A 109,076-nucleotide genomic window follows, 5' to 3' on the forward strand; every position below is an offset into this window, starting at 1 on the left:
ATTGACCACTTCCGCGTACAGCACCGGGCGCTCGATTTCGTCTAGCAGCCGCCGCGGCGCCGACAGCGTGAGCGCGGCCGGGTCGAACAGGGCGAATTGCGGATCCAGCAGTTCTTCGGTGCTCAGGCGCACGTGGTCGATCACCCGCACGTCGGCGGGGCTGACGCGCACGATGCGGCTGGGCGGGGCGTCTTCCCGGGGCGGGGCGGCCGCGGCCGCCGGCGCGGGCCGGGCGGAGGAAGGCGCGCCGCCGGGCAGGAGGTTCGTGTGCTTCCACAGGGCATAGCCGCCGGCGGCAAGCAGGATCAGGCCCAGGCCGGCCATGGCCGGCCTGGACAGGCGCCTGGATTCGGAACGGTCAGCCTTCACTTTGCACCATGTAGTCGTAGGAGGCGACCGCGCCGTCGGCCAGCATTTCGCAGCGCGCGTCGAAGGCCGTCAGCGCGCCCGGCGCGAGCGGGCTGGCGGCGCCGTAGGCGTTGCCGATGCCGATCAGCCTTCCATCGCCGCCGTACAGCATTACCGTGACCTGGCTGCTGTTGGCCGCCTGGGCCCCGTTGTTCTTCAGCAGGCCGACCAGGCGGTAGCTGCCGTCGTTGCGCACCAGTTGCACCTTGCTGGCGGCCACGTCGTTGTTCCTGCCGCGGGCGGGGACCGGCGGGGACACCTGGAGGTCATAGCGCGTATAGGCCCGGTCCGGGACCGAGACCGTCATGGGCGCGTACTCGCCCGGTTGCAGCGAGCGCGCGGGCGCCGAACCGGACGTGGACGAAAGCGAAAGCTCGCCCTGGAAGAAGGACGCCGTGACGCGCGGCATTTCGATCTTCCGGCCGGTTTCGTTGCGCACGATCATGACGAGCTGGCGGCGGCCCCGGGCCTGGACTTCCCGGACGTCGGTCAGTTTGACCAGCGAGGCGTCGATGGGAGGGGGCGCGGGCGGCAGGCGCGGCACGCCGCGCGTATCCGAGCCCAGCAGCGAAATCGCCACCGACACCGCGATGGCGGCCGCGACGGTGACGGCGATCGCCGCCAGGGCGCCGGGCCCGGGTCGGGCGGGCCGCGCCGGCTGCTGCATGCCGCGCAGGATCTTCTCGAGCCGCTGGGCGACGTTGTCTTCGACCAGCGTCACCGCATGGCAATGGCCGCAGCGGTATTCGTTGGTGTCCAGCTTGGTGAACTGGGCGCTGCCGCAGGTGGAGCAGGTCAGAGTCACCGTGTTGATCGTGGTCTGTCGGGGCGTCATCGGCGCGGGGCGCAATGGGTGGCTGGGCGGCAAGGATAGCGGGCTCCCGCCAGGGGCGGGGTGCATGAGCGCATCTGTTTGTGACAAAACATGTGCGCGCCGATGCTATGATCGCCGGCGACAAGAAATGTAGATCCCAGCGCGCCGTTCCCCCGTCGATCCGCCCCCATGCCGCGTCCATGCGCGGCCCGGGCAGAGCCGAGGCAGGTCAGGCTCTTCCCTTAAGCATGAGTATTTCCCAATATTTGCTGTTCCTCGCCTGCGTGGCGCTCGCCACCTATGCGCAGACGATGACGGGTTTTGCGTTCGGCCTGGTGCTGCTGGGCCTGTCGGGCATATTCCAACTGGCGTCGGTGTCCGAGGTGGCCAATGTGGTCAGCGTGCTGTCCCTGGTGAACGCCGCCGTGACGCTGGCGCGGGCCAGGCCCCAGGTGAACTGGTCGGTGATGCGCCCCGCCATGTTCAGCAGCCTGCTGGGCGTGGGGGCGGGCGTCGCCGCCCTGGCGTGGATCAGCGGATCGATGGCCGTCCTGCTGCAACTGCTGCTGGGCGTCACCATCCTGGCCTGCGCCGTCCTGCTGGTGGCGCGCGCGCAACCGCTGGCGCGCGTGTCGTCGCGCAAGTCGTTCCTGTTCTTCGGCGCCGTCTCGGGCGTGCTGGGCGGCCTGTTTTCCAGCGCCGGCCCTCCCATGGTCTATCACCTGTACCGCCAGCCCCTGCCGCTGGCCGCCATCCGCAACAGCCTGCTGATCCTGTTTTCGCTCAATGCCATCGTGCGCCTGACCCTGGTGACCGGACAGGGCGAATTCATGGCTTCGTCGTTGTGGTTGAGCGTGCTGGCGCTGCCGATCGTGATCGGCGTGACCTGGCTGGCGCGCCGCTACGCCACGGCCGATTCGATGAAGACCGTCAAGCGCATGGTGTTCGTGCTGCTGCTGGCCGCCGGCCTGGGGTTGATCGTGCCGGCGTTCAGGACGCTCGCGGCGGGATAGCCGCGAGAGCCCGCCGGCGTCAGCCGCGTTCGCCGGTGATGTAGCGTTCGAGTTCGTGGATGATGAACTTCTGTTCGCTCATGACGTCCTTGACCAGGTCGCCTATGGACAGCAGCCCGATCAGCTTGCCGTCCTCGATGACGGGCAGATGGCGGAAGTGCCTTTCGGTCATCATCGCCATACAGTGCTCGCGGGTGTCGGCGCGGCTGACGTAGTAGACGGAATCGGTCATGATGTCCCGGACCTTCGTGGTCCGGGACGAGCGGTCCTGGAGGACGATCTTGCGGGCATAGTCGCGCTCGGTCAGCATGCCCAGCACCGCGTCCCCCTGCACGACGACCACGGCCCCGATGCCGCGTTCCGCCATGGTCTTGATGGCGTCGAAGACCGACGAGTCCGGCGAAACCGTCACGACGGAATCGTTGGCCTTTTCCCTGAGAAGTTCAGCAACTGTCTTCACGATGTGCTCCCGAATCGCTGGTGAAGTCGAACCCCGGTCCGGCGCCGAAGCGCGAGCCCTGGGGCAGCGCTGCGGCGTGGCCATGCTCCATCCTAAGCCTGCGGGCCATGTTGCCGCAAGCGGCCCGCGTTTATTTGGCGGCCTTGTCCCGGAACGCCAGGCTGGCCATTTCGCGCAGATTGCGCGTGGCGCTGCGTTCCGTGGCGGGGTTCCAGGCCAGTGAAATGCCGATCGAGGCGTCCGCGGGAAAGTCGGCCAGCCGCTTGTAGACCACGTTGGTGCCGGGATGGCGCCGGCCGCCGGCGGGGACCAGGGCGACGCCCAGGCCGCTTTCGACCAGGCTCAGCAGCGTCTGCACCTGCACCGCTTCCTGCGCGATGCGGGGCGTGAAGCCGCGCAGTTGGCAGGCATTGATCGCGGCCATGCGCAGGCCGGCGGCTTCGGCCGCGGTATACATGATGAAGGCTTCATCGGCCAGGTCGGTCAGCCGGATGCGGCTGCGGCGCGCCAGCGGGTGCGTCTTGGGCACGGCCAGCGCGAAGCTCTCGGTCGTGAGCGGCGCCAGCCGCACGTTCGATCCCATCGCCACCGGCACGCGCACGATGCCGACTTCCAGCGTGTCTTCCTCGAGTTCCTGCATGATGCGTATCGACGTGGCTTCGCGCAGCACCACGGTGACGCCCGGATAGCGCTGGCGGAAAGCCGGCAGGATGCGCGGCAGCACGCCGTGCGTCGCCGATCCGACGAAGCCGATGCGCACCGTGCCGCCTTCGCCGGCCGCGCCCGCGCGCGCGGCCTGCCGGAACTGCTCGGCATGGAACAAGGCGCGCCGCGCTTCGTCCAGCGCCGCCAGGCCGGCTTCGGTCAGCCTGACGCCCTGGCGTCCGCGGATGAACAGCGGCACGCCCACCATCTCTTCGAGCTTGCGTATCGACACGGACAGGGGCGGCTGCGACATGTGCAGCTTTTCCGCCGCGCGATGGAAGTTCAGCGTTTCGGCCAGGACGAGGAATTGCTGCAGGTGACGGAAATCCATGGTGGCGTTCTGAAGGAGGCGTGCCACGGATGATACTGTCTGCATATCGGTTCCCGCATCGGTGCTATCCCTTCACTATCAGGCGATCACGCCTTGCGCGCGCAGGGCGGCCAGCGCCGCCTCGTCCAGCGCCAGCGTGCGCGCCAGCACGGCGTCGGTGTGCTCGCCCAGGCGCGGCGGGGCGGTGGGCTCGCGGGGAGGCGTGCCGCGCAGGTGCAAGGGAGAGCGCAGCAGGCGCAGCGTGCCGTGGCGGGCGTCGGGCGTGTCGGCGATCATGCCGCGCGCCGCGATCTCGGGCGCGTCCAGCGCTTCGTCCACGCGGCGCACCGCGCCCGCGGGGATGCCCGCGGCGCGCACGCGGGCCAGCCAGTGCGCGGTGTCTTCGGCGGCGAACAGGGCTTCCAGCAGCGGGATGAGGCGGTCGCGGTTCAGCACCCGCGCCCGGCTGGTCGCGTAGTCCGGGTCCGCGCTCCATTCCGGATGCCCGAGCAGGCCGCAGAGGCGGGCGAACTGCGCATCGTTGCCCACGGCCAGGGCGAACGAGCCGTCGCGCGTCGCGAAGATCTGGTAGGGCACCACGGTGGGATGCGCGTTGCCCAGGCGCCTGGGCGCCTGGCCCGCCGCCAGGTAGCCCGAGCCGACGTTGGCCAGCACGGCGACCGCCCCGTCCAGCAGCGCCAGGTCGATGTGCTGGCCGCGGCCGTTGCGCGCGCGAGCCAGCAGCGCGGCCAGGATCGCCTGCACGCCGTTCATGCCGGTGACCAGGTCGGTGATCGCCACGCCCAGCTTCATCGGCGCGCCGTCGGGCTCGCCGGTGATCGACATCAGGCCGCTTTCGGCCTGGATCACGAAGTCGTAGCCCGGTTCGGCGGCGCGCGGCCCGCTGCGGCCGTAGCCGCTGATGGAGCAGTAGACCAGTCCGGGATTGGTGGCGGCCAGGTCTTCGTAGCCCAGCCCGAAGGCGTCGAGCGCGCCCAGCCGGTAGTTTTCGACCAGCACGTCGGCCTGCCGCGCCAGGTCGCGCACGATGCGCTGCCCTTCGGGGTGCTTCAGGTTGACGGCGATCGATTCCTTGCTGCGGTTGGCGCACAGAAAATAGGTGGACTCGCCGCCGACGTCGGGCGGGGACCAGCCGCGGGTGTCGTCGCCCTGTCCGGGCGCTTCGATCTTCCAGACTTCCGCGCCCAGGTCGGCCAGCGTCTGCGTGCACCAGGGCCCGGCCAGCACGCGGCTCAGGTCGAGCACGCGGATGCCGGCCAGCGGCAGTTCGTTGCGGGGTTCTGCGTTCATGCGGCCACCTTGCCGTAGAGTGCGCCGCGCAGGTACGACAGCGCGTCGCCGCCGCTGGCCACGGCGCCCGCGCCGATGCGTTCGTGCCAATGGGTCTCCGATCCGCCGGCCAGCCGCCATTCGCGCAACCGCCGGGTGTAGAGCTGCAAATCGTATTCTTCGGTGACGCCGATGGCGCCGTGCACCGCGTGCGCGATGTCGGCCACCAGCGGCGCGGCCTGGCTGGCGCGCGCCTTGCCGGTCGCGGCCAGCAGGAGGGCGGGCTGCCCGTCGCCGCCCTGGAACGCCAACTGCGCGGCCATGCGGGCGGCCCATACCTGTTCCGCCATCACGCTGACCTGCTGCTGCACGGCCTGGAAGCGGCCGATGGGCTTGCCGAACTGCGCGCGCTGGTTGGCGTAGTCCAGCGTCATGGCCAGCACCCGCTCCATGGCGCCCGCGATGAGGCCCGCGTAGGCGGCGGCGGCCAGCACGTCCAGGGGGGACCCGCCGTCGACGCGTTCGGCGTCGCCCAGCGCCCACGAGGCCTCCGCGGCCAGGTTGCCGTGCACGCCGTTGGGCTGGATGCTGGCGGCCTGGACGGGAAGCAGCCAGGCCTGTCCGCCGGCCTCGGCCAGGACGTAGTCCGCGGTGCGGACCCAGGGCACGTTGGCGCCGCGCAGGCGCCCGTCCTGGACCGAGAGGCCGTGCGGGGCCAGCGCGATGGAACCCGTCGCCTGCGGGCGTCGCGCGCGGCAGAGCCAGGCGCGCGCCAGCAGCGTGTGGGCGATGGGATAGGGGCACAGGTGGCGGCCCGCCGCCAGCACGATGGGAAGCGCCTCGGCCAGGTCCAGGCCCGCGCCGCCGTCTTCCTGCGGCACCAGGGCATCGCCGAAGCCGGCGTCTTCGCAGGCCTGCCAGGCCTCGGCGGGCCGATGTCCCTGTTCGGCGCGGCGGATGACATCCGGCGTGCAGGTTTGCGCAAACAGGCGTTCGGCGGCGTCGCCAAAAATGTTGTCCATGAAGTCGTCCTTATCGAAGGCCAAGGCCGCGCGCGATGATGCCGCGCAGGATTTCGCGGGTGCCGCCGCGCAGCGAGAAGGTGGGCGCCACCTGTTCCAGGTAGGCCAGCGTGCGCAGCAGCGGCGGGGGGAACGGCAGGTCGGGGCGGCGCGCCAGCGCATCGCCGATCAGGCGCGGGATGGCCTGCTCCAGTTCGGTGCCCAGGTCTTTCACGAGCGCGGCCTCGGTGGCGGGGCTGAGCCCCGCCGCCAGCTTGCCCGCGATCGACAGGGACATGGCGCGCAGCACGGCCATCTGCGACAGGATGCCGCCCAGGACGGCCTGGCTGGCCGTGTCCTCGGCCTGGCCGCGGCAATGCGCGAGCCAGCATTCCAGCAGCGCGATGCTCGAATACAGGCGCTCGGGCCCGCTGCGCTCGAACGCCAGCTCCGCATTCACCTGCGCCCAGCCGGCGCCTTCCGCGCCGATCAGCGCGTCTTCGGCGAGTTCCACGTTGTCGAAGAACACTTCCGAGAAATGCGCGTCGCCCGCCAGGTCTTCGATGGGGCGGACCGAGACGCCCGGCAGCGACAGGTCCACGATGAACTGCGACAGTCCCTGATGGCGGTCCTCGGCGGTGCCGGACGTGCGGACCAGCGCGATCATGTAGTGCGAGCGGTGCGCGTTGGTCGTCCAGATCTTGCTGCCGTTCAGGCGCCAGCCGCCGGCGGCCGGCACGGCCCGCGTGCGGATGCTGGCCAGGTCGGATCCCGATCCCGGCTCGCTCATGCCGATGCAGAAAAACGCCTCCGCCCGGCAGATGCGGGGCAGATAGAACGCCTGTTGCGCGGGAGTGCCATACTTCAGGATCAGCGGCGCGCTCTGGCGGTCGGCGATCCAGTGCGCCGAGACCGGCGCGCCCGCGCCCAGCAGTTCCTCGGACAGGACGAAGCGCGCGAAGTGGCCGCGCGCCGAGCCGCCGTGTTCGCGCGGCAGGGTCAGGCCCAGCCAGCCGCGTTCGGCAAGCTGGCGGCTGAAGCCCGCGTCGAAGCCCATCCACGACCGGGCCCGCTTGTCGGGTGCCAGGCCGTCCAGCGTTTGCGCCAGGAATTCCCGGACTTCTGCGCGCAAGGCTTCGTCTTCGGGCGGAATGGCGATGAGTTCCAGCGTATCTATCATGGGGCGCTCCGATGCGGACAGGGCGCCGCAGCATGGCGCCGTAGCCCACTATCCCCCGGCGGGCTGAAAGCCGTCCAATATTATTTTTTTGATTTTCGATATGAATTCAGTATCGAAACACCCGGCCCGCCGATACGCTTCCGGTATCGGAATCGCAAAAACTAATATTGGACGGCAGGCCCCCGCGTGCCTACGCTGGTGTTGGTTCCGCGCCTGGCGCGCCGGCATTCGAAACAATAGACCGAAGTCTTTCAGCAAAGGAGGGGTCCATGGCGGATCTCGTGCAGTACGAAAAGAACGCGGACGGCGTGGTCACCTTGACCCTGGACGATCCGAAAACCCGCAATGCCCTGACCGGCAGCACGATGGTCGACGAACTGCTCGCGGCGTTCGCCCGCATCGAACGCGACCCCGAGGCGCGCGTGCTGGTCATCGCCGCGGCCGGCAAGGTGTTTTCGTCGGGCGGCAACGTGAACGACATGCAGCGGCAGATCGGCCCCGAGGTGGGCGGCACCGCGCTGCGCCAGGAATACCGCCACGGCATACAGCGCCTGCCGCTGGCGCTGCATGCGCTGGAAGTGCCCACCATCGCCGCGGTCAACGGTCCCGCCGTCGGCGCGGGCTGCGACCTGGCCTGCATGTGCGACATCCGCATCGCCGCCGAAGAGGCGTCCTTCGCCGAGAGCTTCGTGAAGCTGGGCATCGTGCCGGGCGACGGCGGCGCCTGGTTCCTGCCGCGGCTGATCGGCATGGCGCGGGCGGCCGAGATGTCGTTCACGGGCGATGCCATCGACGCGCGCACGGCGGTGGAATGGGGCCTGGTGTCGCGCGTGGTGCCGGCGGCCGAATTGCTGCCCGCGGCGCACGCGCTGGCCGGCCGCATCGCCGCGAATTCCCCCGACGCGGTGCGCCTTACCAAGCGCCTGCTGCGCGAAAGCCAGCATGCGCGCCTGGACACGCTGCTGGAATTGTCGGCGGCCTACCAGTCGCTGGCGCACAAGACGCCGGCGCATGCGGAGGCCGTGCGGGATTTCGTCGCGCGCCGCGCCGCGCGCAAGGCCTGACCGCCGGCGGGCTCGCGCCCGGCCGCCGCCGGGCGCATGTATCGCGAACGCCGCCGCGGAAGAGGCGGCGCATCACCCGCGGCTCATTTTCCGCAGCGCGTCGATGTTGCGGATCTCCAGCCGCCTTCTGCGCACGTTGACCAACTTGGCCACTTGCAGGCGCGCAAATACGCGGCACACGGTTTCGACCTTCATTCCGAGATGGTTGGCGATGTCTTCGCGCGTCATTTTCAGGACGAACTCGCGGGGCGAGTATCCGTTGGCCGCCATTTGCTCCGATATTCCCATCAGGAAGTCCGCCATCCGTTCCTCGGCCGTCATGCAGCCCAGGGCCAGCAGCAGGTGGCGGCATTCGTTGATGTCGCGGGCGATCAGCCGGTTGAAGAGCTGGGCCGCCGTGAAATCCTGGCGGCAGTTGCCCATCAGCTCGGAAAACGGCAGGACGCACACGAGCGAGTCTTCCAGGGCGATGGCGTCGCTGGTGTGCGTGCCGGTTTCGATGGCGTCCAGCCCGAGCAGGGCGCCCGCGACGGGGAATGCCGTGATCTGTTCCAGGCCCGATGGATTGGTGCTGCGGACCTTCACGGACCCGGAGCGCAGCCGGTACAGGTTCTGCAAGGCATCGCCCGCCCGGTAAATGGCTTCTCCCTGGCGGATCGGCCGCCGCGCGCGGAAGGCCGGGGCCGCCGGCAAGGCGTCTTCGTCCCGGATCGCGCGGCAGACGCGCGCCAGGGGACATGCGGCGCAGTCGCCTGGCGCCGCCGCGGGCGGCGGCGATGCGTGGTGGGGGGATGCGAAGAGGATTTCCATGGCCGCGCCTCGCGATGTCGGACAGTCCCGGGACCGGCGCCGGACAGGCATTGCCCGCGATACGCCGGTTCCTGGAAGCAGTATGCGTGGCCGGCAAGCGCCGCGCTATCAGCGCAACCCGCCGGATTTTCGCTGTAATCGCCTACGGCTGTAGGAAATTTCCTACGCTGCGCGGCCGGCGCCGGTGGCTCAGAGGTCGGGGGCATCCTGTTCATCGACCAGGCGGTGCCTGATCGCGTAGCGGACCAGGTCCGCCTGATTGCGCAAGTGCATCTTGACGAGGATGCGGCTTTTGTAGGTGCTGATGGTCTTGACGCTCAGGAACAGGAGCCTGGCGATGTCCGAATTGTTCAGGCCGGAAGCCAGATGCCGGAATACCGACAGCTCTCGGTCCGACAGCAACAGATGGGGCAGGGAATCGGCATCGCCGTGCCGTTCAAAGGCGATGTTCTCCGCCAGGGACCGGCTCAGATAGCGGCCGCCGCCAGCGACCTTCCGGACCGCCTCCACCAGCTCTTCGGCGGCGCTGTCCTTGGTCAGATAGCCGGCCGCGCCCGCCTTGATCGCGCGCACTGCGTATTGCTGTTCGCCATGCATGGTAAGGACCAGGATCGGCAGTTTCGGATGTTCATTCCTGATCTGGCGGATCAGGTCCACGCCATCCCGGCCCGGCATGGACATGTCCAGCACCAGCAGGTCCCAAGGCCGCCGGGCCAGCAGTTCCAATGCCTCGGCGCCGTTGCCGGCCTCGCCCTCGACCGAAATGTCGCCGGCATGCTCCAGCAGGCGCCGCAGCCCCGCGCGCAGCAAGGTATGGTCGTCCGCCAGCATGACGGCAATCACGGTGCGCCCCAGGGCGATTCGGGGGGCTGGGCCGGCATGCGGACCTGCAGACGGAAGCCGCCCTTCTTCCGCGTGTGGATGGTGACCTCCCCGTTGAGCAGCCGGACACGCTCGCGTATGCCTTGCAGTCCCAGCGACAAAGGCAGTTTCTTCGCCAGGCTTTCGGGCGCCGCGCCCACGCCGTTGTCCTGGACGGTCAGTTCGCACTGCGACTCCGTGCAGTGCAGCCGTAGCGAAACCTTGCTCGCCTGGGCATGCTTGGCGATATTGGTGAGCGCCTCCTGGACGATCCGGAACAAGGTGGTGGCGACGGGTTTGGAGGGTTCCGCGTTGCCGATCGATATCTCGGCCTCGGTGTCGATGCCGTACCGCGATACGAAATCCGCCACCAGCCATTCGCCGGCCGCGGCCAGGCCCAGATCGTCCAGCATGACCGGCCTCAGATCGGAGGCGATGCGCCGCAGCGAGGCGAAGGTCTTTTTTATCAGGCGCCGCATGGCGCGCACGCGTGCGCGCGCTTCGGCGTCGCCCGGCGGGCAGCCGGCTTCCAGTTGGGAAAGCTCCATGGTCAACGCCGTCAAGGTCTGGCCCAGGTCGTCGTGCAGCTCGCGGGCAATATGCTTCTTTTCCTGTTCGCGCACGTGCAGCAATGCATTGGAGAGCCGGGTGAGTTCGTCGCGGGAGGCCCGCAAGGCCTGGTCGACCCGCTGCCGTTCGGTGATGTCCCGCAGGAATACGGAGAGGAATACGCCGGCCTCGGACCGCGTCTGGGAAATGGAGGCCTCCATGGGAAATTCCTCGCCGTTCGATCGCAGGCCCCACAGCGGGCCGCCCAGGCCCATCTGCCGGTCGGACATGCCGGTATCCTTGAAGCGGCTGACGTGCCTGGCATGGGCGGCGCGGAAGCGCGCCGGGATGAGGATGTCCAGGCTCGCGCCGATGGCCTGGTCGGCGCCGCACAGGAAGACGCGTTCGGCCGCCGGATTGAACATCACGATGCGCTGGCGCTCGTCTATCGTGATGATCGGTTCGGTGGCGGACTGGATGATGTCGAGCAGGGGCGGCGCGCTGAGCGGATGCTTCATTGCGGGAACGTGCGATGTGCCGATGTCGCCTGGTTCGGATGACGACTCATTGCAGCACACATTCCCGCGCCAGGCTACCGGGGCGCGGCGCGGTAATCCAAAAGGGCTAGGGCCCGGCGCCGGGGCGCGGGCTCAGTCGATGGCGGGCAGCACGGGGTCGTCCCAGCCCGCGCGCCCCGCGGCCGCCAGCGTCTGTTCCTTGAAGCGGCAAAGGGATGCATCGCATTCCTCGGCCAGCACGTCGTACTGCTTCAGGAGCAGGATGGAGCGGGGTTTCGAGCCCGCGAGGGTCGCGATGTCGTCGATGGCGCGAAAGCCCCCATAGCCCGACATGACGCAGATCGCCGAGTAGGCCTTGATCAGCCGGCCCTGGGTCTTGAGGAAAGCCCGCATGGGAGCCGCCAGCGACCGCAGCCACACCGGCGCGATCAGGACGACATGGTCCAGCTCGTCCAGCGCCGGGCCGTCGTAGCGGAAGTCGGGGCTGCGCTTGAGCAGGCTGTCGACGACGCAGCGCGCGTCGCCGCCCAGCCCGAATCTGGGCACCGCGTCCCTGACTTCATGGACGGGCCATCCGCTCAGGGAGGCCAGGCGTTCGGCGGCCACCCGGGCGGTGCCGGTGCGGGAATAGAAAACGATTCCGATACGGTCCATGGCGGCTTCCTATCGTGTACGCGCGCTCACGCTTCCTGGGCCAGCAGCGCCCGCAGGATATCGCGCCGGCTGACCACGCCGACCAGCTTGCCGTCGCGGGTGACGGCGACGCGCTTGATGCCCCGCTTGAGGAGCAGATCGGCGATCTGCGACAAATCCGCGGTTTCCGCCACCGTGATGACCGGGCTGCTCATGACGGTGGCGGCGGTCTGCTCGCCCAATTGCAGATTGTGCAGGAATTCCAGGTTCAGCGCCTCTCCTTCGGCCAGTTGCGCAAGCCAATGGTCTATTTTCTTCAGGTGCGAGCTATCCTGCCGCCGCACCAGGTCGCCTTCGCTGACCAGGCCGATAAGCTGGCCGTCATCGCCCAGCACCATCACGGCGCTGATGCTCCTGTCCAGCATGGCGCGCATGATCTGGGAAACAGGCGTTCTCGCGTTGACGCAGCAGGGGGCCGGGGTCATGAGGTCGCGCGCGCGCATGGTTGCTCTCCGGGGCGCCAGGGGCGCAGTGTTGATGATTCGTCGCTTCCGGACCGATCCGGTCAAGGCGTCCCGTCGGGGGCGCGCACCAGCAGTACGGGGACATGGGCGCCTCGCAGGATTCCCTCGGCGCTGCTGCCGAGCACCATGCGGCGCACGCCGCGGCGGCCGTGCGTGCCGATGACGATCAGGTCGGCCTTCCAGGTTTCGGCCTCGGCGATCACGCGCTGCTGCACGGTCTTGTCCAGGTTTTCATAGAGCACGGTATCCGCGGCGATACCTTGCGCCCGCACCGTGGCCAGCGCCTTTTCCAGGATCTCGGCGCCATTCTTGCGCAGGAGGTCCAGCAGTTCGCCCGCTTGATAGCTATAGGCGTCCACCGAGAAGGCGAACGAGAGTTCGTCGATGACATGGATCAGCCTCAGCCTGGCGTGGGTCAACTGCGCCAGCCGTATCGCTTCCGTCAGGCCGAGGTCCGAGGTGTCGCTTCCATCGACGGGTACGAGAATGCGTTGGTACATGAGGAGTTCTCCTGAGGCCTAGTTGATCAGGATGACGGGGATATGGATGGTGTGCAGCACCTTCAGCGTGACCGATCCCAGCAGCAGGCTTCCCGTCGCGCCCAGCCCCCGGGATCCCATCACGACGTGGTCGCATTGCTGCTCCGTCGCGTAAGCCTTGATCGATTCGGCGATATTGCCGACGCGCAGCGCCGCCTGATAGACGATTCCCGATTTGTCCAGAACCGCTTTTGCATCGGACAGGGCAGTTTTCGCCTCGTCTTCGTAGTACTCCTGGATGGTCGTCTGATCGACGAAGGCCAGTACCGTTCCGGAAACGATGGGAAGCTGCACATTGAGCAGGTGGATGGCGCAAGGGCCGTTTTCTCTGATGTGATCGACCATGTAGCGCACGGCGCGCAGCGAATTGGCCGATCCGTCGACGGGGACAAGTACGTTTTTCACAGCGCCTCCGAGAATGGGACGCCCTGGTTTGCATGGAACGCGCGCAGGGCATGTCTCCATCATGGCGCCGCGGCCGGCGCCCGAGTTGACGCCGGTCAATTTCGCGCCGGTTTTCTTCGGATGGCGGAAAGCGGCCGGATTTTCGTCCCCGTTTTGCGCTTGACAAAGGTCAACATGGGCGGCGCGCGGCGGAGCAATATGGGATCGAAGGCGGGCCGGTGCCCGCCGCTCATCCGACAAGGAGATAGCCATGCCGCGCTTGACTCAATACAGCCCCTTTTCCGCCGAACCCTTCGCGGACGTGTTCCAGGCCTTTCTTCGGCCGATCCGGCAGAACGTAGACGACCAGGCGCCCCGGATGGACATCGATGTCACCGAGGAAGGGGACAAGTACGTGCTGAAGGCCGAGGTTCCCGGCATCGACAAGAAAGACATCACGGTGGAAATCGACGGGAACACCGTCATGATCTCGGCCAACAAGGAAAAAAGCAGCGAAGTAAAAGAGGCGGGCAACACGGTCCGCCAGGAAAGGTTCTGGGGGCGAATCCAGCGTTCGGTGTCGCTGGCCAGCCCGATAGACCAGGCCGCCGCCAAGGCGGCTTGCGAGAACGGCGTGCTCGTCCTGACGCTGCCCAAGGCCGCCGGCAACCGGAACAAGACATTGCAGATCGAATGAGGGCCCCGGCGGCGCCGCAACCCATCGCTCCTGAAACTTTTCATTTCCCGCGGAGGCAGCCATGTTTCGCCGCATTGCCGTTCACCTGGATCACGGAACCGATACCTTGCGCCGGATCGAGTTTTCCCTGCTGCTGGCCAAGGCGCACGACGCCCACCTCACGGGCATATTCGCCAGCTACATCGCGCCCGGCTACTTCTACGACGAAGCGGGACTGTGGGTGCGGTCCATGGATATGGCCAGGCAGATCAATGAAAAAGGCCGCAGCGCCGCCCAGACGGCTTTCAGCGAGGCGGCAAGAGAGGCCGGCGTGTCCGCATCGTGGCGGCAAGGGGAGGGCACGCCGGCCGAATGCGTGGCGAAGCACGCGCGCTGTTCCGACGTGCTCATCGTCAGCCAGGAGAACACCGACGATATCGACGCCGCGATAGGGAACGATTTCGTGGAGCAGGTGCTGATGTCCGCCGGCCGTCCGGTCATCGTCCTGCCGGCCGCCGGCACGTTCAAGGGCGTCGGCGCGCGAGTGCTGTACTGCTGGGACCGCGGGCGCGAAGCCGCCCGCGCCCTTGCCGATGCCGCGCCGTTGTTGCGCAATGCCAATGCGCTCACGGTCCTGACGCTGGACGAAGGCGGAGACGAAGCGTCCGGCCTGGAGGTGCCGTTCGAAGACCTGGCGGCGTACTGCGCCTGCCACGGATTTCCCCTGCCCAGGCACGAATTCCGCAGCACGCGGGACACGGACGTGGGCGACGCGATCCTGAGCGCGGCGGCGGACGCCGGCGCCGATCTCATCGTCATGGGCGCGTACGGGCACAGCCGCATGCGCCAATGGGTCATGGGCGGCGCGACGCGTTCGCTGCTGGAGGCCATGACGGTGCCGGTGCTGTTTTCCCATTGACGGTCCGGGCGCCGGGGGCTTTCGTGCCCTCGGCGCGCTATCCGCAGATCCGGCAGTCCTGGGCGGGCGGTCCATCGAGCGGGCGGAGTTCCGGCGCGGAGGACATGACGGCGTCCAGCTCCGGGTCGGGGCGGAAAATCGTCAGTCCTTTCAGGCCCGTCCGCCATCCCTGCATGAACAGGGCCTGCACGTCCTCGACGCGCCAGCGGGTGGGGACGGGAACCGTCTTCGAGATCGAGGCATCGACATAGGGTTGCAGCGCCGCGAGCATGGCGACATGATCCGCCGGCGCGATGGCCGCTGCTTCGAGGAAGTAGCCGGGCAGGGCCGACGCCCCGGGGTGCAGGCGTTTCCAGAGCCGCCATGCATGGTTTTCCGCCGTCATTTCCGTGGGCGGTTCGCCCCGGAACCGCAGCCGCCGGCGATACGTCCAGCCGTAGGCGGGCTCGATGCCGTTGGAGCAGTTGTCCGCGAAAGCCAGGCTGACGCTGCCGGTCGGCGCGTAGGAAACGAGGTGGCTGTTTCGCAAGCCGTGCGCCGCGATCGCCTTGCGCACCTCGCCGGGAAGCGAATCGCAGGCTCCGCCCGGCGCCAGATAATCGTCGGGTCGGTAGAGCGGAAACGGCCCGCGCTCCGCCGCCAAGGCCGCGGAGGCCGCATAGGCGTTATCCCGGATGCAGCGGGCGGCCGCCTGGGCGGCGGTCCGCCCGGCTTCGCTGTCATAGCGCAACTGCATCATCGCGAGCATGTCCGCCAGGCCCGTGACCCCCACTCCGATCCTGCGTTTGGCGCGAGCCTCTTTCGCCTGGGCGGGGAGGGGCCAGCGCGTCAGGTCGATGACGTTGTCCAGCATGCGCACCTGCGTCCGCACCAGGTCCGCGAGCCGGGTCAGGTCCATTTCCGGCGCGCCGGCGTGGCCGAACGGATGCTTCACCAGGCGGCCGAGGTCGATGGGGCCCAGGACGCAGCAGCCGTATTCGGGTAGAGGCTGTTCGCCGCAAGGATTGGTCGCGCGTATCGTCTCCAGCGCGCGCAGGCGGTTCGTCCGGTTGATGGTGTCCAGGTAGAGCAGGCCGGGTTCCGCGCTGTGCAGGGCCTGGCGGCAGATCTCGTCCCAGATCGCCCGGGCGGAATCCACCCGATAGCGCCACAGCCCGCCTTCCGAGCGGGCCGCCCCTGCCGCGATCGCCGCCGGGCTCGGCGCGGCGGGGTGCAGCAGCGGCCACGGGGCGTCGCGCTCGACCGCCACGAGAAACGCATCCGTGACCGCGACGGAAACATTGAACGTGCCCCAGCGCTTGCGGCCGTGCTTGGCGCGCACGAATTCGACGATGTCCGGGTGGTCGCAGGACAGCACCGCCATCTGCGCGCCGCGCCGGCTGCCCTGCCAGGGAAGCTGGGTGCAGGCCTGGTCATAGCGGTCGATCGCCTGGCAGACGGGCGGCGCGGCGCGGTGGGCTTCGGCGTCCGCCGCGGCCGGCGGCAGCGGGGAAAAGTCATATCCGACGCCACCGCCCATGGCCAGCGTCGCGCAGGCCTGCGCCAGCCCCTCGTCGAAGGACAGAGCGGAATGCGCGCCGCCGACCGGCTGGACGAAACAGTTGACCATGGTCGCGCGGGCGTCCGTTCCGGCGTTGGCCATGATGCGGCCGGCGCCGATGGCGCCGCATTCCATGTTGCGCAGGAACAGGCGGGCGATTTCCGCCCGCTTCCCGGCAGGCTCGGCCTGCGCCAGGGCGCGCGCGACGCGCGCATAGACGTGCGCCGCCAGAGACTCGCCGGACGCCGCGTAGCGGTCGGCCAGCACCTGGGAGCAGATGGGCTGCGCGGTCAGTCGCATGAAATCAATCGATCTCCAGCCTGTCGTCCACGCCGAGCACGCTCGGCGCGCTCCATGCCGCGCGCTCGGCCGCATAGCGCTCCGGCAGGCTGCGCACCTTTCCGGTCAAGGTTACGTGCCTGCCATGGACCGAAACCTGGATTTCCTCGGCTTCCAGCTCGGCGCTGCGCCTGAGCGCGGTCTGTATTCTTTCCTTGATGTCGCTCACCTGCGCGACGGGGTTCAGGGCGATGAGGTTGGAGACCCCTTTGACGCCCCCAAGCTGGCGCACGGCGCTTTCGGCCGCCGCGCGCTGGTAGTTCCAGTCGACTTCCCCGGTCAGCGTCACCCATCCTTGCTGCACTTTGACCTGCACCGCGTCGGCCGGCACCGACACGTTCCAGCCTATCACGCTGACCGCGCGGGTCGCTATCCGGTCGTCCGCGGTCTGCTCTTCGTACTCGCTGCGGACCTGGATTTCCTGGGCGATTCCCCTCACGCCCCTGACTCCCTGCACGATGCGCTCCGCATCGTACTTTTCGGCGTAGGTCTTTACGTGGCCGGTCAAGGTCACCACGCCGTTGGCGACGGCGACCCCGATACCCGCGGCGTCGACGCGCGGATCGTATTCCAGGGCGTCCAGGGCGCGGCGGCGAAGTTTTTCATCTTCCACTTCCATGACGATTCTCCAATGGCAAGGACTTCCCGGGCCTGCGCGAGCCGTCTTCCGGCGCCCCGGCCCGGGCGGCGGCCGGACTCGCCTCCAGGCTTCGAGTTTCCGCGCATGGGCCGGACGGGGGTTGACAAATATCAGCAAGAAATGGGGCGGCATGGAGCGCCGCGCGGCGCCGTCGCCGCCATTTGGACGCCGGCGCTTGCCCTGACGGACGAAGTGTCGGTCTAATGGGGATGATGCAGAGGCCCGTGGGCGGAAGTCGACACTTGCTAAAAAAGCCATTGGATCCGCTGCTTACATCAATAGTAAATTCTCAAGGAATCTCCTGCCATGAATGAAGTCATCGTCGCGTCCGCCGTCCGTACCGCCATCGGCGATTTCGGGGGCGCGCTGAAAGACGTGCCGCCGTGCGACCTGGGCGCCACTGTCATCAAGGCCGCGCTGGAACGCGCCGGCGTCAAGGGCGACGAGGTCGGCCACGTCGCGGTCGGCCATGTGATCAACACCGAACCCCGCGACATGTACCTGTCGCGCGTGGCCGCCATGAACGCCGGCATCGCCAAGGAGACCCCGGCCTTCAACGTCAACCGCCTGTGCGGCTCGGGCCTGCAGGCCATCGTGTCGGCGGCGCAGACCATCCTGCTGGGCGACGCGGACATCGCGATCGGCGCCGGCGCCGAAAGCATGAGCCGCGCGCCCTATATCGCGCCGGCCCAGCGCTGGGGCGCGCGCATGGGCGACAGCGTCATGCTGGACATGATGACCGGCGCGCTGTCGGATCCTTTCGGCCGCATGCACATGGGCGTCACCGCCGAGAACGTGGCGGCCAAATTCGGCATCAGCCGCCAGGACCAGGACGCCGTGGCCGCCGAATCGCACCGCCGCGCCGCCGCCGCCATCGATGCCGGCTACTTCCGCGACCAGATCGTGCCGGTGGTCATGAAGTCGCGCAAGGGCGAGGTCGTGTTCGATACCGACGAACACGTGCGCCGCGACATCTCGGCCGATAGCCTGGCCACGCTCAAGCCGGTATTCCAGAAGGAAAACGGCACCGTCACGGCGGGCAACGCCTCGGGCCTGAACGACGGCGCCGGCGCGGTGGTGCTGATGAACGCCTCGGTGGCGGCCAAGCGCGGCATCAAGCCGCTGGCCCGCCTGGTCGCGTACGCCCACGCGGGCGTGGACCCCGACATCATGGGCATCGGCCCGGTCCCGGCGACCCAGGCCGCGCTCAAGCGCGCCGGCCTGACCGTGGACCAACTGGACGTGATCGAGGCCAACGAGGCTTTCGCGGCGCAGGCATGCGCCGTGTCGCGCGAACTGAAGCTGGACCCGGCCAAGGTGAACCCCAACGGCAGCGGCATCGGCTTGGGCCATCCCATCGGCGCCACCGGCGCGATCATCACCGTCAAGGCGCTGCACGAACTGCAACGCGTGGGCGGCCGCTACGCGCTGGTGACCATGTGCATCGGCGGCGGCCAGGGCATCGCCGCGATCTTCGAGCGCATCTGAAGAGAATGAAGATGCAAGGTGTCTGAGACCCCTGCGCAAGGTGTCTGACACCCCATGAGATGCTCGTCCAAGTTGACGCTGGTGTCCTCGGGTGTCAGACACCCAGAGGCACTTGCGCAAGGTGTCGATACGCAAGGTGTCTGACACCCCCATGAGATGCTCGTCCAAGTTGAAGCCGGCGTTCCCGGGTGTCAGACACCCGGAGGCACTTGCGCAAGGTGTCGATACGCAAGGTGTCTGACACCCCATGAGATGCTCGTCCAAGTTGAAGCCGGTGTCCCCGGGTGTCAGACACCCGGAGGCACTTGCGCAAGGTGTCGATATGCAAGGTGTCTGACACCCATACGAGATGCTCGTCCAAGTTGAAGCCGGTGTCCCCGGGTGTCAGACACCCGGCGACACTTGCCTCGGCTTGAACGAACAACTCGTATGGGTGTCAGACACTGCAAAATCCGCGTTGCGGGGGAACTTCAGCAGCCTTTCCTCAGCCCAGGTAATCCCCCGCCCACGCCTGGCACTCGGCGCGCAGCAGCGCGCCCATCTGCGCCCGCCGGGGCGCGTCCAGGCGGCTGCTGATCGCGCCGAAGCTGAACGCCACCCAAGTCAGCTCCGACACCCGGAACGCCGCGCCCACGCCGGAGACGCCCGGCGTGATGGTGTCCACGATTTCCGAATAGCCCGCCTTGCGGGCCTGCCTCACCGCTTTCATCAGCGAGGCGCTGGATACGCCGATCTGCGCGTAGCTGGCGGCGTGCCGCGCATAGAGCGACGCGATCTCTTCGTCCGGCAGCGCGGCCATCAGCGCCAGCCCGCCCGCGCCCACGCCCAGCAGGCGCCGTTCCCCCTGGTCGATGGTGAACACCTTCACGGGGAACGAGCCGGCCTCGCGCAACAGGCACAAGGCGTAATCGCCCTGGCGTATCACCAGGAACACCGTGTCGCCCGATAGCCGCGCCAGCTTTTGCGCGAACGGGCGCAGCGCGTCCAGCAGCGGCGTGCGCCGCAGCGCCGCGAACCCCAGTTGCATGGAATCCACGCCCAGGCGGTAGCGCCGCGTGCGCGCGTCGCGTTCGGCGAACTGTTCCTCCAGCAGGCTGCTGAGCAGGCGGTGCGCCGTGGAGCGCTCCAGCCCGGTGGCGGCCATGACGCCCTGCAGATCGATGCCTTCTTCCTGGTGCTGCGCCAGCACGCGCAGCAGGGCCAGGGCGCGCCGCATGCTTTGGGTACCGCCGGTTGAGGCTAGGTTGTTCATGATATGGGAAATAGTTGTTGAATATTTTGTATTTTAGGATTCCAGGTGCGTTAATTCAATCCAAAGGACCGCGCCGCCTTCGAGGGCGCGGCGGAACAAGGACGAGGAGACCATGGAATACGCCACCCTGGCCGTCGAGCGGCACGACTCCGTATGCCGCATCAGCCTGGCGCGCGAGTCCGCGCGCAATGCCCAGAGCCAGCAGATGCTGGACGAACTGGACGAAGCCCTGACCCGGGCCGAGCGCGACGACTCGGTGCGGGTCGTGGTGCTGGCGGGCCGCGGCGCCCATTTTTCAGCCGGGCACGATCTGAAGGAAGCCCAGGCCAAGCGCGCCGACTTCACGGTGGAGGAGCGCTGGGAGTACGAGTCGCGCCGCTATTACGGCTATTGCCTGCGCATCTGGGACTTTCCCAAGCCGACCGTGGCCCAGGTCCAGGGCGCCTGCGTGGCGGGCGGGTTCATGATCGCCAACATGTGCGACCTGGTGGTATGCGCCGACACCGCGTACTTCTCGGATCCGGTGGGCCACACGCTGGCGGCCGCGGCCACCGAGGTGCTGATCCATCCCTGGGTGATGGGGCTGCGCAAGGCCAAGGAAATGCTCTACACCGGCGAAAAGGTCGACGCCCAGGAAGCGCAGCGGATCGGCATGGTGAACCGCGTGGTGCCCGAGGCCGAGCTGGACGCCGCGGCGCTGGCGCTGGCGCAGCGCATCGCGCAGGCGCCGCCGTTCGGCCTGCGCCTGATCAAGCGATCGCTGAACCGCACGGCCGACGCGCAGGGTTTCCGCACGGCCTTGTCGGCGCACTTCGACACCCATCAGTTGTCGCACCTGAGCGAAGAATTCCAGGCCGTGCGCGAGCGCGGGCTGGCCCAGGCGATCCAGCGCAACAAGGAGGGCAAGACCGCATGAGCGCGTCCCTGGATCCCTTGCTGAATCCGCGCTCCATCGCGATGATCGGCGCCAGCGCCGACGCGGGGCGCATCGGCGGCATGCCGCTGGAACTGCTGACGCGCTTCGGCTATGCCGGCGGCATCTATCCCGTGAACCCGAAATACCGGGAAGTGTTCGGCCGGCGCTGCTTTCCCGATATCGAATCCGTGCCCGAACCGGTGGACCTGGCGGTGCTGGCGATCGCCGCCGCCGACGTGACGCCCATGCTGCGCCGCTGCCATGCGCGGGGCGTGCGCGCGGCCATCGTCTATGCCGCGGGCTTCGCCGAGGCGGGCGGCGAGGGCGCGCGCTTGCAGGACGAACTGGAGGCCTTCGTGGCGGAAAGCGGCATGGCCGTGGCCGGCCCGAACTGCATGGGCTTCGCCAATCTGAACACCCAGGCCTACACGGCGTTCGCCTCCGTGTTCAAGACCGCGCCGGCGCAGAGCGGGCCGGGCACGGTCAGCCTGCTGACGCAGAGCGGCAACGTGTGCGCCGCCGTGTACGCCATCGCGCGCGGGCTGGGCCTGCCGTTTTCGCACTTCATCAATACGGGCAACGAAGCCTGCCTGGATTTTTCGCAGTACCTCGAATACCTGGCCGCGGATCCGCAGACGGAAATCGTGCTGGGCTACATCGAACAACTGCGCGACGGCGAGCGTTTCATCCGAGCCTGCCGCGAACTGGAACGCCAGGGCAAGCTGCTGATCGCGCTGAAGGCGGGCTCCACGGACAAGGGCGCGCAGGCGGTGCAGTCGCATACCTCGGCGCTGGCCGGGGACCGGCGCGTGTACGGGGCGGCCTTCCGGCAGTTGAACGTGATCGAGGCCACCGACTTCGCGCAGATGGCGCACCTGGCCAGCCTCGCCACGTTGCGCCATCGCAGCGCGGGCAAGCGCGTCGCCGTGCTGACGATGTCGGGCGCGCTGGGCGCCATCCTGGCGGACAAGTTCATCGGCGCCGGGCTGGAACTGCCCGACCTGCCGCCCGACCTGCAGGCCGTGCTGCGCGGCGGCATTCCCGACTACGGCATGGTGGGCAACCCGGTGGACGTGACGGGCAATGTCGTCAACGATCCGGACTTCGTGCGCACCGTGCTGCAGGCGCTGGCCACCAGCGCCGCCATCGACGCCGTGGTGGTGTACGCGCCCGGCTACATGCTCGACCGCATGGCCGAGGCGCTGGCCGACGTGTCCCGCAGGCATCCGCGGCTGTTCGTCGCGATCGACACCGGGCAGGCCCAGAGCCGCGCCGCGCTGCGCGAGGCCGGCGTGGCGGTGTTCGAGGACCTGGGCCTCGCGGTCTCGGCCCTGGCGCCCTACCTGCTGTGGTGCGAGGCGCGCGGCGCAAAGCGCATCGCGCCGTCGCCGTCGCCGGCCGCGGCCGAGGCGCCGGCCCTGCCATGCAACGAGGCCGACGCCCGCGCCTATGTGGCGGCCTTCGGCCTGCCGCAAGCGCGGGCGGGCGCCGCGCGCGGCGCCGACGAGGCGGTGGCCCACGCGCGCGCCGCCGGCTATCCGGTGGCCCTGAAGATCCTGAGCCCCGATATCGCCCACAAGACGGAGGCGGGCGGCGTGGCGCTGAACCTGGCGGACGACGAAGCCGTGCGCGCCGCGTACCTGGCGGTGACGCAGGCCGCGGCGCGGGCGCGGCCGGACGCGCGCATCGACGGCGCGATGGTGCAGAAGATGGAGCGCGGCGTGGCGGAGATCATCGTCGGCGCCACCCGCGACCCGGTCTTCGGCCCGGTGCTGACCGTGGGCCTGGGCGGCGTGCTGACCGAGCTTTACCAGGACACCAGCCACCGCCTGCTGCCGGTCGACGAAGACATCGCGTTGCAGATGCTGCGCGAACTCAAGGCGTACGCGCTGCTGGACGGCTACCGGGGCAAGCCCCGGGCCGACGTGGCGGCGGCGTGCCGCAGCATCGTGGCCGTGGGCGACGCCTTGCTCGCCGCGCCCGCGGCCGTGGCGGAAATCGAAGTCAATCCATTGCTCATCAAAGAGGCGGGGCAGGGCGTCGCGGTGCTGGACGCGCTGATCCTGCCCGCAACCCCGTAGCGCGCGAGCGCAACGCAATCCCAGGAGGAGACAAGCATGATGATGAAGAGACTATTGGCCGGCGTGGCGCTGGCCTGCATCGGCGCGAGCGGCCCGGCGCTGGCCCAGGACAACTACCCCAACCGCCCCGTGCGCATCGTGGTGCCGTTCTCGCCGGGCGGCGCGACCGACATCATGAGCCGCCTGCTGGCGGAGAAGCTCGGCGCCAGGCTGGGCCAGCCGGTGATCGTGGAGAACAAGCCGGGCGGCGGCACGATGATCGCCTCCGACTACGTCTCGCGCGCCGAGCCCGACGGCTACACCTTGCTGATGGCGGCGTCTTCGCTGGGCATCGCGCCCAGCATCTACGCCAAGGTCAATTACGACCCCATCAAGGACTTCACGCCCGTCAGCCAGGTGGCCTCGGTGGTGCACGTGCTGGAAGTGCATCCGTCGGTTCCCGCCAAGAACGTGGGCGAGCTCATCGCCTACCTGAAGGCGAATCCCGGCAAGGTCAGCTATGGCTCGGTGGGCACCGGCAGCTCCACCCACCTGGAGGCCGAACTGTTCAACAGCATGGCGGGCGTGCAGATGGCGCACATCCCGTACAAGGGCAGCGCGCCGGCCTTGAACGATCTGGTGGCGGGCCGCCTGCAGGTCATGTTCGACGCCTGGGCGTCGTCTGGCCCCTTCGTGAAGGACGGCAAGCTGCGCGTGCTGGCGGTGACCACGGCCCAGCCTTCGGCCTCGGTCCCGGACCTGCCGACCGTGGCGGCCTCGGGCCTGCCCGGCTATTCCGCCATGCCCTGGCTGGGCCTGGTGGCGCCCGCCCGCACGCCGCAGCCGGTGGTGGACAAGCTCTACAAGAACCTGGCGCAGATCCTGGAGCAGCCCGACGTCAAGGCGCAGTTCGTGGGGCTGGGGCTGGACATCATCGGCAGCGACCCCAAGGCCTTCGGCGAGTTCATCCGCCAGGACGTCGCGACCTGGGCCAAGGTCGCGCGCGAGTCGAACATCCGCCTGGAGTGACGGCATGACCCAGTTGGAAACCGCCGCGGCGGACGACGAGGCGTTCCGCCAGGACTTGCGCGCCTGGCTGGAGCGGGCCTATGCCGGCTTCGTCCGCGGCTGGCCGGGCGGGGCCGATCCGCGCAACCTGGATTTCCGGCGCGCCTGGGAAGACACCCTTTGCGCCAACGGCTGGTCGGGGCTGGGCTGGCCCACGGAACACGGCGGACGCGCCTTGCCGCTGTCGCGGCAGGCGGTGTTCCACGAAGAGCATGCGCGCTGCGGCTCGCCGCTGGGCGTGAACCTGATCGGGCACGGCATTCTTGCGCCGACGCTGCTGCATTTCGGCACCGAGGCGCAGAAGCGCCGCTTCCTGCCCGGCATCCTGTCCAACCGCGAGATCTGGTGCCAGGGCTATTCGGAACCGGGCGCCGGTTCCGACCTGGCCTCGGTGCGCGCGCGGGCGGAGCCGGCGCCGGGCGGCTACCTCCTGAACGGCCACAAGATCTGGACCTCGTTCGCGGACCGGGCGCAGCGGTGCTTCGTGCTGGCGCGCACGGATCCGCGGGCGTCGCGGCACAAGGGACTGAGCTTCCTGCTCGTGGACATGCGCAGCCCCGGCGTGCGCGTGGAGCCCATCCGCCAGCTCACGGGCGAGGCCGAGTTCTGCGAAGTGTTTTTCGAGAACGTGTTCGTGCCCGGCGAGGACCTGCTGGGCGAGGAAAACCAGGGCTGGAGGATCGCCATGGCCGCGGCCGGCTTCGAGCGCGGCACCTACTTCATCCCGCGGCTGGTGCGGTTCGCGCAGGAATTGCGGCAGGTGCGCGAACTGGCGCTGTGCGCCGACGCCTACGGCCGCGTGCCGGCGTCCTCGGCCGACGTGCGCCACCGCTGGGCGCGGCTGGCCGCCGACAGCCACGTGCTGGCGCTGAAATCGCAGCGCGCGCTGGCCGGCGCCATGCGCGGCGATCCGCCCGGCCCGGAGGGTTCTTCCACCAAGATCCACTGGAGCGAAGCCCACCAGCGCCTGCTCGAACTGTCGATGCAGTTGCTGGGCGACGAGGCCTGCCTGGCGGAAGCGACGGCCGTCCCGGGGGCCGCCGGCCTGGTGCATGCCTACCTGTGGTCGCGCGCCGAAACCATTCTGGCTGGCACTTCGGAGATCCAGCGCAACATCGTCGCCGAGCAGATGCTCGGCCTGCCCAAGGCTTGAATCCCCATGGACCTGCACCCGACCGAAGACCAGCGCATGCTGCAAGACGCGGCCCAGCGCTACCTGGCCGAGCGCCATCCTCCCGCCGCGGCGCGCGCCGCCGCCGCCCGGCCCCTGCCGGCACGCCTGGCGCAATGGCGCGAGATCGCCGGCCAGGGCTGGCCGGCCCTGTTGGCGCCCGTGTCGCAAGACGGGCTGGGGCTGGGCCTGCGCGAGGCCTGGATCGTGGCCGAAGCCGCCGGGCGGCACCTTTTGAGCCTGCCGCTGGCGGCCAACATGGCGGTCCTGCCCACGCTGTGCGCGGCGGGCGCGGCCGGACCCGCCGCGCAATGGGCCGCCGCGATGATGGCGGGCGACACCTATTTCGCCGATGCCGTCCCGCGGCCCGACGGCTCGGCCTTCGTCGAGGGCGCGGGCGAGGGCGTGCGCGCGCTGGCGGTGCGCCGGACGGGCGCCCGCGCCTTGCGGCTGGAATTGCTCGCGCCCGCGGCGGGCGAGGCCGGGCTGGACCCGACCATGCCGGTGGCGCGGGTCCGCTCTCCGGAAGTGCTGGAGAGCGTGGACCTGGAGGCCGGCCCGGAAACCTGGACGCTGCTGCGCACCCGGCTGCGCCTGCTGCGGACCGCCGAATTGCTGGGCGCGGCGTCGGCCGCCCTGGACGCGGCGGCGGCCTACGCGCGCGAACGCCGCCAGTTCGATCGCGCGATCGGCGCGAACCAGGCGGTCAAGCACCGCCTGGCCGACGACTGGATGGCCCTGGACGACGCGCGGCTGGCCGGCGTCGCGGCCGCCGTCGCGCTCGATGCCGGCGCCGCGTCGGCGGAGCGGGACAGCCTGTTCGCGCCCCTGCTGGCGGCCGAGGCCGGCCGGCGCGCGGCGCAGAACGCCATCCAGGTCCACGGGGCGCTGGGCGTGACCTGGGAATGCGGCGCGCACCTCTACCTGAAGCGCGTGCTGCGCCTGGCGGCGAGCCTGGAGGCGGAAGCGTCCCGCTCGGAACTGCTGGAGCGGATCTGGGAAGGCGCGGGCGGCGGACTGGCGGCTTAGGACGGGCGGGGAGTCCGGCCTACAATCCCGCCATGCACAAATCGACCTTTCCTTCCGAACTCGACCAGCCGACTCTTTCCGAGGTGGACGGCGTCCGCTATCTGCACTTCAACACCGAATGGGTCCAGGGCGCGATGCGCATCAAGAATCCCTCGGAACTGGTGCTGGAATACACCGGCCAGATGATGGCCTGGCTGCTGTTCCTGGACCCGCCCAAGGAAGAGGCCATCGGCATGCTGGGTCTGGGCGCCGGGTCGCTGGCGCGTTTCTGCGTGAAGCACACCCGCAGCCCGCTGCTGGCGGTGGAGTGGAATCCGCGCGTGACGGCGGCCTGCCATATGTTCTTCCGGCTGCCCGGGTCCAACCGGCTCGAGGTCGAGCACGCCGACGCCGGCGCCTGGGTGGCGGATCCGCTGAACGCGGGGCGCTGCCCAGTGCTGATGGTGGACCTCTACGACGCCTCGGCCGAAGGGCCGGTGCGCGACAGCGTGAAGTTCTACCGGGACTGCCGCCGCGTGCTGGGCGAGGTGGGCGTGCTGGCGGTGAATCTGTTCGGCCGCCATGAAAGCTTCGGCAAGAACATCGACAACCTGTCCAAGGCCTTCGACGACCGCGTGGTGCTGCTGCCTGAAATCGACGCCGGCAACCAGATCGTGCTGGCGTTTTCCGGCCCGCGCCTGGCGATCTCGCCGGCCCAGTTGCTGGGCAGGGCCGCGGTGGTCGAGGCCCGCTACGGCCTGCCGGCGCGGCGCTGGGCGCGTTCGCTGACGCGCCACGCCGTGGACGGCATGCTGCACTTCTAGAACCGGCGCCCGCCCGGGCGGCGACGAACCATTAGGGTAGGTACGGAGGCGGAAGGGGGTTTACCTTTCTTCCGGACCGGACCTATCATGGGCTTATTCATAATTATGAATTACAGCGGGCGGCGGCAAGCCCGCCGGCCATCGTCCCATGACCCTACCCATCGTCCGGCAAGCCCTCTACCTGGAAGTCGCCGACCGCCTGCGCGGCATGATCCACGCGCGCTCCCTGCGCAATGGCGAATGGATCGACGAACTGCGCCTGGCGGGCGAGCTGGGCATTTCCCGCACGCCGCTGCGCGAGGCGCTGAAGGTGCTGGCCACCGAAGGGCTGGTGCGGCTGGAGCCCCGGCGCGGCTGTTTCGTCAACGAACTGTCCGCGCAAGACCTGGAAGACATCTTCCCGCTGATGGCCATGCTGGAAGGGCGCTGCGCCTTCGAGGCCGCGCGCAAGGCCAGCGACGAACAACTGGCCGCGCTGGAACCGCTGCATGCCGCCCTGGCGGGCCATGCCGAGGCCGGGCGCATCGACGCCTACTACAAAACCAACTACCTGATCCACGAAGCGGTGCAGGCCCTGGCCGGCAACCAGTGGCTGTCGGACGTGGTCGGCAACCTGCGCAAGGTGCTGAGCCTGTCGCGCCACCGCAGCCTGTCGCAGCCGGGCCGGATCCAGCAGTCCTGCGCCGAGCACCTGGCCATTTTCGCGGCGCTGAAGGCGCGCGACTGCGAAGCCGCCCAGGCGCTCGCGCACACCCACCTGATGCGGCAGTTGGAAGCGCTGCGCGCATTGAGCCACGCGGACGCCGGCGATCCGGCGTCGTCAGCACCCATCGTCATCGAGGAGCCCGCCCATGTCCGGACCCGTCAATCTCGCTCCCGCGCGCGGCGCGCGCACGCCTGAGCCCGAGGCCGATACCCCCGATGCGGCGGCCGCGGCTGAGAGCGCCGGCCTGATCACCCGGCTCGGCCGCCTGTGGGAACGCGGCCGCCTGCCCAGCGAATCCGAAGTCCGGCGCCTGTTCGAGGCGCGCCTGACCGACGTGGCCGCCAACAAGCTGGCGCGCCGCTGGTGCGAACTGTACGGCGCCGCGGACGGCAAGGACCGCCGGCTGATGCTGGCCGCGCTGGCGCAGGCGCGCGGCGCGTTCCCCGACGGCGGCGCCGAGGGCGCGCGCCTTTTCAAGCGCTTCAACGCCCAGCCCCAGGGGCTGCGCTTCCTGGTGGAATTGCGCGCGGACATGCTGCGCTGGCGCAAGCAGGTGTCGGGCATCCAGGCGCTGGACAAGGACCTGGAAGGCCTGCTGTCCGCCTGGTTCGACGTGGGCCTGCTGGAATTGCGTCCGTTGACCTGGGATTCGCCGGCCTCGCTGCTGGAAAAGCTGATCCTCTACGAGGCCGTCCACGAGATCAAGTCCTGGGACGACCTGCGCCGCCGCGTGTCGCCGGACCGCCGCTGCTACGCCTACTTCCATCCGCAGATGCCCGGGGTGCCGCTCATCTTCGTGGAAGTGGCCTTCGCCAGCCAGATGGCCGACGACGTGCAGGTGCTGCTGGACAGCACGCTGCCGCCGCAGGACCTGGACAAGGCGCGCTGGGCCATCTTCTATTCCATTTCGAACACGCAGCCCGGCCTGAAGGGCATCAGCTTCGGCAACTTCCTGCTCAAGCGCGTGGTCGAGCAATTGCTGGACGAACTGCCCAAGCTCAAGTCCTTCGCCACCCTGTCGCCGATCCCCGGCTTCGCGGACTGGCTGGGCAAGCTGGACGCGGAGGCGGTCGAAGCCATCGTGCGCGAGGACAAGGTCCGCGCCAAGACCCGCAAGCGCGAGGGCGTGCCCGATGGGCAGCGCTGGGTCGCGCGCCTGTCCAGGGCGGCCCAGGGCAAGGCGCCGGACGTAGTCAGGCGGGCGGGTTTCCGCCTGGCGGCCAGCTACCTGCAATCCATGAAGAACGGGCTGCCGGTGGATCCGGTGGCGCGGTTCCACCTGGGCAACGGCGCGCGCATCGAGCGGCTCAACTGGGCGGCGGACACCTCGGCCAAGGGGCTCAAGCAGTCCTGCGCCATGATGGTCAACTATCTCTACGACCTGGATGAACTGGACGCCAACCTCGCCCGGCTGGGCGAAGGCAAGCCCCAGGTCAGCCGGGGTGTGGGGCGCGTGGCATAGCGCCGGATCGGCGGCGGAACGACAAGATAAAAGGGCAGGGGACATGACGGAAGAGGTGGCTGGCCGCGTGCTGCTGGAGCGCGAGGGGCATCTGGCCTGGGTGACGCTATCGCACCCGGGGCGCCTGAACGCGATCACGGTGGGCATGTGGCAGGAATTGCGCGAGGTGTTCGAGCGCATCGCGGACGACGACGCCGTGCGCTGCGTCATCGTGCGCGGCGAAGGCGGCAATTTCGCCGCGGGCGCCGACATCCGCGAATTTCCCGCCCAGCGCGCCGATATGGCGGGCGTGCAGCGCTACCACCGCGAGGTGCTGGCGCCGGCGCTGCGGGCGGTCGCGCAGTGCCCGCAGCCCGTGGTGGCCCAGATCGAGGGGGTGTGCGTGGGCGGCGGCCTGGAAATCGCCAGCCAGTGCGACCTGCGCATCGCGGGCAGTTCGGCGCGCTTCGGCGTGCCGATCAACCGGCTGGGGTTTCCCATGGCGCCCGACGAAATGAGCGGCCTGCTGGCGCTGGCCGGGCGCGCCGCCACCCTGGCCATCTTGCTGGAAGGACGCGTGTTCGGCGCCGAAGAAGCGCGCGGACTGGGCCTCTTGACCCGCATCGTGGCCGACGGCGAGGTGGCCGGCGCCGCCCGCCAGAGCGCCGACCGCATCGCGCGGGGCGCGCCGCTTGCCGCCCGCATCAACAAGCGCCTGTCCCGCAGGCTCGCCTCGGGCGGGGCCTTGACCGAGGACGAATATCGGGATTACTTCTCTTACGCCGAAAGCCGGGACCACAAGGAGGGCGTGCGCGCCTTCCTGGCCGGCGTAGACCCTTCCTTTTCCGGAGACTAGACAAGGTGAGCAACGCCAATCTATATGCTGTCCTGCAAGGCGGCTTTCCCAAAGACCGCCGCAAAGTCGCGCTGGAGACGCCCGACCTGCAATACACCTGGGACGACATCGATCGCGCCACCGCGTGCCTGGCCAACCTGCTGGCCTCGCTGGACCTGCCGGCCGGATCGCGCGTGGCGGTGCAGGTCGAAAAGTCGCCGGAAGCCCTGATGCTGTACCTGGCCACGCTGCGCGCGGGCCTGGTGTACCTGCCGCTGAACACCGCCTACCGCGAATCGGAAATCGAGTACTTCCTGGGCAACGCCGAGCCCGCCGTGGTGGTCTGCTCCGGCAAGAACCTGGAATGGGTGAAGCGCGCCGCCGACCGCGCCGGCTGCGCGCACGTCTACACGCTGGACGAAGACCGCAGCGGCAGCCTGCTCGACGCCGCCGGGGGTCTGCCGCAGACTTTCAAGACCGTGGCGCGCCAGCCCGACGACCTGGCCGCGATCCTGTACACGTCCGGCACCACCGGGCGCAGCAAGGGCGCGATGCTGTCGCACGGCAACCTGGCCGCCAACGCCCGAGTGCTGAACGACTACTGGGGCTGGCGCAAGGACGACGTGCTGCTGCACATGCTGCCCATCTTCCACGTGCACGGCCTGTTCGTGGCGTCGCACGGCGCGCTGCTGGCCGGCGCGAAGATGATCTGGCTGCCCAAGCTGGACGCCGACCTGGCCCTGCGCTACCTGCCGCAGAGCACGGTGATGATGGGCGTGCCCACCTATTACGTTCGCCTCCTGGCGGACCCCCGCTTCGGCCGCGAAGTCTGCGCGAATATGCGCCTGTTCATTTCGGGCTCGGCCCCCTTGCTGGCCGAGACCTTCTCGGATTTCCAGAAGCGCAGCGGCCACGCCATCCTGGAACGCTACGGCATGAGCGAAACCGTCATGCTGACCTCCAACCCCTACGATCCGGGGCTGGGCGAGCGCCTGGCCGGCACCGTGGGCCGCGCCCTGCCGGGCGTGCAGGTGCGCGTGGTGGACGATGCCGGCATCGCGCAGGCTCCGGGCGAGATCGGCAACGTGCAGGTGCGCGGGCCCAATGTGTTCTCGGGCTATTGGCGCATGCCGGAGAAGACCCGCGAGGAATTCACCGACGACGGCTGGTTCAAGACGGGCGACGTGGGCCGCTGGGGCGGCGAATCCGCGGGGCGCGACGTGCCCGCCGACTACCTGTCCATCGTGGGCCGCAGCAAGGACCTGATCATCTCGGGCGGGTACAACGTCTATCCGAAGGAAATCGAGACGCTGATCGACGACATGCCCGGCGTGGCCGAGTCCGCGGTCATCGGCGTGCCGCATGCCGATTTCGGCGAGGCGGTGGTGGCCGTGGTGGTGCCCAAGGAAGGCGCGGCGCTGGACGCGGCCGCCATGCAGGCCGAACTGAAGGCGCGCATCGCCAACTTCAAGGTGCCCAAGCGCGTGCACATCATCGACCAACTGCCGCGCAACACCATGGGCAAGGTCCAGAAGAACGTGCTGCGCGAAACCTACCAGGCGCTCTGAGCCCGCGGCGGCCGCCTCCCTTACCGGGGGCGCGGCCTTCGCCGCGGGCAGGCAAGCGCGACGCCCGCGGACAGCGGGGCAACCCCATTTTCCAGGAGCCCATTCCCAGACATTCCACCCAAGCCCGAGCAGCTTCATTCAATAAGAAATTCAAGAGACGAGACGCAATAGAACCGCGCCGTCCCCATGCTGCAGCAAGAGGAGACAACATGAAATATCGCACTACCGCCGCGGCCGTCTTCGCCGTGTTCGCCACGGGTTTCGGCGGCGCCGCCGCCGCGCAATGGCCCGAGCGTCCGATCACGCTGATCGTGCCTTTCCCCGCCGGGGGCGGCACGGACACCTTCGCCCGCCCGCTGGCCCAGCAACTGACCACGCAACTGGGCCAGACGGTGGTCATCGACAACAAGGGCGGCGCGGGCGGGACCGTGGGCGCCGGGGTCGCGGCCAAGGCCAGGCCCGACGGCTACACCTTCTTCATGGGCGGCGCCCACCATGCGCTGGCCCCTTCGCTGTACAAGAGCCTGAACTACGACATCCAGAAGGATTTCGTCCCGGTCGCGCTCGTCGCCCAGCCGCCGCAGGTAATCGTCATCAACCAGGGCAAGCTGCCGGTGAAGACCGTCCAGGAACTCATCGCCTACGCCAAGACGCGTCCCGGGGAAATCAACTTCGGCACGGCGGGCAAGGGCAGCACGCACCATCTGGCGGGTGAGCTGTTCGCGATGCAGACGGGCATCAAGCTGGTGGACGTTCCCTACCAGGGCGCCGGGCCGATGCTGTCGGCGCTGATCGGCGGCCAGGTGGACCTGGCGTTCGACGGCCTGGGCTCGTCGGCCGGCCACATCCGCGCCGGTTCGATCACGCCGCTGGCGGTGGCCGCCACCGAACGCTCGCCGTCGCTGCCCGACGTGCCCACCGCGACCGAGGCGGGGGTGCCGAACTACGTGGTGTCGACCTGGTATGCGATCTGGGCGCCCGCCGGGACGCCCAAGGAGGCGGTGGACAAGATGAGCGCCGAGATCACCAAGGCCCTGAACGCGCCGAAGATCAAGGAAACCTGGACCGGCAACGGTTCGGCGGTGCCGACGCTGACGGGCGCCGAGTTCGGCAAGTTCGTCGACAGCGAAGTCGAGCGCTGGGCCAAGGTCGTGAAGGACTCGGGCGTCAAGCTGGATTGACGCGGGCGCGCGCCAGCCGGCGCGCGCCGCGCCTCAGCGCCAATCGCTGGCCTGGCTGAGCTTGGCCAACTGGTCGTGGGTCAGCGCCAGGCTGGCGGCCTTGACCAGTTCGTCCAGTTGCGCCAGCGAGGTGGCGCTGACGATGGGGGCGGTGATGCCGGGCTGGGCGATCTGCCAGGCCAGCGCGGCCTGCGCGGGCGTGCAACCGGCTTCCTCGGACACTTCGTCCAGCGCCTTCAGGATGCGGTAGCCGCGGTCGTTGAGGTAGGTCTCGACGATCTTGCGGCCCCGCGGGCTCTTGTCCGCGTCCGCGGGGCTGCGGTACTTGCCGCTGAGAAAGCCGCTGGCCAGCGCGTAATAGTTGATCGTGCCCATCTGCTGCGTCTTCACCAGGCTTTGCAGTCCGGATTCGAAGGGCTCGCGGCGGTACAGGTTGTATTCGGGCTGGATGCTTTCGTAGCGCGGCAGGCTGTGGCGTTCGCTGGCGATCAGCGCCTCGGACAGCCGCACGGCGGTGTAGTTGGAGGCGCCGATGGCGCGTATCTTGCCGGACTCGATGTGCTTGGCGTATTCCGCCAGCGTGTCGGTCAGCGGCGTGTCGGGATCGTCCTGGTGCGATTGGTACAGGTCGATGTGGTCCGTCTGCAGGCGGGCCAGCGACGCTTCCAGGGCGCGGCGGATGTAGGCGGGCGCCAGGCCCTTGGCATCGGGCCCCATCTCCATGCCGACCTTGGTGGCGATGAGCACGCGGTCGCGCTTGCCCGAGCGCTTGAGCCATTTGCCGATCAGCGTCTCGGATTCCCCGCCCTGGTTGCCCGGGACCCAGCGGGAATACACGTCGGCCGTGTCGATGAAATTCAGTCCCGCGTCCACCAGCGCGTCCAGCAGGGAATAGGTGCCGGCTTCGTCCACGGTCCAGCCGAAGACGTTGCCGCCGAAGGTGAGCGGGGGAACCTGCAGGCCGGAACGGCCCAATGCGCGTTTGATCATGGTGAGGCCTCTGGATGCTGGGATACCTGCTGGAAGGGGGGGCGGACGGCATGCACCACCACAGGGATTCCCCCCAAAGTCATTTTGCTTGGCGGCAAGTTAGACTATACGGCTTTATGGCGGGACCGGCCGGCGGGGAGCCTCCGGCGGCGCCGTAATAATGGATAAATACCAAGGGTTCAAGGAGCTTACCTATGCTGATCGGAAAAAAACATTTTCTGACGGTTGGCGCCATGGCATTGGCGATGGCTATCGCCGCGCCCGTGGCGGCGCAGCAGAAGTCGGTGGCGGTCACCGCCATTGTCGAGCACCCGGCGCTGGACGCCGTGCGTGACGGGGTGCAGGACGCCCTCAAGCAAGCCGGCTACGAGCCGGGCAAGAACCTGAAGTGGCAATACCAGAGCGCGCAGGGCAACAACGGCACCGCCGCGCAGATCGCCCGCAAGTTCGTGGGCGACAGGCCCGACGCCATCGTCGCGATCGCCACCCCGTCGGCCCAGGCCGTCGTGGCCGCCACCAAGGACGTGCCGGTGGTGTATTCCGCCGTCACCGATCCGGTCGCCGCCCAACTGGTTTCCAGCATGGACGCCTCGGGCACCAACGTGACCGGCGTGTCGGACCTGCTGGCGCTGGACAAGCAGGTCGAACTGATCAAGAAGATCGTTCCCAACGCCAAGCGCGTGGGCATGGTCTACAACCCGGGCGAGGCCAACTCGGTCGTGGTCGTGAAGAAGCTCCAGGAGATCCTGCCCAAGTCCGGCATGAGCCTGGTCGAGGCCGCCGCGCCGCGCTCCGTGGACGTGGCCTCCGCGGCCCGCAGCCTGATCGGCAAGGTCGACGTCATCTACACCAACACGGACAACAACGTCGTGTCGGCCTATGAATCGCTGGTCAAGGTCGGCAACGACGCCAAGATCCCGCTGATCGCGTCCGACACCGACAGCGTCAAGCGCGGCGGCATCGCCGCCCTGGGCATCAACTACCGCGACCTCGGCGTGCAGACGGGCAAGATCGTGGTGCGCATCCTCAAGGGCGAGAAGCCGGGCGCCATCCCCTCGGAAACGAGTTCCAAGCTGGAGCTCTACGTGAATCCGGGCGCCGCCGCCAAGCAGGGCGTGACCCTGCCCGACGCGTTGGTCAAGTCCGCCGCGGTGGTCGTCAAGTAAACCGACGCCGTACCCGCCCCGCCATGCCTACCCGGCGTGAGCGGGGTTTTTCTTGAGTTTTTGTCTGACCCAAGTTCCTCAGGGCGGCAGCGTTCACGAGATGCCCGCGGCCCGGCGCGATGTGCTGGTCTTGAATGGCCTGGCGGCCCGTCCTCGCGGCGCGGCGCCCGGCGTTTCTGCTTCCTGAAGGGTCTCGCGGACGCCCGCCGGCGGTTTTTCCCGGCGTGCGGACGCTTTGGCAGGAAACGAGGGAAAATCGCGGGTTGGGAAACGTTTATTGCGAAAGCTGGGGTAAAACTGACCCCTAAACGCAAGAAGTCCGACGTTTCAACTCTTTAACATGCTCGTTTCTTACCTACCTTATCTGGATTTGACCCATGTCATTGTTTTCGTTGTTGGGCGCACTGGAGATCGGCCTGATCTTCAGCCTGGTGGCCTTGGGTGTGTTCATCTCGTTCCGCCTGCTGCGCTTCCCGGACCTGACCGTTGACGGCAGCTTCCCGCTGGGCGGGGCCGTCTGTGCCACGCTGATCGCGTCGGGCATGGACCCGTTCCTGGCCACCGTCGCCGCCACGATCGCCGGCGCCGCCGCCGGCCTGGTCACCGGCTGGCTGAACGTGAAGCTGAAGATCATGGACCTGCTGGCGAGCATCCTGATGATGATCGCCCTGTACTCGGTCAACCTGCGCATCATGGGCAAGCCCAACGTGCCGCTGATCACCGAATCCACCGTCTTCACCATCCTGCAGCCGGAGTGGCTGTCGGACTACGTCGCCCGTCCGCTGATCCTGGCCGTCATCGTGGTCCTGGCCAAGCTCGCGCTGGACTGGTTCTTCGCCACGCAGACCGGGCTGGCCGTGCGCGCCACCGGTTCCAACGGCCGCATGGCCCGCGCCCAGGGCGTGAACACCGGCCGCATGATCCTCGGCGGCATGGCGCTGTCCAACGCGCTGGTCGCCATGGCGGGCGCGCTGTTCGCGCAGACCCAGGGCGGCTCGGACATTTCCATGGGCATCGGCACCATCGTGATCGGCCTGGCCGCGGTGATCGTGGGCGAAAGCATCCTGCCGTCGCGCAAGCTGGTGCTGGCGACACTGGCCGTCATCATCGGCGCCATCGTCTACCGCTTCTTCATCGCGCTGGCCCTCAACAGCGATTTCATCGGCCTGAAGGCGCAGGACCTGAACCTCGTCACCGCGGTGCTGGTCACGATCGCCCTGGTGATCCCGATGCTCAAGCGCCGCCTGGTCGGCAAGAGGTGAGGCCCCGGATGAGGCTCTCCCCCGAAGCGCCCGCGGCGCTCCCCCTCTCAAGGGGCGCCACCGGCGGACCGGCAAAGCCGGCTCCGCGGCGGCCTGGGTCGAGTTGCATTGGATTCGTGCGGCGCGGGTGCCGCGACTGCACAATGGAGTACTGAAATGTTGTCCGCCAAAGACTTGAAAATTACCTTCAACGCGGGGACGCCCATCGAGACGCGCGCTTTGCGCGGCCTGTCGCTGGAGATTCCGTCGGGCCAGTTCGTGACCGTCATCGGTTCCAACGGCGCCGGCAAGTCCACGTTCCTCAACGCGGTCTCGGGCGACCTGCCGGTCGATTCCGGCCGCATCGACATCAACGGCGTGGACGTCACGCGCCAGCCCGTGTGGGCGCGCGCCGGCCGCGTGGCCCGGGTGTTCCAGGACCCGATGGCCGGCACCTGCGAAGACCTGACCATCGAAGAGAACATGGCGCTGGCGCAGATGCGCGGCGCCCGCCGCGGCTACAGCCGCGCCGTCAAGGCGTCGATGCGCGAAGGGTTCCGCGAGCGCCTGGCCACGCTGGGCCTGGGCCTGGAAAACCGCCTGGCGGACCGCATCGGCCTGCTGTCGGGCGGCCAGCGGCAGGCGGTCAGCCTGCTGATGGCGGCCTTGCAGCCGTCGCGCATCCTGCTGCTGGACGAGCACACGGCGGCGCTGGATCCGCGCACCGCGGACTTCGTGCTGCAACTGACCGCGCGCATCGTGTCGGAAAACCAGCTCACCACCATGATGGTGACGCACAGCATGCGCCAGGCCCTGGACGTGGGCGAGCGCACGGTCATGCTGCACCAGGGGCAGGTGGTGCTGGACGTCTCGGGCGACGAACGCCGCGGCATGGACGTGCCGGACCTGCTGGCCATGTTCGAGCGCGTGCGCGGCGAAAAACTTTCGGATGACGCGCTGTTGCTGGGGTGACTTTGAGTGCGCAGTGTCTGACACCCGTACGAGATGACCTGCGGTTTGCCGCGGTGCTTCCCGGGTGTCTGACACCCGAAGCATTGCGTTCTTTTGCCGGTGTCAGACACCCGGGAAGTCCGGCTTCAGCCGGACGGTCATCTCGTACGGGTGTCAGACACCTCGCACAAAATTATCTCGTACGGGTGTCAGACACCTTCCACAAAATCATCTCGTACGGGTGTCAGACACTGCCTTCCCGCATCTTCAAAGATACCGCCCCGGCCGGAACGCCGCGTGGCGCGCCGCGCCGCCTTCCTCGCACATGAGTTCTCCCAGGATCCTGGCCGTGCCCGGCGCGGTGCTGAATCCGATGTGCTGGTGGCCCAGCGCCAGCCACAGGCCGGGGTGGCGCGGCGCCTGGCCGATCATCGGGCGGCTGTCGGGCAGCGTCGGGCGCCGGCCCAGCCAGGCCTCCGGGTCCAGGCGCCGGTCCAGGGGAAAGGCCTCGCGGGCGCGGGCCTCGGCCAGGTCGAGCTGTTCCGGACGGGCCGGCGCGTCGCAGTCATCCAGTTCCACACCGGTGGTCAGGCGCAGGCCGCGCGCCATGGGCGACAGCACGTAGCCGCCGCCGGTGTCGTGGACGGGGCGCGACAGGCCCGCGCCCTCGCGTCCGCTGTAATGCATGTGATAGCCCCGCTCGAAGGCCATGGGCAGGTCGATGCCGGCCGTCTTCAGCAGTTCCTTCGACCAGGGCCCCAGGGCCACGACCAGCCGGTCCGCCGACAGCGCCGCGGATCCCTGTCCGCCCTGGATCGTCCAGCGCTGCCCGTCGCGGCGGATGGCGCTGGCCGACATGCGCGTGAACGCGCCGCCCTGGCGGCGGAACAGGGCGGCATAGGCGGCGGCCACTTCGTGCGGATCGTCGACGGAATACGAGCCCTGGATCCACAGGGCCCGGGGGAAGATCGGCGCCAGGGCGGGTTCGAGTTCGGCCAGTTCGGCGGCGTTCAGGGCCTGGGTCGGGACCTGGTGCCGCGCATACGTCCGGCACGCCAGTTCGCTGCCCTTCCAGGCCTGTTCCGACCGGTACAGCAGCATCCAGCCCGTGTCGCGCAGCCGGCGCGAGGCCCCGGACTCGGCCAGCAGGCGCAGGTGCTCGGGCGCGGACAGGCGGATCAGGCCGTCCAGTGCCGCCACGGTCTCCTGGAAGACCGAGGGCCGGGCGTTCAGGAGGAAGCGCGCCGCCCAGCCCAGGTTCTTCGCCAGGTAGCGCCAGCGGTATCGGAACTGGACGGTGTCGTTTTTCAGGAGCCGCGGCAACTGCGCCCACAGGCCGGGGTGGTTGAAGGGCATGAGCGAACTGCGGGCGATCACGCCGGCGTTGCCCAGCGAGGTTTCGCGCCCGGGTTCCTGCCGGTCTACCAAGGTGACCGACATGCCCCGGCGCAACAGTTCGAGCGCGCAGCACACTCCGACGATGCCCGCGCCGAGGACGATGACCTGCTTTCCCATAGGCTTCCACCCGAGTTCCGACCAAAGCCGCCGTGCCGCCGGCGGGGACGGCGAATTGTATTGCAGCGGACCGCGCGCCGGGATCAGGCCGGGGGAGGCGGCTGGCCGAGGATCCTGCCCGCCGCCACGACGCCCCACCACGCGGCTTCCTCGAACACGGAATAGCCGGACAGATCCGCATGCGCGAACAGCACGGGGCCGTCCACCTCGCGCAGCGCCGCCAGGCCCGGGTTGGACAGATAGCCGCATAGCGGCGAGGCCATGGCGTGGCCGCGCACGGTGATCTCCAGCGCCCGCGCGTGCCGCCAGAATTCCCTGCCGTAAGCGGCGACCAGGTCGGCCGCGGCTTCCTCGCGCAAGGCTTCCGGACTGGCGGCGGCCAGCCATTCGCGCGCGGCCCGCGGCGTCTGTCCGCTGAGCGCGTGATAGGCGGTGAAGACGCTGCGCGGCGACGGGGCCACGCGCAGCAACTGGTGCGTGGACACGACGTAGCCCAGCGCCTTCCCGCCGTAGACCACGTTGTCCCAGGACAGCGGCTCGCCCGGGGCTTCCGCGGGGTAGCCGTCCATGACGAAGTTCGACACCATCCAGGCCGCGCGCGAGGACGCGTGCGCGGCCGGATCGTAGCCGTAGGCGCGGATGTCGGGCAGGATGCGCTGGGCCACGAACAGCGGCATCGCGCACACCGTGCGGCGGGTCTGCACGGTGTAGGCGCCGGGCGCGGGGCCGGGCGCGAGGCAGGTGACCAGCGGGCCGGCGGCCGTGTCCTGGACGCGCACGGCGGTGCCGCCGGCGAGCCAGCCGTCATGGCCGAGCTTGCGCGTGATGGCATCGCGCATGCGGCCGGCCAGCACGGACAGGCCGCCGGGCCAGGTCAGCACCGCGCCTTCGCCCGCATTGGCGGCGTGCCCGTCGCGGCTGGCGAAATAGTGCAGGCCGGCCCAGGCCGACACCGCGTCGTACCGCGCGCCGTAGTCGTCGCGGCAGCAGTAGTCCAGATACCAGTGCAGCGCCCGGGAGGTATAGCCTTCGCGGTCCAGCCATTGTTTGAACGTGACGGCATCCAGCGCGCGCCAGGCCGGGTCGCGCGATGACAGCACGAGCGGAATGCTGAAGACTTTGCGGCCGTCGCGGCCGGTTTCGGCGCGCAGGCGTTCGACCAGGGCGAGAAAGCGCCGGTGCTGCGCCAGTTCCGCCTCGGGCAGGCCGGCCATGGGCAGCAGGCCGTCTTCCCAGCGGCCGCCGCGCAGCAGCCGCTCCTGCGGCGAGTGCGCCAGCGCGGCCTCGTCGTAGTAGGGCCGGACCTCGCCCGCGCCGCGCTCGATGAGGCCGAAGTCGGCCAGCATCTCGCGCACGTGCGAGGACGCCAGCGACGGCAGCGGCAGGTAGTGCGCGCCCCGCGGATAGTCCAGGCCGCCGCGCCGCCCGGCGGCCGCGTTGCCGGCGAACTCGGGGCCTTGCACCACGATGAAGTCGGTGTAGCCTTCGCGCGCCAGCTTCCACGCGCAGGACAGGCCCGCGACGCCGGACCCCAGGATCGCCACGCCGTGCCGGCGGCTCTCCGTCGGTTGCGGCCAGGACGCGCCGTCGCGCAACGCGTGGCCGGCCTGCATGCCGGGGTAATCGACGTCGGGCGCGGTCTCGACGATGCGCGACCGCCAGTAGCCGGCGGCGCCGGCGGCCGCGGCCGTGGCCGCGCCCAGCAGGAAGCTGCGGCGGCGCATCAGCGGATGACCTGGCGCCAGTCCTCGTCGAAGTAGCGCACGAGCGACTGTTCATTCAAGCGGTTGGGCGGCATCGCGAGGGCCGGCATGTCGGCCGGGAAATGGAACAGCTCGCGCGTCGTGGCGGGATCCAGGTAGCGCGTGGCCACCGTGATTTTTTCCGGCGGCGCGTAGTCCTTGCGCTTGCCGGCCAGGATGAAGCCCCAGTCGCCGAAGGAGGGCACATAGGCGTGGTACGGCCAGGTGTTCAGGCCGGCCTCCTTCAGGGTGGCGTCCACGCTCCAGAACGAACGCGGCGCGAAATAAGGCGAGGTGGACTGGACGACCAGGTAGCCGTTTTCCGCCAGGTGGCGCGCCATCAGGTGGTAGACGGGCACCGAGTACAGGCGGCCCAGGCCGAAGTTCGACGGATCGGGGAAGTCCACCACGATGAAGTCGTAGACCTCGGCGTGGGTTTCCAGCCAGCGGCCCGCGTCGTCGTTGATGACCGTGACGCGCGGATCCTTCAGCGAACCCTGGTTCAGCCGGGTCAGCGGTTCGGAGCGCGAGAACAGGCCCGTCATGGCGGGGTCCAGGTCCACCAGCGTCACGCGCTCGATATGCCTGTACTTGAGGATTTCGCGCACGGCCAGTCCGTCGCCGCCGCCCAGCACCAGCACGTTGCGCGCCCAGGGCAGGGCCTGCAGGCCCGGGTGCACCAGCGACTCGTGATAGCGGTGTTCGTCGCGCGACGAGAATTGCAAATTGCCGTTGATGTACAGGCGCAGGTCGTCGTGCCAGCGGGTGACGACCAGGCGCTGGTACGGCGTGGTTTCCGCGTGCACCACCTCGTCGCCGTACAGCCCTTTCTCGGCCCACGCCGTCATGCTGCCCGAATACAGAAAGCCCAGCCCGAGCAGCCCGATCACGATGCCGGCGCGCGCGGCCCGTTCGCCGGGCCGGCGGACTTCGGCGCGGAACAGCCAGGTGGTCCACAGCGCCACGCTGGCGTTCAGGATGCCGAACAGGAAGCTGGTGCGCAGCAGCCCCAGCTTGGGGGCGAGCAGCAAGGGGAACACCAGCGATACGGCCAGCGCGCCCAGGTAGTCGAAGGTCAGCACGCGGCTGACGATTTCGCGGAACTCGGTCTTGCGCTGGTTGAATACGCGCATCACCAGCGGGATCTCCATGCCGACCATCAGGCCGATGACGAAGACGCCGACGTACAGCGCGGCGCGGAACGGGGCGGACAGCCACGCGAAGACCAGGAACAGCACCGCGGCGGACACGCCGCCCAGCAGCGCGACCAGCAGCTCGACGTCGATAAACCGATTCAAAACGTCTTCGTCTTTTACATATTTTGACAACCATGAGCCGATGCCCATGGCGAACAGATAGCAGCCGATGACGGAAGAGAACTGGAGGATGGAATCCCCAAGCAAATAGCTGGCGAGCGCGCTGCTGATGAGCTCATAGCCCAAACCGCAGGAGGCGACGATCAATACCGAGAGGATGAGAACGCGGTCGCGCATGGGGTGTCCGACACGGAAAATGCGTTCGCAGTATATCGAAGCCGGCGTATATACTGCGCGCAATTGGGAGGCTGGCAATGGGAGAAGCGATGCATCCGGCGGTGACCTATCTGATCTATATGGCGTCGGCGCTCGCCATGCTGGGCGTCTTCACCCTCGTCTACACCGCCGTCACGCGCTACAAGGAATTCGAACTCATCCGCGAAGGCAATATCGCCGCCGTGCTGTCCTATGGCGGCGCGCTGGTGGGCTTCAGCTTCACCCTGTGTTCCAGCATCGCCGTGCACGCCAGCTTCGTCATGTTCCTGGTCTGGGGCGCCGCGGCCATGCTGGTCCAGATCGTCGTGTACGTGGCGGTGGCGCAGGCCATCCGCGGCATGGACGACGCCATCGAGGAAAACAACATCGCCATGGGCGGGCTGATCGGCTCGATTTCGATCGCCGCCGGCATCGTCAACGCCGCCTGCCTGACCTGACCGCCGCAGGCGCGCCGACTCCGATCCGACAGGAGGACTTTCCATGAGTCTCGGTTCATTCATCCGCAAGCAGTTCATCGACATCCTGCAATGGAACGAGGACCGCGACGGCGTGCTCGCCTGGCGCCATCCGATGCAGGACTTCGAAATCCAGTACGGCGCCAGCCTGACCGTGCGCGAATCGCAGATGGCGGTGTTCGTCAACGAAGGCAAGGTGGCCGACGTGTTCGGCCCCGGCATGTACAAGCTGACGACGCAGACCCTGCCGATCCTGACCTACCTGAAGAACTGGGACAAGCTCTTCGAGTCGCCCTTCAAGTCGGACGTGATCTTCTTCAGCACGCGCCTGCAACTGGGCCGGCGCTGGGGCACGGCGCAACCGGTCACGCTGCGCGACAGCGAATTCGGCATGGTGCGCCTGCGCGCCTTCGGCGTGTATTCGTACCAGATCTCCGATCCGGGCAAGTTCTACCGCGAAATCAGCGGCACTCGCGACGAGTACACCGTCGACGACCTGGAGGCGCAACTGCGCAACATGGTGGTCGCGGCCATGACCACGGCGCTGGGCGGCTCCAAGGTGCCGTTCCTCGACATCGCCGGCAACCAGGGGCTGATGTCGCAAAGCATCGGCGAGCAGCTCGGGCCGGTGTTCGACCGCTACGGCGTCAGGCTGGACAACTTCACGGTGGAAAACGTCTCGCTGCCGGAGGAACTGCAAAAGGCGCTGGACACGCGGATCTCGATGGGCATGGCCGGCGACCTGGGCAAGTTCACCCAGTACCAGACCGCGACTTCGATCCCGCTGGCCGCGCAGAACGAAGGCGGCATCGCCGGCATCGGCGCCGGCCTGGCGGCGGGCGCCGCGCTGGGCCAGACCATGGCGCAGGGGCTGGGCGCGGCCCAGGGCCAGGCCGGCCAGCAACCCGCCGCCGCGGGCGCGGACCCGGTGCAGCGGCTGCAGCAGCTCAAGGACTTGCTGGACAAAGGGCTGATCACGGCCGCCGACTACGATTCGGCCAAGGCCGAAGTGCTGAAGAAACTCACCAGCTAGCGCCTAATGCAACAGGTTCTGTGCCCGCAGTGCGGCGCTCCGGTCAAGTTCACGTCCACGGCTTCCGTGATGGCGGTCTGCGGCGCCTGCCGCAGCACCTTGCTCAAGGACGCGGAGTCGGTCCGGCGCATCGGCGAAATGGCCGACGTCCTGGAAGACTATTCGCCCCTGTGCCTGGGCGCGGCGGGCAAATACGAGGGCAAGCGCTTCGACGTGATCGGCCGCATCCAGTTGCGCTACGCGGAAGGCTTCTGGAACGAGTGGTACCTGTGGTTCGAGGACGGCTCCGACGGCTGGCTGTCGGACGCGTCGGGCCAGTACGCCGTGACCCGGCGGCGCAAGGTGAAGGACGCGCAGGGCATGCCGGCGTTCAGGGATATCGCGCCGGGCGACGAACTGAAGCTGGACGGCCAGCGCTTCACGGCCGCCGACCTGCGGGCCTGCAAGGCGGGCGGGGCGCAAGGCGAGCTGCCCTTCGTGCCGGGCGAGGGCTGGCAGGCGAAGGTGGCGGACTTCCGCAGCCTGGACGCGTTCCTGACGCTGGACTACTCCGACGGGCCCGAACCCGAGCTGTACATCGGCAAGGCGTTCGACCTGTCCGCCATGCAGGCGGCTTCGCTGCGCAGCCAGGCGCAGGTGGAGGAGGCCGCCGGCCGCTTCCGCGGCCAGATCAAGGCGCTGGCCTGCCCGAATTGCGGCGGCCCGATAAGCTTCGTGGCCGCCCTGGCCACGCAGGTGGTCTGCCCGTCCTGCGCCGCGGCGGTCGATTGCTCGGGGCCCGCCGCCGAGGTCATCGAAAAGGCCCGCAAGGTCCAGGCGATCAAGACCACGCTGGCGCTGGGGGCGCAGGCCACGATCGACGGCAACGCCTATACCCTCATCGGCCTGATGAAATGCGCCGATCCGGATCCCGAGGACCCCTCGGACTGGATCGAGTACCTGCTGTTCAATCCGGCCAAGGGCTTCATCTGGCTGGTGGAGACGGACGAGGGCTGGGAGCGCGCGCAGGTCTGCGACACCTGGCCCAGCCACAACAACGCGACCAGCGTGCGCTGGCGCTCCCGGCTGTACAGCAAGCTGTACGACTACACCTCGCGCGTCGAGCTGGCGCTGGGCGCCTTCAATTGGCGGGTGACGGCCGGCGACACCACCCGGATCACGGACTACCAGGCCGGCGACCTGAAGCTCACCCGCGAGCTGACCGACACCGAACTGGGCTGGTCGGCTTCCGGTCCCGTGGCGCCGGCGCAACTGGCCGAATGGTTCGGCGACCCCGCGCTGGCCAGGCAGAAGGCCATGCCCCGGCGCGGCGCGGGCGGCGGCTACCGCAAGTGGGCCTGGACGGCGATGATCGCGCTGGGCTTCCTGAACCTGGGCAATATTTTCAGCGGACGCTTCATCCCCATCCTGATCGGCATGGCGTTCCTCTGGTTCCCCGCCACGCTGGCGGACAAACTTTCCGGCAAGGACGAATAGCGCGATGGGCAAACTCCTGTATGCCATCTATGCCGTGGTGGTCGTGCTGGCCGCGACCGGCGCCAGTTCCTCCGGCGGCGGCTACTCCAGCGGCGGCGGCGGTAGCTGGGGCGGCAGTTCGGGCAGTTCGGGATGGTCGTCGGGCGGATCCCACAAGTGACCGGGCACGCCACCCGCGGCCGCCACGTGCTGGCCGATTTCCGCGGTGTGCGGGCGGACCGGCTGACGGATCCGCAAGCGCTGGAACGCCAGTTGACCGACGCGGCGCGGGCCGCGGGCGCGCGCGTGCTGAGCGCCCATTTCCACCATTTCGGCGCGGGCGCCGGCGTCACCGGCGTGGTCATGCTGAGCGAATCCCACATCAGTATCCATTCCTGGCCCGAACACCGCTACGCGGCCCTGGACATTTTCATGTGCGGCGCGGCCAGGCCGGAACTCGCGCTCGAGCACCTGCGGGCGCAACTGGCCCCCGAATCGGTGAGCGTCACCACGGTGGCGCGCGGCTGAGGGCCGCCGCCACTCCTTGATCTGGCTCAATGCCTCGCGCCCGGTGAAATTGACGGGCGTTATATACCTATATATATTTCGTTACCGACATAGCGATTCCCCAGGGAGAAAATCATGTTCCGCAAACATACGATCGTGGCGCTGTCCATGGCGCTGGCCGCCGCATGGGGGACTGGCGCCCACGCCGGCGACCTGGTGGTGTCGGCCGCCGCCAGCCTGACCAACGCGTTCAAGGAAGTGGCGCAGGGCTACGAGAAAGAACATGCCGGCACCAAGGTGATCCTGAACTTCGGCGCCTCGGACGTGCTGCTCCAGCAGATCGTCAAGGGCGCGCCCGCCGACGTCTTCGCGTCGGCCGACCAGAAGGCCATGGACAAGGCGGTCGAGGAAAAGGCCGTCAAGCCGGCGTCCCGCGTGGACTTCGCCGCCAACCAGGTGGTGCTGATCGTTCCCGCGGACAGCAAGGCGAACATCACCGAACTGAAGGACCTGACGCGCGAGGACGTCAAGCGCATCGCCTACGGCAATCCCGCGTCGGTGCCGGTGGGACGCTACACGCAGGGCGCCTTGCAGGCCGCCGGCCTGTGGGACGCCGTGCAGGCCAAGAGCGTGCTGGCCCAGAACGTGCGCCAGAGCTTGGACTACGTGGCGCGCGGCGAGGTGGACGCCGGGTTCGTGTTCGCCACCGACGCGGCCATCATGGCCGACAAGGTCAAGGTGGCCGTGCGCGTGCCGTCGCAGACGCCGGTGACCTATCCCATCGCCGTGACCACGCGCGAGGCGGCCGCCAAGGAAGCCGAGAGCTTCGTCGCCTACGTGCTGTCCCCCGCCGGCCAGGCGATACTGTCGCGCTACGGTTTCCAGAAGCCCTGACACCTGCCGAATCGTAGCCGTCGATGACTGATCCGGTTTGGGTGCCCCTGCTGCTTTCCCTGAAAGTGGCAGGCTGGGCAACGCTGTTGGCCACCGTATGCGGCACGGCCGCGGCCTACGGCCTGTCGCGCTGGCGCTGGCCGGGCCGCGACCTGCTGGATGCCATTCTCACCTTGCCGCTGGTGCTGCCGCCCACCGTGCTGGGCTATTACCTGCTGGTGCTGCTGGGCCGCCGCGGCATTCTCGGCGAGACGCTGGCGAGCTGGGGCATCGAACTGGTCTTTACCTGGCAGGGGGCGGTGATCGCGGCGGCCGTGGTGGCGTTTCCGCTGGTGTTCAAGTCCGCCCGCGCCGCCTTCGAGAACGTAGACGGCCACCTGGAAAGCGCGGCGCGCGTGCTGGGCGTCTGCGAGGCGGGCGTGTTCTTCCGCGTGACCCTGCCGCTGGCCGCGCGCGGCATCGCCGCCGGCGTGCTGCTCGCGTTCGCGCGGGCGCTGGGCGAATTCGGCGCCACGCTGATGATCGCCGGCAACCTGCCGGGACGCACCCAGACCCTGTCGGTGGCCATCTACGAAGCCGTGCAGGCGGGTGAGGACGCCACCGCCAACATGCTGGTGCTGGTGACCTCGGTGACCTGCATCGCGGTCCTGCTGCTGGCCGGCCGGCTGGTGCCCGTCAGCGGCGGCCGGCGCGACGGGGGCCTGCAATGAGCGTGAGCATCCAGGTGCGCAAGCAGATGGTGTCGGGCGACCGGCGCTTCGCGCTGGACGTCGCCTTCGATTCCTCGGCCCAGCGCATCGCGCTGTTCGGCCCGTCCGGGGCGGGCAAGAGCCTGACCCTGCGCGCGGTGGCCGGCCTGCTGCGCCCGGATGCGGGCCGTATCGAAATCAATGGCCGCGTGCTGTACGACTCCCAGGCCGGCATCTGCTTGCCCGCGCAGTCGCGCCGCGTCGCCTACCTGTTCCAGGACTATGCCCTGTTTCCCCACCTGACGGTGGCGCAGAACATCGCGTTCGGTTTGCGGCGCGGCTGGCTCAATCCGCCCCGGCGCGAGGTCGGGCCGCAGGCGCAGCGCTGGGTGGATGCCTTCGAACTGCGTTCCATCGTGGGCAGCTACCCGAGCGAGATTTCCGGCGGGCAGAAGCAGCGGGTGGCCCTGGCGCGCGCGCTGATGCTGCAACCGGACATCCTGCTGCTGGACGAGCCGTTCTCGGCGCTGGACGCGCAGTTGCGGGGCAAGATGCGGTCGGAGCTCAACGCGCTGCAGCGGCAGTTGGACGTGCCGATGGTGCTGATCACGCACGATCCCGCCGACGTGGACGCGCTGGCCGACGAGGTGTTCGAGGTGCGCGAGGGCAGGGTGCGCCGCTACGACGCGGATGTGGGTGTGTAGGATGGGTGCAGCGCGAGAGTGCTCAAACAAGAACTCAAGTATCGAACGCGCGTAACCCATCAGGCGGCGCCAGCCGCCGGTTTTCTTGGCAAGCGCAAATGCCGGCTTGCGCCGGCTGATGGGTTACGCGCGTTCAGCGTCGGCGTTCTTGCCGAAGGCTTGCCGCGCTCCACCCATCCTACTCCAGCACCCCGAGAATCACGCTGGACGCCTTGAAGATCGCCACGGCGTCGGCGCCGACGTCCAGGCCGAGGTCGTTCGCGCTTTCGTTCGTGACGATGGCCGCCAGCGTGACGCCGCCTTCCAGGTCGATCCGGATCTCGCTGTTCACGGCGCCGGGGCGCAGGGCCGAGATCCTGCCGGGTAGCTGATTGCGCGCGGACAGGCGCAGGCCCGGCCCGGGCGCGCCGACGATCACCGACGACGCCTTGACCAGCGCGATCGCCTCCTTGCCTATCGCCAGCCCCAGTTCCTGGGTGCTTTCGCGCGTGATGACGGCCGTGATGGCCTGGCCGCCGGCGATGCGCAGCACGATCTCGTCATTGACGGCTCCCTCGCGGATCTGGATGACGGTGCCCAGCAGTTTGTTGCGCGCGCTGGTCTTGAGCATGAAACGCCTCATGAGGTCGATATCGCCGCTGGCGTCCAGGCCGGCGCGGGTCAGGTTTTCCATGAACTTGCGGTGTTCCGCCTCCAGCGCCCGGAAGGTCGCGATCAGGCGGCGGGCGCGGTCGGTCAGTTGCGTGCCGCCGCCGCCCTTGCCGCCGGCGGCCCGGACCACCAGCGGTTCGCCGGCCAGGTTGTTCATGGCGTCGATGGCGTCCCAGGCTCCCTTGTAGCTCATGCCCACGGCGCGCGCGGCGTTCGTGATCGAGCCGGTGGCGTCGATCTGCGACAGGAGGTCTATGCGGTTTTTTCCGCCCCAGGTCTGGGCGCCGGAACGAAACCAAATCGAGCCGTCGAGTTCCAACATCGGTATCGGGCCTGTAGTCTGGGCCGGGAATGGCACAGTGGAAAGTGTAATGGACGGAGGGACGGCGCGGCGCCGCGCCCCTATGTTGAGAATGAGATTCTGTTGATATTTTGCAGGCTTCGCGGCACTATGTTGACGCCTTGGCTCACGGAGATAACGACATGAAAGCGTTGAAATGGCTGGCGGCGGGTTCCATGACGGGATTGTTGGCGGCTTGCGCGTCCGGCCCCACAGTGAAGGGCGACTACGATCACCAGGCCGACTTCGCCCAGTACCGCAGTTTCGGATTCATGTCGCCTCTGGGCACGGACAAGGCGGGCTACAGCACCTTGCTGACCGAGCGCCTGAAGACCGCCACGCGCGGCCAGATGGAAATGCGCGGCTACGTCTACAGCGCCACCAACCCCGACCTGCTGGTCAATTTCGGCGCCAAGCTGCAACAGAAGACGCAGGTCACTCCCGCGCCGCCGATGGGGCCGTACTACGGCTACCGCACCGGGTTCTACGGCGGCTGGCCCGGCTACGGCTGGGGCGACGACGTCTACCAATACACCGAGGGCACCCTGAACATCGACCTCGTCGACGCGCGCCGCAAGCAGTTGGTGTGGGAAGGCGTGGCGGTGGGTGAAGTCCAGAACCCCGATACCGCCGGATCCACGGCAAGCACGGACAAGGCCGTCGCCCAGATCTTCGCGAAGTATCCTTTCCGCGCGGGCGTCGCCGCCCCGCAGTTGCCGGACAAGAGCAAACCGTAGTGTCAACAGGCCTTAGCAAGGAAGCCGCATGAGTGCACGCCGCAAGGCACCGTCCCCGGACACCGGCGATACGCCGTCCTACGAAGTCGTCGCCCTGGTGCTGCAGGGCGGCGGCGCGCTTGGAGCCTACCAGGCCGGCGTCTACCAGGGCCTGCACGAAGCGGGCATCCGGCCCAACTGGATCTCGGGCATTTCCATCGGATCGATCAACGCCGCCATCATCGCGGGTTCGCCCGAGGACGAGCGCGTGGACCGTCTGCGCGGCTTCTGGGAGAGCATCTGCCGTCCGGCGGGGTTCGCCTCCATGCCCTGGGGCGACGCGATGGCGGATATGTTCGCGGGCTTGCCGTTCGGTTTCGGCTCGCCGGTCCTGAACGGGCAGGTCTCGGCCTTCCAGGCCCTGTTCTCCGGGCAGCCGGGCTTTTTCAAGCCGCGCTTTCCTCCGCCCTACCTGGTGCATGGCAAGGGCGCGGCCTCCACCAGTTTCTACGACACCACGCCCCTGATCGAGACCTTGCGGCAGTACGTGGATTTCGACCTCCTCAACAGCGGGGCCGTGCGGGCCAGTTTCGGCGTGGTGAACGTGCGGAGCGGCAACTTCGCCTATTTCGACAGCCTGAAACACACCCTGCGGCCCGAGCACATCATGGCCTCGGGCGCCTTGCCGCCGGGTTTCCCGTCCATCGAAATCGACGGCGAGCATTACTGGGACGGCGGCGTCGTGTCCAACACCCCGCTGGCGCAGGTGCTGACCACGGACAGTATGCGCGACACCCTCGCGTTCCAGGTGGATTTGTGGCCGGCGCGCGGCGGCCTGCCGACTTCCCTGGAAGAGGTGGCCGAGCGGCAGAAGGACATCCAGTATTCCAGCCGCACCCGCCTGGTCACCGACCAGTTGCGGCGCGTGCTCAAGCTGCGGCATGGCCTGCAGCGCCTCCTGGAACGCCTGCCGGAAGCCGACCGCAACGCGGCCGAGTTCGAGGAGATCCGCAGGCTGTCCCACACGCCCGCCACCAATATCGTCAACCTCATCTACGAATCCAAGCACCTGGAACGTTATTCCAAGGACTACGAATTCGGCACCGAGGCCATGCGGGAACACTGGGAGTCCGGGCTGGCCGACATCCGCCACACCCTGGCCAAGCCGGACATCCTGGCCCGCCCGACGGAGGATAGCTGCTTCGTGACCCACGACATCCACCGCAACGGCAAGCGCACCTGAGGCGCGCCGGCCGCCGATTCCACGCCCAGAATCGGACCCGGCCTGGGGTTTGGAACCGCAAAAGTCAGTGATTTCCCCAATAACTGAGTTACATTAACGGGCTATTCACGTGCCTTGATGACGCATGCATTTATTTTGATCGCGGGAAAAGTCGCGGTTAAATACTGCGATTGCTTGCGCGACTACGGTTTACAACGCTTACGCGGGGGTTTCAATGCGGTTTTCGCCTAAACGTGTTTCGGGGCTGGCTTTCTCCGGTGGAGTCCTCGCGCTGATATTGGCGGGTTGCGGTGAAAAGCCGCAAATGAACCCAGGCATGCCCCAGGTCAGCGTCATCACGATTCAGCCGCAGCGCGCGCCCATCGTCTCCGAACTACCCGGCCGCGTCGACGCCGTGCGCGACGCCCAGATCCGCTCGCGGGTCACCGGCATCGTGCAGAAGATCACCTTCGAACAGGGCGGCGACGTCAAGGAAAACCAACTGCTCTTCAAGATCGACCCGGCGCCCTACAAGGCCGCCTACGATCAGGCGGCGGCGCAGCTCAAGCAGGCGCAGGCCAATCTGTTCAGCGCCAAGCTGCTGGCCGACCGCTACGCGCCGCTGGTCAAGGCCAACGCCGTCAGCAAGCAGGAATACGACAACGCCGTGGCCTCGTACCGCCAGGCGGACGCCGCCGTCGCCGCCGCCAAGGCCGCGCAGGACAACGCCGCGATCAACCTGGGCTACACCGACGTCACCTCGCCCATCACGGGCCGCATCGGCAAGCCGCTGGTCACCGAAGGCGCGCTGGTCGAAGCCACGTCCGCCACGCAGATGGCCATCGTGCAGCAACTGGACCCGATCTACGTGGACTTCACCCAGTCCACCGCGGAACTGGCGTCCCTGCGCCGCGCGTTCGCCAGCGGCCAGTTGCAGCAGGTGGGCAAGGACACGGCGCGCGCCACCATCGTCCTGGAAGACGGCTCCGAATACGGCCAGCCCGGCAAGCTGCTGTTCACCGGCATCACCGTGGATCCGTCCACCGGCCAGGTGAACCTGCGCGCCGAGGTCCCCAACCCCGACGGCATCCTGCTGCCCGGCATGTACGTGCGCGTGCGCCTGGAGCAGGGCGTGGACGACAAGGCCCTGATGGTGCCGCAGCAGGCGCTGCAGCGCACCGCGGACGGCCTGCAAAGCCTGATGCTGGTCAAGGACAACAAGATCGAACAGATCCCGGTCACCACCGGCGGCGCCATCAAGAGCGATTGGCTGGTCACCAGCGGCTTGAAGGCTGGCGACGTGGTCGTGGTGGAAGGGTTCCAGAAGATCCGTCCCGGCGCGCCGGTGCAGGCCAGCGAGTGGAACAAGAACGGCGCGCCCGCGCCGGGCGGCCAGGCTCCCGCGCAACCGGGGGCCAAGCCGGCGGAATCCGCCCCGCAGCCCGGCGCCAAGCCGGCCGAGCCTGCGCAGCAGGACAAGGCCGCAGGCCAGAAATCTTAAGCGGCACGCGGCGCAAGCGCCGCGTTCCTCTTTGGTGAGCATCGCTTTCAGAGTCAGCCCACATGCCGCAATTTTTCATCGATAGACCGATTTTCGCCTGGGTAGTCGCCCTGTTCATCCTGCTGGCCGGGGTGCTGGCGATCCCGAACATGCCGATTTCGCAGTACCCGGACGTGGCGCCTCCCGCGATCACGATCACGGCCACCTACCCGGGCGCTTCGGCCAACGAAGTGGCCGAGCAGGTCACCAGTATCATCGAGGACCAGCTCAACGGCGCCAAGGGCCTGATCTACTACGAGTCGGTCAGCGATTCCTACGGCACCTCGACCATCACCGCGACCTTCGCGCCCGGCACCAACCCGGACCTTGCGCAGGTGGACGTGCAGAACCGCGTGTCCAACGTGGTTGCGCAGTTGCCCACCGCCGTGCAGCAGCAGGGCCTGCAATACGAGCAGACCAGCACCGGCTTCCTGATGGTGGCGGCGGTATCGTCCACCGACGGGTCGCTGGACCAGACCGCGCTGGCCGACTACATCACCCGCAACATCAAGAACCCGGTGTCGCGCGTGCCCGGCGTGGGCCAGTTCCAGTTGTTCGCGGCGCCGCGCGCCATGCGCGTCTGGGTCGATCCCGCCAAGCTGGTGGGCTTCAACCTGAGCATGTCGCAGGTCAACCAGGCCATCGCCGAGCAGAACGTGGTAATTTCCGGCGGCAGCATCGGCGCGCCGCCCAACCCGGATTCGCAGCGCATCACCGCCACGGTCACGGCCAACGGCCAACTGAGCACGGTGGAAGGCTTCGGCAAGATCGTCCTGCGCGCCAATACCGACGGCTCCAGGGTGCTGCTGCGCGACGTCGCCCGCATCGAAGTCGGCGCCGACAACTACCAGTTCGGCGCCCGCCTGAACGGCAAGCCGACGGCGGCCTTCGCCATCGTGCTGTCGCCGAACGCGAACGCGCTGGCCACCGCGCAGGGCGTGCGCCAGCAGATGGAGGAACTGTCCAAGTACTTCCCCGGCAACATCACCTATTCCATCCCCTACGACACCGCGCCCTACGTGAAGGTGTCCATCGAGCAGGTGGTGCATACCCTGGTCGAAGCCATGGTGCTGGTGTTCCTGGTGATGTACCTGTTCCTGCAGAACGTCCGCTACACCCTGATCCCGGCCCTGGTGGTGCCGGTGGCCATGCTGGGGGCGTTCGCGGTGATGCTGGCGCTCGGCTTCTCCATCAACGTGCTGACCATGTTCGCCATGGTGCTGGCCATCGGGATCCTGGTGGACGACGCCATCGTGGTGGTGGAGAACGTCGAGCGGATCATGTCCACGGAAGGCCTGCCGCCCAAGGAAGCCACCAAGAAGGCCATGCCGCAGATCAGCGGCGCCATCATCGGCATCACGCTGGTGCTGGTGACGGTGTTCCTGCCCCTGGCCTTCATGAGCGGTTCGGTGGGCGTGATCTATCGCCAGTTCTCGATCGCGATGGCCGTGTCCATCTTCTTCTCCGCGCTGCTGGCGCTGACCTTCACTCCGGCGCTGTGCGCCACCATCCTCAAGCCGGTGCCCAAGGGACACCACGAGGACAAGAAGGGTTTCTTCGGCTGGTTCAACCGCAAGTTCGACGCCACCACCCACAACTACCAGAACTGGGTGTCGCGCATCCTGCACAAGGGCGGCCGCATGATGCTGGCCTTCCTGGTGCTGGTGATCCTGCTGGGCTGGCTGTACCTGCGCCTGCCTTCGTCCTTCCTGCCCGAGGAAGACCAGGGCTACGTGGTCAGCAACATCGAACTGCCCACCGGCGCCACCGCCAACCGCACGGTCGAGGTCATCGAGCAGGTCGAGAAATATTTCTCGGGCGTCTCGGCGGTCGAGAACGTCATCGCCGTGCAGGGCTACAGCTTCAACGGCAACGGCCTGAACGCCGCCATCGCGTTCGTCACGCTGAAGGACTTCAGCGAGCGCAAGGCGCGCCAGGATTCCGCGGGCGCGATCGCCTTCCAGGCCTTCGAGAAGCAACTGATGGGCATCCATGACGCGCAGGTGTTCACCCTGGTGCCGCCCGCCATTTCGTCCCTGGGCAACGCCACCGGCTTCGACTTCCGCCTGCAGGATCGCGGCTCGGCGGGTTCCGCCGGCCTGGCGGCGGCCACTGGCCAGTTGATGGGCCTGGTCATGAAGAGCCCGGTGCTGTCGCAGGTGCGGATCACCGGCCTCGGACCGGGCGCCCAGCTTGGCCTGACGATCGACCGCGACAAGGCGGCCGCGCTGGGCGTGGACTTCAACGAGGCTGCCTCGCTGATTTCCACGGCGGTCGGTTCCGCCTACCTGAGCAAGTTCCCCAACCTGGGCCGGATGCAGAACATCTGGGTGCAGGCCGACGCGCCGTACCGCATGCAGCTCAATGACGTGCTGCAGCTCAACGCGCGCAACGCCCAGGGCGGCATGGTGCCGCTGTCCACCTTCGTCAAGGCGGAGTGGAAGCAGGGCCCGGTGCAGGTGGTGCGCTACAACAGCTACGAGTCCATGCGCATCAGCGGCGACGCGGCGGCGGGGTACACCACGGGCGAGGCGATGGCCGAGATGGAACGCCTGGTCGGGCAGTTGCCCCAGGGCTTCGGCTACGAATGGAACGGCCTGTCCTACCAGGAACGCCAGGCCGGCAACCAGGCTCCCATCCTGATGGGCCTGTCGCTGCTGGTCGTGTTCCTGGTGCTGGCCGCCCTGTACGAAAGCTGGGCCATCCCGATTTCGGTGATGCTGGTGGTGCCGCTGGGCATGCTGGGCGCCGTGGCGCTGATCAGCGCGCTGGGCATGTCCAACGACGTGTACTTCCAGGTGGGCATGGTGACCGTGATCGGCTTGGCGGCCAAGAACGCCATCCTGATCGTGGAATTCGCCAAGGACCAGTACGCGCGCGGCATGGGTCTTTACGAGTCCGCGGTGGAAGCCGCGAGGCTGCGGTTCCGTCCCATCCTGATGACGTCGCTGGCGTTCATCCTGGGCGTGGTCCCGCTGGCGATGGCGACCGGCGCGGGCGCCGCCAGCCAGAAGGCGGTGGGCCTGGGCGTGCTGGGCGGCATGCTGGCCGCCACGCCGTTCGCGGTGATCTTCGTGCCGACCTTCTTCGTGGTGGTGCTGGGCCTGTTCAAGACCCGGCCCCGCCTGCTGGGCGCCGAACTGCGCGCCTTCGAGGAAGAACAGGCCGCCAAGAAGGCCGCCGGAGAGACGGCGCCGGAAGCCGCGCAATCCCCCGCACAACCCAACGGTGGCCAGGAGGGCAAGGAATGAAAGCCCTGAAGTTCAAACAGACCGCCTTGTCCGCTTTTGTGGCGGTGGCGTTGGCCGGCTGCTCGCTGGCGCCCGATTACAAGCGTCCCGACGCGCCGGTGTCGGGCCTGTGGCCCGACCAGCCCAAGGTGCAATATGGCGGCTACGCCAAGCCGACGTCGCTGGGCATGCAGCCGTCCACCGGCGTCATGCCGCAGGACGGCACGCCCGCGGCCGACCTGGGCTGGCGCGAGTTCTTCCGGGATCCGCGCCTGCAGAGCCTGATCGAACTGTCGCTGGCGAACAACCGCGACCTGCGCGTGGCGGTGCAGCGCGTGGAAGAGGCCCGCGCCCAGTACGGCGTCCAGCGCGGCGCGCAATGGCCCAGCATCGGCGCCGGCATCCAGGGCCAGCGCCAGCACCTGCCCCCCGACATGCGGACGCCGGGCGCCGGCTCGATCAGCAGTTCGTACCAGGCCGGCATCGGCCTGACCACGTTCGAGATCGACCTGTTCGGCCGGCTGCGCAGCCTGTCCGAGGCGGCGTACCAGCAGTACCTGTCGACGGAACAGGCGCAAAAGAGCGTGCAGATCACGCTGGTCGGCTCGGTCGCGCAATCGTATTTCAACCTGCGCGCCGCCGAGGTCCAGCTTGATCTGACGCAGCGCACCCTGGCCTCGCGCCAAGAATCCTATAACCTGGTCAAGCGCCGCTTCGACGGCGGCGTGGCTTCGGAACTGGACCTGAACCAGGCCAAGACGCTGCTGGACACGGCCTCGGCCGACCTGGCGCAACTGGCCCGCGCCCAGGCCCAGGCGACGAACGCCCTGGTGCTGCTGGTGGGCGTACCCCTGCCGCAGGACCTGCCGGCGCCGGCGACGTTCGGCCGCGACCAACTGCTGGCCGCCGTGCCTGCCGGCCTGCCGTCCGACCTGCTGGAACGCCGTCCGGACATCCTGGCGGCCGAAAACCAGTTGAAATCCGCCAACGCCAATATCGGCGCGGCGCGCGCGGCGTTCTTCCCGACGATCTCGCTGACCGGCCTCCTGGGCGTAGCCAGCCCCTCGTTGGGCGACCTGTTCAAGGGCGGCCAGGGGTACTGGAGCTTTTCGCCGTCGATCACGACGCCGCTGTTCGCCGGCGGCAGCATCCGCGAAGGGCTGAACCTGGCCAAGGCGCGCGACAATATCGCCGTGGCGCAGTACGAACAGTCCATCCAGCAGGCGTTCCGGGAAGTGTCGGACGCGCTGGCGGGCGAAGCCACCTACGGGGCCCAGCTCGACGCGCTGCGCGCGCTGCAGGATTCGTCCGCGCGCACGCTGGAACTGTCGAATCTGCGCTATACCAACGGTATCGACAGCTACCTGCAGGTGCAGACCGCCCAGGTGGACTTTTTCAATGCCCAGCTCTCGCTGGTCCAGACCGGCCTGGCGGCGCTGATCAACCGCGTCGAACTCTATAAGGCCCTGGGCGGCGGCTGGGAAGAAACAACGAAAGTGCAATGATGGAACTTGGTGTAAACATCGATCACGTCGCCACGCTGCGGCAACAACGCCACACGGCCTATCCGGATCCAGTCGCCGCGGCGCTGCGCGCGGAAGACGCCGGCGCCGACCTGATCACGCTGCATCTGCGCGAAGACCGGCGCCACATCCAGGACGCGGACGTCTACGCCATCCGTCCGCAGTTGCGCACGCGCATGAACCTCGAATGCGCGGTCACGCCGGAAATGCTCGAGATCGCCTGCGCGGTCAAGCCCAGCGACGTCTGCCTGGTGCCCGAAAAGCGCACCGAGCTCACGACCGAGGGCGGCCTGGAGGTCGCGGGCGCCATGGGGCCGGTGTCGGACGCGGTGGCCCTGCTTACCGAAGCCGGCATCCGCGTGTCGCTCTTCATCGACCCGGACCCGGCGCAGATCGCGGCGGCGGCCAAGGCCGGCGCGCCGGTGATCGAACTGCACACGGGCGCCTACGCCGAAGCCGAAGGCGAGGCCGCCCAGGCCGAGCTGCAGCGCCTGCGCCTGGCGGTGGCGGAAGGGCTGCGCCATGGCCTGCGCGTGAACGCCGGCCACGGCCTGCACTACGGCAACGTCACGCCGGTGGCCGCGCTGGACGGCATTTCCGAACTCAATATCGGCCATGCCATCGTGGCGCAGGCGGTGTTCGACGGCTGGGAGAAGGCCGTGCGCGACATGAAGGCGCTGATGGTGCAGGCCCGCCTGCGCCATGTCTGACATCCCTCGCGCCGCGCCGCCCGCGGGAGCCATCGCCGGCATCGGCATGGACCTGCTGCGCATCGACCGGATCGAGCGCGCGCTGGCGCGCCACGGCGACCGTTTCGCCGAAAAGATCCTGGGCGCCGAGGAACTGCAGAAGTTCCATGCCCGCCGCGCCCGCGATCCGGCGCGCGGCCTGCGTTTCCTGGCGACGCGCTTCGCCGCCAAAGAGGCGTTTTCGAAGGCGATCGGGCTGGGCATGCGCATGCCCATGACGTGGCGGCGCGTGCAGACGCTGAACGCGCCCGGCGGACGGCCCGTGCTGGTGATCGCGCCCGAACTGCTGGACTGGTACGTCCAGCGCTTCGGCGCGGCCCATGTTTCCATTACCGACGAATCCGACATGGCCGCCGCCTACGTGGTGGTCGAACGCAAGCCCTGAGCCGCGGGTTCCGCGCCCGCTGCCCGCCGGCCGGCTTGCCAGACTTAGACAGAAGGACACCCTGACATGGCCAAGAAGAAATCCAGGGCGGTCCTGCCGCCCGGCCCCGTGATGGTCGACGTGGCGGGATACGCGCTGACGAAGGAAGAAAAGAAGCGCCTGCGCCATCCGCTGGTCGGCGGCGTGATTCTTTTCGCCCGCAATTTCGAAAGCCGCCGCCAGTTGACCGCCCTGACTCGCCAGATCCACAAGGCCCGCAAGGAGCCGCTGCTGATCCTGGTGGACCACGAGGGCGGCCGCGTGCAGCGCTTCCGCGAAGACGGCTTCACGCCGCTGCCGCCGATGCGCGAGCTGGGCGCGCTGTGGGACCGGGATCCGCTCCTGGCGATGCGCCTGGCGACCGAGGCCGGCTACGTGCTGGCGGCCGAACTGCGGGCCTGCGGCGTGGACATGAGCTTCACCCCCGTGCTGGACCTGGACTACGGCGTCAGCAAGGTGATCGGCAACCGCGCCTTCCACCGCGATCCGCGCGTGGTCGCCATGCTGTCGCGCGCGCTGATCCAGGGCCTGCAACTGGCCGGCATGTCGGCCTGCGGCAAGCATTTCCCGGGGCATGGCTTCGTGGAGGCCGATTCGCACCACGAGATTCCCGTGGACGAGCGGCCGCTTGCGCGTATCCTGGAGGAAGACGGCGCGCCGTACGCCTGGCTGGGTGACGCCGTGCTGCCGTCCGTGATGCCCGCGCACGTGATCTATCCCAAGGTCGACCGCCATCCGGCCGGTTTTTCCAAGCGCTGGGTGCGGGATATCCTGCGCAAGCGCCTGGGTTACGACGGGGTGGTGTTCTCGGACGACCTGACGATGGAAGGGGCGTCGGTGGCGGGCGACATCCTGGCCCGCGCCAACGCCGCGCTGGGCGCCGGATGCGATATGGTGCTGGTGTGCAACCGGCCGGACCTGGCGGACGAACTGCTGTCGCGCCTGGAGTTCGAGCATCCGCCCGAGTCCGTGGCCCGCATCCGCCGCCTGATGCCGCGCTTCGAGGCGCCGGACTGGGACACCCTGCAGGCCGAAACCCGTTACCAGAATGCCCGACGACTTCAATCTCAAATCGTTCCTGGCTGACCTGCCGCACCTGCCGGGCGTGTACCGGCACCTGGATGCGGCCGGGGAGGTCATGTATGTCGGCAAGGCGCGCGACCTGAAGAAGCGCGTCTCGTCGTATTTCCAGAAGAACCTGGCCAGCCCCCGCATCGCCCAGATGGTGGCGAAGGTGGCGCGGCTGGAAGTGACCGTGACGCGCTCCGAGGCCGAAGCGCTGATCCTGGAAAACAACCTCATCAAGAGCCTGAAGCCGCGCTACAACATCCTGTTCCGCGACGACAAGTCCTACCCGTACCTGCTGATCACCGGCCATGCCTGGCCGCGCATCGCCTATTACCGCGGCGCCACCAACAAGCGCGGCCAGTACTTCGGCCCGTTTCCCAATGCCTGGGCCGTGCGCGAGACCATCCAGATCCTGCAGAAGGTGTTCCGCCTGCGTACCTGCGAAGACACAGTCTTCGCCAACCGCTCGCGGCCCTGTCTGCTGCATCAGATCGGCCGCTGTTCGGCGCCCTGTGTGGGCGCCATCGAGGCCGGGGAATACGAGCGCGACGTGGGGCGCGCCGTGCGCTTCCTGAACGGGGAAGCGAAGGACGTGATGGGCGAGATCGAGAGCCGGATGCTGCAGGCTTCCAGCGAACTGCGCTTCGAGGAGGCCGCCGCGCTGCGCGACCAGATGGGGTCGCTGGCGCGCGTGCTGCACCAGCAGACCATGGAGAACGTCAGCGGCGAGGACACCGACATCATCGCGGTGGCGATCGCCGGCGGCAAGGTCTGCGTGAACCTGGCGATGGTGCGCGGCGGCCGCCACCTGGGCGACAAGCCTTTCTTCCCCTCGCACGCCGAGGGCGAGGCGGCGCCGCAGGTGCTGGAAGCCTTCGTGGCCCAGCACTACACCGACAACGCGCTGCCGCCCGTGCTGGTCTGTTCGCACGCGCTGCCGGATTCAGGCCTGATCGACCTGCTGGTGGAGCAGGCCGGCGGCCGGCCCTCGCGGGTGCTGACGCGTCCGCAGGGCACTCGCCGGGCATGGCTGGAACAGGCCGGAAAGAATGCCGAGATGGCCCTGGCGCGCGCGCTGACCGAATCCGGGGCCCGCGCGGCCCGCACGCTGGCGCTGGCCGAGGCGCTGGAACTGGATACGGACGAAACGGCCCTGGACGCGCTGCGCATCGAATGCTTCGACATCAGCCACACGGCCGGCGAGGCGACGCAGGCGTCCTGCGTGGTGTTCGAGCACCACGACATGCAGCCTTCGCTTTACCGCCGCTACAACATCGCCGGTATTACGCCGGGCGACGACTACGCCGCCATGCGCCAGGTGCTGACCCGCCGGTTCGCCAAGGTGGCCGACGGCGAAGCGCCGATGCCCGGCCTGGTGCTGATCGACGGCGGCAAGGGCCAGGTGGAAGTGGCGCGCAAGGTGTTCGTGGAACTGGGCCTGGACGTGCAGACGCTGGTGGGCGTGGCCAAGGGGGAAGGGCGCAAGGTCGGCCTGGAAACCCTGGTTTTCGCCGACGAACGTCCGCCGGTCGCGCTGGGCGGCGAATCGGCCGCGCTGATGCTGATCGCCCAGGTGCGCGACGAGGCCCACCGCTTCGCCATCACCGGCATGCGGGCGCGCCGCGCCAAGGCGCGCAACGTGTCCCGCCTGGAGGAAATCGAAGGCGTCGGCGCCCGCCGCCGCCAGCGCCTGCTGGCCCGCTTCGGCGGCTTCTCCGGCGTGGCCTCCGCCAGCATCGAAGATCTGGCGTCCGTGGACGGCATCTCCCAGGACCTCGCCATCCGCATCTACGAAGCGCTGCGGTAGAAGGGGAGCGAGGCGCCCATGCCTGTAAAGATCGCCCAGTATCCTCCCGCGGGCATCCCCCCTTCGGGGCAACCGCTACGCACACAACCACTCCCCCAAGCCAGGCCGCGCGGATCCGGCTCCGCCGGTCCGCAGAGGCGCCCCCCTGGGGGGGGAAGCGCCTCCGGCGCTTCGGGGGGGGACCTCCTCTTGCTGTTAGCATACGAACACTATGCCAATTAACGTACCCATTATCCTGACATGGCTGCGCATCGCCATGATTCCGTTGGTGGTCGGGCTGTTCTACCTGCCCGATAGCTGGATGTCCGTTCCCATGCGCGACACCCTGGCTGCCTGGGCCTTCATCATCGCGGCCTTGACGGACTGGTTCGACGGATGGCTGGCGCGCCGCTGGAACCAGACGTCCGCGTTCGGCGCGTTCCTGGATCCCGTGGCCGACAAACTGATGGTTTGCGCCGCGCTGATCGTCCTGCTGGATCTCAGCCGGGTCGACGCTTTCATCTCGCTGATCATCATCGGCCGGGAAATCACGATTTCCGCCCTGCGCGAATGGATGGCCAAGATCGGCGCCAGCGCCAGCGTGGCGGTGCACAGACTGGGTAAATTCAAGACGGCCGCGCAGATGGTCGCGATTCCGTGCCTGCTGTATAACCAGCCGGTCTACGGCGTCAGCACCAAGCTGCTGGGCGACGTGCTGATCGTCGTCGCGGCGGTGCTGACGGTGTGGTCGATGCTGTATTACCTGCAGCGCGCCTGGCCCGCCATCCGCGAAAAGGCCCTGTAGTCGGTTTTGCATTACCGGGGTCCGCCCCGCGATACCTAGAATGCGGCGTCCGGCTCCGGACGCCGCCGGAGACAACCCGCAAGGCGCCGCAGGCGCCGCGCACCTTGCCGCCGCCGGCGGCCCTTTTTGCGATGAACACCGCTGCGAATACTTTGGCCATGGACGCCTCCGTCCGCCGGCGCGACTGGAAGATCATCCTGCTGATCGGGGTGGCCCACGCTTCCTCGCACTTTTTCCAACTGGTCCTGCCGTCGCTCTACGTTTCCCTGGGCAACGCCTTCGGGCTGGACTTCGCCCGCCTGGGGCTGCTGGTTTCCACCTTCTACGTGGTGTCCGGCATCGGGCAGGCGTCTTCGGGATTCGTCGTCGACCGGATCGGCGCGCGGCCGGTGCTGTGGTTCGGGCTGGCGTGCTTCGTGCTGTCGGGGCTGCTGATCGGGTCGGCCAACGGCTACGCCATGCTGATCGCGGCGGCCGTGGTGGGCGGCATCGGCAATTCCGTCTTCCATCCGGCCGACTATTCCATCATCAACCATCGCATCACCGCGCCGCGGCTGGGCCACGCGTTTTCCGCGCACGGGCTGACGGGCAACCTGGGCTGGGCGCTCACGCCCGTGTTCATGACGACCATCACCTTGCTGGCCGACTGGCGGGTGGCGGCTTACAGCGCGGCCGGCCTGGTCGCGCTGGTGCTGCTGTTGACCGTGCTGGGGCGCGACCTGCTCGGCGGCCCGCTGCCGCAGGAAGGCCCGGCCGGGCCCGAGGCCGCCAAGCCCGCCGCCAGGCCGGCCGCCAAGCCGCAGGAAGGCGTGCTGGCGACTCTGGGCACGCTGCTGTCCAAGCCGGCCCTGTGGGGCGCGTTCCTGTTCTTCGCCTGCACCTCCATCGCCCTGTCGTCGGTGCAGAACTACACCATCCCGCTGCTGGGCCAACTGTACGACCTCTCCAAGGTCGCCGCCAGCTCGGCGCTGTCGGGCTATATGGTGGCTTCGGCCGTCGGCATGGCCGCCGGCGGTTTCCTCGTGTCGGCCAATCCGCGCACGGAGCGCACCGTCATGGTGGCGCTGATCCTGGCGGGCCTGACCCTGGTGGTGCTGGCGCTGGGCCTGGTGCCGGCCGTGCTGGCCGCGCCCGTGGTCGGCCTGGCCGGCTTCTGCTCCGGCGTGGCCGCGCCTTCGCGCGACATGCTGATCCGCCGCGTGACGCCCAAGGGCTCCACGGGCTCCGTCTACGGGCTGGTCTATTCCGGCATGGACGTGGGTTCGGCCCTGGGGCCGCTGGCCTTCGGCCTGCTGCTGGATGCCGGCATGCGCCAGGGCCCCTGGGTGGGCGCGGGCGTGGCGTTCGCCGCGGCGGCCCTTCTGGCGCAGTGGATCGCGGTGCAGGCGCGGCGGGCGGAACCCGCCGCGGCCAGCGGAGCCGCCGCCCGTTCCTGAACACGCCGGCCGCGACCCTGGCGGCCATTTGATGCGACGCAAAGCCTGGCCGGCTTCAGCCTGATGTAATGACCATGCAACTCAAAAGGTTATTACCCAGGAGAAGAAAATGAGTAAGGCAAGCATATTGCTGGCGGCAGGGATCGCATTGGGCTGTTGGAACAATCTGGCCGCGGCGGCCTCGGACGAACCGATACAGCCGGTGGAGCCGGCCGTGGTCAAGGAACCGGCCAAGGTGGAGCTGGGCAAGAAGCTCTTCTTTGATCCGCGCCTGTCGCGGTCCGGCGCGATTTCCTGCAACTCCTGCCATAACCTGGCCATGGGCGGCTCGGACAACCTCAAGGCCTCCATCGGCCATAAATGGCAGCAGGGCTCGATCAATTCGCCCACGGTGCTCAATTCCAGCCTGAACATCGCCCAGTTCTGGGACGGCCGCGCCAAGGACCTGCGCGAGCAGGCGGGCGGCCCGATCGCCAATCCCATGGAAATGGCGTCCACGCACGAACTGGCCATCCAGGTGCTGAATTCCATCCCCGGCTACCGGGCGGAGTTCAAGCGGGTCTTCGGCAAGGACGGAATCACGATCGAGGAGGTGACCGGCGCGCTGGCCGCGTTCGAGGAAACGCTGGTGACGCCCAATTCGCGCTTCGACCAATGGCTGCGCGGCGACAAGAAGGCGCTGACGGTGCGCGAGCTGGCCGGCTACGAGCTGTTCAAGAACAGCGGTTGCGTCGCCTGCCACAACGGCGTGGCGGTGGGCGGCAATTCGTTCCAGAAGATGGGCCTGGTCGCGCCCTACCAGACGGACAACAAGGCCGAAGGCCGCGCTGGGGTCACGGGCAAGGACGCCGACCGCTTCAACTTCAAGGTGCCCACCTTGCGCAACGTGGCGCTGACCTATCCGTACTTCCATGACGGCGAGGCCGCCACGCTGACGCAGGCGGTGGACGTGATGGGGCGGCTGCAACTGGGCCGGACCTTCACGCCGGACGAGAACGCGCAGATCGTGGCGTTCCTGAAGACGCTGACGGGCGACCAGCCGGCGATCCAGTACCCGGTGCTGCCGCCGTCCGAAGACGACACGCCGCGGCCCGAACCCTTCCTGAAGTAAGGGGTTCGCGGGGAGGGGCGTCTACTGGCGGACGGTGCGCAGGTCCGCCGTGGGCGCCGCCTCGAAGTTGCTGCGCCACGGATTGATGTCCAGGCCGCCGCGGCGCGTATAGCGCGCATAGACGGTCAGTTGCTCGGGCCGGCAGGCCCGCATGATGTCGGTGAAGATGCGTTCGACGCAGTGTTCGTGGAATTCCGCATGCTGGCGGAACGACACGATATAGCGCAGCAGCGATTCGCGGTTTATCGGCGCGCCGCGGTAGCGGATCTGCACGCTGGCCCAGTCCGGCTGCCCCGTCACGGGGCAGTTCGACTTCAGCAGGCGCGAGGCCAGCGTTTCCTCGACGGTATCCCCGGGCCGGGTGCGCAGCAATTCCGGCGCCGGCTCGTAGGTGTCGATCTCGATATCGAGCTTATCGATATAGATGCCGTCCAGTTCGCCCATGTGCAATTCGGAGAAGCGCTGGGGCAGGAAGAAATCCAGCCCGACGGGAGCGCCCGCCGCGGCGCTCAGGTCGCGTTCCAGTCGGCCGCGCAACGCGGCCGAATTGACCAGCCGGGTCTGGTTGAACGAATTCAAATAGAGCTTGAACGACTTGGACTCGATGATGTTGGGGCTGTCGGCCGGCACCGAGAACGTGGCCATGGCGATGCGGGGCTTGCCCTTGGCGTCCAGCCACGACAACTCATAGGCATTCCACAAATCCACGCCCGTGAACGGCAGCTTGCCGGCGGCGAGGTTCAAGGCCGCCCGATTATGCGAGCGCGCGATGGGAAAGAGCAGCGTCGGGTCGTATTGCGAGACGTAGGACACGCTCTGGCCGAGCGGGCCGTGGGACAAAGTCATGGCGGAATCACGAAAGCAGGGGGAATGGACGCATTGTAGGCGGTCGGAAAGCGCGTCATTTTCCGCATTGTGAAATGTAACCTTCGCCATATGAAAGTGCCTGCTGCGCAGCAGCGCCAGCCCATTTCACAGACGACAATTGCGTTTCGTAATACGGAATGATGTTTATAACTTATTGATATTCATGAGTAATATTTTTTGTCTTCTATAAGACATCGACTCACCTTGCTCTGCAGCAGAGGCATAGACTTTGTCCAACGATTCACGCAATGCAAGACGCGAATCTTTTGAAGTCTTTCCCATCACTGACCAGGAGCATCACCATGAGCACCCGCGAAACCGAAATCCGCAATCTGCAGAAGGACTGGGCCGAGAACGCCCGCTGGCAAGGCATCAAGCGCGACTACAGCGCCGAGGACGTCATCCGCCTGCGCGGCTCCATCGGCGTGGAACACACGCTGGCGCGCCGCGGCGCCACCCGCCTGTGGGAACTCCTGCACAGCGAGCCGTTCGTGAATTCGCTGGGCGCCCTGACCGGCAACCAGGCCATGCAGCAGGTCAAGGCCGGCCTGAAGGCCATCTATCTGTCCGGCTGGCAGGTCGCGGGCGACGCCAACCTGGCCGGCGAGATGTACCCCGACCAATCCCTGTACCCCGCCAATTCCGTGCCGCAGGTGGTCCGCCGCATCAATAATTCGCTCTCCCGCTGCGACCAGATCCAGTGGATGGAAGGCAAGAACCCCGGCGACGAGGGCTACATCGATTTCTTCGCGCCCATCGTGGCCGATGCCGAGGCCGGTTTCGGCGGCGTGCTGAACGCCTTCGAACTGATGAAGGCGATGATCGAGGCGGGCGCCGCCGGCGTGCACTTCGAAGACCAACTGGCCTCCGTGAAGAAGTGCGGCCACATGGGCGGCAAGGTGCTGGTGCCCACCCGCGAAGCCGTTGCCAAGCTGGTGTCCGCCCGCCTGGCGGCCGACACGATGGGCACGCCCACCGTGCTGCTGGCGCGCACCGACGCCGACGCGGCGGACCTGGTGACCAGCGACGTGGACGAGAACGACCGTCCCTTCATCACCGGCGAGCGCACCGTGGAAGGTTTCTTCCGCACCCGCGCCGGCATCGACCAGGCGATCTCGCGCGGCCTGGCCTATGCGTCCTACGCCGACCTGATCTGGTGCGAAACGTCCACGCCCAACCTGGAATACGCCCGCAAGTTCGCCGAGGCCATCCATCGCCAGTTCCCGGGCAAGCTGCTGGCGTACAACTGCTCGCCGTCGTTCAACTGGAAGAAGAACCTGGATGACGGCACGATCGCCAAGTTCCAGCGCGAACTGGGCGCCATGGGATACAAGTTCCAGTTCATCACGCTGGCCGGCTTCCATGCGCTGAACTACGGCATGTTCGAACTGGCCCACGGCTACGCCCGCCGCCAGATGAGCGCCTTCGTCGAACTGCAGCAGAAGGAATTCGCCGCCGCCGACCTCGGCTTCACCGCCGTGAAGCACCAGCGCGAAGTGGGCACGGGCTACTTCGACGCCGTCACGCAGACGATCGAAGGCGGCCAGTCCTCGACCACCGCGCTGACGGGCTCCACCGAGGAAGCCCAGTTCGAGCACGGCAAGGCCCAGAAGGCCGCGTAAGCATCGCAGGAGAGTTATGCAGTTGTAGTTGCTGTTGTAGGGTGGATTTCGGGTGCCTTCGGGCACCCTTTTTTTTCGGATGAATCCATCCAGCGCTACAGATTCTTCGCGTAGAACGCCGTCAGCCTGCCCATCGCCGCATCCACGTACTTGGGAACCCAGTAGGTCTCGATGTGCGTGGCGCCGTCGATCTTGAACAGCTCCTTGTCCTTCGCGCCGGTGGCCTTGGCGAACGCATCCTCGCTCATGTACAGGCTGTCGGCCTTGCCGCCTGCGATCATCAGCAGCGGCTGGTCGATCAGGTCGATCTGGTCCGTGGCGTCCCAGCGCATCAGGTCCAGCAAGCTGCTCACCGTGTAGGCGCCGCCGGAATTGGGGTAGGCGCCGGAGTCGGGATGGCCGTGGGTGCGTTCGTAATAGACGGTGCCCTCGCGGTACATCTCGAACGGCATCGCGGCGATCTGCGCATCGGTCGCCGCGGCGCCGCCTCCGACATAGGGAACCTTGCCGCCCGCCGCTTCCTGCGCACGCGCCTCGGAAGCCTGCCGCAAGCGATCCTGGATGGTGTTCAGTTGCGAGTCTTCGAAGCCATTGCGGCGAACGCGTCCCGAGTTGAACATGCTCAGCGTCGCCACCGACTTGAAGCGCTTGTCGGTTTTCGCCGCCGCCAACGAGTAGCCGCCGCCTCCGCAGATGCCCAGCAGGCCAAGACGCTCGGCATCCACGCCCGCATACCGGGTGATGAAGTCTGCCGCGCCGTGGATGTCCTCGGTGCGATAGGCGGGCTTGTCCACGTTGCGCGGCTGGCCGCCGCTTCCGCCCTGGTACGCCGCGTCCATCGCGATCGTGATGTAGCCCTGTTCGGCCAGGCGCTGCGCATACAGGCCCGCGACCTGTTCCTTCACGCCGCCGTTCGGATGGGCCACGACGATCGCGGGATACTTTTTCTTCGGATCGTAGTTGGCCGGGGTATAGACGTTGGCGGCAATGTCCAGGCCGCCCAGCCTGTATTTGACAGGGTGGATGTTGACCTTGCCCGGTTCGTTCTTCGCGATGGCGCCGCCGTAGGCCAGGGTGAACGGGTTCTGCCGGTAGTCTTCGGCGAGCGCCGGGCCGCCGAAGCCGCCGACGATTGCGGCCATGAGGGTGGCCTTCAGGACGGTGCGTTTCATGGGAGGGTTCCTTGCAAGTGGGATGGGTGCCGCGGGGCGGCGGCAAGCGCCTGTGTCAGCGCCTCGCTCGCGCGCTTGGCCGCCTGCGCGTCGCCGCGCTCGGCCAGGACCTGCGTCAACTGGCGCAATTGCGCGGCCGTCAGGCCCACGCGCATGCTGGCGGCCATGTGCGAGCGCAACTGCGGCTCCACGCCAGGCATGGCGGCCAGCGCCCCGACCGTGGCCAGTTCACGGCTTTGCCAATCGAGGTTGTCGCGCTCGAAGATGTCGCCGAACAGGTGGGCTTGCAGATACTGGTTGATGACCGGGGCGAAGTCCGTCACTGCGTTCCTGACCGGCGCGCCGGAAATCTTCGTCTGGTTGGCGGTGCCGGCCGCGAGCAGCGCATCGCCTGTCGGCACGGGCCGGCTGGGTTCGCGCCCCGGCGCGTCCTGGAGGCCGCGCTGCCTGCGCGCGTCCAGCACCGTCAGCAGTTCTCCCAGCGCGTTCAGGCTCTTGGGGAAGCCGGCGTAGGCGTAGAGCTGCACCAGGATTTCCTTGGCCTCGCTGATGGTCAGCCCGGCGTCCAGGCCCTGGTTCAGGGCGGTATTGAGCCTGGGCATGTCGCTCGCGGCCATGAAAGACGCGATCAGGGGAATGGCCTGCTGCCTGGCGGACAGCGTGTCCGAGGCCGGCTGGGTAGTCGTCATGGCACGCGGTTCCTGAACGCCAGGGGATTGTGCGGCGGCAAGGCCGGATGGCGCGGCCAAGGCGAATGCGAGCGCGACGGCGCCGCGCTTAGCGGGCGTTGTATTGCTCATCGCTCACCAACTCTTTCCAGTCCGCGCTTTTGCCGTCCTTCATGTAGGCGATGGCGAGGTGGCGCATGCCGTTGGCCTGTGCCGCGCCATGCCAGTGCTTGACGCCGGCCTCGATCCAGACCGTATCGCCCGCCTTGATCTCGCGCCGGGGCTGGCCGTCTTCCTGCACCCAGCCCTGGCCGTCGGTGACGATGAGCAACTGGCCCACCGGGTGGGTGTGCCACGCGGTGCGCGCCCCGGGCGCGAAATCGACCATGCCGACACTGCCGTGCCTGCCGCTGCCGCCCGCCGACTTGATGTCCACCGCCACGTGGCCGCTGAAGTTCTGCGCCGGGCCCAGGGCGGTGGGGGTCGTGCCCGCGGGGGCGATCCGGATGCCTTGGGCGTGCGCTGAAGACGCGCCCATCATCACGATCGACGCGCCCGCGGCGATGAGGTTCTTTTTCATGGGATTTCCTTCCTGTGATCCGCGCCGACCCCGCGTGCTTCATGAGCATGTGGATGGCCGGCGCCCGATCTGTCTTGACGAAGGAAATCTTAGAGGGCCGGACTGTTTTGATTAAGTCCAAAATCCCGCATTCGGTTTTGAATTGAATTCAGCAATACGGGAACGGGCGCGTGGACGCGCCTACGATGCCGAAGGGCGCTTCGGTTTCGCAGTCTTGCCAGGTTTGCGGGGCGGCTCCCGATGCCGCAGGGCTTCGACGATGACGGCCAGGGCCCCCGACGATTGCCGACGGCTGGGGTAGTACAGGTGGTAGCCGGTATAGGGCTGGCACCAGTCGTCCAGCACGCGGACCAGCCGGCCCTCGGCGATGTGTTCGGCCACCGCGTCCTCGGGCACGAAGGCCAGGCCCTGCCCGGCCAGCGACGCGCGCACGATGGGCGAAATACTGTTGTAGATCCACTGTCCGGTCACGCGCACCTTGAGTTCGCGCTTGCCCTTGCGGAAATCCCAGACCATGAGTCCGCCGTGGGTGGGCAGACGCAGGTTGATGCAGTTGTGCTCGGCCAGGTCGTGGGGTTTCTTCGGCGGGGGCCTGCCCGCGAAGTAGGCGGGCGAACCAACCACCGCGATGCGCATGTCGGAACTGATGCGGACCGCGATCATGTCCTTGGCGATCTCGTCGCCCAGGCGCACTCCCGCGTCATAGCGTTCGGAGACGATATCGGTGCGGTTGTAGTCCACTGTCACCTCCACGGCGATGTCGGGATAATCCGGCAGAACCTTGGACAGCTTGGGCCATATCAGGTACGTGGCGGGAAACTCCGCCGCCGTGATGCGGACCAGTCCCGATGGCTTCTTGCGCAATTCGCTCACCGCCGCCAGTTCGGCGTCGATGTCCTCGAAGTGCGGGGCAACACTGGCCAGCAGCCGTTCGCCTGCTTCCGTGACGGAGACGCTGCGCGTGGTGCGGGTCAGCAGGCGGACGTCCAGGCGGGCTTCGAGCGCCCGGATGGCATGGCTGAGCGCGGACGGAGACACGCCCATTTGCGCAGCCGCCCGCGTGAAGCTGCCTTGCTGTGCCACCTGGATGAACGCAAGCAGGTCGTTGTAGCTGTCACGCGGCATTGCCGAATCCCATTCACAGGTCTTGAAGAAATCCAGCATCCGGCCGGATGCCTGGATAGTGACGGCGGTGGAATCGTCCGCGGCAGGCTAGCCCGCGACCGCCGGAGCGCCGCCCAGCGCGGCCAGGCAATCGTCCAAGGGAGGGATGCCCCGCGCCAGGGCCGCGACCGTCTCGGCATCGACCTTGGACAGCGGAGGAATCTCGGCCAGCACGCGCACGTTGCCGAAGCGCTCGATGGCTTCCTTGTTGCCCGCCGAGAGCGGGCCGCTCATGATGACGCCCAGCACGGGCACGCCCCGGCGCTTGAGCGCCTCCAGGCTGAGCAGGGTGTGGTTGATGGTGCCCAGGCCGCTGCGCGCCGCCAGCACCACGGGCATCCCCAGCCGCGCGATCAGGTCGATCATCATGTGCGTGTCGTCGATGGGCACATAGAGCCCGCCGGCTCCTTCCACGATCAGCGGCGCCTGGGTGGCGGGCGGAACGATGCTGGTCGCGTCGACGACGGCGTCTTCCAGCGTGGCCGCCGCCCAGGGCGACAGCGGCGCCTGGAGTACGTAGGCTGGCAGGTGCAGGCGTTCAGGCGGAAGCCCGGCCAGTTGCGCGACGGTTTCCGTGTCCCCCGGTTCCTCGGACACGCCGGTCTGCACCGGTTTCCAGTAGTCGGCGTTCCAGGCGCGCGCCAGGATGGCGGAGACGAGCGTCTTGCCGATGCCGGTGTCGGTGCCGGTCACGAAAACCCCGGTGGGGCGCTGGTTGTTTTTCTTCCACATACCGTAGGCCAGGTGATACGTCACCGAGGCTCCTTGTTCGTCGAACGCCGCCAGCACGCGCCGCAGCCCGGCCGCGCTGAGCGGCCGGCTTCCAGGGGCGGGCGTGGTGGCGCCTATGCCTTTCAGGCCTTTCAGGAAATGCAGGCCGTCAGGATGATTATGTATCAGGCGCTCGCTCCGGACGCCACCCGCCAGATTGCCCATGTCCGGACGGATGGCGGCGGCGGCGGGATAGGGCGGCGTGGCCGCGCCGAGGCCGGCCGCGAGATGGGCCGCTCGCCATTCGCGGAAGGTGCCGTCGGCCAGCGTCGCCACCGCCAGGCAGCCGTCCGCGGCCAGCATCGCCGCCAGCCGGCCCAGGCCGGCGTTCAGGTCGGAAAACCATTGCACCGCCAGGCTGGAGCAGATCAGGTCGTAGCCGCCGGGCAGCCCCAGCGGGTGCTCGCCGTCCAGCAACTGGTAGCGGGACGTTCCGGGCAAGGGCGGGTGGCGCTGCGCCGCCGCCAGCATGCCGGGAGAGATGTCCGTCACAGTCCAGTCGGCGGGTCCGAGGCGGCGCGCCAGCGCCCGGGTCAGCAGGCCGGTGCCGCAGCCGATCTCCAGGATGCGCGGAAACCGGGGCAGGGGCAGCAGGGCGATATCGCTGGCCAGGCGTTCGGCCGCGATGCGCTGCACGGGGGCATGCTCGTCGTAGCGGCCGGCGGCCGCGCCGAAGCGCGCGCCGACCCGGGCGTTGCGCGGCGCCTGCGTCATGCCCCGGGCGCCACGCGGGCAATGAAGGCGCGGATGTGCCCGGCGCACCAGGGCGCGTCCGAGACCGGCAGCAGGTGGCCGCCGCGTTCGCGCCAATGCAGATCGCCGGCGGGACGATCCGCGAAGGCCGCCCGGGTCATCGGGGCCGGCACGATGGGATCTTCCCCGCCCGCCAGGACCAGCAGCGGCACGCGCAGCGCGGCCAGCGCGGCGCGCTGGTCGTCGTCGCGCAGCGCCCGCAAGTCGCGGTCCAGCGCCTCGATCCGGGGTTCGCCGAAGGGCTCCGCCGCGCCGCAGCGCAGGCGGAAGTCCCGCAGCACCGCCGCGGGGTCCGCGGACAGGCGCTTCCCCATGCGGTCCAGCATGCGGGCCGGCACGCCGTCCTCGAAGCCGGGCCCGGCGGCGAAGCGCGGGAATCCGTTGATGGAAACCAGTCCCGCGCAGTCTTGCGGCAGGCGGCGCAACAGGCGCAGCGCGCCCAGCGAGTGGCCGATGGCGATGGCCGGGCCGGCAAGGTCCGGCTCCTGCGCCGGACCGAAGTAGCCGGCGTCGAAGACCGCCTGCGGCCAGTCGCGCAGTTCGGCGCGCAAGGGCGCCCAGACCGAGGCGTCGAAGGCCCATCCGTGGACGAACAGCAGGGTGGGGCGCGCGGCCGGCGCCGCCATGGAGGACCCGCGCATCACGCCAGCACGGCGGCGAAGCCGTCGATCAGCCGCGAGACGTCGGCGTCGCGGTGAGCGGCGCTCAGCGTGACGCGCAGGCGGCTGGTGCCGGCGGGAACGGTGGGCGGGCGGATCGCCACGGCCAGCAGGCCGCGCCGTTCCAGCCTGGACGCCATCTCCAGGGCGCGGGCTTCGTCGCCCACGATGGCCGGCACGATCTGGGTGGACGAGGCGCCGGTGTCCAGGCCCATCTCCCGCAGGGCGGCGCGCAGGCGGTCGCCGGCGGCCGCCAGCCGGGCGCGCTCGGCGTCCAGCGCGGGCACCAGGTCCAGCGCGGCGTCCATGGCGCCCAGCACCGCGGGCGGCAGCGCCGTCGTATAGATGAAGCCGGAGCATGCGTTGACCAGGTAATCGCACAAGGCGCGCGAGCCGGCCACGTAGGCGCCGAACCCGCCCAGCGCCTTGCTGAACGTGCCCATGGCCAGGTCGATCCGCCCCGGCGCCAGGCCGGCCAGCCCCATGCCGCCGGGGCCGAGCACGCCGGTGGCGTGCGCTTCGTCCAGGTAGACGAAGGCCTGGTAGCGGTCGGCCAGGTCGGCCAGGCGCGCCACGTCGGTGCGGTCGCCGTCCATGCTGAACACGCTTTCCGTGACGATGAAGCGGGCAACGGGCTTGCCCGCCGCCGCTTCCGCCCGCGCCGCCAGCAGGCTTTCCAGGTGGTCCAGGTCGTTGTGCCGGAACCGGATCTGCCGGGCGCCGGCCGCCTGGCAGCCGTGATGCAGGCTGGCGTGGTTGAGCTTGTCGGCGTAGAGCTCGACGTCGCCCTGGCCGGCGGCGGCGCGCAGCAGGGCGGGCAGCACGGCGGCGTTGGCCTGCCAGCCCGAGGCCAGCAGCAGCGCCGCTTCCGTGCCTTTCAGCCGGGCCAGCTTGGCTTCCACCTGTTCGTGCAGGTCCAGGTTGCCGCAGACCAGGCGCGAGGCCTGGGCGCCGGCGCCGTGGCGGGCCGCCCATTCGCGGGCGCGCTCGACCAGCAGCGGATGCCGGGCCAGCCCGAGATAGTCGTTGCTGGAGAAATTCAGGACGGGCGCGCCGCCCAGCACGATGCGCCCGGGGGCGGCGGCGGTGGCCGTGCGCAGGCGGCGGCGCACGCGGCGCGTTTCGGCCCGCGCCAACTCGGAGGAAAATAGCGAATCCAGCTTTGACATCGATCTGCCCTGCGGCGGCCGGGCGGGCGGGGGTGTCCGCGCCAGGCCGTAGAATGCGGGCCATTGTAGTGGAGGCGCAAGCCGCCCTTGCCGGGACGCGCCGGCGCGGGCGCGGCCTGCGCCGGCTTTCAGGAGGTGATCCATGCACACGCCCGACTGGGTGGCCCGGGGCCAACCCCACATCTGGCTTCCCTATGCCCAGATGAAGACCGCGACGCCGCCGTTGCCCGTGGCGCGCAGCCGCGGCAGCCGTCTCGAACTGGCCGACGGCCGCAGCCTGATCGACGGGGTGGCCTCCTGGTGGACCGCCTGCCACGGATACAACCACCCCCACATCGCGCAGGCGGTGCGCGCGCAACTGGACGCCATGCCGCACGTGATGTTCGGCGGGCTGACCCACGAACCGGCGCTGACCCTGGCGCGCCGGCTGGCCGGCCTGCTCGGTCCGGGGCTGGACCGCGTCTTCTATACGGATTCGGGCTCGGTGGCGGTCGAGGTGGCCATGAAGATGGCCCTGCAATTCTGGCTGAACCAGGGCGAGCGCGGCCGCAGCCGCTTCCTGGCGTTCCGGGGCGGCTACCACGGCGACACCTTCGGCACCATGGCGGTGTGCGATCCGGAGGAGGGCATGCACAGCCTGTACCGGGGCATGCTGGCCGAACACGACATCGTCGACCTGCCGCGCGGCGAGGCCGAACTGGCCGCGCTCGAGGCCCACCTCGACCTCCACGGCGAGCGTCTGGCCGGCATCCTGGTCGAGCCGCTGGTGCAGGGCGCGGGCGGTATGCTGCTGCACGATCCGGAAGTGCTGCGGCGGCTGCGCCGCCTGGCCGACCGGCACGGCCTGCTGCTGATCTTCGACGAAATCTTCACCGGCTTCGGACGCACGGGCACGATGTTCGCGTTCGAACAGGCCGGCATCCGGCCCGACATCCTGACCCTGTCCAAGGCCCTGACCGGCGGCACCTTGCCGCTGGCCGCCACGGTGGCCAGCAACCGGGTATTCGACGCCTTCTGGTCCGACGACCCGTCCCACGCGCTGATGCACGGCCCCACCTTCATGGGCAACGCGCTGGCCTGCGCGGCGGCCAACGCCTCGCTGGACCTGTTCGAGACCGAGCCGCGCCTGGAACAGGCCCGCGCCGTCTCCGCCGGCCTGGCGGCGGGGCTGGAGCCGTGCCGCGGACTGGACTGGGTGCGGGACGTGCGGGTGCTGGGCGCCATCGGGGTCGTGGAGCTGGACGGCATCGCCGACCGCGAGGCCCTCAAGCGGCGCCTGGTCGAGGCCGGCGTCTGGGTGCGGCCGTTCGGCAACGTGGTCTACCTGACCCCGGCGCTGACCATCGGCGAGGACGACCTGGCCAGCCTGACGCGGGCCGTGGCCGGCGTGCTGGGCCGGCAGCGCCCCTGATTCCGGCGGACGCCCGGGGACGGGGGTCCGGCAAGCCGGACCGGGCGCCTTGATTCAGATCAAGGCATGGGCTCGCCGCGCTGGTTACCATCGGCGCATGCGAGCAAAATCGATCTTCGCCGTCCCGGCCGGCCTGTCCCAGGCCGACCGCCAGCAGCGCCGCCATGCGCTGGTGCGCCTGTCGCTGGCGTGGCTGGCGATGATGCAGGTCATGATGTTCGCCTGGCCCGGCTACCTGCGCAATGACGGCATACCGGCGGACGCCTTGGAAACCCTGGACTGGGCCATCGTGCTGATGAACTGGGCCAGCTTCGCGCTGACCGTTCCGGTGGTCCTGTATTCGGCGTGGCCCATCTGGCGCCACGCGGGCGGCAACCTGCGGCAGGGCCGCGCCGGCATGGACGTGCCGGTGGCGCTGGGCATCGTCGCCGCCTTCATTCCCAGCGTCCACGCCACTTATACCGGCCGGGGCGAGGTCTATTTCGATTCGGTCACGATGTTCGTGGCCTTCCTGCTGACCGCGCGCTACCTCGAACTGTGCGCCCGCCAGTCCTTCGGCGGCGCGGCCGGTGGACTGCGCCATGAACGCATCGAGGCGCAGCGCCTCGAACTCGGCGCCCGCGCCGACCGCCTGGCCTCGCGCTTCGTCATGGTCCAGGTCGCGCTGGCGCTCGCCGCCGCGGCCGCCTGGGCCTACATCGACCCCGCGCACAGCATCCCCGTGATGGTGGCCCTGCTGGTGATGAGCTGTCCCTGCGCCATGTCGATGGCGGTGCCCACCGCCATGGCTTCGGCGCACTCCGCGCTGGCCGCCCATCCCAACATGCCCGACGCCGCGCTCGACGCGCTGCTGGCCGAGGCGCGGCGCAAGGCCCGCCAGAACCTCCACGGCTCGGTGGTCTGGCACCTGCTCATGACGCCGCTGGCGCTGGCCGGCTGGGTCACGCCGTGGCTGGCCGCCATCACCATGCTGGTGTCGTCGCTGGCGGTCGCCTACAACTCCTGGCGCCTGTGCCGCCGCGACTGGTCCGGCGACCTGCCTCCCGGCACCGCGCTGGAAGCGTCTCCATGACCATCCTCTACCTGCTGCTGCCCCTGTCCCTGCTGTTCGTGCTGGTCATCGGCGTGTCCCTCTGGTGGGCCGTCTTCAACGGCCAGTACGACGATACCGACGAAGCCGGCACAGCCATCCTGCGCGACGACGACAGCGGGCCCGCCGGCCGCGGCTGAGGCCGCCCGCTGCCGCGTTTTCCGTCGCGCCGGCGGCATTGGTCCGTTGCGCCGACCGCGTGTTCCCCTGCACGGCCAGTAGGGTTTGATCCATATCAACGTCCGTTTACGCGCCAACCCCCATCATTACAGCCTGGATCTATTTGTTTCTCTTTAGGGGAAGGTGATGAACGATTGCGCCGCAATCGCAAGCAAGGCCGATACCTTCAACTACAAGGTCGTGAGGCAGTTCGCGCTCATGACGGTAGTCTGGGGCATCGTCGGCATGGCCGTGGGCGTTTTTCTGGCCGCGCAGCTCATCTGGCCGCAACTGAACTTCGACACGGCGTGGCTGTCGTACGGCCGCCTGCGCCCGCTGCACACCAACGCGGTCATTTTCGCGTTCGGCGGCAGCGCGCTGTTCGCGACGTCGTACTACGTGGTCCAGCGCACCTGTCAGGCGCGCCTGTTCTGTGGCCCGCTGGCCGCGTTCACGTTCTGGGGCTGGCAGATCGTCATCGTCGCCGCCGCCATCACCTTGCCCATGGGTTTCACCAGCAGCAAGGAATACGCCGAACTGGAATGGCCCATCGACATCCTGATCACGCTGGTCTGGGTGGCCTATGCCATTGTGTTCTTCGGCACCATCATCAAGCGCCGGTCCAAGCACATCTACGTGGCCAACTGGTTCTTCGGCTCGTACATCCTCACGATCGCCATCCTGCACATCTTCAACAACATCGAGATGCCGGTCACGCTGTGGAAGTCCTACTCCGCCTACGCGGGCGTGCAGGACGCCATGGTGCAGTGGTGGTACGGCCACAACGCCGTAGGCTTCTTCCTGACCACCAGCTTCCTGGGCATGATGTACTACTTCGTGCCGAAGCAGGCGGGCCGCCCCATCTATTCCTACCGCCTGTCCATCGTCCACTTCTGGGCGCTGGCCTTCACGTACATGTGGGCGGGCCCGCACCATCTGCTGTACACCTCGCTGCCCGACTGGACCCAGTCGCTGGGCATGACGTTCTCGCTGATCCTGCTGGCGCCGTCGTGGGGCGGCATGATCAACGGCATCATGACCCTGCAGGGCGCCTGGTACAAGCTGCGCACCGATCCGATCCTGAAGTTCATGGTGACGGCGCTGTCGTTCTACGGCATGTCTACCTTCGAAGGCTCGATGATGTCGATCCGCACCGTCAACGCGCTGTCGCACTACACGGACTGGACCATCGGCCACGTCCACTCGGGCGCGCTGGGCTGGGTCGCCATGATTTCCTTCGGCTCGCTCTACTACCTGATCCCGCGCCTCTACGGCCGTGAAAAGATGTACAGCGTGAAGGCCATCGAACTGCACTTCTGGATCGCGACCATCGGCGTGGTGCTCTACATCGCCGCCATGTGGATCGCCGGCGTGCAGCAAGGCCTGATGTGGCGCGACACCGCAAGCGACGGCACGCTGGTCTACAGCTTCGTCGAAGAACTGAAGACGCGGGTCCCGTATTACCTGATCCGCCTGCTGGGTGGCACGCTGTTCCTGTCGGGTGTGTTCGTCATGGCCTGGAACGTGTGGATGACGGTGCGCGGCGCGCGCCCGGTCAACCCCGCCATTCCCCTGGACGATCCCCATGCCGCGCGTCCGTCGGTCCCCGTGACCGCCGTGCCGGCCACTGTTTGACGAGGACATCATGGCCAACAAGCAACACGGCTTCTTTTCTCACGAAACGCTCGAGAAGAACATCGGCTGGATGATCATCGCCAGCATCCTGGTGGTGTCCTTCGCGGGCCTGGTCCAGATCGTTCCGCTGTTCTTCCAGCACAGCACGACCCAGACCGTCGCGGGCGTCGAGCCCTACAGCCCGCTGCGGCTGATGGGCCGCGACATCTACATCCGCGAAGGCTGCGTCGGCTGTCACTCGCAGCAGGTGCGGGTGCTGGCTGCGGAAGTGCAGCGCTACGGCTCGTACTCGGTCGCGGCGGAATCGGTCTTCGACCATCCGTTCCTGTGGGGCTCCAAGCGCACGGGTCCCGACCTGGCGCGCGTGGGCGAACGCTACTCCGACGACTGGCACCGCATCCACCTGCGCGATCCGCGCAAGGTGGTGCCGGAATCCAACATGCCCGCCTACCCCTGGCTGGAAAAGACGGTCATCACCGGCGAGAACGTGGACCAGCGCATGCGCGCCCTGCGCACGCTGGGCGTGCCTTACACGGACGAGGAAATCGCCGCCGCGCCCAAGGCCATCGAAGGCAAGACCGAGGAAGACGCGCTGGTCGCGTACCTGCAGGGCCTGGGCGTCGGCATGCGCAAGGCCAAGCAGGCCGAGCAGGCGAAACAGGCGGAAGCGGCCAAGAAGGCGGCCCAGTCCGCCGAGCAGCCGGCCGCGCCGGCCGCCACGGGAGGCTGATCATGCTGGGCTACCTGAGCGCAATCGTCACCGCCATCTCGATGGCGACATTCTTCGGCATCGTCTGGTGGGCCTGCTCGCGCGGCCGCCAGGGCGCCAACCGCGAATCGGCCATGCTGCCGTTCGCACTGCCCGATGAATTCGGGCCGGGACAACAAGATGGAGCGAATCGGTCATGAGCGATTTCGTTAATGGCTTTTGGGGGTATTTCATCTCGATCGTCGCCGTGGGCGGCGTGCTCTGGTGCGTCTGGCTGCTGTACACGCAGCGCCGCTGGCTCAACACCAAGCCGGCCAGCGGCCAGGTCGAGGACACGGGCCACGTCTGGGACGGCGACCTGACCGAGCTCAACAACCCGGTGCCGGGCTGGTGGACCTGGATGTACCTGCTGGCCTGCGCCTTCGCGCTGGGCTACCTGTTCTTCATGCCCGGCCTGGGCGAGTACAAGGGCCAGTTGGGCTACAGCAGCACGCAGGAAGTCGCGCAGCAGCAGGCCAAGATGGCCGAGGCCGTCCGCCCGATCTACGCGCGTTTCGAGACCATGGACATTCCGCAGATCGCCCAGGATCCGGGCGCCCGCGAAATCGGCCAGCGCCTGTTCCTGAACACCTGCGCGCAGTGCCATGGCTCCGACGCCAAGGGCGGCCCCAGCTTCCCCAACCTGGCGGACGGCGACTGGCTGCACGGCGGCTCTCCGGAAGCCATCACGCAGACCATCACCCAGGGCCGCATCGGCGTGATGCCTCCGTGGAAGGCGGCGATCGACGCCAAGACGGCCGGCGACATCGCGCAGTACGTGCGTTCGCTGTCCGGCCTGACCGCCGATCCGGTCCGCGTGTTCCGCGGCAAGCGCGAGTTCGCCAACTTCTGCGTCGCCTGTCACGGCGTCGACGGCAAGGGCAACCAGGCGCTGGGCGCGCCCAACCTGACGGACGACGTCTGGCTCTACGGCAGTTCCGAGGCCACCATCGTGAAGACGATTCTGGACGGCCGCGACAACCGGATGCCCGCGCACCAGGACATCCTGTCGCCCGAGCAGATCAAGATCCTGACGGCGTGGGTCTGGGGCTTGTCGAACAAGCCCGACGCGGCGCCCCAGGCATCGGCCGAGGCGGCGAAGTAAAGGCATCCGCGGCGCTTGGATAGGGGCGCGAAAGCGCCCCCATATCGATTGGACTTACAGCAGGGAGCAGCAAATGGAAGATGGGTCAACCGCAAGCGTCGGCAATTCGCCTGGCGGTGACCCGCCGCCCTGGCGGCCGCATGTGAGGCCGCCGCGTCCCGGCCAGGAGACCCTGGAACAGACGCTGGCGGGTGTGCGCAGCAAGATCTATCCGCGATCCGTCAGCGGCATCTTCGCCCGCTGGCGCATCGCGTTTGTCTTTGCCACGCAACTGATTTTCTACGGCCTGCCCTGGCTCCAGTGGAACGGGCGCCAGGCGGTGCTGTTCGACCTGGGCGCGCGCAAGTTCTATCTCTTCGGCCTGGTGCTGTGGCCGCAGGACGTCGTCTACCTGGCGGTGCTGCTGGTCATTTCCGCGCTGGCGCTGTTCCTGTTCACCGCGGTGGCGGGGCGCCTGTTCTGCGGCTACGCCTGTCCGCAGACCGTCTACACCGAAATCTTCATGTGGATCGAGCGCAAGGTCGAAGGCGACCGCGTCGCGCGCATCCGCCTGGACGAATCGCCATGGTCCTGGCACAAGGCGCGCCTGAAGCTGACCAAGCATTTCCTGTGGATCGCGCTGGCATGGTGGACCGGCTCCACCTTCATCGGCTACTTCGCGCCCATACGCGAACTGGGCCACGAACTCTACGCCTTGCAACTGGGGCCGTGGCAGTGGTTCTGGATGCTGTTCTACGGCTTCGCCACCTGGGGCAACGCCGGTTTCATGCGCGAATCGGTGTGCAAGTACATGTGCCCCTACGCGCGTTTCCAGAGCGTGATGGTGGACCCGGACACCTTCGTGGTCACCTACGACAAGCGCCGCGGCGACCCCAGGGGCGGGCGCTCGCGCAAGATCGACCACAAGGCGGCGGGGATGGGCGATTGCGTCGATTGCAGCCTGTGCGTGCAGGTCTGTCCGACGGGCATCGACATCCGCGACGGCCTGCAATACATGTGCATCGGCTGCGGCGCCTGTATCGACGCCTGCGAACAGGTCATGGACAAGATGCAGTACGAGCCGGGGCTGATCCGGTACACCTCGGAACGCGCGATGCTCGACGGCCTGTCCGCCAAGAGCGCGCGGTCCCACTTGCTGCGCCCGCGCGTGTTGATCTACGGCACGCTGATCCTGGGGCTGGCGGTCGCGTTCGTCGTGTCGCTGGCCATGCGCAACCCCCTGCGCGTCGACGTCATCCGCGACCGCGGCGCGCTGGGACGCGAGGTGGCCGGCGGCCTGATCGAGAACGTCTACCGGCTCCAGATCATCAACACGTCCGACCAGCCCATGCACCTGCGCCTGTCGGCCGAGGGCATGGCGGGCCTGGCCGTGCTGGCCGGCCAGCAGGGTTCCGACACGGTCGACGTGGAGCCCGCGGCCAACAAGCTGGTGCCGATGGTGATCCGCGCCCCGGCCGGCTCGCAGCCCGGCGCCCACGCCATCACGCTGCGCGCGCGCGGCCAGGACGGCGAGAACCGCCAGATCGAAACCGACGAAGCCGCCAGCTTCTACGTCCCCGAGTAAGCACTGAAAAGGATATGTCCATGAACGCCGCCCAACCCGCGAAGCCCGCCAAACCCTGGTACCGTGAACCCTGGCCCTGGATCCTGATGGCCGGGCCCTTCGCGGCCATGGTCGGCTGCTTCGTCACGATCTATTTCGCGTTCACGAACTTCAGCAACCAGCCGATCCAGGAGGGCGTCGTCAAGCGCGGCCTGGTCATCGAGCAGGCCGCGCCGAACGCCAATCCGTAAACGGGGGAATGCACAGATGGGCTTGCGATCGTTGATGTGGATACTGTGGCCGTCGTTCCTGGCGGCCGCGGCGGGGAGCGCGCTGATATTCGCCCTGATCGACCCCCTGGACGTGGCGATCTTCGGCCACGTGCCGACAGGGCGCACGGGCTTCTACACCGTGTCGTTCTTCGTGCTGTGGGTGATGGCCGGACTGTCCAGCACGCTCACGGCCTACCTGATGCCCAAGCCCGAGGAAGACGAAGACCTGTAGCGGTGCGCGGCGGGTTTCCGCCACGCGCCCGGGGCCCTAGACCTTCTTGACGAATTCCGACTTGAGGCTCATGGGGCCGAAGCCGTCGATCTTGCAGTCGATGTCGTGGTCGCCATCGACCAGCCGGATGCCCTTGACCTTGGTTCCCATCTTGATCACGCCACCGGAGCCCTTGAGCTTCAGGTCCTTGATGACGGTGACGGTGTCGCCGTCCTGAAGCACGTTGCCGGCCGAATCGCGGTAGACCCGGGCTTCCTCGGCGGCTTCGGCCGCCTGCGGCGGCCATTCGTGCGCGCATTCGGGGCAGATGTAGACGCCGCTGTCTTCATAGGTGAATTCGGACTGGCATTTCGGACAGGCGGGCAGGGCGCTCACGGGTAAACCTCTGGTGCAAAAACGGCGCGGTACGCGCAACGCGTAAGTATACGGCGCAGCAGCGCGCGCCGTCCGTTGTAGGCGCGGGTGTCTGACACCCGTACGGCAAGGAGCGACGGGCTTGAAGCAGCGTAGCGGGGTGTCTGACACCAATCGGGGCGGCGATAGCGTTTCCCCCGGGGGTGTCAGACACCCGGCTACACCTCTGTAAGCCGTGCCGTCATCTCGTAGGGGTGTCTGACACTTGCCTACCCCCGCGCGCTGCGCGCCGCCGCCTCAGGCGCAGGTGTCTGACACCCGTACGGCAAGGAGCGACGGGCTTGAAGCAGCGCATCGGGGTGTCAGACACCGATCGGGGCGGCGATACCGTTTCCCCCGAGTGTCAGACACCCGGCGGCACCTCTGCAAACCGTGCGGTCATCTCGTAAGGGTGTCTGACACTTGCCTGCCCCGCACGCCGCCGCCTCAGGCGCAGGTGTCTGACACTTGCCTGCCCGCGCACGCCGCCGGCTCCGCCAGCTATTTCCAAAACACACTGTTCCGCCCCGCCAAACAAGCGGCGGCGGTGTGGCGGGTAAAATCCCTGGCTGTCGATCAAGTTGGGGGCGTGCGTGCAACCGGTCATTTCAATCCAGGACTTATCCAAGCGGTACGCTTCGGGTTTCCAGGCGCTCAAGAACGTGAACCTGGATATCCGGCGCGGCGAAATCTTCGCCCTGCTTGGACCGAACGGCGCGGGCAAGACGACGCTGATCAGCATCATCTGCGGCATCGTCAACCCCACCGCAGGCAAGGTGCTGGCCGACGGCCATGACATAGTGTCCGAGTTCCGCGCGGCGCGCGCCAAGATCGGGCTGGTGCCGCAGGAAATCTCCACGGACGCGTTCGAGACCGTCTGGAATACCGTCAATTTCAGCCGCGGCCTGTTCGGCAAGCCGACCGACCACGCCTACATCGAAAAGGTGCTGCGCGACCTGTCCCTGTGGGACAAGAAGGACAGCCGCATCATGGCGCTGTCGGGCGGGATGAAGCGCCGGGTCATGATCGCCAAGGCGCTGTCGCACGAGCCCGCCATCCTGTTCCTGGACGAACCCACCGCCGGGGTGGACGTCGAGTTGCGGCGCGGCATGTGGGAAATGGTGCGGCGGCTGCGCGAAAGCGGCGTCACCATCATCCTGACCACGCACTACATCGAGGAAGCCCAGGAAATGGCCGACCGGATCGGCGTGATCCGCAAGGGCGAGATCATCCTGGTCGAGGAAAAGCACGCGCTGATGAAAAAGCTGGGCAAGCGCCAACTGGCGCTGACCCTGAAGTCGCCGCTGCCCGGCATCCCGACGGCGCTGGAAGGCTTCCAACTGGACCTGTCGGCCGACGGCCACAGGCTGGTCTATACCTACGACAACCAGGGCGGCGGCGAGATTTCGCGGCTGCTGCACGAGCTGGGCAGGCTGGAGATCGAATTCACGGACCTGAATTCGTCGGAAAGCTCGCTCGAGGATATCTTTGTCAGCCTGGTGCACGGTCAATCATGAATTTCTACGCCATCCGCGCTATCTACCTGTTCGAAATGGCCCGCGCGTGGCGCACGCTGATGCAGAGCGTGCTGTCGCCGGTGATTTCCACGTCGCTGTATTTCGTGGTGTTCGGCTCCGCCATCGGCTCGCACATGGTGGAGATCGACGGCGTGAGCTACGGCGCCTTCATCGTGCCGGGCATGATCATGCTGTCGCTGCTGACGCAGAGCATCGCCAACGCGTCCTTCGGCATCTACATGCCGCGCTTTTCCGGGACCATCTACGAAATCCACTCGGCGCCCATCTCCTATGTGGAGATCGTCATGGGCTACGTCGGGGCCGCCGCCAGCAAGTCCATCGTCCTGGGGCTGATCATGCTGGCCACGGCGCGGCTGTTCGTGGACTTCCACGTGGCGCATCCGGTCTGGATGCTGGCGTTCCTGGTGCTTACCTCGGTGACGTTCAGCCTGTTCGGCTTCATCATCGGGATCTGCGCCGACGGCTTTGAAAGGCTGCAGATCATTCCGCTGATGATCATCACGCCGCTGACCTTCCTGGGCGGCACCTTCTATTCCATCAAGATGCTGCCCCCGTTCTGGCAGGCCGTCACGCTGTTCAATCCGGTCGTGTACCTCGTCAGCGGCTTCCGCTGGGCGTTCTACGGGGTGGCCGACGTCAGCGTGGGCATCAGCGTGGGCATGACGCTGGGTTTCCTGTTGGCCTGCCTGCTGGGAGTGCGCTGGATTTTCAAGACGGGCTACCGGCTGAAGGCCTGATCTTCCGCCGGGCCCGCGCGGTGCCTCAGGCCCGGGGGATGATCTTCCGGTCCATGAGCACGCCCAGCCAGTGCTTGACGGATCGCTCCGTGTCGAAGGTCTGGGTAAAGCCCGCCTGCTTGATCTTGACTGTGCTGACAAAAGCCGGCGGGGGCATTTCCTTCAGGCCGTAGCCGAACCGGGCATCCGCCGAAAAATGGGACTGCCCCAGTATCTCGTCCATGCTCAGGGGCCTCAGGCCGTGCTCCCGCACGAGTTCCGACCAGCGTTGCGCGCGGCTGGGCAGGTATTGCGCCAGCCGGACCGGCCGGTCCGGGCCGGATTCGAGGTGAAAGAAATCCGCCAGGCCGGGCCAGAGATCGCGCCAACTGAAGACTTCCCCGTTGGTCAGGTTGTAATGTTCGCCCCAGGCCGCGGGCGTGTCCGCCGCCCACGCGGCGGCATTGCCGATCAGGCGCACATCCACGGCTTCGCGGGGAAAGGCGATGTGGCCGGGATAGCAGAACGGCTGGCCTTCCGCGCGGCACAGCGACGCATAGACGCCGATGATGGGCACGGTATTCATGGCCACCCCCACATTGGGCCCCACCACGATGGCGGGGCGGAAGATGGTCCAGCCGAATCCAAGCTCGGCGGCCTTCTCCTTGATGTAGTCCTCCTGGAACCAATAGGAGTTCGGATGATCGTCGCGCGGCTCGCGCTCCCGCGCGGGAATGCGGATGGGATGCAGGTGCACGCCGTAGGCCTTCGTGCCCTGGAGCAGGGTCACGTGCCGCAGCCGGGCGGCCCGGCCCAGCGGCTCGATGACGTTCTTGATCATCTCCAGATTGGTGGACATCTGGTCGGCGTCCTGCCAGCCCGCGATCAGGCCGGGCTTTTCGTAGACGGCGGCATACACCACATGCGTCACCTGGGCCAGCGCGCTGAAGCAGGCGCGGCTGGCGTCGGCGTCCCGCAAGTCCACCGACAAATGGGTGAACGGCTTTTGGCTGAAGACTTCGGGGCGCCGGCGGGAAACGGCGATGACTTCCCAGCCTTCATCGAGGAACGCGTCGATGGCGGCGGTGCCGACCAGCCCGCTGGCGCCAGTGATGAGAACAGTGCGTGGCATCCGGTTACCTTGTTCGGTGTGTGTGTGGCCCGGTCAGTCCATGACCAGGTCGATCTGCGAGAACAGTTCCTTGAAGCGGGCGGATTCGTCCGCCATGCGCTTGCCGAACTCCTGCCGGCTGTCCGAGGCCGCCGCGATGCCCAGCGTGGCGAACTTCTGCTGCACGTCGGGATCGTGCACCGCCTTGGCGATCTCCGCGTTCAGGCGATCCAGGATTTCCACCGGCGTGCCGGCCGGCGCCACGATGCCGTACCACGCCACGCTTTCCGCGCCCGGCAAGCCCGCCTCGGCGATCGTGGGCACGTCGGGCAGCATGGGGGAGCGCTTCACGTCGGCCACCGCCAAGGCGCGCAGTCTGCCGGATTTGACGAAGGACAGGATGGGAGGCAGGCCGCTGATGACCATCTGCGTGCGCCCGCCCAGCGTGTCGGTGACGGCGTCGCTGTTGCCCTTGTAGGGGACGTGCAATATCTTGGTGTGCGAGTAGTGCTGGAACAGTTCGCCCGCGATGTGATTGCTGGTGCCCATGCCGGCCGAGGCGTAGCTGACCTTGTCCGGGTTGGCCTTGATGTAGCCGATCAATTCCTGAAGGGTGTTCACCGGCAGCGAGGGATTGACCAGGATCACATTGGGTCCGGTGGCCACCAGCGCGACGGGCGCGAGGTCCTTGGCCGGATCGTAGGGCATGCGCTTGCGGACGTTCGGATTGACGGTGATCGGCCCGGCGGACGCGAAGCCGATGGTGTAGCCATCCTTGGGCGACTTGGCGATGATGTCGGTGCCCAGGTCGCCGCCCGCGCCGGGCTTGTTTTCGACGATGACCGGCTGGCCCATCTGCTCGGACAGGGACTTCGCGACGAGCCGGGCGATGATGTCGATGGAGCTTCCCGGGCCATAGGTGGCGATCAGGCGGATAGGCCGGTCGGGATAGGATGGCGCGGCCGTCTGGGCGGCGGCGAAGGTGGCGGTCGCCCCCAGGGCCAGGCCCGCGAGCAGTCTGGATATCGTCATGATGTTGTCTCCTTGCCGATGCGTTGGCTTTAATTCGTGTGGGAATACATGAGCTTGCCGGGCTGCGGCATCTGGGCGCGCAGGATGACGCCCTGTTCCGCTTCGGTGATGTACAGCGTGCGGCGGTCGGGGCCGCCGAACGCCACATTGGTGGTGCGCAGGCCCGCGCAGGAACGGATGCGGTACAGCGGTTCGCCCAGCGGGCTGAAAAGCCAGACAGTGCCGGCCTGGGCATGCACGACCGCTAGGTTCCCGGCCTCGTCGATGGCCAGGCCGTCGGGCCCCGCCGTGCTGCCCGACAACTGGATGTAGCGGCTGGCCTTTTTCATCCTGCCGTCCGGCTCCAGCCGCAGCGCGTAGATCGCGTTGTCGTGCGTGATGGCGACGTAGAGCACGTTCTCGGCCCGATTGAGCACCAGCCCGTTGGGCCCGGCCAGGCCGTCCATCAACAGGTCCACGGTCTTGCCGTCGGCGCGCAGCCGGAAGACCCGTCCGGTCGGATTTTCAAGCGCGCTTTCGCCCTGGTCGGTGAAGTACAGGTCGCCGTTGGACGCGAAGAACAGATCGTTCAGTCCCCTGAGGCCCTCGCGCATCGCATGCTGCAAATAGGGCTTGATCGTCCGTGCCCGCGGATCCAGCAGCATGAGGCCATGCAGGTGGTCGGCCACGAAAATGCGGCCGTCGCGGTGGATCTTCAGCCCGTTGGGTTCGCCTTCGTAGCGGATCACGACCTCGAAGTTTCCCGCCGGGTCCACGCGCAGGATGCGTCCGTGCGCAAGATCCACGCACCACAGATTGCCTGCGCGGTCGAATGACGGCCCTTCCAGAAAGGAATGCATCTTGACGTGGCGCGCGGCCAGCCAGGAAGAGGGCTCGTCGGTCAGGTAGAGCGAGTCGGGCAGCCGGGCGTAGACGTCGGTGCCGAGATTCTCTGCGGGTGGGTACATGGATACACCTCGGGATTTCCAGGATTACTGAGGGTTGCCGGGCAGTTCGATGCCCAGGATGAGCGAACTGAGCGCCTTGCCATGGGGATCCAGCCGCAGGGACCGCGTCACGCCGCCGGCCAGCACGTCCTGGATGACGAAGTTGAGCGCCCTGAGGCTTTCGATCTCGTAGCGCTGCACCGGGCCCGCTCCCAGGTGCGCATAGGCCTGCCTCACGCGCTCGGCCGTCAATTCCCTGCGCAGCACTTGCCAGGCGGATTCGTCGTAGGCGATGACCGCGACGTTCGAGGTATTGCCTTTGTCGCCGGAACGCGCGTGGGCCAAGTCGTAAACCAGTGTTCCCATGCCTATGCTCCTACCGTGATCACTTGGGGCGTGACCCAGTTCCTGGGAATCAGGACCGAGTCCACCGCGATGACTTCCTTCGCGCCCAGGTTGACCGGGCCGCCCGCGCCGTAGGGGCCTTGCATATTCAGTTGGCGCACATGGTCGCCCAGCAGGTGGGCGCTCTTCTTGTCGGGGCAGCGCGCCGCAATGCGCAGGCGGACTTCGTAAGGGTCTTCGGACGAGGCCCGCGGGCGGTCGCCATGCAGGCTGCTCATGCCGATGAGATCGACCTGGAATTCGCTGGCCGTGCCGCCGTCGAGCCTGAAGCGTTCCTGGACGATCCGGGCGGCCAGTTGCGCCCGCGCCACGGCATTGAGGCCGGCGTACGCCACTTCGCCGGCGCCTATCCAGCCATCGGCATAGCCCACGACGACTTTGTAGGTGTCGGTGCGCGCGCGGGCGTTCGCGCCGCGCACGGCGACGCGGTCGGGCGTCAGTTCCTCGAACGAGAGCCCGTCCAGGCTGAGCACGCAGTCCGGCGTGATATAGGCGCGCGGGTCGTGTATTTCATAGAGCGCCTGCTCGGTGCAGGTCATGCGGTCGAGCCGGCCGCCGGATCCGTCGGGCTTGGCGATGTGGAGTTCGCCGTCGCCGTAGATATCCGCGTAGGGATAGGGCAGCTCGGCCAGCCGCGGCACTTCCTTCCTGCCCGGGTCGGCGAAGTATCCGCCGGTCACCTGGGCCGAGCATTCCAGCAGATGTCCCATGATGGTGCCGGCCGCCATGCGCGGCAGATCGTCATGGGCCCAGCCATGGTGGTGCATGGCCACGCCCAGAAACAGCGAGGGGTCCGCGACGCGGCCCGACAGCACGACGTGCGCGCCGGTGGCCAGTGCGTCGCGCACCGTGTCGGCGCCCAGGTAGGCGTTCGCGGAAGCCAGCCTGGGCAGTATCTCTTCCAGCGGGAGCTTGCGCTCGCGGAGCTGAAGCTCGGGATGCCCGCGCAGGCGGTCGGCGACGTCGTCGCCCACGATCGCGGCGCACTTCAGGTCCTGCCAACCCAGGGACCGGCCGATGGCCAGCGCGGCTTGCGCGGCGCCGACCGGATTGGCCGCGCCCATGTTGGAGACCAGCCGCACGCCTTTTTCGCGGCACAAGGGCAGGAAACTGCGCATGCGTTCGGCCAGCATGGGATTGAAGCCCAGCTTGTCGTCATGCTGGCGCGCGAGCGTTTCGCGCGCAATGGTGCGCTCGGCCAGGCATTCGCACACCAGGTAGTCCAGCTCGCATTGCTCGAGCAGCGCGATCGCCGGCCCCACGCGGTCGTCCGCCATGCCCGCGCCCACTCCTACGCGAAGCCGCGTGCGGGGATCTTTCATGCTCCATCTCCATCTGCGCAGGGTTGCCTGCGTGCCGTCTCGGAAAGCCCCGCCGTTGCGCCGCCTGGACGGGGGCAAGGACCTTTGAGATCAGTATGAAGATATTTTCTTAATGCTCAAAATGATATATTCATATCTCGGTGATAACCAATGCGCATCACGGTGAATAGACTCACACTGACCATCTCTGAACTGGAAGCCGTGCTGTTGGTGGCGGACACCCTCAATTTCCGCGCCGCGGCCGAGCGGGCCAGCATATCGCAGCCGGCGCTCAGCCGGCGGGTGCAGGCGGCCGAGCAGAAGCTCAATGCAAAGCTGTTCGATCGCGACCGGCACGGGGTCTCGCTGACCGACGCCGGCGCCGAGCTGGTGCCCATCGCCCAAAGAATGCTCTCGGAGTTTCGCGACTCGCTGAGCGACCTGTCCGAATTCATCGCGGGCCGGCGGGGCAGCGTGAGCATCAGCGCGCTGCCTTCGGTGGCGGCGGCCATTCTGCCGCAGGCGGCGCAGGCCTTCCAGGAATTCCACCCCCAGGTGCGCCTGGTCATCCAGGCGGTGTCCGCCGGCCAGGTGACGCGGGCGGTCGCGGAGGGCAGCGCGGACATCGGCCTTTCCATCGCGCCCTCGGTGCCTGCCCAGGGAGTCGCCTTCAGTCCTTTGCTCAAAGAGCACTTCGTGTTGATCTGCCCGCGCCACGATCCGCTGGCGCGCAGGAAGACCGTGGACTGGAGCGCCTTTTCGGATCGGCCCTTCATCGCCAGCGGCCCGGCCAGCAGCATCCGATTGCTGACGGACAGGATCCTGGCGGCCTCCGGCCAGGCGCCGGAAGCCAACTATGTCGCGGACAACATTTCGGTGGTCGGGGCGATGGTGGCGGCCGGCGTGGGCATCGCGGCGGTGCCCAAGCTGGCCCTGCGCCTGATGGACACCACCCGCTTGCACAGCGTGGCGCTGCAATCGCCCGCGGCCACGCGCGAAATCGGCATCCTGGTGAAAGAGCAGCGCTCTTTGTCGGCCGCCGCGAAACGCTTTGTCGCCACCTTGCAGCAGGTGGGGGCCGACATGATGAAAACCCTCTAGCCGTCCGCGCCGGTCAGAACGGCCCTGTGGGGGCGGCCCGCGCCATGCCGCCGAAGGCGTCCAGCAGCCGCTCGCGCCAGGCATGGACGGGGTCGTCCGCGGCCAGCAGTTCCAGGGGGCTGGTGCAGCGGGCCCACATGAACATGCCGAATACCGCATAGTCCGCGTAGGCGGGCCGCTCGCCCGCCAGGCAGGGCTGCCTGGCCAGCGTCTGCCGCAGCGGCAGGAGCGCCGCGCGCAGCGCCGCGATCTGCGCTTCGTAGCCCGCGGGCAGGTCCTCCAGCTTGCCGAAGCGCTTTTCGCGCGTCGCGCGGAAGTAGTCCTTGTCCTTGTCGTGGATCAGGCCATGGATGCCGGGCAGCAGCAGGCGGGCCAGGGGCGGCACCAGCGTGGTGTCGGCCCAGGAATTCGCGAACAGGCTCAGCGCGCGTCCGCCCGCGCCGCCGAACAGCGAAGGCCGTTCGGGGAAGGTGTCCTCGAGGTAACAGGCGATCTGCCATGAATCGCTGACCACGTGCGTGCCGTGCACTAGCACCGGCACCAGCTTCTGGCCGGAAAAGTCGATCGCTTCTTTCTCGGTGAAGCGCCAGGGCACGGTGTCGGCGGACAGGCCCTTGTGGGCCAGCGCCATGCGCGTCTTCCAGCAGTGCGGGCTGAAGCGCAGCGACGGGTCGGCGCCCGCCAGGTCATAGAGAGTGAGATCCGGGGTCAAGATTCCGCGCTCCTTGGACAGGGCTTTCGGGAAGGAAACGGAAGTAGGATAACCAAAAAAAGACGCCACGCGCCCGAGGGCGGGTGGCGCTTGCCGCGGCGGGGGGCTGCGGCGGCATTACTGGGCGGCGGGGCCGCCCTTGCTCAGGTTCATCACGCGCTGCTTGAGCTGGGGATCCTGTTGCACGGCCTGGCCGATGCCATTGAATTCCTCGACGCTCAGGCCGTCCGCGCGGACCAGTTGCACCATTTTGGCGTCCGCTTCCTGGACGACCTTCTGCTTGGCTTCGTCCGTCTTGGCGGCGTCGACCTTGGGACGGTATTCGTCCACGACGCCGGATATCTTCTGCGAGGCCGCCGCGTAGCGCTGTAGCTGCTGGTCGGTCGGTTGCACCGCGGCCGGGGGCGCCATCTGCTGCTGCGCCTGGCCGGCCTGTTGGGCAAGGGCGGGGGCACCGGACAGCACCGTCGTCAGCAGGGCGGCGGATAGGAATGCGTAAGTGGAACGCTGCATGAAACCTCCTTGTTCCGGTTGAATGTCTGGCCATGATGACGAGCCGGCCGGTCCAGGGGCAAGTTTCGCGATGTGTTTTCCTGTGTCGGCAGGCCACGGGACGCGCGCGCGGCCCGGGAGGGCGGCCCCGCGGGCGGGCCGGAAACGTTTTGCGCGCTTTCGTAGTCGCTGCTGGCCGCGATGTTTCCTTAGGTGTTCGGCTTGCGGGGCCTAGACGGCCAGCATGCTCAGCATCACCAGCGCCAGCAGCAGCACGTAGACGCGGGCGTGCAGGCGGTCGGGGATGCGGGGGATCAGCGGCGCCGCCAGGCGGATGCCCGCCAGCGAGCCCAGCGCCAGCGCGGCGAAGGCCAGCAGGTCCACATAGCCGACGATCCAGGGCGCCAGGGCCTCGGACAGGCCGCGGGCCGCCGCCATGTAGGCCAGCGTCCCGGCGATGGCGACGGGCAGCGTCAGCGGATTGGCCATCGCGGCCGCCTTGGACATGGGCAGGCCCCGGCGCCGCAGCAGCGGCACCGTCATGACGCTGCCGCCGACGCCCAGGAACGCGGCGATCGCGCCGATGGCCACGCCGCCGCCCACCAGCACGCCCGGGCCCAGGGGGCGCGGGCGCGCGTCGCCCTGCGCCATGAAGCCCTGGCGCAGCAGGCAGTCCAGGATGGTCACGCCCAGGTAGGCGATGAAGGCGTTGCGCACCAGCCCGCCGCTGGCCCAGGTGGCGGCCAGCGCGCCCAGCAGGGCGCCCGCCGCGATGAAGGCCGCCAGCGGCCAGACATAGGCGCGCAGGATGTTGCCCGCGCGCTGGTGCTTGCGCGTGGCCGCGACGGAATTGACGATCATGACGCAGGTGGAGGTGGCCACCGCGATGTGCATGGCCGATTGCCCGATGGCGTCCTGCGCGCCGTGGGTCGCGGTCAGCACGCCGTATAGCACGGGCACCACGACAAAGCCGCCGCCGAAGCCGAACAGCACGGTCGTCACGCCGCTGAGGCAACCGAAAAAAGCCAGAACCAGATAAACCATGCCGCCCGTCCTTCCAGGGAAACCGTCACGATACGGCCGTGGGGGCTGGCTCGCTTTCGAGGATCGGACAATAATGTTCGCATTTCGGCCACAGCATCCGCCGCCCGCAGGCGGCGCAAGCGCCATGCGCAACGCCCACATCGACCGCTACGACCACCTGGACCGCCCCGTCGTCGCCATCGGCAACGACTACCCGCCCGGCCAACTGCTGCCCGCCCACGCGCACCGCCGGGCCCAGTTGCTGTACGGCGCCACGGGCGTCATGCAGGTCGCCACCCGCGACGGCAACTGGGTGGTGCCGCCGCAGCGCGCCGTGTGGATCCCGGCGGGCGTGACGCACGAGGTCCGCATGCTGGGCGTCAGCACGCGCAGCGCCTACATCGAACCGGGGGCGGCGCGCGCGGACGGGCGGGCCTGCGAAGTGATCGAGGTGTCGCCGCTGCTGCGGCAGTTGCTGATGGACGCGGTGGACATGCCCGCCGACTACGACCGCGCCGGGCGGGACGGCGCGCTGGCGGCCTTGCTGCTGCACGAGGTCGAGCGCGCCCCGGTGCTGCCCCTGCATATCCCGCTGCCGCCCGACGAACGCCTGGCGGCCCTGTGCCGGGCGTTCATCGCCGCGCCCGACGCGCGCGCCGCGCCGCAGGCCTGGGCCGATCGCCTGCACATGAGCCCGCGCACTTTCAGCCGCCATTTCCGCGAGCAGACCGGCATGGCGTTTTCGGAATGGCGCCAGCGCGCCTGCGTGGTGCTGGCGCTGTCGCGGCTGGCTTCGGGCGCGCCCGTCACCGCCATCGCGCTGGATTTCGGCTACCAGGGCCCGGCCGCGTTTTCCACGATGTTCCGGCGCGTGCTGGGCCGCCCGCCCACGGAGTACCTGCGCCAGGGCTAGCGGCCTCAGGCCGCGTACCAGAGCACCGCGAAGAAGTGGCAGACGGTGCCGGCCAGCACGAACAGATGCCACACGAAGTGGCTGTAGCGCCAGCGGTTGTCCAGCACGAAGAACGCCACCCCGCCCGTGTACGCCAGCCCGCCCGCCACCAGCCACCACAGGCCGCCGGTGGGCACGCGTTCGATCAGGGGCTTCACCGCGATGAGCACCAGCCAGCCCATGGCCAGGTACAGGCCCGTGGAGACGGCGGGCCGGTTGAGCCGCTTGCTGGCTTTCAGTCCGACGCCGAGCAGGGCCATGCCCCAGACCAAGCCGAACAGGGTCCAGCCCCAGGGGCCGCGCAGGGCGCCCAGCGCGAACGGCGTATAGGTGCCGGCGATCAGCAGGTAGATGGCCGAGTGGTCCAGCACGTTGAAGAACTGCTTGGCGCGGCTGCGGGGCAAGGCGTGGTAAATGGTGGACGCCAGGTACAGCAGGCACATCGACGCCGCGAAGACCGCGGCGCCCGCGATGAAGGCGGCGTCGCCCTGGCGCACCGCGGCTATGATCAGGATGGGCGCCGACGCCACGGCGCCGGCCGCGCCGACGCCATGGCTGATGGTATTGGCGATTTCTTCGCCTAGGGTCTGGGGTCTGTCGTCGGGAAACATGAATGCGTCTTGTTGGCTGGAAGCCACCACCATAGGCGCTTTGCGCCGCCGCCTCAAGGCCGCCGCCGCTTTTTGCGCGCGCGATGCGGGGACGGTTTGATCTTGTGCAAACCCGGGCCTGCCCCGAGGCCCGGGATGCCGCTGGCGGATAGTTACGGTGTGATACATTCCATGCGGTGTCACGCTCAACGGGTTTACTGGCCGAGGCCTAGAATGGCGCGCAGTTTTACCAGTTTGTTCTTCAAAACCGCAAAGAAATTCGGCAGGCTTCAGCGCGCGGCGCTGCGCGCGGCCGCTCCGCAGGCCGCCAAACGGCGCAGCGCGACCCGGCGCAAGGCGACCGTCGCCGCCAGGCAGGCCGCCAAGTCCGCGGCGCCCGCGGTTCCCTCGCTGGGCGGCGGCCGCTGGGAGGCCGCCAGGCAATTCTCCGACAGCCGGGGCCACCGCCTCGGTTTCTCCCGCTATACGCCCGTTTCCGCGCCGGCGGCAGGCATGCCGCTGGTGGTGATGCTGCATGGCTGCAGGCAGACCTCCCAGGCGTTCGCCCGCGGCTCCCGCATGAACCAATGGGCCGATGCGGGCGGTTTCATGGTGCTGTACCCGCAGCAGTCCCTGGCGCGCCAGGTGCAGCGCTGCTGGCGCTGGTTCCAGCCGGACGATGCGCACGGGGGCGCGGAGGCCGATCTGATCGCCGCGCTGATCCGGTCGGAGTCGGCCAGGTTCGGGCTGGACCCGGAACGCATCTACGTCGCCGGTCTGTCCGCCGGCGCCGGCATGGCCGCGCTGGTGGCCCTGCGGCACCCGGAACTGGTCGCCGCGGTGGCCATGCATTCGGGGCCGGTGGTGGGCGATGCCCACAGCGCGGCCAGCGGCATCGGCATCATGCGGCGCGGCACCCTCAAGCCGCTGCTTCCGCTGGTGGAGCGCGTGTCGGATCCGGCCGTGTTCCGCCTCGGCATGCCCGCCCTGATCCTGCAAGGGCAACTGGATCCGGCGGTGGCGCCGCGCAACGCCCGGCAGTTGTTCGAACAGTTCCGGGCGCTCAACGGCCTGCCGCCGGAAAGCGCGCCCGTCGAACACGTGCTGGGCCTGGGCACCGAAAAGGCCTATCGCCGGGTGGACATGCTGCGCGGCCAGAACACCGTGCTGCGCCTGTGCGAGATCACGCGGCTGGAACATGCCTGGAGCGGAGGCGACGCGTCCATCCGGTATCACGCGCGCAGCGGGCCCGACGCGTCGGCGCTGATCTGGCGTTTCTTCCAGGGGCAGCGCCGGCCGGCCGGCTGACGGGCGCGCGGCGCCCGGATATAGGCGTATGCTCGATGGACCGGCGCGCCGTGCGCCGGCCGCCATGCCTTTTCGGGAATCATTGCCATGCCCCTGTCCATGTACCAGGCTTGCGTGCCTGTCTTCATCCGCGGCCTGACCGTCCTGGCCGCCCTGCTGGAAAAGGGCGCCGCCCACGCCGCCGCGGCGGGCGCCGATCCTGCCGGCCTCATCGATGCCCGCCTCGCGCCCGACATGTATCCGCTGTCCGGGCAGGTGCAGCGCGCCAGCGACACGTCCAAGTTCGCGGTGCAGCGCCTGTCCCAGGTGGAGGCGCCCAAGTTCGCCGACGAGGAAACCACCTTCGAGCAGCTACAGCAGCGCATCGCCGCGACGATCGAATACCTGCGGGGCGTGTCGGCGGACAAGCTGGAAGGCGCCGAAAGCCGCAAGATCACGCTCGCCTTCGGCGACTTCAGGCAGGAGTTCCAGGGCGACGATTATCTGCTGACGTTCGCGCTGCCCAATTTCTATTTCCACGTCACGACGGCCTACGGCATCCTGCGGCAGGCCGGCGTGCAGATCGGCAAGCTCGATTTCCTGGGGCCGTACCCGCAGTCCTAGCGTGAACTAGCCCGGCTGCTTCCTGGACGGGTCGCCGCAGCCTTCCATTTCGCCCATTGCCGCCATGTTCCGCTGGATTTCCTCCGGCGTCAGGTCGAGCTTGTGCGTGGCGATGGACCAGCGGTGCCCGAACGGATCCACCACCTGGCCGTAGCGGTCGCCCCAGAACATGTCCGCCACGGGCATCGTCACCTGCGCGCCCGCCGCCACGGCCTGCTTCATGGCGGCGTCGACGTCGTCCACGTACAGGTGCAGAGTGACGGGCGTGCCTTTCAGCGCCTTCGCGCCCAGGCTGCCCCATTCGGGGAAATCGTCCATCAGCATCAGGACGGAATCGCCGATGCGCACGGCCGCGTGCATGATCTTGCCGTTGGGGCCGGGAAGCCGCGCGAGTTCCTCGGCATTGAAGGCTTGCTTGAAAAAGGCGATGGCGTCCGACGCGCCCTCGCACACGATGTGCGGGGTCAGCGTGTGCATGCCTTCGGGAATGGTCCTGGTCGCAGGGGTGCTCATATCGAGTCTCCGGGAGGTTCGGTTGAAGAGAGGCGCGGATGGAATTTCCGGCCGCCTCGGTTAATTGCCCACCAAGGTGCTGAATCCGCCCCAGCACATGCGCTTGAAATCGAATACGCCTTCGCAGGACATGTCCTTCAGGCGGGGATCCGACATGACCTTGGCGTTGATGCGGTCCCGCTCCGCCTTGCTGGCGTACAGGATCCACGCGAATACGACGGTCTCGCCGTCGCGCGCGCCGGCCGCGGCGGTGAACGAGCCGAAGCCTTCCCCGTCGATGTCGTCCGCCACGCCTTCGCGGTAGTCCAGCGCGCCGTGCTCCAGCCACACCGCCTGGGCCTGCTGCGCCATCTTCTTGTAGGTATCGAGATTGGCCTTGGGGACGCTCAACAGGTAACCGTCTATGTACTTTTCCATCGTTGACTCCTTTGGTCCGCGTTGTTCTATCGCGCTTGGGCTCGCCCCGCTGGCCGTCCGCCGCGCAACCCGGATCTGGTTCCGGTAGTGCCACTGTATCGGGATCGGGCGCGGTTTCAGATAGGCGATTGCGACAATCTTGAGGGTGGATTGCGACAGCCCGCAGGCGTATGCTTTGCGGGATGAAAAACATCGCGTTCCTGCTGCCGCTGGGGGCTAATATCGCGTCGCTGGAAACCGCGCGGCACGGCTTCCTGGTCGCCAACGAATACCTGGCCGCGCGCGGGCGCGAGCCCAGGTTCCAGGTGCGCACCCTGGCGCTGACGCGCGAGGTCAGGCTGGATGACGGCCGCATCACCGTGCAGGCCGACATGGTGCTGGCCGACGCCCGCGGCGTCGACATCTGCATCGCCCCGCCGCTGCTGGGCTCGGTGTCCGACGCCGTGCTGTCCAACCGCGAGCTCATCGAGTGGCTGTCGCGGCATCACCGCGAGGGCGGGGAGGTGGCCAGCCTGTGCATGGGCGCCGCGCTGCTCGCGGCGGGCGGCATCCTGGACGGGCAGCAGGCCGTCGTCCACTGGGTCGCGCAGAACCTGTATGCCAATCTGTTCCCCAGCGTGCATTGGGTCAGCGACCGCGTCGTGATGGCGGACAACGGCGTCTACACCAGCGGCGGCGCGTTTTCCGCCGCGCACCTGGTGCTGCACCTGATCGAGAAGTACACCGACCGCGACACCGCCATCTGGTGCGCCAAGTACTTCCAGCTCGACTGGAGCCGCCAGAGCCAATTGCCGTTCTCGGTGTTCATGGGGCAGAAGGCCCATGCCGACGAGGTCGTGCGCGCGGTGCAGGACTACATCGAAGGCCGCTACACGGAAAAGATCACGGTCGAGGAACTGGCCGGCCGCCACGCCATGGGCCGGCGCACCCTGGAGCGGCGCTTTCGCCAGGCCACCGGCAACAGCATCGTGGAATACGTGCAGCGCGTGCGCGTGGAAGCCGCCAAGCAGCGCCTGGAAACCTCGCGCAAGAGCGTGGCGGAAGTCATGTACGAGGTCGGCTACAACGACACCAAGGCTTTCCGCGATATTTTCAGCAAGTACTGCGGCATGTCGCCGGTGGGATACCGCGAGCGCTACCACTACCAGTAGCGCGGGTTCAGCCCTGGTAGCGGTACACCCGGGTATCGCGCATCGCGAAGCCCGCCGATTCGTACAAGTGGTGGGCCGACAGCCGGCCGGGATTGGACGTCAGGTCCAGCGTCCTTGCGTTCAGTTCGCGGCTCTTGACGATGGCCGCGTGCGTCAGCGCCATGCCGACCTTCATTCCGCGCGCCTGTTCGTCCACCACCACGTCCTCGATCCAGGCCCGCACGCCCGTGGGGATGCGGAAATGCACCAGCGTCAGCGTGCCGACGATGCGCCGGTCCTCGCCCATGGCGGCGATGAACACGTGGTTGGAGGGCGCGCGGATGATCTCGTCCAGCGCCTCGCGCGACAGCAGCGGGGCGGTCCTGGACAGTTGCGGCAGCAGCCGCGCGAAAGCCGCGACCAGCGCGTCGTCGGCTTGCGTGGCCAGCGTGACTTCGACGTGATTTCCCAAGGGCTTCACCGGGGTCTCCTGCGAGAGCTACCTCGATGTTGTAGCCCACACCCGGTCCGGATACCAAGCGGTGAATTTCATCGCCCCGGCAAGCGCGGCGACCGTCACCGCGATCACGATGGCCTGCGGCGGCCGGGGGTGGTGCGCCAGCAGGGCATCGGTCGCCGCCATGGCCGCGAACGCCAGCGCCCAGGCGGCGGCCACCGCATATTTCATGCGCATGAACCGGCGGCTCCGCCAGACGTAGTCGGGTTCTTTTTCGCGCGCGTATTCCAGGGTGAAGGGCCGGCGCAGCGCGATGCTCAGCAGCACCAGGAACAGCAGCCCGCCATCCACCCGCAGGCGCGTTTCGGCGATCGTCCAGGATTCGCCGTCGGCCATCGGCGCGTACACGGTCAGTCCTGTGAACAGCAGGAGCGTGCCGGTTTCCAGGAGCTTCAGGCGGCGTTCCGGGTTGAGCCAGTCGCGCAGCACCAGCCCGGCGGACACGAAGGCGCCCGCGGCCAATCCTTCCAGCGCCCCGACAGCCCTTTCGATGATGACAAACACGATGAAGGGCGCGAACGCCAGCAGGATGTTCATCTCGACTCCCCGACCTTGAGCGCGTCCCGGCGCGCTTGCCGCGCCGCTGTGAGAATCGAGACGCGAACATGTCTATTTCTTCCTGCCCGCCAGGGTGGGGCATATTTCGCCGTTCGTCCATCGGCCGCCTGGATGGGGCCGGATGGAGGAACTCCCATGCCGCATCGGCTGCCCCCAGGCGGCAACCGGGCCTCAGGCCATAGCGCAGGCCTCGTCGAACGGCAGCCGCGGCAGCCTGCCGCGCAAGGGCGCGGCGGCGGCATACCCCAGGTTGCAGAGGAAGCTGACCTCCGCGCGTCCGCCGGGGAAGTAGCGCCGCGTTACGGCGTCCGCGTCGAAGCCTCCCATGGGGCCGCAATCCAGGCCCAGCGCGCGGGCGGCGATGATGAAATAGCCGTGCTGCAGGCTGGCGTTGCGCAGCGCGGCATCGCGCGTGGAGGCCGGGCTGCCGGTGAACCAGCCGCGGGCCTGCGGCTGGTGCGGATAGAGGAAGTCCAGCCGCTCATGGAAATGCAGGTCGCAGGCGAGCACGGCGGTGACCGGCGCCAGCCGCGTCTGCTCGCGGTTGCCCGCGTCCAGCAGCGGCAGCAGCTCCGCTTTCCCGGCCGCGCTCTGCACGAACACGATCCTGGCGGGTTGGCAGTTGGCCGAGGTCGGGCCCATGCCCATGAGCCGGTACAGCTCGCGCAGCAGGGCCGGCGCCACGGGGCGTTCCTGCCAGGCGCGCGTGGTCCTGGCCTGGAGGAACAGGCGGTCGAGGCAGGCCCCGGCCAAGGGACTGGACCAGAGGGCGCCGTCCGGCGCGTTGCGACCGTCAGGCATCCTGCCGCCTCGCGCCGCGCAGGAGCTTGCCGGGCAGTTCGCCGGTGGCCGCGCCGTCCTCGAAGATGGGAAGCCCGTCGACCAGCGTGGCCAGGTAGCCATCGGCGCGCTGGATGAGGCGGCGGCCGCCGCCCGGCAGGTCGAACACCATTTCGGGGCAATGCACTTTCACCGCGCCGGGGTCGATGACGTTGACGTCGGCCTTGTAGCCCGGGCGCAGCAGGCCGCGGTCCAGCAGCCCGTAGACGCTGGCGGTGTCGCGCGTCTGGCGCTTGACCACGTGCTCCAGGTCCAGCAGCGGGCCGCGGCGGCGGTCGCGGGTCCAGTGGCTGAGCATGAACGTCGGCATGCTGACGTCGCAGATGTAGCCGCAGTGCGCGCCGCCGTCGGAAAGGCTGTTCACCGTATTGGGGTGCTGCATCAACTGGTGCAGATGGTCCAGGTTCTCGTACGAATAGTTGAACGACGGGTAGTAGAGGATGGCCTGGCCATCGTTCTCCAGCATGAGGTCGTAGACGATTTCCAGCGGCGGGCGGCCGCTGCGCCGCGCCATGGCGGCCACGCTTTCCTCGGGCAGCGGCTCGTAGTCGGGATCGCTGCCCAGGCGGTAGATTTTGTGGAAGCTGCTGAACAGCGTTTCGGCGCGGCGGTCGAGCAGGCCGCGCTGTTCGTTCATGATGCGGCGGCGCGTTTCGGGATCGCGCAGCCGGGCCAGCTTTTCCGGCAAGGGCAGGGCGTGCAGGGCCTGGTAGCTCGGGTGCGCGATGAACGGGTGCAGGGAACTCTGCCAGGAAAAGAGAATGCCCAGCGGCCGTCCGCTGATGCCCGCCAGCAGCGGCACCCCCTCCTGGTGCGCGCGGTCCAGGTTCAGCACGATCTGCTTCCAGACGTCGGGCGCGGCGTCGGTCTGCTGCAGGTTGAAGAGCACGGGCAGGCGGTTGTGGCGGGCCAGTTGTTCCAGCCAGGGCATTTCGCCCTCCATGGCGGGATGGTTCGCCGTCATCTGGAATACGCCGTGGCCCACCTCGCCCATGACCGATCCGAGCGCGGTGATTTCCTCGCCGGTGGCGAAGGTGCCGGGCGGATACTTGCGGTCGTCGTACTTGTGCAGGAACGTGCGGGACGTGGAGAATCCGACCGCCCCGGCGAGCAGCGCTTCGCGCACCACCTCGCGCATGGCGATCAGGTCGGCGGGCGAGGCTTCGTCGTGGTGGATGGCGCGTTCGCCCATCACATAGGCGCGCACGGCGCTGTGCGGGATCTGCGCGCCCACGTCCAGCGCCTTGGGGCGGCGGTCCAGCGCGTCGAGGTATTCGGGGAAGGTCTCCCAATCCCACTGGATGCCCTCGGACAGCACCGAGCCGGGAATGTCCTCCACCCCCTCCATGACCTTGATGAGCCAGTCGCGGCGGTCGGGCTTCACGGGGGCGAAGCCCACGCCGCAATTGCCCATGATGGCCGTGGTGACGCCATGCCAGGTTGACGGGCTGAGGTAGGGATCCCAGGTGGCCTGGCCGTCGTAGTGGGTATGGATGTCCACCCAGCCCGGCGCCACCAGGCAGCCGTCGGCCCGGATCTCGCGCCGGGCGGCGCCGGCCTTGCCTTCCGCCTGGACGACGCGGCCGCCGTCGATGGCGAGGTCGCCCGTGTGGCGGGGCTGGCCCGAACCATCGACGATCGTGCCGCCGCGTATGACCAGATCATGCATTGCGCTCTCCTTTGAACTCGCGCGGGATTACTGGAGGACCAGGCCGATGCGCCGGATCACGGCGCCCCAGCGATCGCTGTCCTTCCGGACGATCTGCGAGAACTCCTTCGGCCCCGCGCCGCTGACTTCGTTGCCTTGCGACACGATGCTCTGCGTCACCTCCGGGGTGTCCAGCGCTTCGCGGAACACCTGGGCCACGCGCTCGGCCAGCGCGGGCGGCATGTCGCCGGGCCCGAAAATGCCTTGCCAGCCGACGATGTCCAGGCCGGCGATGCCCTGTTCCTTCAGGGTGGGCAGGTCCGGCAGCACGCTCAGGCGGCGGTCGGTGGCGGGGCCCAGCAGCTTGACCTTGCCGGCGCGCGCGTTCTCCACGGCGGTCGCCGTGCCGTCGAAGTAGACCTGCACCTCGCCGGCCAGCAGCGCGCGGCTGGCGTCGGCCGTGCCCTTGTACGGCACATGCACGATGTCGATGCCGGTCTGCTGCTTCAGGATCTCGCCATTGAGATGGGAGGTGGAGCCCAGGCTGTACGAGGCGAAGTTCAGCTTGCCGGGATTCGCCCGGGCGTAGTCGATCATTTCGGCCGTCGTCGAGAAGGGCGCGTCCTTGTTGGCGACCAGCACCGTCGCCGAGCGCACCACCTGCAGGACGGGCGTGAAGTCCTTGACCGGGTCGTACGGCAGTTTCTTGTAGAGATGCGGGTTCTGGGTGTGCGTGACGACGATGGTGTAGAGCAGGGTGTAGCCGTCGGGGTTGGCGCGCGCCACTTCCTGCGCGCCGATCATGGTGCCCGCGCCAGGCTTGTTGTCCACGATCACCGGGGCGCCGGTCCGCTGCGTGACCTTCATCGCCAGCATGCGCGCCAGCGCGTCCGAACCGGACCCGGCCGGAAACGGCACCACCATCCGGATGGGCTTGCCGCCGCCGGGCCACGGCGGGGCCTGCGTGGCGGGCGCGGCGCCCGCCGAAAGACAGGCCAGGGCGCCCAGCATCGCAGCCCCGCCTTTGCCCAACAACCTTAAAAACGACTTGCGGTCCATGTTGTCTCCTCCTGGGGGTAGGCAATGTCGCGCATTGCTCTGGTCGGGGTGCGCCATCGGGCGGTGTTTTTCTTGCCGCGCAACCTGCGCGGCGGAGGAATTTCCCGTCCTGGCAAGCTGTTTTAGTCTTGCCATTGATCGGAATCAAATGCATATTTAGCCGAATCTTGATGAGAAAAATGCATGAGCCTCTCGATCCGGTCGCTCCAGCACTTCGCGGTGCTCGTGGAGGAAAAACACTTTTCGCGCGCGGCGCAGCGGCTGCACCTGACGCAGTCCGCGCTGACGCGCAGCATCCAGGCGCTGGAAGACTCTCTGGGCCTGGTGCTGGTCGACCGGGCGTCCACCGGCGTCGCGCCCACGCAGGCCGGGCGCACGGTGCTGGAGCGCGCGCAGCGCATCCTGGGGGAAACCCGCGACCTGCGCCGCGAGGCCGAACTGATCCGAGGCCATGACACCGGCCGCGTGAACCTGGGGGTAGGCGTGTTTCCGGCGGCCGGGTTCCTGTCGCCGCTGCTGGTGCGCATCGCGCGCGAGCATCCGGGGTTGAGCGTGCACGTGGAAGTGGAGAGCTGGCAGCGCCTGCTGGACAAGCTGCTGCAGGACAAGCTGGATTTCGCGGTGGCGGTCACCCACAGCCTGCCGCCGCCGGACGACTTCGCGGTCCGGCCCCTGCCGCCCCAGCATGGCGGCCTGTTCACGCGCGCTGGCCATCCGCTGCAGGGCGTGGCCAAACCCAGGCTGCGCGCCGCGCTCGGGCAATACCGCCTGGCCGCCACCGACCTGCCGCCGCGGGCGCGCGAATACCTGGCCCGCCTCTACCAGGTGGCGCGGCACGACGAATTGCCCATCGCCTTCGAATGCGACAGCGTCGCCGCGCTGCGGGACGTGGCCCTGGGCAGCGACGTCGTGCTCTTCTGCACGCGCGAGGCCATCGCGGCCGAACTGGCGCAGGGCCTGCTCGTGCCGCTGCCGCTGGCGTATCCGGCCACCGGCCCGCTCACCCACAGCATCATCCACCGGGCCCGCCGCACGCTGTCGCCGACCGCCGAGCGCGTGATCGAACTGGTGCAGGAACTGCTGGCCGGGGCGGCCGCGCCCGCGAAGAAGCCGCGCCGGCGCTAGCGTCCCGTCCCGCAGGCATGCCGCGTGTTCAGTCCGGGATCTCGGGTTCGACCAGGCGCTTCAATTGTTCCAGCGAATCCTGCCAGCCCAGGTAGCACATCTCGGCGGGAATCGTCTCGGGGATGCCTTCCTGCCGGATGCTGATTTCCGTTCCGCAGGAGACCTGCCGCAAGGTGATGGTCGTCTGCATCTGGCCGGGCAGGCCCGGATCGTCGAACTGGTCCGAATAGCGGATTTTCTCGTTCGGGACGAGTTCCAGGTATTCGCCGCCGAAGTCGTGGCTGTGGCCGGTGCCGAAGTTGCGGAACGACATCTTGTGCAGGCCGCCGACCTTGGCATCCAGTTGATGGACCAGGCAGGTGTAGCCATAGGGAGGAAGCCAGCGCGCGATCGCGTCGGGTTCCAGGAATGCCCGGTAGATGCGCTCGGGCGCCGCGCGCATGACGCGATGGAGATTGACAGTGCCGGTAGTCATGGTGAGTCCGCCTTTCGGGAAGTTGTGCGTACTGACACGACGTACCAGTGGACCGGAAATCGACACGCCCGGTCTCGGGGAAAACCCTCGATATGCACATCCCGTTACGAAGTCGACGCCGGCTCCCCATCGGCCGGGCGGTTGCGCCGCCGGCGCGCCGCCAGCCACTTGCCCGCGGCGATGACCAGCAGGGCGCCCGCCAGTTCGACGCCCATCTTGAGCATGGGGGCGGGCTGGCCCCAGCGCTCGACGATGAAGATGTCGGTGATCAGCATGCCGCCCGCGATCCAGCCCAGCAGCCCCGCGCCGAACGTGACGGCCACGGGGAAGCGGTCGATCAGCTTCAGGACCAGGGTGCTGCCCCACACGATGATGGGCACGCTCACGCACAGGCCGAAGATGACGTAATAAAGCTGGTGGTCGGACTGGGTGTTCTGGGCGGCGCCCGCGATGGCGATGACGTTGTCCAGGCTCATCGCGAAATCGGCCAGGATGATGGTCTTGATGGCCGACAGCACGGTGGCGCCTCCGGCGACGTTGCCATGCGCGTCTTCTTCCGGCGCCAGCAGCTTGATGCCGATCCATACCAGCAGGAGGCAGCCCAGGGCCTTCAGGAAAGGGATGTCCAGGAGCACGAGCGCGAAGGCGATCAGCAGCACCCGGAGCAGGACCGCGCCCGCGGTGCCCCAGAGTATGCCGCGGATCCGCTGCCGGGCCGGCAGATTGCGGCAGGCCAGCGCGATCACGACGGCGTTATCGCCGCCAAGCAGGATGTCGATGAGGACGATCTGGAATATGGCGCCCCAATGGAACGTCTCGATGGCTTCGAGCATAGGTATCCCGCCGAAAAGAACAAGGAAGCGCAACGCGTTGCGCGGCCTGTCCAGGCGGCGTCTGCCCCGCGCGTTTTCTTTTCATTCTAGGCAGGGCGGGCGCCGGACCCGCGAGTACTGGCGCTGCGTTCATGGTTATGGAGGCGGCGCGGACGCCGCGCGGCTTCAGGGTATCGGGTCCCGCATGACCAGCGCCGAAATCGTGTGGTTCTTCCAGAAGACCTGATGGATGCGGGGCAGCAGGGTGCGCAGCGCCGCGGCGCTGCAATCGTGGAAGACCACCAGGACGGCCGGGCGCTCGCCGGTGCCGGGAACGCGTTCGATGCGGTCGAACGAAGGAAAGCCGTACTTGATGAGGAAGCTCCTGATCTCTTCGTCGGTGGTGCTTTCCTCCACATGGTTGATGAGTAGTTCAGCCATGATCGTATCTCCTAGGTAATGACGGCCAGGCCATGGCGCGCGCGGTTCCGTTCAGAACAGCTCGGGAACGTGCCGCAGCGGACGGTTGGGCTCGCGGTAATCCCCCGCCTTCTGCCGTTTCGGCAGCTTGACCTTGGCACGGGGCAGGGGCTCGTATGGAATGCTCGCGAGCAGATGGCTGATGATGTTCAGGCGCACCCGCTTCTTGTCGTCGGACTGCGCCACGTACCACGGCGACAGGTCGGTGTCGGACGCCAGGAACATATCGTCGCGCGCGCGGGAGTAGTCGTACCAGCGGCTGTACGAATCCAGGTCCAGCCTGGAGAGTTTCCAGACCTTGCGCTCGTCGTTGATCCGGGCCTGCAGCCGGCGGGCCTGTTCCTCTTCGCTGACTTCCAGCCAGTACTTCAGCAGCAGGACCCCGGAACCGATGATGGCGCGCTCCATGAGCGGAACGGCCCGGAGGAAGACCTTGGCCTCTTCCTTGGTGCAGAACCCCATCACGCGCTCGACCCCCGCGCGGTTGTACCAGCTACGATCGAAGATCACGATCTCGCCGGCCGCGGGCAGGTGCGGAAGATAACGCTGCATGTACATCTGTGTTTTCTCGCGGTCCGACGGCGCGGGCAGGGCGATCACGCGGAACACGCGGGGGCTCACGCGTTCCGTGATCGCCTTGATCGTGCCGCCTTTTCCCGCGCCGTCGCGGCCTTCGAACAGGATGCAGACCTTGGCGCCTGTCCGCACTACCCATTCCTGCAGCTTGACCAGCTCGACGTGCAGGCGCGCCAGTTCTTTTTCGTATGCCTTGGCCGACAGCTTGGTTTGCGCCGGCTGTTTTTCCTGTCCTGCTGCCTTCTTCCGAGCGTTCATGATGGCACTCCAGAATGCACTGCGGGGAATCTTGGGAAACCTGCGTGTCGTGGCGTGATTCCGACTGTAGCGCCAAGCGGCCGGCGTTGTACATGGGGGCTTCGCGCAAGCCCCTCTGGCGAGAAGCAGGAAAGCTCAATAGAATCGGTTGGCACGGGACTTCCATCATGCAGCCGCGGCATTGCGCCAAGGAGAACAGGCCTCTTTCGATTTCGACCGCCCGGGGCTTGCGCGCGGCCGGCAGTCCCTGCCGGATGGCGCCGGCCCGGGTCCACAGGCGTCCTTGCGGCGTGCCCGGCCATGGCCGGGACGCGGCCTGGACCGTAGCGGTTAGGCTCTCGACCGACCGGATACCCGATGTCGCTGCGGACTTGTTCGAATCGGCTGCCGCTGATCGGCGTTCTCTGCCTCAGCGGTTGCGTGCAACTCGGGCCCGACTTCGAGCCCCAGCGCGAAGCCTGGACGCAAGACTGGAACACCCCGGCGCTCCAGCAAGCCAGCCGCGCGGCCATGCAGCCGGATGCCCGCCAGTGGTGGCGGATCTTCGACGATCCGGTCCTCGAATACCTGATCGCCCAGGCCGACGCCGGCAACGGCGGGCTGCGGATCGCCGGCCTGCGCATCATGGAAGCCCGCGCCCAGTTGGGCATCGCCCGCAGCGGCCGCTATCCGCAGGTCCAGGTGGTCGGCGCCGACGCCTTGTACATGCGCCGGTCCTCGCGTTCGGCTGAAGGCAATCCGCGGCCGGGCAGCTTCTGGCAGTACAGCGCGGGTTTCGACATCGGATGGGAGCTGGATTTCTGGGGACGATTCAGCCGCGCCATCGAGTCGGCCGACGCGGCGTATTTCGAGGCCCAGGCAAATCGTGAAGACGTACTAGTGCTGCTGCACGCCCAGGTGGCCGACACTTACTTCACGCTGCGCACCGCCGAGGCGCGGCTGCGGATCGCCCGCGCCAATGCGGCTATCCAGAAACGCAGCTACGAAATCACGCAACGGCTGTACGCCAGCGGCGAGAGCGACGAACTGGACCTACAGCAAGCGAAGACGCAATATCTGGCCACGCTGAGCTCCATTCCCGAATTCGAAAGCCAGATCATGCGGGCGGGCAATGCGCTCGCCGTTCTGATCGGGCGCGCGCCGGGCCCCATCCCCCAATTGGCGGAGAAGGAGGCGGTCATCCCCTTGGTCGACCGCGCCGTCCTGCAGGACGTCCCCGCCAACCTGCTGCTGCGCCGCCCCGATATCCGCGCGGCGGAACTGCGCATCGCCGCGCAGTCCGCGCAGATCGGCGTGGCCGAAGCGGACCTGTATCCCTCCCTGACCCTGCTGGGCAGCATCGCCTGGACCGCCACCTCGCTGGCGGGCACGTCGGGCGGCATGGCTTTGCTGGCCGGCCCCAGCCTTAGCTGGAACGTGTTCGACCACGGCCGCCTGAAGAACAACGTGCGCGTCCAGGACGCGCGGCTGCAGCAGTTGATCGTCGCCTACCAGGAAGAGGTGCGCCAGGCGGCGCGCGAGGCCGACGACGCGGCCAGCGGCTTGATCAAGGCCCTGGAGCGCGACGGCATCCTGCGGCAGTCCGCGCAGGCGGCGGAGCGATCGCTGACGCTGGCCAACGCGCTCTATCGCGAAGGCTACTCCGACTTCCAGCGAGTGCTGGACGCGCAGCGCTCGCTGGCCGCGCAGCAGGACGCCTACGTGGCCAACCGCGGCGGCGCGGTGGGCGACCTGATCGCCCTGTACAAGGCGCTGGGAGGCGGCTGGCACAGCGAAGAACCGGTGCTCGACCCGGCCACCCGGGAACAGATGCGGCGGCGCACCGATTGGGGAGACCTGCTGTCCGGGCCGGAAAGCCCCGCCGCCGCGCCCCTCGCGCAAAAGGTGCAGTCCGATGAGTAAACCGCCGCCGTCCTCCCCAGCGCCCGCGCCGCCCGATCCGGATCCCGCCAGGAGGGGAGTGCGGTGGGTCGTCCTGCTCATCGTGCTGAGCCTTGGCTGGTATCTGCTGGCCGACCGCTACACCCCGTACACCCAGCAGGCGCGGGTGGACGCCTTCGTCATTCCCGTGGCCTCGGAGGTGTCGGGACGCGTCACCAAGGTGTACGTGCGCAACAACCAGGACGTGCAGGCCGGCGCGGTGCTGTTCGACGTGGACCCGGAGCACTACCGGATCGCCGCCGACCGCGCCCGCGCGGATCTCGAATCGATGCGCCGGCAGATCGGCGCCAGCACGGCGGGCATCGACTCGGCGAAGGCCTCGCTGCGCGCCGCGCAAGCGAATGAACTGAAGGCGCGGCAGGACAGCAGCCGGCTCGAACGTTTGTACCGCGAAGACCGGGGCACGATCTCGCTGCGCCGCCTCGAGATCGCCCGGGCCGGCCTGGAGCAGGCGATCAGCCAGGTCGCCGCGGCGCGGGCCGAAGTGCAGCGGGCGCGCGAACAGGAGGGCGGCAGCGACGAAGACAACGCCAAGTTGCGCAGCGCCGCCGCCGCCGTGCAGAAGGCCGAACTGGACCTCGCCAATACCCAGGTGCGCGCGCGCTCGGCGGGACTGGTCACCGACCTGCGCACCGATGCCGGGCAGTTCGCCGCCGCGGGCAATCCAGTCATGACGCTGATCTCCATCCACGACGTCTGGATCAGCGCGGAGATGACGGAGAACAATCTCGGCC

General features: G+C 68.1%; 111 protein-coding genes (2 of these 111 cut by a window edge). 60 read left to right on the forward strand and 51 right to left on the reverse strand.

The annotated features are described in order from the left end of the window. A protein-coding gene (locus AVE30378_RS06035; protein WP_129239861.1) for an FxLYD domain-containing protein crosses the window boundary here: on the reverse strand, positions 1-369 show its 5' end (the start). 528 nt of this gene lie to the left of the window's left edge; the window shows 369 of its 897 coding nt (coding positions 1-369); the start codon lies at positions 367-369; the stop codon falls past the left edge of the window. Then, a complete protein-coding gene (locus AVE30378_RS06040; RefSeq protein WP_129239862.1) occupies positions 359-1,243 on the reverse strand; it encodes an FxLYD domain-containing protein in 885 nt (294 codons plus the stop codon). The genes AVE30378_RS06035 and AVE30378_RS06040 overlap by 11 nt, the downstream gene beginning before the upstream one ends. Positions 1,244-1,470: 227 nt before the next feature. On the opposite strand from AVE30378_RS06040, the gene AVE30378_RS06045 reads away from it, so the two are divergent. Further along, on the forward strand, positions 1,471-2,235 hold the full coding sequence (locus AVE30378_RS06045) for a TSUP family transporter (protein ID WP_129239863.1): 765 nt from the start codon (positions 1,471-1,473) through the stop codon (positions 2,233-2,235). 19 nt (positions 2,236-2,254) lie between these two features. On the opposite strand, the gene AVE30378_RS06050 is transcribed toward AVE30378_RS06045, so the two are convergent. The 5 genes from AVE30378_RS06050 to AVE30378_RS06070 form a co-directional block, all read right to left on the reverse strand. Next, positions 2,255-2,695, reverse strand: a complete 441-nt coding sequence (locus AVE30378_RS06050; protein ID WP_129239864.1) for a CBS domain-containing protein — start codon at positions 2,693-2,695, stop codon at positions 2,255-2,257. Between the two features lie 130 nt (positions 2,696-2,825). Continuing rightward, positions 2,826-3,731, reverse strand: coding sequence for a LysR family transcriptional regulator (locus AVE30378_RS06055; RefSeq protein ID WP_129239990.1), 906 nt, complete (start codon positions 3,729-3,731; stop codon positions 2,826-2,828). Between the two features lie 78 nt (positions 3,732-3,809). Beyond that, positions 3,810-5,021 carry a CaiB/BaiF CoA transferase family protein gene (locus tag AVE30378_RS06060; protein ID WP_129239865.1) on the reverse strand — a complete coding sequence of 404 codons (1,212 nt, stop codon included), beginning with the start codon at positions 5,019-5,021 and terminating at the stop codon, positions 3,810-3,812. Further along, positions 5,018-6,022 carry an acyl-CoA dehydrogenase family protein gene (locus tag AVE30378_RS06065; RefSeq protein WP_129239866.1) on the reverse strand — a complete coding sequence of 335 codons (1,005 nt, stop codon included), beginning with the start codon at positions 6,020-6,022 and terminating at the stop codon, positions 5,018-5,020. Before AVE30378_RS06065 ends, AVE30378_RS06060 begins: the two co-directional genes overlap by 4 nt. A 10-nt stretch (positions 6,023-6,032) precedes the next feature. After that, positions 6,033-7,181 carry an acyl-CoA dehydrogenase family protein gene (locus AVE30378_RS06070; RefSeq protein ID WP_129239867.1) on the reverse strand — a complete coding sequence of 383 codons (1,149 nt, stop codon included), beginning with the start codon at positions 7,179-7,181 and terminating at the stop codon, positions 6,033-6,035. A gap of 269 nt (positions 7,182-7,450) precedes the next feature. Here AVE30378_RS06070 and AVE30378_RS06075 point away from each other — a divergent pair, with 269 nt between their 5' ends. Then, the gene (locus AVE30378_RS06075; protein WP_129239868.1) at positions 7,451-8,245 is read left to right on the forward strand and encodes a crotonase/enoyl-CoA hydratase family protein; all 795 of its coding nucleotides are present in this window, start codon (positions 7,451-7,453) and stop codon (positions 8,243-8,245) included. A gap of 72 nt (positions 8,246-8,317) precedes the next feature. On the opposite strand, the gene AVE30378_RS06080 is transcribed toward AVE30378_RS06075, so the two are convergent. From AVE30378_RS06080 to AVE30378_RS06110, 7 genes are all read right to left on the reverse strand, one after another. Beyond that, positions 8,318-9,055 carry a helix-turn-helix domain-containing protein gene (locus AVE30378_RS06080; protein WP_129239869.1) on the reverse strand — a complete coding sequence of 246 codons (738 nt, stop codon included), beginning with the start codon at positions 9,053-9,055 and terminating at the stop codon, positions 8,318-8,320. A 189-nt stretch (positions 9,056-9,244) separates the two neighbouring features. After that, entirely contained in the window at positions 9,245-9,898 is a 654-nt protein-coding gene (locus AVE30378_RS06085; protein ID WP_129239870.1) for a response regulator, read from the reverse strand. Further along, the gene (locus AVE30378_RS06090) at positions 9,895-10,983 is read right to left on the reverse strand and encodes a PAS domain-containing sensor histidine kinase (protein WP_129239871.1); all 1,089 of its coding nucleotides are present in this window, start codon (positions 10,981-10,983) and stop codon (positions 9,895-9,897) included. The genes AVE30378_RS06085 and AVE30378_RS06090 overlap by 4 nt, the downstream gene beginning before the upstream one ends. A 132-nt stretch (positions 10,984-11,115) precedes the next feature. Further along, entirely contained in the window at positions 11,116-11,637 is a 522-nt protein-coding gene (locus AVE30378_RS06095) for a flavodoxin family protein (protein ID WP_129239872.1), read from the reverse strand. Between the two features lie 26 nt (positions 11,638-11,663). Next, positions 11,664-12,119, reverse strand: a complete 456-nt coding sequence (locus tag AVE30378_RS06100) for a CBS domain-containing protein (RefSeq protein ID WP_129239873.1) — start codon at positions 12,117-12,119, stop codon at positions 11,664-11,666. A gap of 62 nt (positions 12,120-12,181) precedes the next feature. Continuing rightward, complete coding sequence (locus AVE30378_RS06105) at positions 12,182-12,640, reverse strand: universal stress protein (protein ID WP_129239874.1); 459 nt, start codon at positions 12,638-12,640, stop codon at positions 12,182-12,184. Positions 12,641-12,658: 18 nt separating this feature from the next. Continuing rightward, positions 12,659-13,336, reverse strand: coding sequence for a universal stress protein (locus AVE30378_RS06110; RefSeq protein ID WP_129239875.1), 678 nt, complete (start codon positions 13,334-13,336; stop codon positions 12,659-12,661). Between AVE30378_RS06110 and AVE30378_RS06115 the strand changes: the two genes are divergently transcribed. Continuing rightward, positions 13,335-13,760 carry an Hsp20/alpha crystallin family protein gene (locus tag AVE30378_RS06115; protein ID WP_129239876.1) on the forward strand — a complete coding sequence of 142 codons (426 nt, stop codon included), beginning with the start codon at positions 13,335-13,337 and terminating at the stop codon, positions 13,758-13,760. The two genes, AVE30378_RS06110 and AVE30378_RS06115, sit on opposite strands and share 2 nt — an antisense overlap. Before the next feature lie 61 nt (positions 13,761-13,821). Then, positions 13,822-14,658 (forward strand): universal stress protein, encoded by an 837-nt coding sequence (locus AVE30378_RS06120; protein ID WP_129239877.1) that lies wholly within the window; start codon positions 13,822-13,824, stop codon positions 14,656-14,658. A gap of 37 nt (positions 14,659-14,695) precedes the next feature. Here the strand turns inward: AVE30378_RS06120 and AVE30378_RS06125 are convergent, their stop codons facing one another. After that, positions 14,696-16,498 carry an adenosylcobalamin-dependent ribonucleoside-diphosphate reductase gene (locus AVE30378_RS06125; RefSeq protein WP_425265776.1) on the reverse strand — a complete coding sequence of 601 codons (1,803 nt, stop codon included), beginning with the start codon at positions 16,496-16,498 and terminating at the stop codon, positions 14,696-14,698. A gap of 4 nt (positions 16,499-16,502) precedes the next feature. Beyond that, positions 16,503-17,156 (reverse strand): BON domain-containing protein, encoded by a 654-nt coding sequence (locus AVE30378_RS06130; protein WP_208742358.1) that lies wholly within the window; start codon positions 17,154-17,156, stop codon positions 16,503-16,505. 327 nt (positions 17,157-17,483) lie between these two features. On the opposite strand from AVE30378_RS06130, the gene bktB reads away from it, so the two are divergent. Then, positions 17,484-18,665, forward strand: a complete 1,182-nt coding sequence (bktB, locus tag AVE30378_RS06135) for a beta-ketothiolase BktB (RefSeq protein ID WP_129239878.1) — start codon at positions 17,484-17,486, stop codon at positions 18,663-18,665. Positions 18,666-19,149: 484 nt separating this feature from the next. On the opposite strand, the gene AVE30378_RS06140 is transcribed toward bktB, so the two are convergent. Then, positions 19,150-19,917, reverse strand: a complete 768-nt coding sequence (locus AVE30378_RS06140) for an IclR family transcriptional regulator (RefSeq protein WP_129239879.1) — start codon at positions 19,915-19,917, stop codon at positions 19,150-19,152. 112 nt (positions 19,918-20,029) lie between these two features. On the opposite strand from AVE30378_RS06140, the gene AVE30378_RS06145 reads away from it, so the two are divergent. The 11 genes from AVE30378_RS06145 (at position 20,030) to AVE30378_RS06195 (ending at position 32,695) form a co-directional block, all read left to right on the forward strand. Further along, positions 20,030-20,833 (forward strand): enoyl-CoA hydratase, encoded by an 804-nt coding sequence (locus tag AVE30378_RS06145; protein ID WP_129239880.1) that lies wholly within the window; start codon positions 20,030-20,032, stop codon positions 20,831-20,833. Then, positions 20,830-22,914 carry an acetate--CoA ligase family protein gene (locus AVE30378_RS06150; protein WP_129239881.1) on the forward strand — a complete coding sequence of 695 codons (2,085 nt, stop codon included), beginning with the start codon at positions 20,830-20,832 and terminating at the stop codon, positions 22,912-22,914. The genes AVE30378_RS06145 and AVE30378_RS06150 overlap by 4 nt, the downstream gene beginning before the upstream one ends. 39 nt (positions 22,915-22,953) lie before the next feature. Next, positions 22,954-23,922, forward strand: a complete 969-nt coding sequence (locus tag AVE30378_RS06155; protein WP_129239993.1) for a Bug family tripartite tricarboxylate transporter substrate binding protein — start codon at positions 22,954-22,956, stop codon at positions 23,920-23,922. A gap of 4 nt (positions 23,923-23,926) precedes the next feature. Beyond that, positions 23,927-25,114, forward strand: coding sequence for an acyl-CoA dehydrogenase family protein (locus tag AVE30378_RS06160; RefSeq protein WP_129239882.1), 1,188 nt, complete (start codon positions 23,927-23,929; stop codon positions 25,112-25,114). Between the two features lie 6 nt (positions 25,115-25,120). After that, on the forward strand, positions 25,121-26,161 hold the full coding sequence (locus tag AVE30378_RS06165) for an acyl-CoA dehydrogenase family protein (protein WP_129239883.1): 1,041 nt from the start codon (positions 25,121-25,123) through the stop codon (positions 26,159-26,161). A gap of 32 nt (positions 26,162-26,193) precedes the next feature. Next, positions 26,194-26,964 carry a class I SAM-dependent methyltransferase gene (locus AVE30378_RS06170; protein ID WP_129239884.1) on the forward strand — a complete coding sequence of 257 codons (771 nt, stop codon included), beginning with the start codon at positions 26,194-26,196 and terminating at the stop codon, positions 26,962-26,964. A gap of 148 nt (positions 26,965-27,112) precedes the next feature. Continuing rightward, positions 27,113-27,865 carry a GntR family transcriptional regulator gene (locus AVE30378_RS06175; RefSeq protein ID WP_129239885.1) on the forward strand — a complete coding sequence of 251 codons (753 nt, stop codon included), beginning with the start codon at positions 27,113-27,115 and terminating at the stop codon, positions 27,863-27,865. Continuing rightward, positions 27,816-29,132, forward strand: coding sequence for a malonyl-CoA decarboxylase domain-containing protein (locus AVE30378_RS06180; protein ID WP_165360106.1), 1,317 nt, complete (start codon positions 27,816-27,818; stop codon positions 29,130-29,132). Before AVE30378_RS06175 ends, AVE30378_RS06180 begins: the two co-directional genes overlap by 50 nt. Positions 29,133-29,175: 43 nt before the next feature. Continuing rightward, a complete protein-coding gene (locus tag AVE30378_RS06185) occupies positions 29,176-29,967 on the forward strand; it encodes an enoyl-CoA hydratase/isomerase family protein (protein ID WP_129239886.1) in 792 nt (263 codons plus the stop codon). A gap of 5 nt (positions 29,968-29,972) precedes the next feature. Next, entirely contained in the window at positions 29,973-31,514 is a 1,542-nt protein-coding gene (locus AVE30378_RS06190) for a malonate--CoA ligase (protein WP_129239887.1), read from the forward strand. Between the two features lie 209 nt (positions 31,515-31,723). Then, the gene (locus AVE30378_RS06195; RefSeq protein WP_129239888.1) at positions 31,724-32,695 is read left to right on the forward strand and encodes a Bug family tripartite tricarboxylate transporter substrate binding protein; all 972 of its coding nucleotides are present in this window, start codon (positions 31,724-31,726) and stop codon (positions 32,693-32,695) included. A gap of 33 nt (positions 32,696-32,728) precedes the next feature. Here AVE30378_RS06195 and AVE30378_RS06200 read toward each other — a convergent pair whose 3' ends face one another. Further along, positions 32,729-33,685, reverse strand: a complete 957-nt coding sequence (locus AVE30378_RS06200; protein WP_129239889.1) for an aldo/keto reductase — start codon at positions 33,683-33,685, stop codon at positions 32,729-32,731. 194 nt (positions 33,686-33,879) lie between these two features. Here AVE30378_RS06200 and AVE30378_RS06205 point away from each other — a divergent pair, with 194 nt between their 5' ends. The 3 genes from AVE30378_RS06205 (at position 33,880) to AVE30378_RS06215 (ending at position 37,064) form a co-directional block, all read left to right on the forward strand. Continuing rightward, positions 33,880-34,851, forward strand: coding sequence for an ABC transporter substrate-binding protein (locus AVE30378_RS06205; RefSeq protein ID WP_129239890.1), 972 nt, complete (start codon positions 33,880-33,882; stop codon positions 34,849-34,851). A gap of 377 nt (positions 34,852-35,228) precedes the next feature. Further along, positions 35,229-36,113, forward strand: a complete 885-nt coding sequence (locus tag AVE30378_RS06210; protein ID WP_129239891.1) for an ABC transporter permease — start codon at positions 35,229-35,231, stop codon at positions 36,111-36,113. A 156-nt stretch (positions 36,114-36,269) separates the two neighbouring features. Further along, positions 36,270-37,064, forward strand: a complete 795-nt coding sequence (locus tag AVE30378_RS06215) for an ABC transporter ATP-binding protein (RefSeq protein ID WP_129239892.1) — start codon at positions 36,270-36,272, stop codon at positions 37,062-37,064. Positions 37,065-37,310: 246 nt separating this feature from the next. Here AVE30378_RS06215 and AVE30378_RS06220 read toward each other — a convergent pair whose 3' ends face one another. The 3 genes from AVE30378_RS06220 to AVE30378_RS06230 all read right to left on the reverse strand — a co-directional run bounded on the left by AVE30378_RS06220 (position 37,311) and on the right by AVE30378_RS06230 (position 41,793). Next, positions 37,311-38,558, reverse strand: coding sequence for an NAD(P)/FAD-dependent oxidoreductase (locus AVE30378_RS06220; RefSeq protein ID WP_129239893.1), 1,248 nt, complete (start codon positions 38,556-38,558; stop codon positions 37,311-37,313). Positions 38,559-38,641: 83 nt separating this feature from the next. Continuing rightward, complete coding sequence (locus AVE30378_RS06225) at positions 38,642-40,282, reverse strand: FAD-dependent oxidoreductase (protein ID WP_129239894.1); 1,641 nt, start codon at positions 40,280-40,282, stop codon at positions 38,642-38,644. Beyond that, positions 40,282-41,793: a polyamine aminopropyltransferase gene (locus AVE30378_RS06230; RefSeq protein ID WP_129239895.1), complete on the reverse strand. Its 1,512-nt coding sequence runs from the start codon at positions 41,791-41,793 to the stop codon at positions 40,282-40,284. The genes AVE30378_RS06225 and AVE30378_RS06230 overlap by 1 nt, the downstream gene beginning before the upstream one ends. A gap of 89 nt (positions 41,794-41,882) precedes the next feature. On the opposite strand from AVE30378_RS06230, the gene AVE30378_RS06235 reads away from it, so the two are divergent. The 8 genes from AVE30378_RS06235 to AVE30378_RS06265 all read left to right on the forward strand — a co-directional run bounded on the left by AVE30378_RS06235 (position 41,883) and on the right by AVE30378_RS06265 (position 47,569). Then, positions 41,883-42,269 carry a DUF350 domain-containing protein gene (locus AVE30378_RS06235; protein ID WP_129239995.1) on the forward strand — a complete coding sequence of 129 codons (387 nt, stop codon included), beginning with the start codon at positions 41,883-41,885 and terminating at the stop codon, positions 42,267-42,269. Positions 42,270-42,312: 43 nt separating this feature from the next. Further along, positions 42,313-43,320 (forward strand): SPFH domain-containing protein, encoded by a 1,008-nt coding sequence (locus AVE30378_RS06240; RefSeq protein ID WP_129239896.1) that lies wholly within the window; start codon positions 42,313-42,315, stop codon positions 43,318-43,320. 6 nt (positions 43,321-43,326) lie between these two features. Beyond that, positions 43,327-44,796, forward strand: coding sequence for a DUF4178 domain-containing protein (locus AVE30378_RS06245; protein WP_129239897.1), 1,470 nt, complete (start codon positions 43,327-43,329; stop codon positions 44,794-44,796). A gap of 4 nt (positions 44,797-44,800) precedes the next feature. Next, on the forward strand, positions 44,801-44,956 hold the full coding sequence (locus tag AVE30378_RS32555; protein ID WP_165360107.1) for a hypothetical protein: 156 nt from the start codon (positions 44,801-44,803) through the stop codon (positions 44,954-44,956). After that, the gene (speD, locus tag AVE30378_RS06250; RefSeq protein ID WP_129239898.1) at positions 44,953-45,303 is read left to right on the forward strand and encodes an adenosylmethionine decarboxylase; all 351 of its coding nucleotides are present in this window, start codon (positions 44,953-44,955) and stop codon (positions 45,301-45,303) included. Before AVE30378_RS32555 ends, speD begins: the two co-directional genes overlap by 4 nt. Positions 45,304-45,417: 114 nt before the next feature. Next, on the forward strand, positions 45,418-46,176 hold the full coding sequence (gene modA / locus AVE30378_RS06255; RefSeq protein ID WP_129239899.1) for a molybdate ABC transporter substrate-binding protein: 759 nt from the start codon (positions 45,418-45,420) through the stop codon (positions 46,174-46,176). A 23-nt stretch (positions 46,177-46,199) separates the two neighbouring features. Next, entirely contained in the window at positions 46,200-46,886 is a 687-nt protein-coding gene (gene modB / locus AVE30378_RS06260) for a molybdate ABC transporter permease subunit (RefSeq protein ID WP_129239900.1), read from the forward strand. After that, on the forward strand, positions 46,883-47,569 hold the full coding sequence (locus AVE30378_RS06265; RefSeq protein WP_129239901.1) for an ATP-binding cassette domain-containing protein: 687 nt from the start codon (positions 46,883-46,885) through the stop codon (positions 47,567-47,569). Before modB ends, AVE30378_RS06265 begins: the two co-directional genes overlap by 4 nt. 178 nt (positions 47,570-47,747) lie before the next feature. Here the strand turns inward: AVE30378_RS06265 and AVE30378_RS06270 are convergent, their stop codons facing one another. Beyond that, positions 47,748-48,542 carry a TOBE domain-containing protein gene (locus AVE30378_RS06270; RefSeq protein ID WP_129239902.1) on the reverse strand — a complete coding sequence of 265 codons (795 nt, stop codon included), beginning with the start codon at positions 48,540-48,542 and terminating at the stop codon, positions 47,748-47,750. Positions 48,543-48,703: 161 nt separating this feature from the next. On the opposite strand from AVE30378_RS06270, the gene AVE30378_RS06275 reads away from it, so the two are divergent. The 12 genes from AVE30378_RS06275 to AVE30378_RS06330 all read left to right on the forward strand — a co-directional run bounded on the left by AVE30378_RS06275 (position 48,704) and on the right by AVE30378_RS06330 (position 64,170). Beyond that, positions 48,704-49,297, forward strand: coding sequence for a DUF4136 domain-containing protein (locus AVE30378_RS06275; RefSeq protein ID WP_129239903.1), 594 nt, complete (start codon positions 48,704-48,706; stop codon positions 49,295-49,297). Between the two features lie 28 nt (positions 49,298-49,325). Further along, positions 49,326-50,519, forward strand: a complete 1,194-nt coding sequence (locus AVE30378_RS06280; RefSeq protein WP_129239904.1) for a DUF3734 domain-containing protein — start codon at positions 49,326-49,328, stop codon at positions 50,517-50,519. A gap of 214 nt (positions 50,520-50,733) precedes the next feature. Next, complete coding sequence (locus tag AVE30378_RS06285; RefSeq protein WP_129239905.1) at positions 50,734-51,999, forward strand: efflux RND transporter periplasmic adaptor subunit; 1,266 nt, start codon at positions 50,734-50,736, stop codon at positions 51,997-51,999. Between the two features lie 62 nt (positions 52,000-52,061). Then, on the forward strand, positions 52,062-55,289 hold the full coding sequence (locus AVE30378_RS06290; RefSeq protein WP_129239906.1) for an efflux RND transporter permease subunit: 3,228 nt from the start codon (positions 52,062-52,064) through the stop codon (positions 55,287-55,289). Beyond that, a complete protein-coding gene (locus tag AVE30378_RS06295; RefSeq protein ID WP_129239907.1) occupies positions 55,286-56,773 on the forward strand; it encodes an efflux transporter outer membrane subunit in 1,488 nt (495 codons plus the stop codon). Before AVE30378_RS06290 ends, AVE30378_RS06295 begins: the two co-directional genes overlap by 4 nt. Continuing rightward, positions 56,770-57,501, forward strand: coding sequence for a pyridoxine 5'-phosphate synthase (locus AVE30378_RS06300; protein WP_129239908.1), 732 nt, complete (start codon positions 56,770-56,772; stop codon positions 57,499-57,501). The genes AVE30378_RS06295 and AVE30378_RS06300 overlap by 4 nt, the downstream gene beginning before the upstream one ends. After that, positions 57,494-57,925: a holo-ACP synthase gene (acpS, locus tag AVE30378_RS06305; RefSeq protein ID WP_129239909.1), complete on the forward strand. Its 432-nt coding sequence runs from the start codon at positions 57,494-57,496 to the stop codon at positions 57,923-57,925. The genes AVE30378_RS06300 and acpS overlap by 8 nt, the downstream gene beginning before the upstream one ends. Before the next feature lie 66 nt (positions 57,926-57,991). After that, positions 57,992-59,050: a beta-N-acetylhexosaminidase gene (gene nagZ / locus AVE30378_RS06310; RefSeq protein WP_129239910.1), complete on the forward strand. Its 1,059-nt coding sequence runs from the start codon at positions 57,992-57,994 to the stop codon at positions 59,048-59,050. Then, a complete protein-coding gene (uvrC, locus tag AVE30378_RS06315) occupies positions 59,013-60,839 on the forward strand; it encodes an excinuclease ABC subunit UvrC (protein WP_129239911.1) in 1,827 nt (608 codons plus the stop codon). The genes nagZ and uvrC overlap by 38 nt, the downstream gene beginning before the upstream one ends. A 211-nt stretch (positions 60,840-61,050) precedes the next feature. Then, positions 61,051-61,623 carry a CDP-diacylglycerol--glycerol-3-phosphate 3-phosphatidyltransferase gene (gene pgsA / locus AVE30378_RS06320; protein ID WP_129239912.1) on the forward strand — a complete coding sequence of 191 codons (573 nt, stop codon included), beginning with the start codon at positions 61,051-61,053 and terminating at the stop codon, positions 61,621-61,623. A 131-nt stretch (positions 61,624-61,754) separates the two neighbouring features. Beyond that, the gene (locus tag AVE30378_RS06325) at positions 61,755-63,059 is read left to right on the forward strand and encodes an MFS transporter (protein WP_129239913.1); all 1,305 of its coding nucleotides are present in this window, start codon (positions 61,755-61,757) and stop codon (positions 63,057-63,059) included. A 109-nt stretch (positions 63,060-63,168) separates the two neighbouring features. After that, complete coding sequence (locus AVE30378_RS06330) at positions 63,169-64,170, forward strand: cytochrome-c peroxidase (protein ID WP_129239914.1); 1,002 nt, start codon at positions 63,169-63,171, stop codon at positions 64,168-64,170. A 21-nt stretch (positions 64,171-64,191) separates the two neighbouring features. Here the strand turns inward: AVE30378_RS06330 and queF are convergent, their stop codons facing one another. Continuing rightward, entirely contained in the window at positions 64,192-65,016 is an 825-nt protein-coding gene (queF, locus tag AVE30378_RS06335; protein ID WP_129239915.1) for an NADPH-dependent 7-cyano-7-deazaguanine reductase QueF, read from the reverse strand. A 323-nt stretch (positions 65,017-65,339) separates the two neighbouring features. On the opposite strand from queF, the gene aceA reads away from it, so the two are divergent. Then, positions 65,340-66,659, forward strand: coding sequence for an isocitrate lyase (gene aceA, locus AVE30378_RS06340; protein WP_129239916.1), 1,320 nt, complete (start codon positions 65,340-65,342; stop codon positions 66,657-66,659). Positions 66,660-66,754: 95 nt separating this feature from the next. Here the strand turns inward: aceA and AVE30378_RS06345 are convergent, their stop codons facing one another. From AVE30378_RS06345 to bioF, 7 genes are all read right to left on the reverse strand, one after another. Beyond that, positions 66,755-67,801 carry an alpha/beta hydrolase gene (locus AVE30378_RS06345; RefSeq protein ID WP_244234983.1) on the reverse strand — a complete coding sequence of 349 codons (1,047 nt, stop codon included), beginning with the start codon at positions 67,799-67,801 and terminating at the stop codon, positions 66,755-66,757. A 26-nt stretch (positions 67,802-67,827) separates the two neighbouring features. Further along, positions 67,828-68,631 carry a carboxymuconolactone decarboxylase family protein gene (locus tag AVE30378_RS06350; protein ID WP_129239918.1) on the reverse strand — a complete coding sequence of 268 codons (804 nt, stop codon included), beginning with the start codon at positions 68,629-68,631 and terminating at the stop codon, positions 67,828-67,830. Continuing rightward, a complete protein-coding gene (locus AVE30378_RS06355; RefSeq protein WP_129239919.1) occupies positions 68,609-69,079 on the reverse strand; it encodes a (R)-mandelonitrile lyase in 471 nt (156 codons plus the stop codon). Before AVE30378_RS06355 ends, AVE30378_RS06350 begins: the two co-directional genes overlap by 23 nt. Positions 69,080-69,259: 180 nt before the next feature. Next, entirely contained in the window at positions 69,260-70,204 is a 945-nt protein-coding gene (locus tag AVE30378_RS06360) for a LysR family transcriptional regulator (protein ID WP_129239920.1), read from the reverse strand. 87 nt (positions 70,205-70,291) lie between these two features. Next, positions 70,292-71,728 carry a dethiobiotin synthase gene (gene bioD, locus AVE30378_RS06365; protein ID WP_129239921.1) on the reverse strand — a complete coding sequence of 479 codons (1,437 nt, stop codon included), beginning with the start codon at positions 71,726-71,728 and terminating at the stop codon, positions 70,292-70,294. Beyond that, positions 71,725-72,408 (reverse strand): alpha/beta fold hydrolase, encoded by a 684-nt coding sequence (locus tag AVE30378_RS06370; RefSeq protein WP_244234981.1) that lies wholly within the window; start codon positions 72,406-72,408, stop codon positions 71,725-71,727. The genes bioD and AVE30378_RS06370 overlap by 4 nt, the downstream gene beginning before the upstream one ends. Then, positions 72,408-73,595 (reverse strand): 8-amino-7-oxononanoate synthase, encoded by a 1,188-nt coding sequence (gene bioF, locus AVE30378_RS06375; RefSeq protein ID WP_129239922.1) that lies wholly within the window; start codon positions 73,593-73,595, stop codon positions 72,408-72,410. The genes AVE30378_RS06370 and bioF overlap by 1 nt, the downstream gene beginning before the upstream one ends. 142 nt (positions 73,596-73,737) lie before the next feature. Between bioF and AVE30378_RS06380 the strand changes: the two genes are divergently transcribed. The 10 genes from AVE30378_RS06380 to AVE30378_RS06425 all read left to right on the forward strand — a co-directional run bounded on the left by AVE30378_RS06380 (position 73,738) and on the right by AVE30378_RS06425 (position 81,790). After that, positions 73,738-75,006 (forward strand): adenosylmethionine--8-amino-7-oxononanoate transaminase, encoded by a 1,269-nt coding sequence (locus AVE30378_RS06380; protein ID WP_129239923.1) that lies wholly within the window; start codon positions 73,738-73,740, stop codon positions 75,004-75,006. 97 nt (positions 75,007-75,103) lie between these two features. Beyond that, a complete protein-coding gene (locus AVE30378_RS06385; protein WP_129239924.1) occupies positions 75,104-76,078 on the forward strand; it encodes a P-type ATPase actuator domain-containing protein in 975 nt (324 codons plus the stop codon). After that, positions 76,075-76,236, forward strand: a complete 162-nt coding sequence (ccoS, locus tag AVE30378_RS06390) for a cbb3-type cytochrome oxidase assembly protein CcoS (protein WP_129239925.1) — start codon at positions 76,075-76,077, stop codon at positions 76,234-76,236. The genes AVE30378_RS06385 and ccoS overlap by 4 nt, the downstream gene beginning before the upstream one ends. A 166-nt stretch (positions 76,237-76,402) precedes the next feature. Beyond that, on the forward strand, positions 76,403-77,890 hold the full coding sequence (ccoN, locus tag AVE30378_RS06395) for a cytochrome-c oxidase, cbb3-type subunit I (protein WP_129239926.1): 1,488 nt from the start codon (positions 76,403-76,405) through the stop codon (positions 77,888-77,890). Positions 77,891-77,900: 10 nt separating this feature from the next. After that, on the forward strand, positions 77,901-78,620 hold the full coding sequence (gene ccoO / locus AVE30378_RS06400; RefSeq protein ID WP_129239927.1) for a cytochrome-c oxidase, cbb3-type subunit II: 720 nt from the start codon (positions 77,901-77,903) through the stop codon (positions 78,618-78,620). A gap of 2 nt (positions 78,621-78,622) precedes the next feature. After that, entirely contained in the window at positions 78,623-78,799 is a 177-nt protein-coding gene (locus AVE30378_RS06405) for a cbb3-type cytochrome oxidase subunit 3 (RefSeq protein WP_129239928.1), read from the forward strand. Continuing rightward, complete coding sequence (gene ccoP / locus AVE30378_RS06410; protein WP_129239929.1) at positions 78,796-79,743, forward strand: cytochrome-c oxidase, cbb3-type subunit III; 948 nt, start codon at positions 78,796-78,798, stop codon at positions 79,741-79,743. The genes AVE30378_RS06405 and ccoP overlap by 4 nt, the downstream gene beginning before the upstream one ends. A gap of 73 nt (positions 79,744-79,816) precedes the next feature. After that, positions 79,817-81,307, forward strand: a complete 1,491-nt coding sequence (ccoG, locus tag AVE30378_RS06415) for a cytochrome c oxidase accessory protein CcoG (RefSeq protein WP_129239930.1) — start codon at positions 79,817-79,819, stop codon at positions 81,305-81,307. Positions 81,308-81,327: 20 nt separating this feature from the next. Beyond that, the gene (locus AVE30378_RS06420; protein WP_129239931.1) at positions 81,328-81,537 is read left to right on the forward strand and encodes a FixH family protein; all 210 of its coding nucleotides are present in this window, start codon (positions 81,328-81,330) and stop codon (positions 81,535-81,537) included. Between the two features lie 16 nt (positions 81,538-81,553). Further along, on the forward strand, positions 81,554-81,790 hold the full coding sequence (locus AVE30378_RS06425) for a hypothetical protein (protein ID WP_129239932.1): 237 nt from the start codon (positions 81,554-81,556) through the stop codon (positions 81,788-81,790). A gap of 36 nt (positions 81,791-81,826) precedes the next feature. Here the strand turns inward: AVE30378_RS06425 and AVE30378_RS06430 are convergent, their stop codons facing one another. Then, positions 81,827-82,165 (reverse strand): zinc ribbon domain-containing protein YjdM, encoded by a 339-nt coding sequence (locus AVE30378_RS06430; protein ID WP_129239933.1) that lies wholly within the window; start codon positions 82,163-82,165, stop codon positions 81,827-81,829. 611 nt (positions 82,166-82,776) lie between these two features. Between AVE30378_RS06430 and AVE30378_RS06435 the strand changes: the two genes are divergently transcribed. Together AVE30378_RS06435 and AVE30378_RS06440 are read left to right on the forward strand one after the other, a co-directional pair. Beyond that, positions 82,777-83,700 (forward strand): ABC transporter ATP-binding protein, encoded by a 924-nt coding sequence (locus AVE30378_RS06435; RefSeq protein WP_129239934.1) that lies wholly within the window; start codon positions 82,777-82,779, stop codon positions 83,698-83,700. Then, entirely contained in the window at positions 83,697-84,458 is a 762-nt protein-coding gene (locus AVE30378_RS06440) for an ABC transporter permease (RefSeq protein ID WP_129239935.1), read from the forward strand. The genes AVE30378_RS06435 and AVE30378_RS06440 overlap by 4 nt, the downstream gene beginning before the upstream one ends. Positions 84,459-84,483: 25 nt before the next feature. On the opposite strand, the gene AVE30378_RS06445 is transcribed toward AVE30378_RS06440, so the two are convergent. The 5 genes from AVE30378_RS06445 to AVE30378_RS06465 are packed head-to-tail and all read right to left on the reverse strand — an operon-like array spanning position 84,484 to position 89,233. Next, positions 84,484-85,569 carry an SDR family oxidoreductase gene (locus tag AVE30378_RS06445; RefSeq protein WP_129239936.1) on the reverse strand — a complete coding sequence of 362 codons (1,086 nt, stop codon included), beginning with the start codon at positions 85,567-85,569 and terminating at the stop codon, positions 84,484-84,486. Positions 85,570-85,602: 33 nt separating this feature from the next. Further along, complete coding sequence (locus tag AVE30378_RS06450; protein ID WP_129239937.1) at positions 85,603-86,580, reverse strand: tripartite tricarboxylate transporter substrate binding protein; 978 nt, start codon at positions 86,578-86,580, stop codon at positions 85,603-85,605. Positions 86,581-86,609: 29 nt separating this feature from the next. Next, positions 86,610-87,527, reverse strand: coding sequence for an SMP-30/gluconolactonase/LRE family protein (locus AVE30378_RS06455; protein WP_129239938.1), 918 nt, complete (start codon positions 87,525-87,527; stop codon positions 86,610-86,612). Between the two features lie 24 nt (positions 87,528-87,551). Further along, a complete protein-coding gene (locus AVE30378_RS06460) occupies positions 87,552-87,872 on the reverse strand; it encodes an AtuA-related protein (RefSeq protein ID WP_129239939.1) in 321 nt (106 codons plus the stop codon). Between the two features lie 2 nt (positions 87,873-87,874). Continuing rightward, a complete protein-coding gene (locus tag AVE30378_RS06465; RefSeq protein WP_129239940.1) occupies positions 87,875-89,233 on the reverse strand; it encodes an acyclic terpene utilization AtuA family protein in 1,359 nt (452 codons plus the stop codon). A 162-nt stretch (positions 89,234-89,395) separates the two neighbouring features. Between AVE30378_RS06465 and AVE30378_RS06470 the strand changes: the two genes are divergently transcribed. Next, positions 89,396-90,313 (forward strand): LysR family transcriptional regulator, encoded by a 918-nt coding sequence (locus AVE30378_RS06470; protein WP_244234982.1) that lies wholly within the window; start codon positions 89,396-89,398, stop codon positions 90,311-90,313. A gap of 13 nt (positions 90,314-90,326) precedes the next feature. Here AVE30378_RS06470 and AVE30378_RS06475 read toward each other — a convergent pair whose 3' ends face one another. The 3 genes from AVE30378_RS06475 to AVE30378_RS06485 form a co-directional block, all read right to left on the reverse strand. Continuing rightward, complete coding sequence (locus AVE30378_RS06475; RefSeq protein WP_129239942.1) at positions 90,327-91,025, reverse strand: glutathione S-transferase family protein; 699 nt, start codon at positions 91,023-91,025, stop codon at positions 90,327-90,329. Between the two features lie 117 nt (positions 91,026-91,142). Beyond that, positions 91,143-91,538, reverse strand: a complete 396-nt coding sequence (locus tag AVE30378_RS06480; RefSeq protein WP_129239943.1) for a DUF4168 domain-containing protein — start codon at positions 91,536-91,538, stop codon at positions 91,143-91,145. Between the two features lie 210 nt (positions 91,539-91,748). Next, entirely contained in the window at positions 91,749-92,561 is an 813-nt protein-coding gene (locus AVE30378_RS06485) for a sulfite exporter TauE/SafE family protein (RefSeq protein ID WP_129239944.1), read from the reverse strand. Positions 92,562-92,685: 124 nt separating this feature from the next. On the opposite strand from AVE30378_RS06485, the gene AVE30378_RS06490 reads away from it, so the two are divergent. Continuing rightward, positions 92,686-93,453, forward strand: coding sequence for an AraC family transcriptional regulator (locus AVE30378_RS06490; protein WP_129239945.1), 768 nt, complete (start codon positions 92,686-92,688; stop codon positions 93,451-93,453). A gap of 5 nt (positions 93,454-93,458) precedes the next feature. Here the strand turns inward: AVE30378_RS06490 and trhA are convergent, their stop codons facing one another. Next, positions 93,459-94,103 carry a PAQR family membrane homeostasis protein TrhA gene (gene trhA / locus AVE30378_RS06495; RefSeq protein WP_129239946.1) on the reverse strand — a complete coding sequence of 215 codons (645 nt, stop codon included), beginning with the start codon at positions 94,101-94,103 and terminating at the stop codon, positions 93,459-93,461. 213 nt (positions 94,104-94,316) lie between these two features. Here trhA and AVE30378_RS06500 point away from each other — a divergent pair, with 213 nt between their 5' ends. Both AVE30378_RS06500 and AVE30378_RS06505 read left to right on the forward strand, forming a co-directional pair. Then, positions 94,317-95,390, forward strand: coding sequence for an extracellular catalytic domain type 1 short-chain-length polyhydroxyalkanoate depolymerase (locus AVE30378_RS06500; protein ID WP_129239947.1), 1,074 nt, complete (start codon positions 94,317-94,319; stop codon positions 95,388-95,390). An 87-nt stretch (positions 95,391-95,477) separates the two neighbouring features. Beyond that, positions 95,478-95,993 carry a DUF1993 domain-containing protein gene (locus AVE30378_RS06505; protein WP_129239948.1) on the forward strand — a complete coding sequence of 172 codons (516 nt, stop codon included), beginning with the start codon at positions 95,478-95,480 and terminating at the stop codon, positions 95,991-95,993. A gap of 6 nt (positions 95,994-95,999) precedes the next feature. Here AVE30378_RS06505 and AVE30378_RS06510 read toward each other — a convergent pair whose 3' ends face one another. Together AVE30378_RS06510 and AVE30378_RS06515 are read right to left on the reverse strand one after the other, a co-directional pair. Next, positions 96,000-96,506, reverse strand: coding sequence for a VOC family protein (locus AVE30378_RS06510; protein WP_129239949.1), 507 nt, complete (start codon positions 96,504-96,506; stop codon positions 96,000-96,002). A gap of 60 nt (positions 96,507-96,566) precedes the next feature. Further along, positions 96,567-96,923, reverse strand: a complete 357-nt coding sequence (locus AVE30378_RS06515) for a DUF1428 domain-containing protein (protein ID WP_129239950.1) — start codon at positions 96,921-96,923, stop codon at positions 96,567-96,569. 170 nt (positions 96,924-97,093) lie between these two features. Between AVE30378_RS06515 and AVE30378_RS06520 the strand changes: the two genes are divergently transcribed. After that, positions 97,094-98,074 carry a GlxA family transcriptional regulator gene (locus AVE30378_RS06520; RefSeq protein ID WP_129239951.1) on the forward strand — a complete coding sequence of 327 codons (981 nt, stop codon included), beginning with the start codon at positions 97,094-97,096 and terminating at the stop codon, positions 98,072-98,074. Between the two features lie 7 nt (positions 98,075-98,081). On the opposite strand, the gene AVE30378_RS06525 is transcribed toward AVE30378_RS06520, so the two are convergent. The 5 genes from AVE30378_RS06525 to AVE30378_RS06545 all read right to left on the reverse strand — a co-directional run bounded on the left by AVE30378_RS06525 (position 98,082) and on the right by AVE30378_RS06545 (position 102,675). Then, on the reverse strand, positions 98,082-98,534 hold the full coding sequence (locus tag AVE30378_RS06525) for a GNAT family N-acetyltransferase (RefSeq protein WP_129239952.1): 453 nt from the start codon (positions 98,532-98,534) through the stop codon (positions 98,082-98,084). Between the two features lie 18 nt (positions 98,535-98,552). Further along, positions 98,553-99,107, reverse strand: coding sequence for a hypothetical protein (locus tag AVE30378_RS06530; RefSeq protein WP_129239953.1), 555 nt, complete (start codon positions 99,105-99,107; stop codon positions 98,553-98,555). A gap of 192 nt (positions 99,108-99,299) precedes the next feature. Next, positions 99,300-99,929 carry a malonic semialdehyde reductase gene (locus AVE30378_RS06535; RefSeq protein ID WP_129239954.1) on the reverse strand — a complete coding sequence of 210 codons (630 nt, stop codon included), beginning with the start codon at positions 99,927-99,929 and terminating at the stop codon, positions 99,300-99,302. Next, positions 99,922-101,637 carry an N-acyl-D-amino-acid deacylase family protein gene (locus tag AVE30378_RS06540; RefSeq protein ID WP_129239955.1) on the reverse strand — a complete coding sequence of 572 codons (1,716 nt, stop codon included), beginning with the start codon at positions 101,635-101,637 and terminating at the stop codon, positions 99,922-99,924. The genes AVE30378_RS06535 and AVE30378_RS06540 overlap by 8 nt, the downstream gene beginning before the upstream one ends. Before the next feature lie 27 nt (positions 101,638-101,664). Further along, positions 101,665-102,675: a Bug family tripartite tricarboxylate transporter substrate binding protein gene (locus AVE30378_RS06545; RefSeq protein ID WP_129239956.1), complete on the reverse strand. Its 1,011-nt coding sequence runs from the start codon at positions 102,673-102,675 to the stop codon at positions 101,665-101,667. A gap of 183 nt (positions 102,676-102,858) precedes the next feature. Between AVE30378_RS06545 and AVE30378_RS06550 the strand changes: the two genes are divergently transcribed. Beyond that, the gene (locus AVE30378_RS06550; protein WP_129239957.1) at positions 102,859-103,800 is read left to right on the forward strand and encodes a LysR family transcriptional regulator; all 942 of its coding nucleotides are present in this window, start codon (positions 102,859-102,861) and stop codon (positions 103,798-103,800) included. Positions 103,801-103,828: 28 nt separating this feature from the next. On the opposite strand, the gene AVE30378_RS06555 is transcribed toward AVE30378_RS06550, so the two are convergent. The 4 genes from AVE30378_RS06555 to ppk2 all read right to left on the reverse strand — a co-directional run bounded on the left by AVE30378_RS06555 (position 103,829) and on the right by ppk2 (position 106,401). Beyond that, positions 103,829-104,275, reverse strand: a complete 447-nt coding sequence (locus AVE30378_RS06555; protein ID WP_129239958.1) for an SRPBCC family protein — start codon at positions 104,273-104,275, stop codon at positions 103,829-103,831. A 104-nt stretch (positions 104,276-104,379) separates the two neighbouring features. Then, positions 104,380-105,108: a TerC family protein gene (locus tag AVE30378_RS06560; protein ID WP_129239959.1), complete on the reverse strand. Its 729-nt coding sequence runs from the start codon at positions 105,106-105,108 to the stop codon at positions 104,380-104,382. A 165-nt stretch (positions 105,109-105,273) separates the two neighbouring features. Further along, on the reverse strand, positions 105,274-105,528 hold the full coding sequence (locus AVE30378_RS06565; RefSeq protein ID WP_129239960.1) for an RNA-binding protein: 255 nt from the start codon (positions 105,526-105,528) through the stop codon (positions 105,274-105,276). A 51-nt stretch (positions 105,529-105,579) separates the two neighbouring features. After that, the gene (gene ppk2 / locus AVE30378_RS06570; protein WP_129239961.1) at positions 105,580-106,401 is read right to left on the reverse strand and encodes a polyphosphate kinase 2; all 822 of its coding nucleotides are present in this window, start codon (positions 106,399-106,401) and stop codon (positions 105,580-105,582) included. A 357-nt stretch (positions 106,402-106,758) separates the two neighbouring features. Between ppk2 and AVE30378_RS06575 the strand changes: the two genes are divergently transcribed. Both AVE30378_RS06575 and AVE30378_RS06580 read left to right on the forward strand, forming a co-directional pair. After that, complete coding sequence (locus AVE30378_RS06575) at positions 106,759-108,303, forward strand: efflux transporter outer membrane subunit (RefSeq protein WP_129239962.1); 1,545 nt, start codon at positions 106,759-106,761, stop codon at positions 108,301-108,303. Next, positions 108,296-109,076, forward strand: partial view of an HlyD family secretion protein gene (locus tag AVE30378_RS06580; protein ID WP_129239963.1) — the 5' portion only. It continues 335 nt past the right edge of the window; only the first 781 of its 1,116 coding nucleotides appear in the window; it begins with the start codon at positions 108,296-108,298; its stop codon lies beyond the right edge, outside the window. The genes AVE30378_RS06575 and AVE30378_RS06580 overlap by 8 nt, the downstream gene beginning before the upstream one ends.

It is taken from the genome of Achromobacter veterisilvae (assembly GCF_900496975.1).
Lineage (GTDB): Bacteria > Pseudomonadota > Gammaproteobacteria > Burkholderiales > Burkholderiaceae_B > Achromobacter > Achromobacter veterisilvae.

Excerpts from the sequence above, each read along its gene's own strand:
- nagZ (WP_129239910.1), top strand. The coding sequence starts at position 57,992 with ATGGCCAAGAAGAAATCCAGGGCGGTCCTGCCGCCCGGCCCCGTGATG.
- trhA (WP_129239946.1), bottom strand. The coding sequence starts at position 94,103 with ATGTTTCCCGACGACAGACCCCAGACCCTAGGCGAAGAAATCGCCAAT.
- AVE30378_RS06275 (WP_129239903.1), top strand. The coding sequence starts at position 48,704 with ATGAAAGCGTTGAAATGGCTGGCGGCGGGTTCCATGACGGGATTGTTG.
- AVE30378_RS06515 (WP_129239950.1), bottom strand. The coding sequence starts at position 96,923 with ATGGAAAAGTACATAGACGGTTACCTGTTGAGCGTCCCCAAGGCCAAT.
- AVE30378_RS06385 (WP_129239924.1), top strand. The coding sequence starts at position 75,104 with ATGCGAGCAAAATCGATCTTCGCCGTCCCGGCCGGCCTGTCCCAGGCC.
- modA (WP_129239899.1), top strand. The coding sequence starts at position 45,418 with ATGTTCCGCAAACATACGATCGTGGCGCTGTCCATGGCGCTGGCCGCC.
- AVE30378_RS06225 (WP_129239894.1), bottom strand. The coding sequence starts at position 40,282 with ATGCGCCGCCGCAGCTTCCTGCTGGGCGCGGCCACGGCCGCGGCCGCC.
- AVE30378_RS06370 (WP_244234981.1), bottom strand. The coding sequence starts at position 72,408 with ATGCGCGGGTCCTCCATGGCGGCGCCGGCCGCGCGCCCCACCCTGCTG.
- uvrC (WP_129239911.1), top strand. The coding sequence starts at position 59,013 with ATGCCCGACGACTTCAATCTCAAATCGTTCCTGGCTGACCTGCCGCAC.
- AVE30378_RS06355 (WP_129239919.1), bottom strand. The coding sequence starts at position 69,079 with ATGAAAAAGAACCTCATCGCCGCGGGCGCGTCGATCGTGATGATGGGC.
- AVE30378_RS06080 (WP_129239869.1), bottom strand. The coding sequence starts at position 9,055 with ATGGAAATCCTCTTCGCATCCCCCCACCACGCATCGCCGCCGCCCGCG.
- AVE30378_RS06215 (WP_129239892.1), top strand. The coding sequence starts at position 36,270 with ATGTTGTCCGCCAAAGACTTGAAAATTACCTTCAACGCGGGGACGCCC.
- AVE30378_RS06510 (WP_129239949.1), bottom strand. The coding sequence starts at position 96,506 with ATGAGCACCCCTGCGACCAGGACCATTCCCGAAGGCATGCACACGCTG.
- AVE30378_RS06165 (WP_129239883.1), top strand. The coding sequence starts at position 25,121 with ATGGACCTGCACCCGACCGAAGACCAGCGCATGCTGCAAGACGCGGCC.
- AVE30378_RS06160 (WP_129239882.1), top strand. The coding sequence starts at position 23,927 with ATGACCCAGTTGGAAACCGCCGCGGCGGACGACGAGGCGTTCCGCCAG.
- AVE30378_RS06555 (WP_129239958.1), bottom strand. The coding sequence starts at position 104,275 with ATGACTACCGGCACTGTCAATCTCCATCGCGTCATGCGCGCGGCGCCC.
- AVE30378_RS06575 (WP_129239962.1), top strand. The coding sequence starts at position 106,759 with ATGTCGCTGCGGACTTGTTCGAATCGGCTGCCGCTGATCGGCGTTCTC.
- AVE30378_RS06540 (WP_129239955.1), bottom strand. The coding sequence starts at position 101,637 with ATGCATGATCTGGTCATACGCGGCGGCACGATCGTCGATGGTTCGGGC.
- AVE30378_RS06285 (WP_129239905.1), top strand. The coding sequence starts at position 50,734 with ATGCGGTTTTCGCCTAAACGTGTTTCGGGGCTGGCTTTCTCCGGTGGA.
- AVE30378_RS06360 (WP_129239920.1), bottom strand. The coding sequence starts at position 70,204 with ATGCCGCGTGACAGCTACAACGACCTGCTTGCGTTCATCCAGGTGGCA.
- ccoP (WP_129239929.1), top strand. The coding sequence starts at position 78,796 with ATGAGCGATTTCGTTAATGGCTTTTGGGGGTATTTCATCTCGATCGTC.
- AVE30378_RS06500 (WP_129239947.1), top strand. The coding sequence starts at position 94,317 with ATGGCGCGCAGTTTTACCAGTTTGTTCTTCAAAACCGCAAAGAAATTC.
- AVE30378_RS06200 (WP_129239889.1), bottom strand. The coding sequence starts at position 33,685 with ATGATCAAACGCGCATTGGGCCGTTCCGGCCTGCAGGTTCCCCCGCTC.
- AVE30378_RS06485 (WP_129239944.1), bottom strand. The coding sequence starts at position 92,561 with ATGGTTTATCTGGTTCTGGCTTTTTTCGGTTGCCTCAGCGGCGTGACG.
- pgsA (WP_129239912.1), top strand. The coding sequence starts at position 61,051 with ATGCCAATTAACGTACCCATTATCCTGACATGGCTGCGCATCGCCATG.
- AVE30378_RS06530 (WP_129239953.1), bottom strand. The coding sequence starts at position 99,107 with ATGAACATCCTGCTGGCGTTCGCGCCCTTCATCGTGTTTGTCATCATC.
- AVE30378_RS06170 (WP_129239884.1), top strand. The coding sequence starts at position 26,194 with ATGCACAAATCGACCTTTCCTTCCGAACTCGACCAGCCGACTCTTTCC.
- modB (WP_129239900.1), top strand. The coding sequence starts at position 46,200 with ATGACTGATCCGGTTTGGGTGCCCCTGCTGCTTTCCCTGAAAGTGGCA.
- AVE30378_RS06100 (WP_129239873.1), bottom strand. The coding sequence starts at position 12,119 with ATGCGCGCGCGCGACCTCATGACCCCGGCCCCCTGCTGCGTCAACGCG.
- AVE30378_RS06535 (WP_129239954.1), bottom strand. The coding sequence starts at position 99,929 with ATGCCTGACGGTCGCAACGCGCCGGACGGCGCCCTCTGGTCCAGTCCC.
- AVE30378_RS06205 (WP_129239890.1), top strand. The coding sequence starts at position 33,880 with ATGCTGATCGGAAAAAAACATTTTCTGACGGTTGGCGCCATGGCATTG.
- AVE30378_RS06460 (WP_129239939.1), bottom strand. The coding sequence starts at position 87,872 with ATGGGAACACTGGTTTACGACTTGGCCCACGCGCGTTCCGGCGACAAA.
- AVE30378_RS06045 (WP_129239863.1), top strand. The coding sequence starts at position 1,471 with ATGAGTATTTCCCAATATTTGCTGTTCCTCGCCTGCGTGGCGCTCGCC.
- AVE30378_RS06155 (WP_129239993.1), top strand. The coding sequence starts at position 22,954 with ATGATGAAGAGACTATTGGCCGGCGTGGCGCTGGCCTGCATCGGCGCG.
- AVE30378_RS06070 (WP_129239867.1), bottom strand. The coding sequence starts at position 7,181 with ATGATAGATACGCTGGAACTCATCGCCATTCCGCCCGAAGACGAAGCC.
- AVE30378_RS06235 (WP_129239995.1), top strand. The coding sequence starts at position 41,883 with ATGCATCCGGCGGTGACCTATCTGATCTATATGGCGTCGGCGCTCGCC.
- bioD (WP_129239921.1), bottom strand. The coding sequence starts at position 71,728 with ATGACGCAGGCGCCGCGCAACGCCCGGGTCGGCGCGCGCTTCGGCGCG.
- AVE30378_RS06065 (WP_129239866.1), bottom strand. The coding sequence starts at position 6,022 with ATGGACAACATTTTTGGCGACGCCGCCGAACGCCTGTTTGCGCAAACC.
- AVE30378_RS06230 (WP_129239895.1), bottom strand. The coding sequence starts at position 41,793 with ATGCGCGACCGCGTTCTCATCCTCTCGGTATTGATCGTCGCCTCCTGC.
- AVE30378_RS06105 (WP_129239874.1), bottom strand. The coding sequence starts at position 12,640 with ATGTACCAACGCATTCTCGTACCCGTCGATGGAAGCGACACCTCGGAC.
- AVE30378_RS06425 (WP_129239932.1), top strand. The coding sequence starts at position 81,554 with ATGGGCTTGCGATCGTTGATGTGGATACTGTGGCCGTCGTTCCTGGCG.
- AVE30378_RS06490 (WP_129239945.1), top strand. The coding sequence starts at position 92,686 with ATGCGCAACGCCCACATCGACCGCTACGACCACCTGGACCGCCCCGTC.
- AVE30378_RS06520 (WP_129239951.1), top strand. The coding sequence starts at position 97,094 with ATGCTTTGCGGGATGAAAAACATCGCGTTCCTGCTGCCGCTGGGGGCT.
- AVE30378_RS06380 (WP_129239923.1), top strand. The coding sequence starts at position 73,738 with ATGCACACGCCCGACTGGGTGGCCCGGGGCCAACCCCACATCTGGCTT.
- AVE30378_RS06180 (WP_165360106.1), top strand. The coding sequence starts at position 27,816 with ATGTCCGGACCCGTCAATCTCGCTCCCGCGCGCGGCGCGCGCACGCCT.
- ccoN (WP_129239926.1), top strand. The coding sequence starts at position 76,403 with ATGAACGATTGCGCCGCAATCGCAAGCAAGGCCGATACCTTCAACTAC.
- AVE30378_RS06090 (WP_129239871.1), bottom strand. The coding sequence starts at position 10,983 with ATGAAGCATCCGCTCAGCGCGCCGCCCCTGCTCGACATCATCCAGTCC.
- AVE30378_RS06140 (WP_129239879.1), bottom strand. The coding sequence starts at position 19,917 with ATGAACAACCTAGCCTCAACCGGCGGTACCCAAAGCATGCGGCGCGCC.
- AVE30378_RS06295 (WP_129239907.1), top strand. The coding sequence starts at position 55,286 with ATGAAAGCCCTGAAGTTCAAACAGACCGCCTTGTCCGCTTTTGTGGCG.
- AVE30378_RS06545 (WP_129239956.1), bottom strand. The coding sequence starts at position 102,675 with ATGGACCGCAAGTCGTTTTTAAGGTTGTTGGGCAAAGGCGGGGCTGCG.
- AVE30378_RS06350 (WP_129239918.1), bottom strand. The coding sequence starts at position 68,631 with ATGAGCAATACAACGCCCGCTAAGCGCGGCGCCGTCGCGCTCGCATTC.
- AVE30378_RS06480 (WP_129239943.1), bottom strand. The coding sequence starts at position 91,538 with ATGCAGCGTTCCACTTACGCATTCCTATCCGCCGCCCTGCTGACGACG.
- AVE30378_RS06115 (WP_129239876.1), top strand. The coding sequence starts at position 13,335 with ATGCCGCGCTTGACTCAATACAGCCCCTTTTCCGCCGAACCCTTCGCG.
- AVE30378_RS06120 (WP_129239877.1), top strand. The coding sequence starts at position 13,822 with ATGTTTCGCCGCATTGCCGTTCACCTGGATCACGGAACCGATACCTTG.
- AVE30378_RS06150 (WP_129239881.1), top strand. The coding sequence starts at position 20,830 with ATGAGCGCGTCCCTGGATCCCTTGCTGAATCCGCGCTCCATCGCGATG.
- acpS (WP_129239909.1), top strand. The coding sequence starts at position 57,494 with ATGTCTGACATCCCTCGCGCCGCGCCGCCCGCGGGAGCCATCGCCGGC.
- bktB (WP_129239878.1), top strand. The coding sequence starts at position 17,484 with ATGAATGAAGTCATCGTCGCGTCCGCCGTCCGTACCGCCATCGGCGAT.
- AVE30378_RS06450 (WP_129239937.1), bottom strand. The coding sequence starts at position 86,580 with ATGACGATATCCAGACTGCTCGCGGGCCTGGCCCTGGGGGCGACCGCC.
- AVE30378_RS06130 (WP_208742358.1), bottom strand. The coding sequence starts at position 17,156 with ATGGAAGTGGAAGATGAAAAACTTCGCCGCCGCGCCCTGGACGCCCTG.
- AVE30378_RS06075 (WP_129239868.1), top strand. The coding sequence starts at position 7,451 with ATGGCGGATCTCGTGCAGTACGAAAAGAACGCGGACGGCGTGGTCACC.
- bioF (WP_129239922.1), bottom strand. The coding sequence starts at position 73,595 with ATGTCAAAGCTGGATTCGCTATTTTCCTCCGAGTTGGCGCGGGCCGAA.
- AVE30378_RS06345 (WP_244234983.1), bottom strand. The coding sequence starts at position 67,801 with ATGGCCGCAATCGTCGGCGGCTTCGGCGGCCCGGCGCTCGCCGAAGAC.
- AVE30378_RS06325 (WP_129239913.1), top strand. The coding sequence starts at position 61,755 with ATGAACACCGCTGCGAATACTTTGGCCATGGACGCCTCCGTCCGCCGG.
- AVE30378_RS06055 (WP_129239990.1), bottom strand. The coding sequence starts at position 3,731 with ATGGATTTCCGTCACCTGCAGCAATTCCTCGTCCTGGCCGAAACGCTG.
- AVE30378_RS06185 (WP_129239886.1), top strand. The coding sequence starts at position 29,176 with ATGACGGAAGAGGTGGCTGGCCGCGTGCTGCTGGAGCGCGAGGGGCAT.
- AVE30378_RS06270 (WP_129239902.1), bottom strand. The coding sequence starts at position 48,542 with ATGTTGGAACTCGACGGCTCGATTTGGTTTCGTTCCGGCGCCCAGACC.
- AVE30378_RS06040 (WP_129239862.1), bottom strand. The coding sequence starts at position 1,243 with ATGACGCCCCGACAGACCACGATCAACACGGTGACTCTGACCTGCTCC.
- AVE30378_RS06405 (WP_129239928.1), top strand. The coding sequence starts at position 78,623 with ATGCTGGGCTACCTGAGCGCAATCGTCACCGCCATCTCGATGGCGACA.
- AVE30378_RS06550 (WP_129239957.1), top strand. The coding sequence starts at position 102,859 with ATGAGCCTCTCGATCCGGTCGCTCCAGCACTTCGCGGTGCTCGTGGAG.
- ppk2 (WP_129239961.1), bottom strand. The coding sequence starts at position 106,401 with ATGAACGCTCGGAAGAAGGCAGCAGGACAGGAAAAACAGCCGGCGCAA.
- AVE30378_RS06245 (WP_129239897.1), top strand. The coding sequence starts at position 43,327 with ATGCAACAGGTTCTGTGCCCGCAGTGCGGCGCTCCGGTCAAGTTCACG.
- AVE30378_RS06220 (WP_129239893.1), bottom strand. The coding sequence starts at position 38,558 with ATGGGAAAGCAGGTCATCGTCCTCGGCGCGGGCATCGTCGGAGTGTGC.
- AVE30378_RS06095 (WP_129239872.1), bottom strand. The coding sequence starts at position 11,637 with ATGGACCGTATCGGAATCGTTTTCTATTCCCGCACCGGCACCGCCCGG.
- AVE30378_RS06505 (WP_129239948.1), top strand. The coding sequence starts at position 95,478 with ATGCCCCTGTCCATGTACCAGGCTTGCGTGCCTGTCTTCATCCGCGGC.
- queF (WP_129239915.1), bottom strand. The coding sequence starts at position 65,016 with ATGACTTTGTCCCACGGCCCGCTCGGCCAGAGCGTGTCCTACGTCTCG.
- AVE30378_RS06300 (WP_129239908.1), top strand. The coding sequence starts at position 56,770 with ATGATGGAACTTGGTGTAAACATCGATCACGTCGCCACGCTGCGGCAA.
- aceA (WP_129239916.1), top strand. The coding sequence starts at position 65,340 with ATGAGCACCCGCGAAACCGAAATCCGCAATCTGCAGAAGGACTGGGCC.
- AVE30378_RS06195 (WP_129239888.1), top strand. The coding sequence starts at position 31,724 with ATGAAATATCGCACTACCGCCGCGGCCGTCTTCGCCGTGTTCGCCACG.
- AVE30378_RS06175 (WP_129239885.1), top strand. The coding sequence starts at position 27,113 with ATGACCCTACCCATCGTCCGGCAAGCCCTCTACCTGGAAGTCGCCGAC.
- ccoO (WP_129239927.1), top strand. The coding sequence starts at position 77,901 with ATGGCCAACAAGCAACACGGCTTCTTTTCTCACGAAACGCTCGAGAAG.
- AVE30378_RS06565 (WP_129239960.1), bottom strand. The coding sequence starts at position 105,528 with ATGGCTGAACTACTCATCAACCATGTGGAGGAAAGCACCACCGACGAA.
- AVE30378_RS06240 (WP_129239896.1), top strand. The coding sequence starts at position 42,313 with ATGAGTCTCGGTTCATTCATCCGCAAGCAGTTCATCGACATCCTGCAA.
- AVE30378_RS06290 (WP_129239906.1), top strand. The coding sequence starts at position 52,062 with ATGCCGCAATTTTTCATCGATAGACCGATTTTCGCCTGGGTAGTCGCC.
- AVE30378_RS06465 (WP_129239940.1), bottom strand. The coding sequence starts at position 89,233 with ATGAAAGATCCCCGCACGCGGCTTCGCGTAGGAGTGGGCGCGGGCATG.
- AVE30378_RS06440 (WP_129239935.1), top strand. The coding sequence starts at position 83,697 with ATGAATTTCTACGCCATCCGCGCTATCTACCTGTTCGAAATGGCCCGC.
- AVE30378_RS06060 (WP_129239865.1), bottom strand. The coding sequence starts at position 5,021 with ATGAACGCAGAACCCCGCAACGAACTGCCGCTGGCCGGCATCCGCGTG.
- AVE30378_RS06455 (WP_129239938.1), bottom strand. The coding sequence starts at position 87,527 with ATGTACCCACCCGCAGAGAATCTCGGCACCGACGTCTACGCCCGGCTG.
- AVE30378_RS06265 (WP_129239901.1), top strand. The coding sequence starts at position 46,883 with ATGAGCGTGAGCATCCAGGTGCGCAAGCAGATGGTGTCGGGCGACCGG.
- AVE30378_RS06145 (WP_129239880.1), top strand. The coding sequence starts at position 20,030 with ATGGAATACGCCACCCTGGCCGTCGAGCGGCACGACTCCGTATGCCGC.
- AVE30378_RS06445 (WP_129239936.1), bottom strand. The coding sequence starts at position 85,569 with ATGCCACGCACTGTTCTCATCACTGGCGCCAGCGGGCTGGTCGGCACC.
- AVE30378_RS06420 (WP_129239931.1), top strand. The coding sequence starts at position 81,328 with ATGAACGCCGCCCAACCCGCGAAGCCCGCCAAACCCTGGTACCGTGAA.
- AVE30378_RS32555 (WP_165360107.1), top strand. The coding sequence starts at position 44,801 with ATGGGCAAACTCCTGTATGCCATCTATGCCGTGGTGGTCGTGCTGGCC.
- AVE30378_RS06110 (WP_129239875.1), bottom strand. The coding sequence starts at position 13,336 with ATGGCTATCTCCTTGTCGGATGAGCGGCGGGCACCGGCCCGCCTTCGA.
- ccoG (WP_129239930.1), top strand. The coding sequence starts at position 79,817 with ATGGAAGATGGGTCAACCGCAAGCGTCGGCAATTCGCCTGGCGGTGAC.
- AVE30378_RS06210 (WP_129239891.1), top strand. The coding sequence starts at position 35,229 with ATGTCATTGTTTTCGTTGTTGGGCGCACTGGAGATCGGCCTGATCTTC.
- AVE30378_RS06330 (WP_129239914.1), top strand. The coding sequence starts at position 63,169 with ATGAGTAAGGCAAGCATATTGCTGGCGGCAGGGATCGCATTGGGCTGT.
- AVE30378_RS06560 (WP_129239959.1), bottom strand. The coding sequence starts at position 105,108 with ATGCTCGAAGCCATCGAGACGTTCCATTGGGGCGCCATATTCCAGATC.
- AVE30378_RS06280 (WP_129239904.1), top strand. The coding sequence starts at position 49,326 with ATGAGTGCACGCCGCAAGGCACCGTCCCCGGACACCGGCGATACGCCG.
- AVE30378_RS06125 (WP_425265776.1), bottom strand. The coding sequence starts at position 16,498 with ATGCGACTGACCGCGCAGCCCATCTGCTCCCAGGTGCTGGCCGACCGC.
- ccoS (WP_129239925.1), top strand. The coding sequence starts at position 76,075 with ATGACCATCCTCTACCTGCTGCTGCCCCTGTCCCTGCTGTTCGTGCTG.